Origin of the sequence: Paenibacillus sp. lzh-N1 (genome assembly GCF_002872435.1) — a bacterium.
GTDB lineage: Bacteria > Bacillota > Bacilli > Paenibacillales > Paenibacillaceae > Paenibacillus > Paenibacillus polymyxa_C.
Genome location: NZ_CP025696.1, coordinates 1,307,501 through 1,422,843 on the forward strand (window position 1 = coordinate 1,307,501; position 115,343 = coordinate 1,422,843).

Genomic DNA, 115,343 nt, shown 5'->3' on the forward strand with positions numbered 1-115,343 from the left:
CGTTTTTGCGTCATGGTTCGTTCCCCTTTCATTTTTACTAAGATTCCGTCATCTCAAAAGCAAGCCTGGCAGCGCCAATGAATCCAGCGCGGTTTCCCAACATTGCCCGACTTACTTCTGTCTGAACTCCCAGTCGGTCCAGATGCTTTTCCAGCAAGGGCCACCAGACATCTCCCGCGTCCGCTACTCCTCCCCCAACAATGATCAACTCAGGATCAAGAGTCACCGATATATTAGCCAGAAGAACAGCTAAATCTGCTGTGTAGTCATCTAGCGCCTGAATTGTCTTCAGGTTGCCGTGAGCGGCCTCTTCCACAATCTCGTTCCCAGAACAATACAGTTTTCCGGTGCATTCACTACCTCGACGTAACAGGGCGCTACCTGATACGTATTGCTCAGCACATCCCTTTTTCCCGCAATTGCAGGGGTGACCTCCAGGAAACAAAATACTGTGCCCCCAATCGCCGCCGCTCCAGTGGGCCCCTCTACACAAGAGGCCATTTTCCATATACGCGCCTCCGACCCCTGTTCCCAAGGTGAGCATGGCTAGGCGCTGCTTACCCTTCCCGGCCCCCTGCCAAGCTTCTCCAAGTAACGCAGCGTTCGCATCATTATCAGCAACCGCACGTAAAGCCAGCTTTTCTCTAGCCCACCTCACCAAGGATGTACCCTGCCAGCCAGGTAGGTTATCTGTAGCGTACACAACTTCACCGCTCTCCACATTCACTCTGCCAGCAGTAGCAATACCTAAAGCGCCTATACCTACAGGGGTACTCACACTGGTATCTCCAAAAGAACGCATCAGTCTGAATACAGACTCAGACACACGCGACAATACCCATTCACGCCCACGGGAGGCATCTGTACCCATTCGAATTTCATCAAGTACCGATCCATCCCGTGCCACTATGGCGGCCTTTACGGAAGTCCCTCCAATGTCGATCCCAATGACTTTATTCAATGCAACTGCCACCACCATATCCTCCTTGTTCCCCCACATAAAAGCTTACGAGCTCTTAGCACAAACCTTCTATAGATAGAAAAACATGATGAACTGTCGGAGCGTGCCGTAATCCAATCCACAATCGCAGAATTTCAATAGCTTCGTTCAATCACCGCTCTCGCTGTTTTTTCCTTCATTTGTTTGGTGTGACTCGTGTGCTTGCGAGCAAGTCCTTCACAGATGAGGTCAATCACGAATAGCTGTGAGATTTTGGCGCCGATTGAACCGCCTTCTATCGGAGCTTCCTTCCCTGCGGTCAGTAAAACAATATCTGCAATGGAGGTAATAGGTGATTTTGCATAATTCGTAATTGCGATAACTGTTGCACCGTTCTGCTTGGCCTTGTGCAGCATGTCGTTCGTATCCAGCGTACTTCCTGATACACTGATACCAATAGCGACATCACCAGGACTCATGGACACCGCCATCATCGACTGAATATGTCCGTCTGCCACAGCCTCGGCGCGCCGCCCAATCCGCAAGAAGCGGTTTTTAGCATCCTGCGCGGAAATGCCCGATGCACCTACCCCGAAAAATTGAACATAACCCGCTTGATCGAGACACGCTATCGCACGACTAAGCTCCGAACGATCCAAGAGCCCCATACTGGAATGCAATATATCGAGCATATTGTGATACACCGTGCGGGTAATATCATGTTCGTTATCTGGGTCGTTGTTCTCCTCGCTCATATCGGTTTTGCGATAAGTCTGGTTTTGCGCCAACGACAGTCGGAAATCCTGATACCCTTTAAAACCAATTTTCCGGCAAAAACGCATAACAGTCGTTTCGCCTGTACCTGCAAAGTCAGCCAGCTCCGTCACGGAGAAATATATGATGTCAGCGGGGCACTCCAGTACGCACAAAGCGACCTTTTGCTCCGATTTCGTTAATGAAGGATAATACGTGTTAATTCGGTCGTTCATCTCCATAGATGCATTTCACTGCCTTCCTTGCGGCATCGGCAAACCGCTGCGTAATCAATTGGGGTCTAGTAATCGCCGAGCCTACAACCACTGCATGTGCACCCAGCCGAAACGCTTCCTCTACTTGTGCCGGATCATGGATTCTGCCCTCTGCAATGACAGGAACAGGAACCAGCTCTGATGCTCTCCGAACCAATTCCAGATCCGGACCCTCTATCTGAGTAGAATATGGCGTATAACCGGATAACGTCGTGGATACGCAGCCTATACCAAGGGAAGCCGCATGAAGTGCTTCCTCTAGTGTCGATATATCCGCCATGGAAGCGACTCCGTGCTCATGGGCGTAATCTATGAGGTGTTTCAACTTACATCCCGCTGGGCGCGGTCTCAATGTGGCATCCAGCGCAATGATATCCGCACCTGCCTCCACCAGTTCCTCCATTTCACGGAGGGTAGGCGTAATGTAAATATCAGAATCATTATAATCCCGTTTAATCAAACCAATGACTGGTAGAGGGATCGCCTGTTTAATCGCACGTACATCCGATGCACCATTGGCACGAATCGCTACAGCTCCACCCTCCTGTGCAGCACGCGCCATTTTGACCATAGAATCTGCTCCATGCAACGGTTCGCCTGGTAGCGCCTGACAGGAAACGATCAGTCCATGCCGAACCTTGGATAATACACCTTCCATTCCCATAGGAATCACTCCCTCCCCTCGGCATAATGCCGTACAGTCAATCCAACTTCAAAGGTACGGTTCCACGGCATGTAGCAATCTGTAATTTCCACGCGACCTTCCGGCCCGTTTACATATTCATCGAGTGCCTGCTCCAGCCGTCCGCGAATGACTGCAGCTACCGACCCTCTAGAGCCATCGAGCATAAACTTGTTAAAACCCATCTGCTCCACAATTCCATTATTCATAGCTGTACGTACCACGGCGCAATAACAGGCATCCTCAGCGTAGCGTAGCCCCAGAAAATCCAGGTGTTCCTCCGTAGGACCATAGCGGACATAAAGCATAGACTGAGCAATGACAGTACCGAGCGTGTTAGAACTAGTATTCCAGCCTGCATAGCCTGCCAGCTTAAATAGCAATCCCTTTTGCCTCAATAGTCTAAGTAGCTTGAGATCGGCTCCGTTGGCGTAGGCTACATCCGCAATTGCAATATTTTTATTGGCATCATGCTGCATATGAGCACCGTACTCAACTAGCTCTACCAGATTCCGATGTACATCATATCCGGCCATCGCATGCTGCTGGGATGAAGCTTCTGCCATCGTGTCTCCGGGCGTGTTCGCCAGCAAAATCAAATCAGCCTCCGCTGCTGAGGAAGCAATCAGCCCACCTGCCGCTATAATCTGATACTTTAACGTCTCGTAAAAATAACGATCCTCAAAAAGCGGGACTACAAATGCTCCCTGCAAAGCAGACAATCGAGGATACACCAGTGGAACTACATGATTCGTCTGATTCACCCAACGAGCTAGCAACGTACAACCCACTTCGTCTGCCCCTGGGTACATATATACTTTCAAATCTAACCCAAGCTCGGAAATACGACTTCTTAGCCGTTGTTGATCCTTGGCGGTATAGCCGTAGGGAGCCGAATCATCCTGTGGGATGATCATAAAATCAATCACGCCTTCTGCTACCAGTTCCAGTGCTACTTGATTGGCTTCCAAATTCACACGGCGACGCCCTAGATAATCATCCAAAATCTCTATAGGCAAACGCTCATCGATGTCCGCTAATTCCAGCAACTCTTCTGCGGTAGCAATCGCTAGCTCCTGACGATGCTCAATGAAACCCTTTCTAAATATCTCACGGCCCCAATCAGCATAGTAGTCTGGTTCCTCATCAGCTAAAGAGTACTGCGGACAACGCATAATCAATTGAAATGCATACAGAGTCAGTTGCGGGTATAGTTGCTTTAACCTGCGAAGACGATTAGCCCTGTTCCTGACCTGCCCACTCGACATTCCGTGCAGCCGAGAGGGTACGATCCCCCCGTACAGCAGCGTATCCATCGCAATAATAGCTCCATCAGCACTCGCCGCACGTTCTTCGAGCCATGCCCATAATCTGGTCGTATCGCCAGGGGTTTTCTTTTGTCCCATCCATTCCAATGGAGGGCGCTCCATTTCAAGGTCTGTGCCCTGTGCCAGTAAGTAAGGAAATTGATAATTACAGGGCCGCTCATCCAGCGGCACAAAAAGTAATCGAGTATTTGGCTTCACCATACGCTCCACCTCTCCTGAAAATTACCGTTATCCTAACGGCAAATGGTTATTTTCAGGGCAGCTATGCTGCCTTGGTTCTTTATTCCATACAAATTCTCACAAGATCAGTCGATGTTTGCCTTGTTCATCCTGATCGACATAGCCCCACTGCACGGCGGCACGGATCGCCGGATTGCTTCCCAGCCGAGCCTCCGCTTCCAGGCAAGCCGTAATACTGCGTCGTAGTTCGTCCACGACCTCGTCCGTCAGAGGCGGCGGCTCTTGTCCGTCAGTTGCTTCGCTCTGCATGAGATTTCCTAGCGACTGCACATCGTTCTGGCGCTCGCTACCGAGCGCAGCTTGGCGCAGCACTTGCCACAGGCTCACGTCCAACTTGGCACGTTCCAACCAAGGCGCAGCCTGTGCCACGAAGCCTGCCGCCGGATCATCGGCAGATATATTCTGTAGGACGCTCACGACGTAAAGCAGTCGCTCGAAGTATATATCCAGCGCAGGGATATCGCGCATTTGCAAAGCAAGGTCCACATCCTCATACGTGCTTCCGCCCAGTCGGCTGTTCTTGTTTTGGCGACAGAAAAACATCAGTTCATCTGTATGCTCCCCCGCCAACTCTCGCACAGCCCATTCCCAGGACAGCTCTGGCATATACCGCTCACTGTTCCACATATAGTGGGACATCGTAATGAGCGTCACTTTGGAGCACTCCCACTGGTTCATCGGGTTGGCTACCATGCCGGTATGTCCGCAATCTGGAAGACCGGAATACCGTCCGCGCAGTGGATCGAGGAATAACCGATCATGGTCACAATCATTCACCGGGATGTTATCCCACAACCACAGCTCATGCCCATAGAACGCATGATTATCGGCAGCATGCTGGCGACTAATCTGTGGAGCAAAAACAAAGTATCCCGTCCAGAACACCTTAATCTCCGGATGCAATCGCTCCCGGAAATCCTTTTTGTATTCGGTATCCCAATAGGACCAATATTCCGAAGGACAGACTGTCAGCGTAAATTCAGGCAGCCGTTCAGCCAACCATGTATGAACCTTATTCGTTAAAAAGACATGGGCGTGGCCCGAGCGGCCCAGTAAATGTCGATTTTCTCCTTTAAGGACATAATCAATGTCATCCATTAATATAGAAAAATGGCGCACGCCAATCGCCATCATGGCCGCCAGCTTTTCCGTTAATTTGAGGAAATCTTCATCGCTGCCAAAACTCAGGTCATTCCCTGGACTGATACAATAATGAAAATCAACCTCGTGCCGTTCACAGTCTTCCTTTAATTCGCGGATTTGGGCAAACGTCTCCTCAGGGTACGGTTCCCTCCATAGCTCACGATGATATGGATCGTCCTTGGGAGCGTACATGAACGTGTTCATCCGATGCGCAGCCATAAAATGGACGGCATCCAACCGATCCGCGAAACTCCACGGTTTTCCGTAGAAGCCTTCAATGATTCCTCTGACCGGAAAGGAAGGCTCATCTCGAATAGATATCACCGGTAGCGTACATCGTTCCTGTTCTACTTGAAGCAGGAGATGCAGGGCATCCATGCCGTACTTGAGCCCTCTTTTATTGGACGCATGGATTTCAATTCTACCTTCCTTCTGAATGTCCAAACGATATCCATCTGCAGTAAGCGTTCTGTCATACTCAAGTACCAACTGCACGCTTCCCCTTGTTTCAGTCGGAACACCGGGTCCCGGAGGTGCAATGAGCCTGATCGGTCCCTCGGGATCCAGTGCACCTTCATATTCCTGGTTCATTGCGAAGCGCGAGGACAGTTCACAGATCAGGTTCGGTTCAGAGATAACCAGTTTGTCCCCACTGTCATACACATCACGAAAATAATATTGAATCTCCTGCGGTGTTAGCCCTACACCCGAATTAGGCCGCATTCCTTTGGACAGTTCCATCGCAATCGTCTCCTTCCATTTACGGACTCTCCGTAGCCGAGACTTCTTAATTATCCTTTTACCGCTCCCGCCAAGCCTTCCATATAATAGCGCTGTGTGAACAGGAACAATATAATGATCGGCAATACCGAAATCATTGTGCCTGCAGCAATCCAGCCAAAATTATAAGCAAACTGACCATTGAGATACGTAAGTGCAGCTGCCAGCGGGTATAGCTCCGTATCGTTCAGAATAACGATAGGCCACAGGAAGCTGTTCCAGAACGACATGGCCTCCAACAGAGAAATCACAGCAAGCGCCGGTTTGACCAGCGGAAGCACCAACTGCCACCAGATTCGAAACTCCGAAGCGCCGTCCATTTTACCCGAATCACGCACGTCGGCGGGGATATGAATAAACGTCTGCCGCATTAGAAAAATGTTGAACACAGAGACTGCCCCAGGCAACACTACACCCATATATGTATTGCCCAGGTGAAGTCCTTGAATGGTCAGATAATGCACAATAAATGCCGTATAAGAAGGAATAATCATTGTAGCAATCAGCAACGTAAACACCACATTTTTACCCTTAAAACGAAATACAGCCAAGGGATACCCCGTCAAACTGGCCAGTATCACATTGAGCACAACGCCCAACACCGTAATGATGACTGTATTCAGCATATATTTAGGAAAATCCATGAACTGCCACACCTGAACATAGTTGTCGAAATCAATAAAGGTCGGGAAGATTGCAGGCGGCGTTGAAAAAATATTACGGCCTGGCATGAGGGATACACTAAGCAGCCATAGAAACGGTCCCATTAAAAAGAGGGCTAGCAGCACTAAAAGCAAATACATTATCGTCATTCTGAGCACTCGACCAAGACTACGCATGATGCGACTGCTCTCCTTTTTAGGAAGAGACGAGTGTAGCATTTTATCATTCTGTAGATTCATCAATAGGGATTGACACCGCCTTTCCTATTGAATCGGAATACGATAATACTAAGTACTGCAATCATTGCACCGACAATTAAGCCAAGTGCCGAAGCGTACCCAAAATTAAACTGCTCCATCCCCTTTTGAAAAATATACAAGCTGGATGTCAACGTGGCCGTTCCCGGTCCACCCTTGGTTAACACATATACCTCATCAAAAACACGAATAGCTGCCATAAGCGATATGAGGGTACAGAATAAAACGTAAGGTTTTAGCAGCGGAAGCGTAATATGAATAATCAAACGCCATCGACTTGCTCCGTCCACCCTAGCGGCTTCGTATAGATCATGAGGAATGTTTTGTAATCCTGCCAGATAGAGCATCATATAATACCCGAGTCCCTTCCACATCGTGATGAACATCAGTACATACAAGGCTAAATTACTGTCCGATAGCCAGTGTATGTCTTTGCTTATCAAACCTGCTTGTATAAGCAAATAGTTCACTACGCTGTTATTGCCCAACAGCCAACTCCAAATTAAGGCCACAGCTACCATCGAAGTCACAACAGGGATGTAGTAGGTCGTACGAAATATTTTAATTCCAGGGATACGGCTGTTCACCAGCACAGCCATCAGGATAGAGAAAAGTTGAAGAAAGGGGACAATGAGCACGTATAACAATGAATTCCAAATCGAAATAAGAAAGTTACGGTCCTTAAACGCTGCTTCAAAATTATCCAAGCCGACAAAATGGGTATCTGATATGACAGAGTAGTCCGTCAATGCCAGCGGAATGCTGTAAATAATAGGCCAAAATACAAAGACGGCAAGCAATAACAGTCCCGGCGTCATAAAGGCCCAGGCCGTAAAGGACTCCGACCTCAACCATTTGATCATGCTGCATCACCACCTGATTTTGATAAATGAACAGGGGAGTATTCGCATTACTCCCCTGTCATACCTATTGCTTTAAAATATCGTTTACTTCCTGCTCCAGGGCAGTAAGCGTCTCCTTCGTATCTCTTCCGTTCAATAAAATATTTTGCAAGGCTCGCGCGATCGCGCTGTTCACATCCTTGGCATTAGGCACACCGACCATATAATCTGTCGCCTTATCCAAGCTTTGTGCAGATACTACCTTGGCTTGTGCTTCTAATGATTGGTCAGACTGAGTAAAATACGAGTCTTTAATGGATTCTTTCGTGGAAGGTAGGGTATTGGCCTCTTTAGAAAAAGCCGTTTGACTCTCAGCATTTGTTAAGAAAACAGCAAATTTCACCGCCTCGTCTATATGTGCAGACTTGGTAGGTACGACCAGGTCCATAGAGTTGGAGAGTCGCACATCAGCTTTGCCGGTTGGGACCGGAACAGCAATCGTATTCTTATATACGTCCGGCGCCGCCGTTTTGATAAAATTGATGAACGTCGGACCTGCCAGCTCAAAGGCAACCTGCTCGCCGGCATAATATTTCACTTGCTGTGAAAAATCAGCATCTTCCTTGAGCACGACACCATCTTCCATCTGTTTTTTTAGATTATCAATCATGGTGACTGCGTCTGGAGTGTTGAATGCAGCTGCTGTCTTCTCTTTATTTAGAATGGGAATACCGTCAACCGCAAAAAGCTTGGATACGAGCTGCTGAGCATAGCCAGCCTTACCGATTTTTCTATTGATTTGGCGGCCCCATTCTGACAATTCCTCCCGCGTTTTGGGCGGATGAGCAGGGTCCAATCCAGCAGCTTTAACCAGCTTTGTATTCATGTAAAGTACTTCCGTGCCGGTATACCAGGGTAGTGCATAAGCTTTACCGTTAATAACCGTAGAATTATAAATACCCTCGAAATAAGCAGCCTTTTCCTCGGGCGACAAGTGTTCATTCATATCAACAACAGCACCCTTAGAGCCCATTTGGCTAGCAAATTCTGTATTGAGATTCACTACATCCGGGCTGCTGTTGCTAGCAATACTCGTCAATAACTTATTGGTCACTGCATCATACGGGTAATCCTTCCAATCAATTTTGACATTAGGGTTCTTCTGCTCATAATCGGCAATGACCCGATTAAAATACGGGGTAAATGTAGGTTGTAGCGCAATGGTCCAAAATTGCAGTGTCACTTTCCCTCCGTCTACCTTTTCCGGCTTTGAGCCTCCGCCACCGCAGCCGCTCAGCAGTACAACCAGTGCCAGCATAGATACAAGCAACCGTAACCTGCCTTTCGCTTTCTTTGTCACATGGTGACCCCCTTGTTCTTAGTTGATTAAGGTAAATTATAACAGAAATACCGTTATAGAAGGAACATTTTTTCAATAAAATAAATTTAGAAGGAATAATTTTTCTTTTATTGGATACAAAAAAGACGCCTCTTCAACAGAGACGCCATGTTTTCCAAATCAACCTACAGAGGATTAACATCTATTAATAATATGGAGCCATGAAAACGTACACCAAAACTCCAGTCAAGCTCACATATAGCCAAATAGGCATCGTCCAACGGGCAATTTTACGATGTTTTGCTACCTGCATCGTCCATCCCCATACAACTGTGAATAGCGCCAGCGGTACGATAATCGCAGCCAGTATACTGTGCGAAATCAACAGCGTAAAGTAAATCGGCCGTAGGATACCCACACCACCATATTTTGCAGTTTCCGGCGAAATGTAATGGAAGGTTAGGTAGGAAAATAAAAACAAAACGGTACTGGCGAAGGCCAGCAGAATAAAGGTTTTATGCACCTTAATGTTTTTCTTGAAAATCGCAACCAATGCAGCCACCAGGAAAATAAATGTGAAGCTGTTAAAAATCGCATTCAACCTTGGGAAAATAGTGAGATCAAAACTAACACTCCCCTGGTATCCGATCGGCGAAAAGAACAGCAGCAAAATAATCACATTGGCTATAATGGAAACGGTGATAATCAAGGCTGTAAAATTACGATTGCTCGTTGGAACGTACTGCTTGTCCTCACTCGCTTTATTCATCATGAGCGTCTCCTTCGTTTAAATTCAGGTTTTCGTTATTTTTGCGGTCATAACCATAATATATTATATAGAACTCATAGATAGCCTGTGAAGTGACAACAGTATGAACAATTTCACAGCGATTCTCCTGAAAATATGCTTCATCATTTGGGAATCGCTCTTATCTCCCCATATCAACGGTAGAATGCATTCATTTTACAAGCTTTATGCACACAAAAAACACCGAAAAGGGACCGTTCCCCACTCCGGTGTTGTGTCGGCTATGCAACACACTGCCATGATATCATATTTATTGCTGCCAGACGTCACTGTATTCCTGATGACGCTTGAACAGAGCCAGCGCGTACGAGCAAGCAGGGATCACCTTTTTATGCTGTTCCCTTGCCATAGCAACAACTTTGTCGATAAGCTCCTTGCCAATTTTTTGACCCCGTAACTGCTCGGATACAAATGTATGGTCAATGACCAAAGAGTGGTCATCTACGGATTTATAACCTACTTCTGCAACTACCTGTCCATCATCCACCATGACTACTGCATGGTCTTCCTCGCGAATTTGTCTCATGAGACCAATCCCCTTTCTGACTGAAGAAAATGCCGGTACAACTCCATGCGAACGAGTACTGCAATCACTTGATGCCCACGCTAGATATCCTTATCATTCCCCTATTTAGGGGACAGCGAAACATCACATACATAAAAAAGGAACTATCGTCGACACTATATTTATTCCAATTAAGGTAAAGGGAGGTGCTGTGTTGGGCACGGAAATGAAGCCTGTCATCCCGTTTGAACCGGAACTGAGCGAAAAAGTCCCTGTAGATGCAGGCATTTGGCGTTACGAAATAAAATGGGACGGTACAAGAATTTTAACGTATCACGATCAGGGCAGCACGCGTCTGTTCAATCGCAAGCAGCATGAACGAACGCTATTGTATCCGGAGCTTGCTCACTTCTCCTCCTACTGCAGGGCAGATTCAGTCATACTGGACGGGGAGATGATCGCACTTGGTGCCGACGGTAAACCGTCGTTCCATGAAATTATGCGCCGGGATCTGATTCGCCGGACGGATCGAATTCAGGCAGCCTATAAAGCCGTACCCGCTACTTACATGTTGTTCGATATTGTTTATCTAAATGGGGAATGGGTTCATCGCAAACCGTTACAGGAAAGGCTTGAACTGCTGCATCAGATCATCCTACCGAATGAACGGATCCAACTGGCTCCTGCTCATCCTGATGGACAAGCTCTATTTCAGGTTATGTGCAGCCAAGGAATGGAAGGTATTGTGTGCAAAAAACTGGATAGTCCGTACACATTGGGCGGACAGGACAGACGATGGGTCAAGGTCAAAAATTATGGTGATATCATTGCCGTTATCGGTGGCTATACCCTAAACGGAGGCGTTATCAACGCTGTATTGCTGGGCCAGTATGATAGACAAGGAATGCTGCGCTATATCGGGCACGTGGGTACAGGTAAGCTGACTCGTGGAGATTGGCGTCAGCTAACCGAGCGCCTCTTGCCACATACCATATCGGAGCGACCTTTTATTAATAAACCGGATCGGCATCAAGACGCATTTTGGGTAAAGCCCATGTTTACCGCCAAGATTCAATATAGTGAGTGGCGCTGGCAAGAAGGACGTACCTTGCGTCAGCCCTCCATCCAAGCTCTTGTGGATCAAGGTATTGAACAGTGCATCGGACCTTGGAAGTGACGTTTTACCGATACTTTTTCAAAAAATGCAGAACAAAGTTTGTATAAATCATTGCAACCAGTGGTTAATTAAATTACAGTTAACTAATTAACTACATCGAGGTGGATCGCATGTTCTTTTTTTTGGACTCCGAAATTCGTCAACTGGCCTATAATCTATTTCCAGGTGGCAATAAGCCGATTGGTGTTTTGGTAGATTTATTTTCTATAACGTACGAAATAAGAAAAAATATGGAAAAACGTTCGCGTGAATTTGGTCTCTCCTACGGGCAATATATTGCACTTTGTGTACTTTCTGCGCAAAGAGATGAAATGTCCTCTCCTTCTGCTTTAGCTGAAAAGATGGGTGTCAGCCGAGCAGCAATCAGTTCTATGGTCATTTCTCTTGAACAAGAAGGATTCATTAATAAATACGACGATCCCAATGACAAGCGGGGAGTGTTTGTTTCCCTGAATGATAAAGGAAGAAGTAAAATTCAGCAGATGGACCCTTTTTTTATAGGGCTGGCTTCACGTCTGATGTCAGACTTTACTGAAGCGGAACTCTGCCAGTTTCAGACCTATTTGTCACGCGTACGAGATGCTTTTGAAGATGTTAAAGGTTCGCGTCTAACCACCCCCAGCGCCCTCAGAGAGGAGAAAGACAAATAGTGCGAAGACTGAGACAAAATCTGTTCGTCAAACTTGCCCGCAGATCGGCTGGCCGGATGATAACAGCATCCGATTTTAAACCTTCGCATTCTCCCAAAGTACATCGGACAGAGAGGATGATTCCCACCTCTGTAGGTGATTCCAGGGTGATTGTATATGAGCCTTCCCTCAGGTCTGCTGATCCACTCCCAGTATTCGTCAATTTTCATGGTAGCGGATTCATTATGGGCAGCGCTGAAATGGATGACCCCTGGTGCCCGGTCATTGCCGAACGTGCGAATTGCGTCGTCGTTAATGTCGATTATCGCTTGGCCCCGGAGCACAAATTCCCTATTCCGCTACAGGAAAGCTATGATGTGACCCAATGGGTGTACAAGCATCCTAACGTGCTGAACATCGATCCCCAACGCATTGCGGTCGGCGGACATAGCGCAGGAGGTAATCTTGCAGCAGCACTGTGTCTTATGGCCCGAGATCGCAAGGAATTCCCGATTGTGTATCAGGTGCTGGATTACCCTTCACTGGATATCGCTACAGATCCCAAGCTGAAGCCTCAATTTGAGAAGGCGATTCCGCCTCGCGTGGCAAAAATCTTCAATGAAAGCTATTTGCGCTCGCCAGATGAGGCGCGAAATCCGTTGGCTTCTCCTATTTATGCAGAATCGCTACATGATCTCCCTCCTGCGCTGATCATAACGGCCGAGCTGGACTCCTTGGCTGATGAAGCTGAGTTGTATGCCAAGCGGCTGATTGAAGCGGATGTACCCGTAATGTATAAGAAATACATGGGTGCCGCACATGCTTTTACTCATAGCGGGGATCTCGCTGTAGCTGAAAGTGCCTGGCACCTGATGAGCGACCAGTTGAAATTGGCATTTGAATTTCGTATCGAGGACGTTCTGGAAGATCTGAGGAAATAAAAATAAGCCTCCTGCTACCACTGCCTTCATGCAGTCGGGTTCAGGAGGCTTATTTTATATCATTACAAACTGTTAAAAGCTTCTGTCAATACAGGCACAATTTGCGATTTGCGCGATACGACACCTTTCAGAACAGCTTTGTTGTCATCCAACTGTACATTGTAGGCTTTTTCAACTGCTTGGGCTTGGCTTCCCAGCGCAATACCAATGGAATCACTGTTCACAATGTCTGTTACGACGAACAAGAACAGATCAAGATTTTTAGCTGCAATGGTTTGGGCTAATGCAGCTTCCAAATCAGCTTGACGGGACAGCACATCGTTTACGTCTACTGCGTTCACTTGTGCAATTTCCACTTTGCGTCCATTCATCTGGAATTCTTTTGCGTCCAAGCTTACTAACTGCTCAATCGTGTGACCACTCAAATCAGCACCCGCTTTAAGCAAGTCAAAACCGTAACGATCTGCATCTACACCAGCAATTTCGGCCAGTTCGCGGGCAGCGGCTACGTCCTGATCTGTGCAGGTCGGGGATTTGAACAACAGGGAATCGGAAATAATCGCGGACAACATCAGACCTGCGATTTCTTTGGGAATGGCTACACCGTTTTCCTTGTAGAGTTTGTTCAAAATGGTGGCTGTGCAACCTACTGGCTCAGCGCGGAAGTACAGCGGCTGGCTTGTTTCAAAGTTAGCGATCCGGTGGTGATCGATGACTTCAGTTACGCGCACCTTGTCAATGTCCGTTGCGCTTTGCTGGCGTTCATTATGATCGACCAGAATGACGCTGTCTGTTTCAGTAGCAACCTGCTCAACCAGACGCGGCGCGCTCACTTTGAAATAATCCAGCGCATACTGCGTTTCCCCGTTAACCTCTCCCAGACGAACCGGCTCTACGTCGGCGCCCAGTTTGGTTTTCAAGTCTGCATAAGCAATAGCTGAGCAAATGGTATCCGTATCCGGATTTTTATGCCCGAAAATCAATGTTTTTGCCAACATAATCGACTCCTTCACCTTAAGCATTTTACGTGATTGTGTAACCTCAACAATTCCAATGCAGATTATATCATTAAATCTTGCATTCTCCCATTCCCCTACGATTGATTTCAAAAATAATCTAGTAAATTCATAACATTTCCATGGAATCTACATGTGAAGTTAACCTTATTTTTTCTAAAAATATAAAAAACATATAGTAATATATCCCACCAATATGGTAAGATATGCCTCAAAACTGGCAAGTTAGTCACCAGTGGTCAATTCTATTATTTTAGATATTAAGGGAGGCGTGAGAACAACGGCAGTGGCTTCAAATCCTAGTATGTAGAGATATCATATTTTGATTGAAAAGAGGGAAATCTTTGAAAAAGCCGATCATTTTGCAAAAAATACCTGTCGTATCACTCGCTCTTGCCTTGACGGTAAGCTTATCTCTGCCGTCTTTCAGTTCTGCCGCTACCGCAGATCTACAAATCAATTCATTTTTAAAAGCTCAGGAAGCATTAACTATTGAGGCGGCTCCGGCCTTTATCTCACCTGAGCTGAGTACAGACTCCTCCCGTCAGGTCAGAGTCATCGTGCAGCTTGATGGTGAGCCCCTAGCAGTGGACAAATATGCAGCACGTTCAAGCGCTAAAGCTTTCACCGCTCAATCCGAGCAAAAAGCCGAATCTGCGATCGCCACCGAGCAAACCACGTTCGTAGACCAAGCCGCTGAGCACGGTATTTCTCTTCAAGTAAATTACCAGTACAACACGGTGCTTAACGGACTGGAGGTTACAGTGCCAGCCAATAAAATTCCAGAATTGGCTAAACTACCAGGCGTTAAATCCATTCACGAAAACAAAACATATTATTCTATCCCCGTGCAGGACCCGCCAACACTTACAGCCAACGAAGCCACTTATGACAATGCGCCACTGGACCAAATTGGTGTTCCTGAAGCCTGGGCCAAAGGATTGAATGGCGAGGGAATCAAGGTCGGGGTTATTGATACCGGTATCGATTATGAGCATCCGGATTTGAAAGAAGCCTACAAAGGCGGTTATGACTCTTTTGAACAGGACAACGACCCCTACGAGGAACCGTTCCTTGAAAAAGAGAATGATCCATACGGCACAGGTTTTAGTGGAACGACACATGGTACTCACGTCTCCGGTACAATTGCCGGGAAAGCCGCGAATAAATCCTCAGATATTGTACAAAAAGGGATTGCCTATAAATCGGACTTATACGTATATAAGGTGCTTGGACGCAATACCAAGACCGGTCGTTCCTCCGGTTCCTCGGCACAGGTCATTGACGGTATAGAACGTGCTGTCAAAGATGGCATGAACGTCATCAACCTGTCGCTAGGCTCGGATTCTGAAAAGGATCCCAACTCCCCAGACGCCATTGCCATCAATAATGCGGTACTTTCCGGGGTAGTCGCGGTCATCGCAAACGGTAACGCTGCACAACAAGGGCCCTATTTTTACTCCATGGGTTCTCCCGCAACATCCCAGCTGGCGATTTCCGTTGGTGCAGCCACTTCACCGAGCAAAAGCTTCTCGGGCACAGCCTCGGTCACACGCGACTCCTATTGGGAGGCTAACGGTGAATTAAAGAAAACCGTAACTGCTGATGCTTATGCACATTACGATTTTAATTTGATGGGCTGGGAGACAGGCAGAGAAGACTTTGCCTCGGTTTTGGGAACTGCCCCTTATGAGCTTGTATATGCTAATTTGGGACAACCTGATGATTTTGAAGGAAAAGACGTAGCAGGAAAGATTGTTCTCGTTTCACGGGGCAACTTGGCATTCGTAGATAAAATCACAAATACGAAAGAAAACGGCGCGAAAGCCGTGATCGTTTTCAATGGAAATACGAAACCTGGTGACATTACCAAGGCTGATTTAGGGGAAAGTATTTCAGGTCGCGATGACTACGTTAATTCCAATTTGGGTGACAGCTTCGACTTTATTCCAACTTTTGACATGAAAGGTAAGGAAGGCCGTGCACTTGCTAAGCAAATCGTGGACAACGCTGGAGAAAAGTTCTCCGTTTCCTTTGGAGCAAACTATATTCGCACAGATAATGCAGGTAATACCATGGCTGATTTTAGCTCCCGTGGACCAAATGGAGATGAACTGCTGAGTATCAAGCCAGACGTGAGCGCACCGGGTGTTGGCATTTTGTCGACGTACCCTGCCTTCGCCAAGTTCTATCCAGATGCATCCTATGAGCAAGCTTACAAACGCAGCAACGGAACGAGTATGGCATCTCCGCATGTGGCTGGACTTGCCGTGCTGCTGAAGCAGCAGCATCCGAACTGGACACCGTTTGATATCCGCGCTGCTCTGGCAAACACTTCGGTTACACTCTTTAATGAGGATAAAACTCAATATGATGTGTATTCCCAAGGTGCGGGTCTTGTAAACATTGCGAATGCGATTCAGACTCCGGCCCTGCTGGAAACCGTTGAAAAGATTACGATTCTTGACAAGAACTTTAATCGGCAGGAGGTTGTGAATTATAATCCTTCCGCCAGCTTCGGGCTGTTACGACCTGGTAGTGATGCGAAGCAGATCCAGCTTCAACTCAAAAACTTGTCCGCAAACCCTGTGCAGTATGAAGCCAGCTACGTTTTACATGATAATGTCACCTCTGATCCGACTAAGCCTATTGCTACCCCCGATGTGAGCAATATTAGCGTTCAGTTGCAGGGTATTGGCGCGAATGGAGCCATCTCGGCAGAACCGGGCAAATCGCAACCGTTCTTCCTGTCTGTACAACCCAGTGCGAATGCAGCTACTGGTGTATATGAAGGAGAGGTTATTCTAAAAAGCGCTGGACAGCCAACACTTCATCTTCCGTTCGTTGTGCATGTCGGCAAAGAAAATCCAACGACAGGCTTCGGCTTGCAGGACCTGAGTTTCACGAACCCGATTATTTACCCAAATCGCACAGGTGCGCAGCGCACAACAGATTTGACTTTCCGTCTGACCACAGATAAAACCAATCAGATCGCGCTCTATGTATATGGATTAGATGATAAGCTGATCGGTCTGATTGATGGGATTGCCACTACCAAGGAACAAGGTGCTAACGCTCGCCTCAAACAAGGCGCATATTCCTTCAAGGGGATTAACGGAAGTTACGTTGAATTTGATGACAATGGCAAGCCTGTTCTGGATGCTAACGGTCAGCCTGTTATTCAGCACTTGAAGGATGGCGTGTACAAGCTGGAAGTCAGCTCTCCAGAACTGAATGAAAAGGGAGAAGTCGAACGCAATACCGATGGTCCTAAACTGTTCACTGCCACTAAATCGATCCGTGTGGATAATAGTGCCCCATCCGGTGGTAGTAGTGGCGGCGGAGGGGGTGGAGGTGGCGGCAGAAGCAATACTACACCTTCTGCTGCAACTAATACATCCACCCCTGTCGCTACATCTGCACCTTCACTGCAAAGCGTAGTGAAGCAAGGACAAGCTGTAAAAGCTGTGCCTACAGCCGTTGCGTTAAACAATAATGTACAGTCACTGACAGTAGCTGATGCAGACCTGCAGGCTGCTGTGGCAACAGCTGGCTCCAGTCCGACAGCTATTGTATTGTCGGCTACTAGCCAAGCAGGCCAAACGACTAAAGCATCACTCACTTCGTCACAGCTGGCAACGCTGGGCAAAGCCGCAGCAGGAAGCAGCCTGGTTGTGAGTAATACAGGTTCTTCCCTGGCATTGCCAGTATCTGTTCTAAAAAATGCACCTGAAGGTGCGGGCATTGAAGTGGTCATCAGTAGCAGCGGCACATTTACAAGCAAGCTTAAAGGCTCGAATGTGATCGGCACCCCGGTAGGGTTTGAGGCCAACGTAATCACTGGCGGTAAGAGCCAACCGCTCAAAGTTGCGCCAGGACAATTTATTAGCCGATCCTTTACCGTACCTGGTCAAATTGATCCTAATACAGCCGGTGTGCTCTATACAGCGAACGGAAATGTCTATCCCGTCCCATCCGTCTTCACCAAGCAAGTTGATGGATCTACCGTCGTTAAGGTAAGCCGTCCGGGCTTCTCGACGTATGCAGCGGCGACACGACCTGTTAGCTTTGAAGATATTTCATCGTCGTATGCCCAATCCGAAATTCAATCGCTTGCAAATAAATTGCTCATTAACGGCACAACCGACACGAAATTCTCACCGAAGCAAAACGTGACGCGTGCAGAATTTGCAGTCTTGGTCACCCGGGCACTTGGCCTGACACCAGGTACTGCTGCACCATTTAGTGATATTCCGGCAGGTAGCTGGTATGCCGGGGATGTGGCGGCCGCTTATGGGGCCGGATTGATTACAGGTCGCAACAACGACAAGTTTGATCCGCAAGCAAATATCAGTCGTCAAGAAATTGCTGTTGTGCTGGGCAAAGCAATAGACTTGCTTCAAATCAAAACAGCAGCCGATGGTCCTGCACGCACACCATACCATGATACTTCATCCTTTGCAGGCTATGCCAAGGACAGTATTGAAAAAGTAAGTGCGGCAGGTATTATTAACGGAGCCACGATTAAAGGCTCTTCCTACTTCCAACCGAATGCACCTACAACACGTGAGGCATCTGCCAAAGTACTGCATGTGCTCTTACAAAAAGCTGCACTCATAAACTAACAATTACAAAGCCCCCCGAGCCGTTATTTAACCAAAGTCGCGGTTCGGGGGGCTATTCTTATGTTAGACCATAATCTGCGATACTATACTGTTCCTGCTAAAGGCAGCGTTACTTTAAATATACTTCCCGTTCCCAGTGTACTTTCAGCTGTAATGCTCCCTCCGTGTGCTTCCACGATTGATTTCGTAATAGCCAGACCAAGGCCCGCTCCGCCTGAGCTGCGTGTACGCGATTCATCTCCACGATAAAATCGCTCAAATATCCGCTCCAGCTGTTCCTTCCCCATGCCGGGTCCATTATCACGAATTTGAATATCTGCCAGCTTCTTACCAGCCGATAAGTTGACATGGATCACGCCCTGCTCCATATCGGTATGTTGAACAGCATTGTGAAACAGGTTAAGTACGACCTGTTTGATCTTATCGCCTTCTGCCAATACCCGAACACCTGCCGTCATATCAAAAAATACCTTACGTGTGCCTGCCAGCATAAGGAGCTGTGGCTTCATTTCCAGCAGCAATGCATCTAGCGATATATCTTCTAGCTTCAACTCCGGTGTTCGGTCCAGCTTAGCCAACAATAGCAAATCAGAGACAAGCTTGTTCATGCGCTTGGATTCACCATACATACTTTCTAGTGCTGATTGGAGCTGCTTCGGATTGGATGCTGCTCCACGAAGCAGCACTTCCAAAAACCCATGGATGGATGTGAGCGGGGTACGCAGTTCATGAGAAGCATCCGCAATAAATCGTCGCATTTGCATCTGCAATTCCCGCTCGGCAGCAAAAGAATGCTCCAGCCGCTCCAACATTCCATTAAATGAAACTGCCAGGCGATCTACCTCATACTGACCCTGCTCTGCGTCAAAGCGCTCGTCCAAATTGCCCGCATCAATACGTTTGACTGCCTCGACCATTCTGGAAAGGGGCACCAATGTGCGGCGAAGCACAGGAAGCATAAGCGCCAAACCAATCGCAAGTGCAATCAGAGACAATAAAATAAAGGTGCGGAGTTGATTAATCAGCTGCTCTTGCATGGAATTCGTAGATACGCCCATTTGCAGTAACCCTGACGAACGGTCTGGTGGACCGAGCGGGCGAAATACAACCAGCTGCTCTTTTCCCTGTGCATCCGTAATTAATTGATAGCCGTGACGCATACGCTTGCTCTGCTGCATTGCTTGATACTGCTGAGTGGTGAGGCGCGGCGGTTTAAGCCCATTTTCGTTGGACAAGCTCTGGAAGGTGCCGTCTATACCTATAGAAGCAAGCGACATATCCGGCCAAAACAGAAACGGCCCCGGTCGATTACCTCTCCGATTGGTATCATCTTGGGGAGCGGCGATTCCATCCCCACTATTTTCCTGTGAATCCTTAATCAATAAGTCGACAGGAATTGAATTCAGCTGTGTATTCATAGCGTCTGCTCGACTGCGATACAGAAAATCTTTCATTAGAAAGTATTGGAGAAAACCGATCAACACCAGCAGCAATGCCAAAATGAGTAAGGTTCTGGCCAAAAGCTGGGACCGGAGAGAACGAAGCACATATTTTCTCCGTTTTTTCCTCCCCGCCTTCATAACAGATCCACTCGGTACCCAACACCACGCAGCGTCCGAATGACCCGATGCTCCTTATCTTTGAGTTTTTCTCGCAAGGAGCGAATGTACACTTCCACAATATTATCCTCGCCCCCAAAGTCATACCCCCAGACTCGGTCCAGAATACGACTTTTACTCAGCACGATTCCATGGTTTAACACCAAAAACTTCAATAGTTCGTATTCGGTAGGCGATAGCTCCAGCACCTGACTCTGATAGCGAATCTCCTTTCGTCGATCATCCACTTGAAAGGGTCCGTGAACCACTTCCCCCAACAGGTCAGGGAACTGATTTCGCAAACGCGCCTCAATACGAGCCAGCAGCTCATTAAAACTGAAGGGCTTAACGATATAATCATCCGCGCCGAGCTTGAGCCCTTTTACCCGATCGTCCACATCATCCTTGGCGGTCAGCATAATAACTGCGATGTTATCCTCTGTCTCCTTGAGACTTTGGCATACCTCAAATCCGTTCATTTCAGGCATCATTACATCCAGCACCGCTACATGCGGACGAAACTCTCTTGCCAGATCGAGTGCATCACTCCCGTTCTCGGCGGTTCTGACTTCATATCCTTCATTAATCAGTCCAAGCTCTAAAAATTGCAAAATATGAGGCTCGTCGTCCGCCAGCATAATCTTAACTCCGTGTATTGGATTCATTATTAATCTTCCCTTTCATATTGCTTCATTTTTATCATATTAAAAGTCGATTCATTTTTACCTGTATCTAATATACCTGAATCCTGCCGTAAAAAAAGCACCTCACCCCAGCTTTCAGCTAACGTTCAGGGAGCGCTCAGAACCCATTAAGGTACGTCTGGCATGATAATAGCAAGCCGGTAGTTCACCGGGCCAAGATCGGAATAAATACAAAGAAACTTTCACAGGGAGTGGAATGAACATGATTAAGAAATGGTTTAAGACCAGGGCGGACATCCCCCTGATCATCATTATGCTGATATCCACATTTTTGAACGGATACAACATCTGGCAAGACAAGTACGTAAACACCTACTACACGACGGCAGTAGCAAGCATGCTGCAGAGTTTTCACAATTTCTTTTTCGCCTCACTTGATTCTGCAGGATCGGTAACGGTAGACAAACCGCCTGTGGTGTTCTGGATTCAGACGTTGAGCGCCTATATATTCGGACTTCACGGATGGAGCGTGATCCTGCCGCAGGCACTGGCTCAGGTCGGATCGGTCTTGCTCGTTTACTTACTCGTTAAACCAAGCTTTGGTACACTGGCCGCACGTTTGGCTGCCTTCGCCATGGCAACAACACCGATAGCCGTAGCGGTTAGCCGCACGAATAACATTGACGCCATGTTGGTCTTCACATTATTGCTCGCAACTTGGCTATTGTTCAGAGGCCTTAAAAATAGCAAAACCGGGCTGATCCTGGCTGCTTTCGCAGTCGTCGGCATTGCCTTTAACGAAAAAATGTTGCAAGCCTATATGATCGTTCCTGCGTTGGGCCTGTTCTATCTGCTGGCTTCCAAGTATAACTGGAAACGAAAAGCAATAACGTTGGCAGGATCGGCAGTGGTTCTCCTGATTGTATCGCTCTCTTGGGCAGTCGTAGTGGATTCCACTCCGGCCGATGAACGTCCTTATATGGGGAGTAGCGGAACCAACTCTGTACTGAATTTGGCCTTCGGTTATAACGGCCTGTCTCGCCTGACAGGAGATCAGGGAACAGGTGGCAATCGTGGCGGTCAACGCTCAGAGCAAAACAATAACGCTGCGACGAATAGCAACATTACGAACACGGATCAGATCCAGACGACTACATCATCTGACAGCACTACCACTACGGATGACTCTGGTGCCAACTACATGACAGCAGACGGACCCGGTGCAGGTGGTCAAATGCCACCGGGCGGATTCGGGGGGAACGGACAAGGCGTTCCTGGTGGAGACGGCCAGGGTGGTCCAGGCGGTGGCCCGGGTGGAAATTCCGGTGGCGGCATGTTCGGTACTGGTGAAAAGGGACCTTTACGGTTGTTCCAATCTTCCCTGTCAGGCCAAGCGAGCTGGCTGCTTCCGTTCGCAATCATTGCTTCCATCGGCCTGCTTGCCAGTATTCGACGCCGTAATATCACACAGAAACATAAAGAAGTTATCTTCTGGCTCGCCTGGTTGATTCCCGTAGCTGCATTTTTCAGCGTAGCAGGTTTCTTCCATCATTATTACCTAATTATGCTCGCACCTCCGATTGCAGCGCTCTTCGGAGCAGGATTCGTAGAATTGTGGCAGCAGTATCGTGAGCGTTCCAACTGGCTCTCCTGGCTGTTACCCGTGGCAGTATTAGCAACATCGGTATTTAGCTGGTTCATTCTACAAAATTACAACGATACCATCGGCAGTGGCTGGTCCATCGCGGTATTGATCCTAGGGATCATCGGCACAGCACTCCTGGTGGTAGCACGAATGAAATCCGAGAAGTTCACAAGATATGCCATTATCGCAAGTGTACTCGCTATGTTTATCGGCCCTGTGTACTGGGCATTGACACCAATCGTCTACGGGGGGAACAGCATGATCCCACAAGCTGGACCGACTCAATTTGGCGACGGCGGTGGCGGAATGCCAGGCCGCAATGATGGCAATAGAGGTGCAAGCTTCAATGGTCAACAAGCCGAAGGAACTCAAATGAATAACCAGACTCAAAATGCAGAGAATTCCAACTCTGTTGGAAATACTTCAAGCACACAAACAAGTACAGACACGGAACAAAAAGCTTCTACCCGTACCAGAGGAATGGGAGGCCCGAACGGTAGCCAAAGTTTAGATCAAAAAACGTTGAGCTACTTGCAAAAAAATAACACAGGTGAAACCTATCTTTTCGCAGCAAGCAATTATTCAACAGCCGCTCCTTACCTGGTCGAGGCCGGACAAAAAGTAATTATTATGAACGGTTTTGTGTCTTCCGATCCGGTCTATACCGTCGATAAAATCAAGGCGCTGGTCGAAAGTGGGCAAGTGAAATACTTTATGATTTCTGGTGGCGGCGGTGGACCGGACGGCGGCAACTCTGAAGTCACTGCTTGGATTAAAGAACACGGCAAAGTAATCCCTACAGATGAATGGAAAACAACAACCACAGCAGAAACAAGTACAGCAGTGAAAGCAACGAACAGCGGAAACGACACCACGAACACCAACGCAACCGTTCAGGATGGTCAAGGTGGATTTGGCGGAGACGAGCGTGGCGGAAGCGGTACTTTATACGAAATCACATTATAAATGAGGAGGAACTACGAATGAGTGAACCTATCCGTTATTCCATAGTTATCCCGATGTACAACGAGGAAGCCGTTATTACAGAAACCTATCGGAGACTGAAACAAGTCATGGGCTCAATGGGCGAGCCCTACGAGCTGATCTTCGTCAATGATGGAAGTTCGGACCGCAGCGTCCAACTCATCAAGGAATTCAGTCTCAGAGATGACACGATTGTATTGATTGATTTCTCTCGCAACTTTGGTCATCAGCTAGCAATTACCGCCGGGATGGATTATGCGGTGGGAGAGGCAGTCGTCGTCATTGACGCTGACCTCCAGGACCCGCCGGAACTGATTGTTGAGATGGCTAACAAGTGGAAGGAAGGCTATGAAGTCGTCTACGCCAAACGACTCAAACGCAATGGTGAAACTCGCTTCAAGAAATGGTCTGCCAGCCTCTTTTACCGCGTACTTAAAGCATCAACGGATATTAATATCCCGGTCGACACCGGGGACTTCCGCCTAATGGATCGCAAGGTCATAGATGAATTGAAACGTCTGCCGGAAAATAACAGATTCGTGCGCGGTCTGGTCAGTTGGATCGGTTTTAAACAAACTGCTGTTGAATATGAGCGCGATGAGCGGCTTGCAGGCGAAACCAAGTATCCGCTAAAACGCATGATCAAGCTCAGTCTCGACGGGATCACATCCTTTTCGATTAAGCCACTCAAGCTGGCAGGTTATATCGGCGCACTTTTGTCCATGTCCGGCTTCCTGTATCTGATGTATGTATTGTTTCTTAACTTTTTCACCGATTCCTATGTGATGAAAGGCTGGTCATCCATGATTAGCATCAGCCTGATCTTCGACGGAGTGATTCTGATTATTCTCGGTATCATGGGTGAATATATTGGACGGATTTATGACGAAACCAAAGCACGTCCACTCTACATTGTCCGTGAGCGTCTGGGTGGACAATACGATAACGGTCCGACACATGCTATGAAGGTTCCTGAACAACGCGAGTCCCTGTACATGAAAGGAGCCCGTGACAGTCTGATTTCGGGTGGACGTACAGTACGCGACAACAGCGCGGTATATACTGGACCCAAATCCGGTCGTGGGGCCTAACTATGAAAAGTCGCATGACCCAGCTGCTTCCTATGATCCGATTTGGCATCGTAGGTCTGGTGAATACAGGAGTAGATTATATCATTTTTATGCTACTGGCTTGGACCGGAGTGCCGGTCGTGGTAGCGCAGATCATTTCGTACAGCTGCGGCACAGCCAACAGTTATATTTTGAACAGCAAATGGACATTCAGCAAACAACAAGCAAACAACACAAGCAAAGGTCAGTTACTCAAATTTATCGTCATCAACCTCATCGTATTGGGGATAACCTCCTTATTGCTGCAAGTGCTTCACACTGAAACCAAGCTGCCGCTTGCTTTAGGCAAGCTGATCGCCACCGCAGCCGGAATGATCATCAATTATATCGGGAGCCGATACTGGGTGTTCGGTTCCCCATCCCGAAAGGAAAGTGAATCTCTATGAGAAAAATTACAAAAGCCGTTATCCCTGCCGCCGGTTTGGGAACCCGTTTTTTGCCAGCTACGAAAGCTTTACCAAAAGAGATGCTTCCAATCGTAGATAAACCAGCCATTCAATATATCGTTGAAGAAGCCATCAAATCTGGAATTGAGAGCATCATTATCGTTACGGGGCGTAATAAAAAAGCCATCGAAGACCATTTTGACAAGTCTGTAGAGCTGGAGCAAGTACTGGAGAGCAAGGGAAAATATGATCTTCTGCGTGAAGTTCAAAGCATCGGAGGCAAGGCAGTCATCCACTATATCCGTCAAAAAGAACCGCTCGGCTTGGGACATGCGGTACGCTGCGCCCGTCAGTTCATTGGCGATGAGCCCTTCGCCGTGTTATTGGGCGATGATATTATGAATTCCTCCACTCCGGCGATTCGTCAGATGATGGATGTATACGAAGCCACTGGCAAGCAAGTGGTCGGCGTGCGTACGGTAGAAGAACAGGATGTAAGTAAATACGGCATTATTGGCTCCACTCACCAAAATGGCCTTATTCATGAAGTCGGCGGACTTGTTGAAAAACCATCCCCGGCAGATGCTCCTTCGCGGCAGGCTGTCATTGGTCGCTATGTATTGGAGCCTTCTATTTTCTCCATATTGGAGAACATGTCCACTGGAGCGGGCGGTGAATACCAATTGACAGATGCTCTGCATCAAGTAGCATTGCAAAACCAGCTGCTTGCATTGGAACTGGAGGGCACACGCTACGATATTGGTAATAAAGCTGGCTATCTGGAAGCAGTGCTCCACATGGGCATGCAGCGCGAAGATTTGCGTCCAATGCTTGACTCCATGATGCGTGAGTGGGCACTTGCTTCAATGATAAAATAGGCAAATTTCCTCCTACCGAAATCCGATGATGTTGTGAAATCACGAAAGTAGCTGGTTAAGCACATAAACTTGTACAATGTAAAAGTATAGAGCATCGGAATTTACGCGGTCGCCCGGCCGAAACTAAGGAGGAAAAGCCCCTATGATACCTGAGGGAAATCTGCAAAGTAATGTGGATCGTTTCAATGGCTTTGCCGACAACTACGATCAACACCGTCCAGAAGCGCCATCACTCGTCGTGGAAATCATCAGCCGCTATCTGGATCGGAACGTAGCGCTAGTTGCCGATATTGGCTGCGGTACTGGGCTCTCTACTTTCATATGGAAAGACACCGCTCGTCGAATCGTCGGCATCGAGCCTAACCCGGACATGAGAGGAATAGCGCAGCGCAAGCTGGAGAGAGCAGGAACGACAATGACAGGTACCATTTCCTTCGAAAGCGGGTTCTCCAACAACCTGCCCTTTGAGGACGGCACTGTAGATGTCATCACCTGTTCTCAGTCCTTTCACTGGATGGACCCCGAGAGCACACTCCAGGAAGCAGGCAGGGTCTTGGCACAAGGCGGCGTGTTCGCAGCCTTTGACTGTGACTGGCCTCCTGTGCTGCAATGGCAGATTGAGCAAGCTTATACAGAGCTTATCACCAAAGCTGATACCGTTTTGGAACAGGAAGCTCCTGTAGAGCAACAGGCTCATAAATGGAGCAAGGATCAGCATCTAGCTAATCTGCATCATAGCGGGCAATTCCGCTATATTCGGGAGATTGTCTTCCACAATCGTGAGCAATGTGACGCTGCTCGTTATACTGGGCTCGCTCTTAGCCAGGGAGGAATTCAGAGCCTGTTCAAACTTGGCAATCGAACGCTTGACGACGATATAGCCCGCTTCGTGAAGCTGGTTGAGAATCATTTTGAAGGCAGAACACTGGATATCCTGTTCAGCTATCGTATGAGACTCGGCATCAAGTAGAACGGAATCAAAATCGTCGTGATGATATTCACTTCGGCTCAAGCCAAAAAAAAAGACTCTCCTTGTCTCGTGAAAGCGAGTACGTAGGAGAGTCTTTTTTCTTTTAATACATAGCTACATCTACTTCCCTACAATCCTTAGCTGTAGGTTTACTGCGTCTTCCTCTTAGGAAGAGTGGACAGCTAGAATGTGCGCCAACCGATCAGGATAGTCTGTGATGATGCCGTTCACTCCGGCCTCCAGCAGACGCTCCATTTCCTCCGGCTCATTCACCGTCCATGGGTGGTAGACGACACCTAATGCCAAAGCCTCGGACACCGCTTCCGGTGTAACCACTTGCTTGTAGGCATGAAGTGCTGTAGCCCCGAATTGGGTTGCATACTCCGCTGGGCGAACCATAATCTCAATATAGAGCGCTCCCGTCTTGATCTCGGGGGCAATCTGCGCACAGAGCGCGAGCGATTCATGATTGAAGCTGGATAAGATCACCCGCTCTTCCAATCCAAAGCGCTTCACAGCGGCAATGACCTCTTCCTCCATCCCCGGATAGAGATGAATGCTATTTTTCAGTTCCAGATTAATAATGGTATCCGAGGACTGTGCCAGTTCCAGTAACTCACCCAGCATCGGTACCCGCTCGCCTCGAAATTTCTCATCAAACCAACTGCCTGCATCCAGTTTATTTAATTCTTCCAGCGTGATATCTCTTACATCCAGCGGGCAACCTGTCGTGCGCTCCAGCGACTCATCGTGAATCAGCACCAAATGCCCATCTTGGGTACGCTGCACATCCGTTTCAATGCCTGTTGCTCCCAGTTCCAACGCGTGGCGGAAAGCCGCCATCGTATTTTCAGGACATACCCCGGAAGCTCCGCGATGCGCAAAATTAATTACCTTCTGGGTCATAGTCACGATATAATCCCTCCTGTCATTTCAAACAAGAATATTCTACTCGTTCATTGTTTGGGCTGTATAAAATATTCACCACAGTCGCCTGTTCTTCTACGCCGGTTGAACAATCTTCCCAATCCATTCCGAATAAAATGCATTCCCATTCCGTCGATCAAATTCAGCTGCCGCAGACTCTGCCAGTGGTCTGAAGTACGCAATGATCTCTTCTAACGTACGTTCCTGTTTGCCCCATTCAAAAGATGCAGGCATCCGAATCAAACGAAGTTTTCTCGAAGTATCCAGCTTTTGCAGCAGCCCTACCATCGCTGCGTAAAAATACATTTGCTCCAATCCGCTCTCATAGTCCAATGCGATGTGCAAATGACGTTCCACCACTCCGATTCCTTCAATCGGATTTGCAACCGTCAAATACTCAATATGCTCTGCTATCGTTTTCAGGAAGTCACGGTCATCACGAACCAGGCGATAGCCTTTGCGATACTGCTCCTTCGCCTGATCAACCTCGCCTTGACGATACAGCGGCAATAGCACCTGCGAGAGCGTCACATGCGGCACTTCTGCACATCTCATCCGTCCCGATAAAATCGGTTTTGCCACGGCAAGCGCCTGCTCGTCTTCTCCGGTCAAGTGATAGAATCGCACCATCTGGCTCTGCTCACAGGCTTCACAATCACTCATACTGTCTGGCTCAATTACGCGGAACATATCCAGATACCGCCGTGCTTCATCCAGTTCACCCATGTCCATCGCGATGCGGAACTTATAATAGTAATATGGTCGCTCATTATACCCGTATTCAGCATAACGTCTGCGCATATCCTCTACCAGATCCTCGATTTGAGTTTTTGATATATTCGGAAAACTGCACACCTTTCCAAGTATCCATTTATAGTTCCACAACAGCTCAACGGGGTCGTATTCCTCTGGATTTTGGTCAAATTGACCCAGCTGCCATGAAAAAGCAATCAGCGACTTCAATGGATATCCGTTAAAAATAGCACAGTCTACAATCTCTCCCCGAATTTCATAAGCGAGCTCCTTCAAACCTGAAGTATCCGCCAGGCGAACAGCCTCTTCCAGAATCGCCAGCTTTGCCGCCCCTCCGGGCATATCCTGCGCCTGCTCCATCATTTCATATATCGTCTCTTCCATTTGAATCCTCCTTTAATTACGCAATTACGTATTCTGTCCGTTCCCTAATCCCCAATTGATAAAATGCAGCACACTCCGGTTCATCAGCCCTAGCTCACTGCGGTTCATCGGATAGTGACCCATCATAAGCGCATTCACATACATCATTTCTGTTGCAGCCGTAATCATCTGTGTATCGGTAGCTTCAAAAATCCGCGCCACTACCGGGTTGCTTAAATTAAAATACAAGGTCGAATAGCCCGCGTTCTGCTGGACTCCCGCTTTTAGACTATCGAGCACATTGGAAAAAAGCGAAGTGGTCTCTTCAACTGTGTGTTCCATGGAGCGCAAGGTTAGTGCATCCTGTGAAATGGTGTAAAGCACAGGCAAGCTCGCAGGCTCAAAACGCTTCAACTCAGCACGGCAGCGCATCGGCTGCAAAGCAGCATCCATCACACGTAGCACATCGTAATACTTGGTGTGCTCTTCCTGCGTCAACCCGGTAAATGATAAAGATACATCCTCAGGGCTGAGTCGCTCTGTTTGCAGGGTAGCGTCGATCCAGTGCAGCTTATCCAAAATTTCTGAATCATAGATATATCCGCCGTTGATCACCAGCATCGATTGCGCTGCCGCCACATGCGTAATCTGGCGATACTCATCCACAGTCGCCGTGTAATGGAGCGGACGCCCGCCCGCCTCTCGGATCAGTTCACTCAGCTCGCGCCGCCCAAAAGTACTTTCGAAGGAAAACCAGCGGTGCATAATCCGCAGAAATTCATCATCCTCGACCGCGAGCGCCTTCATGGATAGCTCGTGCAAACGAATCCAGTGCTGCAAGCGGTCTGGCTCATATTCCGCCATGCGAAGCAGTTCTTGTCGAATACAGGTTCCCAATTCGGAACGAACCGCATCAAGCTGCTCATTTTCATAAAAGTATTCACGAGATGCCGTTGGTTGCAATTCGTCTGTCCAAATCAGGCTTTTAATAAAAAATGCCCATTCTGGCAATACATTTTCCGCTTTGTCGGACACGAGCATATGCTTCAGATACACCCGATGCAGCCGCTTGCTGTTCAGATTAACACTGCGAGGCAAAATGAATGCAATCCCGCCTGTTCTGCCCGATGCCGTCCGCAGCGGTATAAAATCACTGAAGCGCTCACCCATTAGGCGATAGCCTAAATCCAGCACCTCACCGCGTCGACTCCGTAATTGTTCCGGGTCCTGCATCCAGCTTGTCGATGGAAGATTGACCTGCTTAGTCTCCCCGTCTACAGACAGCAGGACAGGATATGGCAGCAAGGCTCCATAATAAAATAAGGAGTCTTTCACCTGCGCTGGCTCATAATAAAACTCGCTCCCCGGCTTACAGCGCAAATAAATTTGCGTCCCTATAGGCAGCTCAGTCTCTAACCGACGAATCGTATACGTCCCATCCGGCTTCCCTCTCCACTCCATAGAGATGCCTTCCTTCACCGAACGGGTCAGTACTACAATTTCATCGCTCACCATAAAACAAGACAGCAAGCCAATCCCAAAACGCCCGATAAATGAAGTCTCCGAGGTTAGCAAATCAGCCCCCTTCTTGGAAGACTGCCCGATGATCGACAGAAACCGGTGAATGTCTTCTTCAGACAATCCAATACCGTTATCCTGAATCATCAATACCTGCTGATCCCCGGCACCGGATAGCTCCACGATGACTTTGCCTTCATAGTCGTTACTCTCAGAAGCTGTATCTTCAAGGGTATTGTCTTCTTTCAATGATCTACTTTCAGCTTCAGTCTTCCGTAGCTCCTTGCGAGCCGTGATCGCATCTGTTGCATTTTGTAGTATTTCACGTATAAACACCCGTGGACTGCTATATAAATGATTGGCCAAGATATCAATCATGCCGCCCAAATTTACTTGAAAACGATATTCGTCTGTTTGACTCATAGAGATCATTCCTTTCACGAAATGCTACAGCCATCTTTTATTTAAAATAGCTATCTTTTAAAGTATAACGTGGATTTAAGACGGATTACACACCTTCATTTCAGATATCAATTCATTGACAACGGTACAACAGGGTCTTTTTTCACCCAGGAGGGTGGGCACTGGGTCTAATTAACTTCATAAAAATGTACGAGGCACGAACACTTAGTGATTAAGGATCATCTTTGCCTAGTTAAATTTAGGAATAAATATAATATTTATTGGAATTACCTCTTCCTTTTGAGCACTATATCGATGGAGGGACAAATGGCTCATTTTTATACAAAAACCCGCATTCCTGCTCTTGTAGTAGCCTTACAAGAGAGAATGCGGGCTTTTTAGGTATAACCCAGTCCGTTCCTTTTATATAAAAGAATTAATGAGACTTAGCAAGACGGATAACATTCCACGAGGCTTTGCCCAAATGAGCTTTTACAATTCCGTCTTCAAGCTTGGCATTGCCACCGTTATGAGGCGTAACCTTTTCTCCAGCTGGGCTATTGGTCGCTTTGAGATCATCATGCTCCAGCACGGTATGCTCGACAATACGGTAGCCTTCGAAACTACGTACATCTACCGTCAGCTCCAGCGATTCAGACAAGTGACGGTTCACTGCAAAGACAGTCAGCGCGTCTCCCTCTTCATCATAAACCACAGCGCTATCCAGATAAGGAATGTCCGTAAAGTCCTTGGAATCGTATTTTTCGGAATCCACTACAGGCATCAGTGATACCCCGCGACCATAACGGGAAGCATGCAGATACGGATAGAAGATCGTTTGCTTCCACGCTTTTCCGTTATTCTCGGTCATGATTGGCGCAATAACGTTGACCAGTTGAGCCAGGCAAGCCATTTTTACACGGTCCGCGTGACGCAAGAACGTAATCAACATGCTGCCCACCAACAATGCATCCTCAAAGTTGTAAATATCCTCAAGCTGCGGTGGTGCCACAGACCATGGATCGATTTTTTTGTCTGCATCATTGGAGTGGTACCATACGTTCCATTCGTCAAAGCTGAGCATCATTTTTTTCTTGCTACGTTTCTTCGCTTTGATATAATCACAAGTCGAAATGACAGTATGAATAAAATGATCCATGTCCATGGAACGTGCCAGATAATTAGCCGTATCATTGTCATGGTTGCCGTAGTATTGGTGCAGGGAAATATAGTCGGCTACCTCGTACGTATGATCCAGTGTGGTTGCCTCCCATTCCGGGAACGTCGGCATCGTGGAGCTGGAGCTTCCACAGGATACAAGTTCAATGTCAGGATCAATCAGCCTCATGGCTTTTGCAGATTCTACAGCCAGACGGCCATATTCCTCCGCTGTCTTGTGCCCAATCTGCCACGGTCCGTCCATCTCATTGCCAAGACACCAGGTTTTAATCTTATGTGGCTGCTCTATACCGTGACTACGACGTAAATCACTCCAATAGGAGCCTCCTGGATGATTGCAATATTCCACCAGATTACGCGCCGCATCAATTCCACGCGTACCCAGATTTACCGCCATCATTACTTCAGAGCCAACATCCTTGGCCCATTTAAAAAATTCATTCGTTCCTACTTCATTCGGCTCCACTGTTCTCCACGCCAGCTCCAACTGTCTAGGTCTGGATGCAACAGGGCCGACACCATCCTCCCAATTGTAACCGGATACAAAATTGCCGCCCGGATAGCGTATAATAGGAACATCCAGCTCTTTTACCAGTTCTTTAACATCATTGCGGAAACCGCTTTCATCACTAGTCGAATGAGTAGGCTCATAAATACCACCATATACAGCACGCCCGAGATGCTCTACAAAAGAACCATAAATGCGTTTATCGACTTCAGCAATACGAAAAGATTTGTCTACAATCATCTTTGCTTTTACAGCTGCTGCCACCTAAACCATCCTCTCTGAATGCGAAAATAAAATTTGTTGTACCTAAAATTAACAAGCCATTTTATTAACGCTTCCAATATAACACACCGTAATTAGCATAGTCAATATTATTATTAAATACTTAATATATGTATTAACTATTTAATAATAAACGATAAGCATTTGGTTACGTATTTTTGAACACTTCATTTTATAAACAAACCTATTGAGCAAATAGCCTCTTTACTAAATAGCAATAATAGTCCGATTAAACTGCAATATTAATCTTCACACCTGCATTCTTAGCTTCGTCTTTAGCCGAATCCACATAGGCATTGATCTCTTGTTCAGTCCACACCCTACCAACCTCTATACTTGATTCTTTCTCATCCTTTGATTCATCTCGATCTATTATCGTCGCTTCCTCATTCACTGCTTTTCTAATGCACTCATTGATATTTGAGGCAATCTCCATAATTTTCCCATTAAGGCCTTCTGCCTTCTCACGCAAAGTAGTTGATCTTGAAGGGTTAGTGTTTTCCCAACCTTTAGCTTCGCTTTCTAATGTAATTTGTGCCCTTTTAGTGATTTTGGAATTCTTTAGCTGGTTGTTTGCTGATACAATACTATGCATCGTATAAGTCATGAGACTTTGCTTCTGCTCCTCTGCAGTCTTGTGCGTATATTGTTCCTTTTTATCTTCCTGGGCTTCTTTTTTACTTTCCTCATCCATTCCAAATGCTTTTTTTTGTTCTTCTATTAATTGCTTCTGAATATTCTCGTCAATTTGTTGAATCTGCTTATCTATCTTTTCCATTTCGGCTTTTACAGCTTCCGAACCGAGGCCACGTTTTAGAGCATTACTTATATAGTCCGAACGCCTCTCCATCAGATTTTGCTTCTGCTCTATTAATTGCTGAATAATCTTGTTTTGCCGCTTGCCTATACTCTTCCTTTCAGCCTGAGGGGAAAGGGGATGCCGTAGTTCAAGTCGGTTGTTATCTGTGGTGTGGAACGGCGATTGGTGAGATGATGTAAAAGATACATTCATCTTAAAACCTCCATTTCTCTTCTAAATAGTAATTCTAGAGGTATATCGGTTTTTTTGTATGTTTTTGTATATTTTATCATCACTTTTCATATTCGCACATTATCCCATCAATATTGTCTAACTCATATATAAAGATATCTTGAATCAAAAAAATAACGGAGCCCCTCTTTCAAAGAGAGGCTCCGTTGTTCAATTTGTGAGTAATCTGCATTCACACTTATACTATTACTTAATCCCCGAAATCGTATAATTCTCGATAATATACTTTTGGAAAATAATGAAGATAATCATGATCGGAACGACCATGAAGGTCGAGCCCGCCATTTGCAGGGCAAATTGACTTTCGTTCTGTCCCTTGAGCAGTGACAGACCGACGGACAAGGTGTACAGCTTTTCATCGTTCGCAATAATGAGCGGCCATAAGAAGCTGTTCCAGCCGCCGATGAAGGTCAGAATGGCCTGTACCGCGATAATCGGCGTCGAAATGGGTAGCACGATTTGTAAAAAAGTGCGGAACTCACCTGCTCCATCAAGTCGTGTCGCCTCCAGCAGTTCTTCTGGGATATCGGACATGAACTGCCGGAAGAGGAAGATCGCAAACGCGCCCACCAATCCAGGAAGGACAATCCCCAGCATAGAATTGGTCAACCCCATCTGGTTCAGAATCAAATAGACGGGAATCATCGTCACTTGACCTGGAATCATCATGGTTGCCAGCACCAAATAGAACAGGAAGCCCTTGCCCTTAAACTGGAATTTGGCAAAACCATAACCCGCCATGGCGTTAAGGAATAATCCGAAGAAGGAAGCTAGGACAATGATCAGCGTATTCGTCAGATAGGTTCCAAACGCCATGCTATCGAATAGGATTTTAAAATTATCCAGTGTAAAATGCTCAGGCCAGATGGTTGGAGGAATTTTGGTTACCTCGCCCTCTGTCTTAAAGGAGGATAAAATCATCCACGCAAAAGGCAGCACCATCAACAGACCTCCCACAGTCAGGAGAATCGCCACGAACCATTGAAATGTTTTTTCACCACTGCGCGTATTGGCGCGGGCTTGCTGAACAGCTGTTTTCACGTTCATCACCTCTCTCTATCAGGACTCCGCTTTATTTTGCAAACGGAACTGAATCAGCGTCACCGCGATGATCGCGAAGAATAGAATGAACGATCCCGCCGCGGCATACCCGAATTTACTAAATTGGAAGCCGTTATTGTAAATGAACAAGGATGCCGTTAGCGTGCCGTCCAGCGGTTTCCCTTTGGTCATGACAAAAGGTTCCTCGAAAAATTGCAGCCAGCCGATCATCGTTGTGATGGACACGAAGAAAATAGCGTAACGAAGCTGCGGAAGCGTAATATAACGAATTTGCTGCCATGTATTGGCCCCGTCAAGCTGTGCCGCTTCATAATAAGAGCCCGGAATCCCTTTAATAGCCGCAATAAAAATAATCATGTTTAAGCCGATGCCCCGCCAAACCGCTAACACAATCAGCGAAATTTTCGCTACTGTTGGATCGGTCAGCCATGGGACGGGACCTAAATTTATCAGACCAAGTACGTAGTTGAATAATCCAAGCGTCGGATTATACAGATAGCTCCAAACGACTGCGACCGCAACTACATTCGTTACGGACGGCAGATAGAACACGACGCGGAATATTTTGAAAGCACGTGATTTACCCATGTTAATCAGGATCGCGATGCTGAGCGAAAATATCAGCACCAACGGAACACCAATGATGACAAAGAACAACGTATTACCAATGGACTTCAAAAAGGAAGGGTCCAAAAGCACGTTCGTATAATTTTCCAATCCTATAAAGCGAATACTTTCATAATTAACGAGTCCGGACAGATCCATATCCGTGAAGCTGATCACGAGCGCCAGTAGTATCGGCAACAACGAAAACAGCGTTAACAGGATGATGGAGGGACCGATAAACAAGTATGGCGCAAGCTTCTGCGAGCTTCCTTTCATGCCTTCACTCCCTTTGACAATGACGGATATGGATCATTATTTTTTCATTATACTTGCAGCCTGCTGATTAAAGTCATCCATTTCCTTCTGTACATCGGCATGACCGCGGTAAATACGTTCGAAGCTCTTGATGAATTGTTGAGAAACCTCTTCCCATGCGGCCAGTTGCGGCAATGCTGCGGAATGATCCAACTGTTTGCGAATCGTCCGAAGCATCGGATCACTCTTCAGTTTGGCATCTTCCCACGATTTAGTAGTCGCAGGCAAGTTACTGGACAGATCCATCCATTTCAGCTGTGTTTCTGGTTTGCTCATGTAAGCCAGGAATTTGGCCGACTCCTCTGGGTGCTTGCTGAATTTCATAATTGAAAGGTTGGCTCCACCCAAAACGGACAGGTTGTTTACTTTGCCAGGAAGCTCCGCTATATTCCACTTACCTTCCAATTCTGGTGCCTTGCTCTTGATTTCTTTAATCATGAAAGGACCGCTGATAAACATTGGAACAATACCCTCGCCTTGCAAACCTTGAACGGAATCAATTCCAATATCCACTGCGTTAGAGCCATTTTGGAAAAAGGTATTTACATACTTCACAGCATCTACAAACGGTGCTTGGTTAAATAGCGGATTGCCCTGCTCGTCAACCAGCTTGGAACCGTTCTGGAGAGCAAACATAAAGCCCATGGACTGCTCCTTTGCACTAAAGGAGATACCATATTTGCCTTTACCCCGAGCCGCTAGCTTTTGAGCAGCATCGGACAGTTCCTCCCACGTTTTAGGTGCTACATTATATCCAACCTGTTTCAGTAGGTCCGAACGATAGAATAAAACTCGCGTTTCAGTGTACCAAGGTACGGCGACCGGTTTACCTTCAAATTGAGCCGTACTCACAGCGCCCTTGAAGAAATTTCTCGCTTCAAGCTCAGGGTATTTGCTGATGTAAGGCGTGATATCTGTTAATGCACCCGCAGATGCTAATTCCGGCACCCATGACGTACCTAACTGAACAACATCCGGACCGGATTTTGAAGCAACCGCTGTGAGCAATTTGTCATGAGCGTTATCCCAAGGCAACGCCTGTACATCAACGTGAATATCTGGATTTTCTTTCTCAAAATCTTTTACGATCTCAGGCAGCAGCTTTCCTTCCGCTCCCATGCCCCACATGGTGATGGTCGTCTTACCATTTGCATCTTTGCCTGACGAATCATCCTTGGATGAACAGCCTGCCAGCGCTCCCCCCAGTAATAAGGTGCTTGCCAAAACGATCCCCAATGTTCTTTTCATCATACGAATTCCTCCCGAGATGATCTGTTTACCGATCATGCAATATAATAACGGATTCAAGTACATGAGTTTTGCAAAATTCTGATACATGCAAATACATAGCAGTTAAAGCATACCGTTATAACAATTATGTTTAAAGCCTAAGGACCATACTCATCAATAGAAACGTTTCGATAGTCATTATAGAACAAATTGAAACCGTATTCAATAGGGATATTATTTTTTATTTACTTAGAATCGCATCTTTTTTTCATTTATTTTATCTTTATTACGCTACTTATCCTATAAAAAGACCTCCGTTTTGCATTTGACTCTCTATTTGAAAGCGTATATAATCCAACTGAGTTCAACAATAGAAACGTTTCGATTAATAATACAACAGAATATTATGCTTCTATACTAGCTATTAGCCTGTTCAGCACTTTTTTGAATCAACTTATCCAAAAAATCTCATGAATCTGAAAAAGAGAGCTGTTCTACCAACCATACAGCTTATGGAGGATTATGATGGAACAACACCTGAATTCCTATTTACAAAACATGACGCTTGAAGAAAAAGTTGACCAACTGCTACAGCTTGTGGGTGGCTTTTTTGAAGAAGCGGGTACAGAGGGCCAAATTACTGGTCCTATGGCTTCTCTCGGCATTACCGAGCAAACGGTTCACAATGTTGGTTCCGTGCTCGGCCTTGCAGGAGCTCAGGAAGCGATTCGTGTTCAGCAGGCTCATTTGAGTAAAAATCGTCTGGGTATTCCGCTTTTAATTATGGCAGATATTGTACACGGCTTCAAAACGATTTTCCCGATCCCGCTGGCTATTGGTTGCTCATGGGATATGGAACTTGCAGAAGAGAGCGCTACTATCGCTGCCCGGGAAGCAGCCGTATCTGGTGTTCACGTCACATTCGCTCCTATGGTCGATCTGGTACGTGACCCCCGCTGGGGTCGTGTAATGGAATCCACTGGGGAAGACCCTTATCTCAACAGTCAATTTGCCCGTGCGTTTGTGCGCGGATTTCAGGGTAAAGATCTGACGAATGATACCGAGCGGGTAGCCGCATGCGTGAAGCACTTTGCTGCATATGGAGCCGGTGAAGGCGGACGAGATTACAATACCGTAGATGTATCCGCATGGCAGCTGCGAGAGTATTATCTCCCCTCCTACAAAGCTGCTTTAGATGAAGGCTGCGAAATGGTGATGACGTCCTTCAATACCGTAGAAGGCGTAGCCGCAACGGGCAATAAGCGCCTGATGCGTGATCTGCTTCGTGATGAATGGGGATTTGACGGTGTACTCATTTCGGATTGGGCCGCGATCAAAGAGCTTATTCCTCATGGCATCGCCGAAGATGAGCGGGAGGCAGCAAAGAAAGCATTGCTGGCAGGCGTAGATATTGAAATGATGACCTCCTGCTATAATGGACACCTGCCTGAGCTGATTCGCAGCGGACAGCTGGATGAAGCCCTCGTTGATGAAGCAGTGATGCGTATATTGAAGCTCAAGCAAAAGCTGGGCTTGTTCGAGAATCCGCTACGCGGCGCAGACCCTGAGCGTGAACGTGAAGTTGTGTTCTGCGAAGCCCATCGTGCGGTTGCCAAAGAACTAGCCATTAAATCATGCGTGCTGCTCAAAAATGATTCCGTGCTTCCATTGAATCCCAATCAACGTATTGCATTGATCGGTCCTTTTGCAGAGAGCGGCGATATTCTGGGCTCTTGGTCATGGAGCGGTTCACAAGAGGAAGCCATTCGTGTTGTTGATGGATTCCAATCGAAAATACCCTCCTCGCTGCTCACCGTAGCGGCAGGATGCTCTGTAGACGACATAACAGAGGAGCAATATGCAGAAGCTCTGCATGCTGCCAGTCAAGCAGAGGTCATCGTATTAGCGCTTGGTGAGCGCTCGGATATGAGTGGTGAAGCAGGCAGCCGTTCGAATATTCGCCTGCCACAGGCCCAATTGGAATTGGTGAAGCGCCTGAAGACACTGAATAAACCAATGGTAGCCGTACTGTTTAATGGTCGTCCATTGGATCTGCACGGTGTCATCGAAGAAGCAGACGCTGTACTGGAAGCCTGGTTCCCTGGTGGCGAAGGCGGCGCAGCAATTGCCGATTTGTTATACGGTGATGCCGAACCTACGGGTCGTCTGACGATGTCCTTCCCGCAATCGGTCGGGCAGGTGCCTGTGTATTACAATCATTTTAATACAGGACGTCCACAGTTAGATCCGAACACGACAGAACGCTATGTGTCCCAGTATCTAGATATACCGAACGAACCTTTATTCCCGTTCGGCTATGGCCTGAGCTACACCGATGTAGCCTATGACAGCTTACAGCTTTCCGGCGATACCCTTATTCCCGGTCAAGAACTGACTGTTAGAGTACAGGTAACGAACACAGGAACACGTCCAGTCGAGGAAACGGTTCAGTTCTATGTCCGTGATATCAGCGGTGATACGGTTCGTCCAATGAAAGAACTGAAAGATTTCTGCAAAGTCCTGCTTGCCCCAGGCGAAAGCCAGGAAGTGGAATTTACAGTGACCGAGCCTCAGCTGCGCTATCATCATGCAGATTTGAGCTTCGACAGTGACAGCGGTGAATTTGCCGTCTTTACAGGACCTAACAGCCGAGATACTACAGAAGGCCGTTTTCGGTTAGTAAAAGAAACAGGAAAGTGAGGCGTTCCCTTTGATGAATACAAGTCTAGACCAAAATATTTTGCTGCGAGCCGGAGACCTGTCTTTTACCTTCTTAAGCAGCGGTGATGTGTACAAGATCGCTCACGGCTCAACGATGATCAACCAACTGTTGACCAATTCAGTCGATGGTTCCTTGAACAATCTGTACCTGAGACTGTATCGTCCTTCTGGCGTAAGCATCACTCCACTGCTTGGAGTTCGATCGCCCGGCGTAATCAGACAAACGGATCAGCAGATTATTTGGGAAGGCTTCACCACCGGTGTAGGCTATCAGGTGACCTTCACACTAAGCCGCCTGGGAGTATGGTTCTGGGATGTAACCCTACAGGGCGATGACGTTGAAGCAGATATTGTGTACGGTCAGGATATCGGTATTGCCGATACCGCTGCTGTGCGCAGTAATGAAGCTTATTTGTCTCAATATATTGACCATACTGTCTATCATGATGAACAAAGAGGCTATACCGTTTGCTCACGTCAGAATCAGCCGCAAAGCCAGGCATTCCCTTACATTCAACAAGGCTCGTTAACCCGTACTGTCGGATACTCGACTGACGGATTTCAGTTCTTTGGACTTTCTTACAAGGAAACGAATGAGCCGGAAGCACTGCGCCGCGACTCGCTCGCCAATGAAGTGTATCAATACGAATTCGCTTATACAGCGCTGCAATCTGAGCGGGTAAAACTCGCCGGGGAAGCACGCTTTACGTTTTACGGTCTGTTCCAGCCGAGCCATCCGGCTGCAGTGACGAAGCTGGAGTATCAGGACCTGGTAACCAAAGCACGCGATGAAGTAGTTGGCGTTCTAGCGGACGCTTCCGCGACCATCATACCAGCGCGCATCGCAAGTGACTTCCAGGCAGAACGTGTAGCTACAGCGCAAACCATCGGTGAACCGCTGCGCACGCTGGACTTGACCGATGCCGAAGTGGATCAGCTTTTCCCGAAACGCCAGGAAGAAGAACGGGATGGCGATGAACTACTTTCCTTTTTTACGGATAGCTATGAGCATGTTGTACTCAAATCCAAAGAGCTTCGTGTAGAGCGTCCTCACGGGCACATTTTAATGGGTGGGCATTACTCTGGAGGTAAGGAAGAAACCATTACAACCACCTCCTATATGTACGGGGTATTCAATTCCCAACTCGTGATCGGTAATACCAATTTCAACAAAATGATCACCAACGTGCGTAATGCGCTCAATATTCCCAAGACATCCGGTCAACGTATCTACGTCGGAATTCAAGGAAAATACCGCCTGCTCACCATGCCTTCCCTGTTCGAGATTGGCTTTAATTATGTGCGCTGGTATTACAAAACGGCTGACGATACATTCATTATTACAAACCATACGAATGCCGATCGCCCAGAAGTGCGGCTTCACATGCGCTCGGCAAGCGGCAAAGCTTACCCATTCCTGATCACTCAGCAAATGTCTATGCATGTGAACGAATACGAGCTTCCGTTTCATATGGAACGCGAAGGTGACGACCTGCTCTTTAGAGCTGATTCCGCTTCCCTAAGCGCCGAGGCTTACCCGGATCTTTTGTACCGAATGCACATAGCAGGCGCTTCGTTACAGCAAGTGAGCGATGCTCAAGCGATGCTACAGGGTGGGGCCTCTCCTGATGCATCGCTGGTCGTTTTGGAACTGGGCGACAGCAGCGAATGGACCTGCACTGTACAGGGCTGGCTGCATGGCCGTTCGACCGGGAAGGACCGAGCACATAAGGAGCTTCACGCCTCCTTTGAAGATGAGCGTGAGCGCTACCGGGAATATTTTGCCGAGCTTATGAATGGCTTCCATCTGACGCTTGGCCAACAGGAAACCAGCGAGCTATTCCGTGTGAACGCAGTGGCCTGGTGGTACACCCACAATATGCTCGTCCACTACTCTGTGCCTCACGGTCTGGAGCAATACGGCGGAGCAGCCTGGGGAACACGCGATGTATGTCAGGGGCCTGTGGAATATTTTTCGGCGGTGCAAAAGTTTGATGAGGTTCGTTCCATTTTGCTAACTGTATTCAGCCATCAGTATGAAGACAGCGGAAACTGGCCGCAATGGTTTATGTTTGACAACTATACTCACGTGCAGCAAGAAGAAAGCCATGGGGATATTATCGTTTGGCCGCTTAAGGTACTGGGCGATTATTTGACCGCTACCTGTGATTACAGTATTCTGGGAGAAAATGTACCTTACACCCATCGACATACTTTCGATTATACCAAGCAGACTGCGACCCTCATGGAACATGCTATGAAGGAAATCGAATATATTCGGGAAAATTTCCTGCATGACACGTACTTATCGGCTTATGGCGATGGCGATTGGGACGACACGCTCCAGCCAGCCAATGCGCAGCTGAAGCAATACATGGCGAGCAGCTGGACGGTTGCCCTCACCTACCAAGTGGTTCGTAACTTTGCTGCTGCGTTGGAGCAAGCTCCTGCAGATGTAGTAAGCGAAGCTGATAAGATCGCACAAGATCTACATCAGATGGCGAACGGCATCCGTAAAGACTTCAATCGCTACATGCTGGAAAGCGGAATTATTCCAGGCTTCGTATATATGGAGGAGCCCGGTCAACCCAAGCTGATGCTCCATCCGTCCGACACCGAGACGGGAATCCACTACCGCTTGCTGCCGATGACACGCAGCATGATTAGCCAGTTGCTCACGCCTGAGCAAGCATTGGCTCACGAGCAGCTCATCCGCGAGCAGTTCCTCTGCCCGGATGGTGTGCGTCTGATGAACCGCCCTGCACAATATGACGGCGGTGTGAGTTCGCACTTCAAGCGCGCAGAGCAAGCGGCCAACTTCGGACGTGAAGTGGGGCTGCAATATGTGCATGCTCATATCCGCTTTGTGGAAGCTATGGCCAAATTAGGACGCAAGGATGACGCTTGGCATAGCCTGAAGCTCATCAATCCGGTCGGCATCCGTGCGACCGTACCGAATGCCGAATGGCGCCAAAGCAACGCGTATTTCAGCAGCTCGGACGGTAAATTTAACACCCGCTATGAAGCACAGGAACGTTTTGGTGAACTGCGGGAAGGAGCCGTGCCCGTCAAGGGTGGCTGGAGAATCTATTCCAGTGGTCCGGGAATCTACATGAATCAGCTCATATCCAATGTCCTTGGTATTCGTCAGTCAGGCGAGGACCTGATCCTGGACCCTGTGCTGCCGGACGATCTCGACGGATTGGAATTTAAATTTTCCTTTGCAGGAAAGCCAATCACCTTCGTCTACCGCATGCTGCAAGAGCATACGAGCGGTGAGCAAGGCCGTACAGTATTGAACGGTGTTCCTCTGGAAAGTGAGCCAGCCAATGATAATCGCTATCGTTCCGGTGCCTTACGCATCAAACGCGAGACTTTCGAGCAGGCGTTAGCAGAACATGATGGTATACACCGCCTCGAGATTATTTTATAAAATCGAATGATGCATAAGCGAAATCAGGTATAGGCAACAAAGGGATGGCGATCTTGCGGGATCGCCCTTTGCTGCTTGCATGTAGAACTACGACATTTGGAATAGATATGTGGTTAATAATGAATATACAATAGCAGATATAAGACGGACACAAGGAGGTGACGCTGTGGTCAGCATTAAAGATATCGCCAAACAGGCGGGCGTTTCCATATCTACCGTTTCATATGCTTTGAACGGTAGCGATAAGGTAACAGAAGAGACTTGCGCACGTATTTTGGCCATTGCCAAAGAGCTTAACTATGTGCCAAATGCCGCCGCACGGAATCTCAAAAAAAGGCAAACCAAAATTATTGGCGTATTCCTGACTGATTTTCGCGGAGATGTTTATGGAGATTTGCTGTACGGCATCAAGGAAATTTTGAACCGCAAGGGCTATGACCTCATTGTATGCAGCGGAAAGCAATCACATCGAATGCTGCCAGAACGCATGATTGACGGAGCCATTGTACTGGATCAGACGTTTGATAGTCAGGAGCTACTGAACTACGCCGAGCGGGGACATAAAATTGTCGTATTGGACCGTGAACTGAATCATCCTAACATTAATCAGGTGCTGCTGGATAACAAAGCAGGTGCCGCGCTTGCAATAGAGCATCTATTGGAATTGGGACACCGCAAGTTATATGTTGTGACCGGACCAGAAGGTTCTTATGATTCCTGGCAGCGGATGCAGGCGGTCAAGCAGACCATTGAACGCAGCGGTGTCGCCGAGATGGTCGAAATAGGCGGCAATTTCGAGAAATCCGGCGGCGAGCATGCGGCTGAGATCATTTTACAGCAGCAGGCTGACCAGGATTCGGAGCCTGTAGCCGTATTTTGTCTCAATGATGAAATGGCCGTAGGCTTTTATAATCGAATGGCTCAGTCAGAGCTTACCATTGGCAAGGATGTTCATATCGTCGGCTTTGATAATATCGAGCTGGCGCAATATATTCAGCCCCGGCTGACAACGATTGACTATTCCAAACGAAAATGGGGCGCTGTAGCCGCCGAACAGGTTCTCAAAATCATTGCCGGGGAAGACGTGGAGCATGAACGGTTATACGTTACGCTTGTTCAAAGAGAATCGGCAGGCGCAGCATTCATCTTCCAGGACCAACAGAATCTCTGATGAACAGCCAAAGGTGCCCCACCCACCCACTCCAAAAAAAGAACTTCCACTGTCCCAAAAATGGGTTGGAAGTTCTTTTAGCTGTGCTTATTTAACCTAACAAAACCTTAATTAAATTCGCCAACGACCGTAAGGGATTGGCAATCGTCCGCCCTGTCTCCAGCTCCACCTGCAAAGCAGCATCAACCATGGATAACTGTGCGACAGCCAGCTCTCTGCTTGGATCAGCATTCCTCAGCTCATGCAATGAGCGAACCAGCAATTCCTCATACTCATCTTTACGTCCCTGCATAATCAGTTCAAAAGCGCTCTCCACCACCTTGACCTCTATCAGTGAAGAGAGTTCCGGCTTGCCTAATAGAGTGGCCGTATGATAAAGACGCTTCATCGTGCCCTCTACAGTAGCTGGATTCGTAAATACCAAGGTTCGTGGTAGCAAATCATCGCACATCTCATGAAAAAAGGGTTCATCCAGTGCGACTATTGGTGTAGACACGGCCCCTTGAGCTTTCTCCGCCAAAGCAATATAATTCGTGCACGTTATCAAAATAACGTCTAGATCGCTTTGAGACATCCAACTCAGTTGCTCTTCTACCTTGCGACTGGCATCATCCGCAGAAAAGTGCCGGTCCGATGAGACCCGGCGCATAAGTCCCGGTTCCACAAAATGTACCAGTTCCACCTCATAAGAAGCAAAAGCCCGTTCCACATAAGCTATATTCGAGTGATGCGCATGCAGGCAACCCACACGTTGCTTCAAGTCTTTCACCGTCATCCCCCTGATCTATGTTTGCACCATTTTAACAGGAACCGGACGGTCTGGACAGTGCCAATCAGATCGCACTATATGTGCATTTTTTAAAATTTACCGTTCGTATTTTTCCACTCTGTTTTAGCTGGAATCTCCTGAACTACATCCCAATGCTCGGCTATTTTGCCGTTCTCTACACGGAACAGATCATAGACAGCGGCTGAAGTCCCCTTAGGAGATTTCAATTCACTTACAACCAGCACGAAGTTGCCTTCTCCAAGAACCATATGCACCTGATCATATCCAATAGAAGCTCCCTGACCTGCTGCCGATAATGCTTGCTTCAGACTGGATACACCATCACCAAAAAGAGGATTATGCTGAATATACTGATCCCCATTATAATAGCTTTCCAATGCTGCACGATTTTTGCCAACCAGCACATCATCTACAAACTTGCGGATCAGCGTTTTGTTCGTCTCGGTTTGGTTGAGATCCGTGATTTGTGTTGTTCCGTCAATCATGGTATGTCCACTTGGATTGGTTGGAGCTGAGTCCTGCATGTTGTCCCAATGCTCAACAATTTTACCATTGCTATCGAAGCGGAAAATATCAAAACCAATACTCGTTTTCCCTGCAATAGACTTTTTATAATGTACTGCTACATCATTGCCGTCCTGAATAACCCGCTGGACTTCAACCAGCACGTTGGCTCCCTTCGATTGGCTAATCCCTTGCAAAAAGGCATCTCTCCCGCTAGCAAAGCTCGGATTATGCTGAATGTACTGATCTTTGCTGATCCAAGCCTCAGCTGCTTTCGTATTACCCGTTTCAAAGCTTTTCAGAATCTCTACAACCTTATCCTTATTACTCACCCCGATTTGTAAGGTTTGGCTGGCCGGATCCCAAATCACTTGCTTGCCCCACGCTTCTTTGACGACATCGACCGGCACATAGGTTACCCCTTGCTTGGTCAAGATGGTCGAGGTGGACAGTGGTACCTTAATCCCGTTAATTTGTGCTTCCGGACTGCCGGATACCAGTACAACCGTCGCTTGATCATAACGAATCGTCGTACTTTGACGCGCCGTATTGAATGTAATATGCTTGGCGTCCAGTGGAATTCCTAAACTGGTGGCCAACTGTCTCAGGGGGATCAACACCTGCTTGTTTCTCACGATAGGCGCAATTTTGTAAGCCTCCTTCTTGCCATCTACCCAAACCTGGATACCCGTAGCAGGTTTTACGTCGGCTGCTAAAGCCGGTACAGCAGAAGACAGAACGAGCAAGCCAGCAAGTGCAGCAGTAACCGTATGTTTTTTCATGAATGTAAGCCCCTCTCAACCTGTAAAATAGAGTATGAAATGAAATTTTATGTAACCAATATAGTTGCAGTTAACCGCGGAAGTATAAACATTCCCCCCTATCTAACTTTAAACCCCATTTAAATCATTTGAAACCTTAATAACCCTCCTTTGAATTTTTATACTTATGACTGTTGCCACGCAAACCACAAACCTTAGAATAAAGGATATGGAAAGCAATAACAATGTATGATACTCTCCATAATTTTATTATGAATAACATGCACTAATAAAGTTAGCTCAAAAAAACGGCTCCTATCACCAAGCGAATAGACGCTTTTTGAATAGAAAGCCGCTGTTAACCTCATTAATATTGTTATACGGACAACGTTCTCCGGAACTTGATAAAGCTCCCAATTCGCCAGATTGAGATATACACCAGCGCCATCGTAATGGCCAGCATGCTAATTTCGGTCGTACCCAGACTACTGAGGTACTGGGTCAGAACAACGCGAATCAAAATAATAGCGATAATAATATATTTAAAATATTGGTTCGGCTTGGGATAGATGAGACCGTCATCCCGTCTTTCATAGGCCGTATGCAGCAAAATAACGTAGCCAAACAGAGCCCCTAATAACCCAGCAACCAACAGTTCCCAAAAGGCGGGGAACGCGTACGTTTGACCAGGAATATGCATCAATTGATATACCGATATCATCATAGCTGGGAAAGCAATAAACATGGGAAGCAAAATCCGGAATCCATTTCCTTTTACCGGGCCCCTTCGTCTCTTGGTTCTCAACCAGATCATTAGCCCCACCAGAACAGCCATCAACGCATAAATAAAGATTGTCGTCATGGTGAAATTCCTTTCTAATATATAGTTATTTATTCAAAGTTAAATCGACAGCTTTTTCTCCAGCAAATAAGCGTTCAAGCGGATCAATGCATATGCAGCAACCCAACTAATCAACACCGCAACCGGGAAATGCCAGGTAAAAGGAAACCAATGTCCGTTTTGGACACGATCAAACTGCTCATAAATCCGCTGATCGCCTGACCAATAAAAGATACTCCCTCCACCCATCAAAAGAATCCACAGAATCGGGCTAAGTGGCCGCAAAGTGCTGTATTTGGTACTAGCCGTCAGCAGACCCACCGCAATAACCAACGGCGTAAAACCAATAATCATCACAAACCAGTTCAAGCCGGCTATCATAAAAGACGCTGCATCCGCAAACGTATAAGCCTGTATGGTCGATGAGATAAACAGCGCGTATAGAGAACCTACCACAAACAGGATCAATATCACGACAATGGTTTGTAAAATAGCAGCAATCCATTTGGCGCTAATCAACCACATACGCGGATAAGGAAGGGTCAGCCACCAGCCGTAGGTATCATTTTCCCATTCTCTTCTGAGTGTTCCCACACCCATAAAAACGATCATGTACGGCAGGCCCAGGGTGACATACCACAGCCTTGTCAATTCGAGTTGGTTGTGAAGAGCGAAGTACAAGGAAATCGCGAACGCCGCAATTAGAAATAGTGAGAAATATACAAGTCTCCACGATCTGGGCAGTCGATTACGGCTTTGCTTTCTCCAACTTCCTTTATTCCGAAATTCATGGCGTATTAAATCTTTGAACAGCCCGGATGAATTCACGCCTTCCACTCCCTTTTGTACAAATTGCGGAACACCTGATTCAGCGAGCCATGCTCTGCACGCAGATCATCCGATTCACCAGACCATATCACTCGCCCGCGGTCCATCATGACCGTGTAATCAAACAAGCCTTCCACTTCCTGAATATCATGTGTACTAATGAGTATGGATTGTTGCCGATCCTCCAAATAATCAATAATCCCAGCTACGATCGCTTCTCTAGAGAGAACATCTATGCCTACAAAAGGTTCATCTAGGATCATAAGCGGTACTTCTCGTGCCAGGCACAGAATCAGCAGCACACGTGCCTCCTGTCCGCGACTCAACCCGGCCATCTTTAGCTCCAATTCCACATCCATATGGTCAGCAAGTTTATAGGCATCCTTTATATTGAAGCCAGGCAAAAAGGACTTCCCCCATTCCAGCGTCTGCTGAACTGTATGATTGGGATACCAGCGTGCCCGGTCAGGAAGATAGGATATATTCCGGTTGGTTTCCCAGCCTGGCTGTTGGCCCAGCACCTGAAGCTCGCCCCCATCCGGCTGAATCAACCCCGTGATGGCTCGAAAGAAGCTGGACTTCCCGCAGCCATTGGGCCCAAGCACACCTACAATACGTCCTGTCGGAATGACGACATCCAGTTGGTCTAATGCTTTTTTATTTCCATATTGCTTTATCAGCTTCTTTGCGGTTACCACAGACTCTGTCATGCCTTTTCGCCTCCTTCCTCGTGATCTCCGTCCTGTCGGTTTCTTATATATTGCTGTACATCTTCCCAGGATAATCCCAGGCTGCTCATCTGTCCGAGAAACTGATCTATATACGTCATAGCCAGTTGTTCCCGAAAGCTGGCAATCCGCTCACTGGACGAAGTTACATACGTACCCAGGCCGCGCCGCTTCTCAGTCAATCCGTCCCGCTCCAACTCCTGATACGCCCGCATCACGGTATTCGGATTCATACGCAATTCCTGCGCCAGATCACGAACAGATGGCATTTTGCTTCCCATTTCGATCTCCCCTTTAGCAATGGAGCTTCGTACTTGATTTAATATTTGTTCATATAATGGCTGGCTAAAGTCAATTAAAAATCGGAACGAGCCAACCCGTTGTTCTTCCATGGGTGTTTTCCCCCTAATTCAGCTGTATCTAACGTGCCTGTAGTGTATTATATCACTTAACACACTTAATACAAGTACAATTCGTTAAAATGTTAGTTAGTCCTGCCATCCAAATTTCATTCAGTAAATGCTCAGCTTGCGCTCAGATAGCATTCAAGTTAATCCCTTATGATGTATCACGTACCAAACAAACCATAACCGAAAGGTGGAAAATGAAGATGAAGAGCACCAAGAAAGCAATTTTGGCCGGAACGTTGGCGTTGGCATTTTTAGGAGGCGGAGCGCTGTACTCCACAAGCGCAGCCCATGCTGCTTCAACTACACCTGATAAGGCCTCCACTGCAAACAAAGCACAGGCACCTAAGGGAAACCCCGGCGATGCTAACGGTCCACAAATCGCAGGAGGAAACTATGCTGAGAACAAGGCTCTCCTGAAACTATTAAAATTGTCCTCCAGTCAGTTGGATACACAGCTGAAAGCCGGTAAATCCCTTGCTACGATCGCCAAAGCACAAGGCGTGAGCGTAAACTCCGTGATTGATGTGATGGTTTCGGATATGAAGTCAAAACTCGCTACGGAAAAACAAAACGGCAAGATTACCGCAAGCGAATATAATCAACGTGTTTCCAACCTGAAGCAAATGATTACCGATATGGTGAATGGCGTTAAGCCCTCTAAGCCACCAGTAGACGGGGCTAAAGGAGAAACAGGTAAAGCTCCTGCTAAAACAGATGCGGCGGCCAAGGCTCCCGCCAAAACAAATACAGCTAAAGCCTCTGCTAAGCAAAAATAGCTACAGCTTCTGTTTTCCAAAAGCTGTAGCTCGATAAGTCATATTCGTAAAAACCATTTGTTAATCTGATACAGCCACTCCATAATAATAAAATCTCCATCCGGCTTCCCTGTACGGATCGAGAATGAATAAGCCTGTCCTCTACTGCGATACAACAGAAGAGGACAGGCTTATTTTTCATGCATTACATACAATATGTGGTAAACTAACATAAACCAGAGATCACATTTTTTATCCTGATTCAGGTAAAGGGAGTATGTAATGAAAATAAATAAACAGGAATTTAATGTACAAGGAGTAAGCTATACCATCAGATCGGCTATGATTCAGGATGCGATGAACTTGTCGGAAATCCGCGTGCTAATTGATGGAGAGACTGAAAATTTAGACAGAGAGAAGGGAGAAGCATTCATAAGTACATCCGGTTTTGAACAGCTTATTAAAGCCGATACAGAGCATGCCAAAAATCTATTTTTAGTTGCGGTCGTTCATGATAAAGTCGTTGGATTTTCAAGATGTGAAGGTCATCTTCTGCGTCGATTCGCTCATAAAGTTGAATTCGGTGTGTGTGTACTAAAGGATTTCTGGGGTTATGGAATCGGTACGAATCTTTTGAAAAAATCTATTTCCTGGGCAGACTCCAACGGTATCCAGAAAATGACTCTACAAGTTTTGGAAACCAATAATAAAGCTATTGAGCTTTATAAAAAGCATGGGTTTGAAATCGAAGGGTTATTAAAAAACGACAAGATTCTCTCAGATGGTCAATACTACAACACCATAATCATGGGAAGATTTCATAACTAAAAAAGATCCTGTTCCACAGGATCTTTCATCATTTCGGCGCGATATTGACCCTAGTAGCGATAATCATCGTAGGGATTGCGATTACGATAGTGATCTCGCGGCTGTTGGGCTGCGGTAATCATCAAAAATATGCCTGAGAGCAAGTGCATTAACCAGCCCACAAATGGAATCCACCCAACAACTGAGGTCACGATCCCTAAAATAGATCCATAATAAGCCTCTTTATTAGTCACCGATAGCACCAACGTAACAATGTGGAAAATCAACATAAAGAACAATACAGTATACGCAGAATTTATGACGAGCAGCCCGCCCAAAACAGGAATAGCAAAAAATAGCTCCAATCCGCCCGTAATCCATTTTAATGTTTTTGATGGTGTCATTGTTCCACTCTCCCAATGCTGTTTCATTCCATAAGTATATCCTATCCCCATGCAGGATGACATACATATTTTACTAATTTCATACCTGCATAGCGACGATCTCACCCCTTTTCGAATGAGCTAAGCCCTGGCTACATATATGTGAGAGAGAACAAAATTTCGTGATTTTTAAAGGGGGGGGAGCATCATGGGATATTATATTGAAGTGGAACGTGGCGTTAAGCTGTATGTAGAAGATATAGGAGAAGGCATCCCTGTTCTGATGGTGCACGGCTGGCCGCTGGACCATCGAATGTACGAATACCAGGTTGCCCTGTTGCCTGCTTACGGATACCGCTGTATTCAAGTGGATCTTAGGGGGTTCGGGAAGTCTGATCGACCATGGCATGGCTACCATTATGATCGACTGGCAGACGATCTCCTGGCTGTTATACAGGCCCTTCAATTAAGCCATATACGACTGATCGGCTTTTCCATGGGGGGAGCTATTGTTACGCGCTACATGAGTAGGCACCGAGGATGGGGTGTTGACCAGCTGATTTTGATCGGAGCTGCCACGCCTCGATTCACCCCAACCAGCGACTTTCCTTACGGTACTCCTGTCGCTGAGGTAGATAAACTCATCAAACAAGCCTATACAGATCGCCCGCAACTGGTAACATCATTTGGCGAAATGTTATTCGCCAATCCTGTCAGCCAGAGTTTACGTGACTGGTTACGTGATCAGGGCTTTGCGGCTTCGGTTCATAGCATGGCTTGTACTTTGTATTCACTGCGTGACTCTGATTTACGGCCCGATTTGCCATGTATACACGTGCCTACGTGGATTCTGCACGGCAAGCTGGATCGGGTCTGCCCCTTCCCCCTAGCGATCCAAACTCAAAAAGGAATTGCCGGTTCCAGGCTTATTCCTTTCGAACGAAGTGGTCACGGTGTATTTTATGAAGCACTACCTGAATTTAATTCCACCTTACTGAGCATACTATCCCCATCCTCTTTACACCCTAATTGAAACCCTGTTCTCAGAAAAACAAAAAAGACGCCTCAGCGCCGTTATGGCTATGGGGCATCTTTCACTACAAACATGTATCCGCTTAGGATTGTTTGGTATGATTAAAGCTCGTATTATTCAAAACAGCCAGCTTTTTCTCGCCCTTCACCATGGCAGAACCGCAAATGGGGCATGTCGGCTCGACAGAAAAAGCGAAGTTATCCCGCATCCAGCCGTTGCATGTATCACTGGCGCAATTCCAAACTGTTGTTATTTCCTCAGGAATTTCATCCATTGGCTTTTTCCGTGAATTGTACATAAACATCCCTCTTTCTTCATGATTTATAAAGCGATAAGATGTAATCAGTTCAAAAACGGTCTTGTGAACAGATAAAAACAAATGCCCCAAACGCTATGTTCGGGGCATCTGAAGTAGGCTGTAATTTAAAATTACAGTTTTACAACGTTCTCAGCTTGTGGTCCACGGTTTCCTTCAACTACGTTGAATTCTACGCGTTGGCCTTCGTCCAAAGATTTGAAACCTTCGCCTTGGATTGCGGAGAAGTGTACGAATACATCGCTTCCACCTTCAACTTCGATGAAACCGAAACCTTTTTCTGCGTTAAACCATTTAACTGTACCTGTTTGCATGGAATTACCTCCAAAATATATTTATATGACCTTTATTTTTTACAAATAAAAATTCACATATTGCACAAGGTTATTTCAACCTAAAACAATAACCCTCTACAATATGTGAATCTCAGGTCACAATTTCAATATACTCATATTACCATAAGTGTATTGAAAACGCAAGCACTGGAGAATTTAATTTATGCAGAGTGCTCATGTCATCTATTGCTGCTTCAACCTGTCTTCATCAGACAAGAGTGAATCATCAACGCCTACTTAAAACATTATATCCGCAATTACCTCCTATTATACCAGTAATCAAGAAATAAATATACACAACGTTGCGCAGGAGATGAACTTCTTGAGAAAAAGTTCATCTCCTGCTTTATTTGCTCGTTTTAATTACAAATCCGCCAGTGCTTTAATTTCCTCTGCTGTCAGCGCTTTGTTATATAACTGTACCTCATCCAGGCTACCGTTAAAGTAAGCATCGGCAACAAAGCGGCTTTTACCGAGATACGCCTCGTTCGTCAGCAACTCATTGGGGTTAAAGGTAATACCGTCATTTACAGCTACTTCTTCACCATTTACATACAGCTTCCCTGTATTCCCCTCCAGTGTAACCGCCACATGGGTCCACTGGTTTAGAGGTAATGATGATTTGGAAAGCAAGCTCTGATCCGTACCTTCATGGATTGTAAACTGGAGTACACCGCTTCCTTGGGAAGGGGTGAGGAACATATGGCGAGCCTGGCCGTTGCCGAAGTCAAAAATCCGTTGCCAAGCTGCTCCGCCCTTCCAGTTCACCCAAGCGGAAAAGGTAAAGTCCTTCGCATCGGTTACCGTATTGGGCAGCTGCACGTAACCATCTTTGCCGTTCAGGCTAAGAGCACCGCCAAGCTTCCCGTCTTTGTCCCATGTGGCACCGCCATAGGTCTTACCGTCGAGTTGGTTGTATGTGCTGTCGACAACCGAGGTTCCTTGATCCTCACTCCACGAGTAACGTGCGAGTTGAGGACCCTGAGCCTGTTCAGGAACAATGGCTGTAAAGCTTTTCTTTGCAGTAGCTTTGTCCTTTTTAATAGTCGCTGTCAATGTAACTGCTGCAGGCTGAGAACCGGCTTCTGGACGGTACACTTCACCAGTGACAGAAATAATCTCGGGACGGGAAGATTCCCACGAAATAGTAGTATCTTGTGCAGCTTGAGTAGGTAACGTGAGATCATAAAAAACGTTGCTCGTATCGCCTAGACTCAAATCCTTCTGCACCGCAGCTACAATCTTGCTGGCCTTCAGGTCAGGCTTTAGCGAACCCCATACCGCAACACCCTTGGAGGACAATGCGGTAAAAGCAAGCGTCTTGGCTCCCGTGTCTGGATCACGGTGCCGCAGGAATACCCCTTTGTATTTCGCACCATCTGCTGTAATTTCCAGCTGATTGTCTGCCCCCAGCTTCCATGTACCGTTCACTCCGCCAGACAGTTTGCCACCGCGATCCAGATTAACGGTAACAGCTTGCTTAATATTGGCCGAAATTTCCTTCCCATGATTTACATACGAGTATTGACCGATGACATCCTTCTCTGATAGCTTTTTCAGTGAATCCTCATCTCCTGTATAGCGATAAGGAGCAACTACAGGCCAACCGTCGGCGTTCATGAACATTTCATGTACACGCACTTCAAACTGCTCGCCTCTCCCCGGAAAACGGGAGTGAAAAATGACAAAATGCTTTTTCGTCTTGGGATCATAATAAGCCGAGTTGTGTCCAGGCGACACATAGCCCATACCCAGCCCTGTTCCCGGATCGCCAATTTCTCTTGGAATCAAGTAATTACCTATTAACTTGACACCATATGGCTCAATGGAAGCGTCATCAAAAAGAGGTTTATTAGGATTCGCTTTAACCTTGATCATGTCGTTGCCCTCAGCATCGTAGAAAGGGCCATCCGGTGTTTGGGACCGAGCCACACGCAGGTTGTATCCGCCATCCGCTGACAATCCACCATAGGATAGGAACAAGTAATAGTAGTCCGTTTGTGGACTGTATTGTATGTAAGGCCCCTCCATACGAGCATGGTTACCGCCCGTCAGCTTTTTCCCGTAGCCTTGGCCTGGCAGAGGCTTCCCTGTTTTTTCATCCATCTGCAAAATGAAAATGCCTCCGGAGTAGGAGCCATATACCATCCACAGCTTGCCGTTCTTATCATAGAAAGTGTCAGGGTCTACAGCATTGGGATGCTTGGTTGCGTCATAGATCGTCCCATCTTCACTCGGTTGACCCCACATGCCGGATTTCAGAAAAATCCCTTTATTCTTATAAGGTCCTTCAATTTTATCAGCAACTGCTAGGCCCATAGCTGAACGCGGGGAGTCACCTTTGCAAGCGTTATAGTACATATAGAACTTGCCATCCGCCAGTTGAATGACATCAGCTGCCCACAGCGTGTCTGTCTGCGCCCAATCCAGCGCTTCCTTTAATTCCTCTTTGACGTTGGGAATCAATGCATTACCATTTGCCACACCTGTCGCAATTGTATCCCAATTCATAAGGTCCTTGGACTTGGCAGCCGCCAGATGTGAGCCAAAAATGTAAAATGTGTCTTTCACTTTCAGGATGGATGGATCATGTACGGAAGTCTCCTTGAAGGAGACGGCCTTTTTACTTTGGCTTAAAACATTTTCCAGACCTTGAGCTTGAAGGGAAGTTTGCTCCACACTTTGAATCCCAGCTGTATCTGAATTGAGTGTTGACTCGGCGCCCACCAGAGAAGCAGGCAACAACAGCGCACCTGCCAGAGAAGCGGCCGTTACTTTACGAACAAATAATTGCTTCATAAATCAATCTCCTCTCGTTTTGAACATTCCTGATAACATAAAACAATAATGAATAAGACGGTCAGGATTATGTTTGTATTAACTTCCTCACTCTCAAATTAAATGTTGATCATCTCCTCCTTTGTATTAAAGCGCTTTCAAATAATTCGAAAAATAAAACCTCCTTCTATTAAGAAGGACGATTCAAACCAGATGGTAATCGTATCTCTATATTATTCAATGGGTATAGAAAATTCAATATGTAATTTTATATTTTTATAAATAATTCATTTAATTATTAACATTAATAAATGTGTTGCTTTAATTCCTAGTTTAAAGTTATAATTTGACAAGTAAAATCCTATATGTTACCTGCCGATATATTTAAAAATAACTGTTTTATGATAATTGTAATACAAATATTTACATTTTATGAGGAGGTGAAAATTTATGCAATGGTATTTAAAAGTGCTGCAAAACTATGTAGGATTCCAAGGTAGAGCAAGACGTACAGAATACTGGATGTTTACTTTGTTCAATGCGATAGCTGGCCTGGTATTATACTTGTTGGATTTCCTCTTAGGACTTCCTTTCGTATTGTCATTTATCTATGGCTTGGCTGTTTTGTTACCGTCTCTGGCAGTTCTTTTCCGCAGACTACACGACACGGGCAAAACCGGGTGGTGGATTCTGATCGCTTTGGTTCCTTTTGGGAGCATTGTGCTGCTTGTATTCACATGTCTAGACAGTCAGCCTGGCGACAATAAGTATGGGCAAAACCCTAAATTGTAATTTGATGTAGTTGTCTAAAACCTCTTTCACTTTTGTGAAGGAGGTTTTTTTCATATCCTCTTTTTGTCATCTGCGAATTTTTTTAGCGCTACCTGTTTACAATCTTCTCTTTTAGTTTATTTTAAACGAGTATTAAGCTGGCGCTAAGATTGGGCGTGTATGATGTATTTAAGAATCTGGTAACTACATAGGCCGGATGGGCTAAAGGCATAAACATCACTCCCGTTGGATATCCATATACCGTTCCACCCCGTCAGAAATTTAATGAAACACAAAAGGAGATTTACACTTATGAATCGAAAACGAATGTTGGTCATCTGCACACTGTTGCTGGCGTTATCTATTGGGCAGTCATCCACTTGGGGAAGTCGGACTAATGCTGCTGCACTGGCTCCAGAGAGAGCCCTTCATGTACAGGACAATGAAGCTTCCAAGGATGATGACTTGTTGAAAACACTGGGTATATCCTCTGATGAGCAATTATATGATGCGTTATATAATGGTCAAACCTTGGCTGATATTGCACAAACCAATAATCAGGATGCTCAGGCTATCGTTGATCTACAGGTAGCTCAGTTGACGGAGCAGTTGGATCAACGACTGGCCAATAAGAGCATTACCCTAGAGCAATACCAAGCCCATAAGGCAGAACTGACACAAGTCGTTGCCAAAAGTGTGTTCGGGCTATAAGCCTAGGACACGACCGAACATCAAAAAGGCGCTGAACCCATAGAGGATCAGCGCCTTTTCTGTATTTGATGTAACTTACGCTTGATATACCCGAATCAGATTGGTAGTGCCCGCCTCAGCTACAGGAACACCTGCTGACAGGACTACAGTATCTCCTTTTTGGATATAGCCTGCATTCAGCGCGTTACGGATGGAAGATTCGAACATTTCATCCGTTGTGGCTACCTTATCCCCTTTAATCGGGAATACACCGGACAAGAGGCAAATTTTAGCGAATACTGTGTTATTCGGAGTAACCGCAATGATCGGTGCCTTCGGACGATATTTGGACACCATACGAGCCGTGAATCCACTGGCAGTCGAGGTAATAATCGCTTTGGCATCCAGCTCCAGAGACGAACTCACCGCACCCTGACTAATGACTTCAGTAATGTTGGTGCTTTGGCGTGCTCTGCGCTTATCGAACTGCTCCTGGTAATCCAATTGGGATTCTGCACTGGCAGCTACCGCAGCCATGGTCCGTACGGATTCAACAGGGTATTTACCTGCAGCAGATTCGCCCGACAGCATCACTACGTCAGCTCCCTGCATAACGGCATTGAACACGTCACTAACTTCAGCTCTCGTCGGACGCGGGTTCACCTGCATGGACTCCAACATGTGAGTAGCGACAATAACGGGCTTACCGACCAGATTACACTTGTCGATCATTTCTTTTTGCATCACAGGCACGTCTTGAATCGGCACTTCCACGCCCAGGTCGCCACGAGCTACCATAATACCGTCCGAAGCTTCGATGATATCATCCAGGTTTTCCATGCCTTCGGCATTTTCAATTTTGGAATAAATCTGTACATGCTCGGCATGATGTCCCTTCAAAATCTCACGGATTTCACGGATGTCGTCGCCTTTACGCACAAAAGAAGCCGCAATAAGCTCGATACGCTGCTCCACCCCAAATTGAATGTGCTTCACGTCGCGCTCTGTTACGCCTGGAAGAGTTGTATGAATCCCTGGCAGATTCACACCTTTTCTCGGCTTCAAAATACCGCCGCTTACGATATTACAAATCATCTCGGTTCCTTCGATGGAGGTTACAGTCAAATCAACCAAACCGTCGTCGATGAGAATGCGGTCACCTGTTTTGATATCCTTCGGCATATCTGGGTAATTCACCGAAATACGATGCTCGTCCCCCAAAATCTCTTCCGTGGTCAGAATGAGCTGGCTGCCTGGCTTCAGTAGAACAGATGCCTCTTTCAGCTTGCCAATCCGTATTTCCGGTCCTTTAATATCCATCATGACAGGGATACAGGTATTCATTTCCTTCGCTGCCTGTCTTACATTTTCAATACGTTTAACATGATCCTCCAGCTCCCCATGAGCCATGTTTAAGCGAGCTACCGTCATACCAGCCTGGATCATTTCTTTTAACAAATCAATGGAGTCACAGGCAGGTCCCATAGTACAAATAATTTTCGTTTTAAGCATAGTAATGTCATCCTCCTGAATGTCTTTACTGTATGGTTTCTATTCCACTTTGCTTCTCTATCTACATTAAACTTATATGCTTCTATTCTACCTGTACCCGTGCACCAAGACTATGAACTATAGTATGATGAATGTACTACAGTATAGTGAATGTTGAAGACATCGGGGAGTGAGTTTCGTGATTACATTGATGGATATACGGCAGGACAACGGTGTGGACTGGTATGAAAAGGCTGGCACAAATAGCAGCCACGATGACTTACTGTTCATCTTGGTCACCTTTGGCAAATGTGTATATTGGGTGAACGATTGCAAGTTCATTCTTGGCAAGGGTGAAGCACTGCTTTTACCCGCTCATCTGAACTACTATGGAAAGAGTATTCCTACGCTTTTCCATACCAAGTATGTGATACATTGCCGCAAAACATGTACGAACAGCGCACTTCCCATACTGAATACAGACCAGCCGTTATTGATCAAACCAGGATGCTACGATATGCTGCATGAACGGATCAAATCGATGTATTATCAATGGACAGAACACCCAAGCTACTATACTCTGATGGCTGACTGTCTGCTGACCGAGGCCATGATTTATATGAACCAGGAATGGGACAAAGGCGCCATTTCTTGCGATAAAGAGCGGCATGTGGAACATATGAAACAGTATATACAGAATCACTACAGGGAAAAGGTAACCAAAGAAGAGCTTGGCGACGCCATCCGCAAAACCCCCAACTATGCGGCGACACTGCTGCGTGAGGTCACACGCCAAACGATTAGCGAGCATGTACATACGCAACGTATTAAAACCGCCATCTACATGCTAACCGAGTCGCGGCTAACGATTCGTGAAATTTCGGAGTATGTGGGCTATAGCGATGTTTCCTATTTTCATCGGATCTTCAAACGCTTAACAGGCTGCTCGCCGTCCGAATTTCTGGATGAACGTTCCTCCATCGTCTAATCTGATAGCCTGAAGCGGAATATCATAGATAAAAAAATGGTCGCCCTACATGGAATTCATGTAAAAGCGACCATTATCATTATACTTACGCGCATGAATCTGCGTGTATTTGGGCTGACTGGATGATATTATTTGGAGGAACCCGCTGTTTTGACTTTATCCAGCATTTTATCGCTAAAGCCAAACATCCAAGTCAGGACAAAAGATACAGCCATAGCAACCAAGTTTGCCAAAATGTAAAGCGGAAGCTGATGGTTCATGTAGAGCAACGTACCCGGAATAACTGTAACCGCCATCCCTGTAGCCGCCAAATGGAAGACTGAAGCAATAAAACCACCAACCGCTCCGCCGATGAGACCCATGACAAAAGGCTTCATATATCTCAGATTGACTCCGAAGATAGCCGGCTCTGTAATCCCCAGGAAAGCAGAGAACGAAGAAGGAAGCGCCAACGCTTTCAGCTTGCTGTCCTTCGTTTTCAGACCAACCGCCAGGCAGGCAGCTCCCTGTGCAGCCATTGCGCAGGTAATAATAGCATTGAAGGCATTTACGCCGTTCTTTTCAAGCAGTTGGATCTCCAGAAAATTAAATATATGATGCACACCTGTAACGACGATAATCTGATGCAAAAAGCCGATGACGATCCCTGCAATACCGAAAGGCAAATCAAGTACAAATATTGTTCCGTGCAGCACCCATTCTTCAAGTGAATGGAACACTGGACCGATAGCAAACAGTCCCAAAGTGATCATAATCAACAGTGTTAAAAATGGTGTAAGGATCAGATCCAGCGCTTCAGGCACCCGTTTACGCAGCGCCCGCTCCAGTTTGGCTCCGATCAAACCCACGAAGAAGGCTGGCAATACTGAGCCCTGATAGCCCACCACTGGAATGAATCCGAACATCGTCAACGGATGAGCTGAGCCGTCCGCAACACTATACGCGTTAGGCAAAGCCGGGTTTACCAGCATCAGACCGAGAACGATACCCAGCACCGGACTACCGCCGAATACTCTAAAGGCTGACCATGCGACTAACGCAGGCAGAAAGGCAAAAGCCGTATCCGTTAATACCTGTGTATATAATAAAAAGTTAGGTGAAATATCCTGCGGCGTCATACCGAGCAGAGCGAGAATTTGCGGCTGAGTAAGCAAACCGCGCAGTCCCATGAACAACCCCGTAGCGACCAGCACTGGAATAATCGGTACAAACACATCGCCAAAGGTACGAATGGACCGCTGGAAGACGTTGCCCTCCTTTTTCGCCTGACTCTTCACCTCTTCTTTAGATGAACCCGTCACGCCAAGCTTCTCAACCTCTTCAAAAATCCGATTTACCGTTCCTGTACCAAAAATAATCTGATATTGACCTGAATTGAAGAAAGCACCCTTAACCTTGTCGATCTCTTCAACTTTTTTCTGATCAATCTTCTCCTTATCATGCACCATAATTCGTAAGCGCGTTGCACAGTGAGCAAACGAAGCGATATTTTCCTTTCCACCGATCGCCTCGATCACTTCTTTAGCTATCTCTCTGTTTTCCGCCATGATGTTCATCCCCTCGTTCATTCCGTTATGTTTGATGATTAACGATCCACTTGATGAATTAGCCTACTCATGTAAAATTCCATTTTACCGCTTGGAAGAGAGCCTCTCCCTTGTCGGCAAAAAAGCGTATTTCGTCACTCTCTGGGTGCGGAAAAATACGACTGGTGAACACTTCTTCCCCATCATTGATGAAAATCTCAACCGAAGATGTATCCACAAACAGATGAAGTTTGATATGATCCTTATCCCATGCACACTGCCGCACTTCACCATACTCAGCGGCTACAGGCTCACCCGATTGCGAACGGTCCAATACAAGTTTGCGGCTGACGGCGTTATATTTTATCACCGTTTTCTCCGTCTCACTCGCACGGAATTCGATACCAAATGCCTTCGCATCCAAAAGATCTACTTCACAGATCAGCTCATACGCTGTACCTTTAAATCCTTCATAGGTTTTGCTCTCTGAAGACAACGTATCAGCTACCCGATCCTCACTATTTCTACGCAATGTGGTTAGTTCTGGGATTGGCCGCTGCAAGAGTTTTCCCTCATGAAGCGTAAGTTCTCTCGGTAACGTCAGACAATGGGCCCATCCGTTCGGATCTGTCGGGTATTCGATATCCGGCAGCCCCATCCAGGCCACCATAATACGCCGCCCCTGCGGGTCAATCATCGTCTGTGGTGCATAGAAATCAAAGCCTCTATCGAGCTCGTGGAATGCGCCATGCTCCAGTGTTCTTGTCTCTGTATTCAGCAGTTTGCCGATGACGTAGCCCGATTGATAAATGTTGTGGTTTTCGTCCCCTGAAGGCTCCAAGCCCTGTGGAGAAAAGACCAAGACTCCTGCTCCGTTCAGTTCAAAATAATCCGGACATTCCCACATGTATCCAAACGATTCCAGCCCGGTGTTCAGTTCCCCCTCGAACTGCCAAGTATGAAGATCGGTTGAACGGTAAAGGACAACGCAGCCTGTTGAATTCGTTCTCTGGGCACCAATCACACAGTAGAAACTATCGCCGTCCTTCCACAGCTTGGGATCACGAAAATGATCTGTATAGCCTTCTGGTACATGGTCAATAACAGGATGCTCCCACTTGGTAATGCGACCGCTCTCATCCATTACAGCCATGCATTGATAAGGATGTCTAATCCAGTTTTCGTCTCTTGTATTTCCTGTATACATCATGTATAACTTGTCCTCATGCTCCAGCGCGCTGCCGGAATAAGCCCCATGCGAGTCGAAATCGTCCCCAGGTGTGATGCCAATGCCTGCACTATGCCATGTGACCAAATCTTTGGATTTCAAATGATACCAATATTTCATCCCATGATCGGTTCCGAGCGGGAACCACTGATAAAATAAATGGTATTCACCTTGATAATATGAAAATCCGTTCGGATCATTGAGTAAACCTGTCGGTGGCTGGATATGAAACGACTGTCGCCACTGACATTGCTCCACCTTTTTCTGCAAGCTCGCTATTTCACCGGGCTCTGCCTGCTCGATCAATCGATACTTTTGTTCTTTTGTCATTTTCATAGGTGTACCTCATTTTTTAAAAGCTTAGATTTAGGGAACCGGTTCCAAATTAACGAAAAAATATTATAATGGAACCGGTTCCTATACGATTAAAAAAACACTCATCCATGGATTTGCAACCGATTCCAATTGTGCAAGAGTAAAATGGAACCGGTTTCGAAGAAATTATAATCCACTTGTTTAGCGTTTGTCAACGCTTTCTCTTTCAATAAGGGAATAATCCATGACTGTCACTTGCTCTACCGTTTTATGTTCTACCAGCCGTACAATATTTTGTGCTGCTACACGTCCAGCCTCCATATACGGATATTGAACAGTTGTTAACGCAGGGTGAATGACCTCCGTAATATCGTATCCCCCAAAGCCAGTTACCGACAAATCCGACGGAATGGTAATTCCTCTGGAATAAGCCGCGTTGATTACCCCAAGCGCGATATTATCTGTAGCACACACCATTAACGATGGTTTGAATTGGTCCAAAATGGCGGATGCAGCAATCCGTGCATCGGACATTTTAAACCCGGTTTCATAGTATCTGATATCATATCCTGCGGCTCGCATCGCCTCGTCCGTATAACACGCAGCAGGTAATGCATCGCGAACAGCCTGCCTAAAGCCCTCTTTGCGTTGCACACCGACAGCAACATCCCTTTCAGTCACACCGACATAGGCAATTTCACGGTGGCCTTGTGACAGGACATATGCACCGATATCATATCCGGCACGATAATCATCATGGATAAGGCTATGGATCTGCTCATGTTGTTGGCCCACCAGCAATACCGGAATACTGATGTCTCGAATCGCGGTCAGATGGTCGTCTGTAATTTGAGCAGCCAGCAGAATGATACCTGAAATTTTTTGCCGTGCGAACTCATAGATCGCTTCGATTTCACGTTTTACATCCTGACTCGTATTAGAGATCAACATCTGGTAATGCTGGGAACGGAGCTCCTCGTCAATCCCCATTAACGTATGAGATGTGGCAAAAGAATCCAGCCGTGGCACGACGGTTCCGATAATGTTGGTTCGTTTTGCCTTTAGACTCTGGGCAAAGGTATTGGGCACATACCCCGTGGCTTTGACCACCTTTTCAATTTTACGTCTCGTATCCAGGCTGACAGACCCACCGTTCAAAAAACGGGATACCGTGCTCTTGGATACACCAGCCATTTGGGCTATATCTGCAATCGTCTTATTCATGAGGTCCCCCGGAGATTTTCATTTTCATAAGTGTTCAAAACTTCTCATTTTACATAAATCTATAATACCATATGGCGGGATTGGATTGCTGTAGCTCCAAACTCATCATACAAAAAAGCCGTCCCTTCCATGAAGAAGGAAACGGCGTTTCATGATGAACTGAATTTAAAAATCGAAGTTATCCGGATCTGGACCTACCCGAAGATTGGCATTTAACGCCTGAATTTGATCCATATCCTCACGCGTCAATTCAAAGTCAAAAATATCGGCATTTTCGACGATTCGATGTGCCTTGGTGGACTTGGGAATAGTGACGACTCCTTGCTGTACATCCCAGCGTAAAATCACTTGAGCCACCGATTTACCGTACTTGTTTGCTATGTCTTGCAGTACCGGATGATCGAGCAATTGGCCTTGCATGAGCGGGGACCAGGCTTCCATTTGGATGTTGTTCTTTTGACAGAATTGCAGCAGCTCGGCTTGAGTTAATTGCGGGTGGAATTCCACCTGATTGACCATTGGCTTGATTTCTGCATCCTTCATGAGATCTTCCAAATGATGAATTTGGAAGTTGCTGACTCCAATTGCCTTAATCCGTCCTTCTTTATACAAGGACTCCAAAGCTCTCCATGCTTCTTTGTACTTCCCTTGAACCGGCCAATGAATCAGATATAGATCCAGATAGTCCAGTCCCAACTTGTCTAGGCTTGCTTCATAAGCGGCTCGTGTCTCTTCATAGCCTAAATCTGCATTCCACACTTTGGACGTGACGAACAGATCTTCTCTGGATAGATTATTCTCCGAGAGGGCTTCCTGAATAGCCTGTCCTACACTGTTTTCATTCGCATAGATTGCCGCTGTATCTATACTGCGGTAGCCATGCTTTACAGCAGCCTTTACAGCATTAACCAGCTCTGAACCTTCCTCCACTTTAAATACTCCGATGCCAAACCAAGGCATACGAACTCCGTTGTGCAATGTTGTTGTGCTTTGTAGGTTTTGTGTCATTGTATATCTTCCTCTCTATTTTTTAAAAGTTTTAGCCTACCAAGGCGGTTGTATCCCTTTTTTCGAGCATACGACTCCAGGCTGTCAGTAGAACCGCAACAAAAACCATTACCCCACCGACCCAAGTCGTATGCATGAGACCCAGTGAATCCGTCACCATTCCTCCCACATATGCTCCAATTGCGATCCCTGCGTTGAAGGCCGCAATATTAACAGCAGAGGCGACATCGACAGCTTTGGGTGCAAAACGTTCGGCTAACATGACTACATATACCTGTAGACCAGGCACATTCATAAACGCAAGCAATCCCATAAAGAAAATCGTTATCAGACCTGCCGTTTGAAATGGCACGGTAAACCACAACAGAAACAGAATTACAGCTTGAATGAGAAACATGTAAAATAAAGCTGAAAGCGGTCTGCGATTCGCAGCTTTTCCACCAATAACATTCCCGATAGCAATGGCGATTCCATACAATAAGAGAATGAACGTTACCGTATTTTGTCCAAAACCGGTTATGTCATGAAGTAATGGAGATAAATAAGTAAACACGACGAATGTGCCACCATATCCCAAGGCAGTAATGATAAATGCAAGTAGCAAGCGACCATTCGTAACCAGTTTGACCTGCTCGCTGAAAGGAGTCTTATTTCCTTTTCGAAGCGTAGAGGGCAGCAGAATCAGATTGGCAATGAGGGCCACAACACCGACGACCACAATGGCCATAAATGCAGCCCGCCAACCCCATTGCTGCCCAACGTAGGTGCCCAACGGTACCCCTGTGACGGTGGCAACGGTCAAGCCAGAGAACATAATAGAAATAGCACTCGCCCGCCGATCATCGGGAACAAGGTCGGCCGCGATGGTGGACCCGATGGACATGAACACCCCATGGGAGAACGCCGAGATTACACGTGCAATCAGCAGCAGGGTGATTCCGCTAGAAACCGCAGCAAGGCTGTTGCCTGCTATAAATACAATCATGATCCACAGCAGCAGCGTTTTACGAGGAACACTCGATGTTAATGAGGTCAACACAGGTGCCCCAATGGTAACCCCTAATGCATACAGCGTTACGGTTAGTGCGGACATCGTTACGGATATGTGCAAGTCTTCAGCGATCAGGGGAAGCAGTCCTACACTGATGAACTCAGTTGTCCCAATGGCAAAGGCGCTTACGGCTAAAGCCAGTAATGGCCAGATACTTCGCTTGGATTCTGGCGACATGTTTTTCACTCCTATCTATAGTAATCTTCGACCAGCAGATGTTATTATGAGTTATTCAATCAATTATGAACAGTACGTACTTTTTAGTGATATAGGTACCAAAAAGTACCCTACTGGTGACATACACGGAGGGATCGGCATTGGGAAAGAAAAAATACAATATCTCTGTTGAGGCGACATTAGAGGTAATCGGGGGAAAATGGAAGTGTGTGATTTTGTGTCATTTGACCCATGGAAAAATGCGGACAAGTGAATTAAAGCGAATGATGCCTTCTATAACACAAAAAATGCTGACTCAACAGCTTCGTGAATTAGAGGAAGACGGCATTGTCAATCGAATTAGCTATAATCAGGTTCCACCCAAAGTGGAGTACGAGCTTAGTGAATATGGATGTAGTTTGAAAAGCATTTTGGATTCACTTTGTGCCTGGGGAGAAAGACATATTATTAAAGAATACGGGGATAAATCCGCGGTTTTGGAGGATAATATTCTGAATAAGCTGTAAAGTAAAAAAAAGCGTCTGCAATAGATCAGCAGGCGCTTTCTCTCTCTTAGAATTCCAAGAGTTACGAATTGGACATCATTTTATTTTGTGAAATCAATGACCATACGTCCTTGGATTTTGCCATGCTCCATCTCTTCGAAGATCTCATTGATGTCTTCAAGCGGACGTTTTTGTACAAGAGGTACAACTTTACCTTCTGCAGCGAACTGGAATGCTTCTTTAAGGTCTTCACGAGTACCGACCAAGGAGCCGATTACTTGAATGCCGTCCAGAACCAGACGCGGAATGTCGAGATCCATCTTATCAGTTGGAAGACCTACAGCTACGACACGCGCGCCAGCCTTTACAACGTCAATGGCTTGGTTGAAAGGTGTTTTGGCAACAGCAGTAACTACGGTTGCATCCAGACCAGCACCGTTCGTTAATTCCTTAGCTCGGGCGACTGGATCTTCTTTCATGCTGTTAACAATATAGTCAGCACCAATTTTTTTGGCCAGTTCGAGTTTTTCATCACTGATGTCAAAGGCTACAACTTTAGCATTGAACACATTTTTTGCGTATTGTACAGCCAGGTTACCCAAACCGCCAATACCAAAGATACCGATCCATTGTCCTGGTCTGATATCACTCACTTTAACAGCTTTATAGGTTGTAACCCCTGCGCAAGTTACACTGCTTGCAGCAGCAGGATCAAGATTATCTGGTACTTTGACCGCATAGTCAGCTGTGACAATACATTGTTCTGCCATTGCACCATCTACCGTGTATCCAGCATTTTTAACTTCACGACACAAAGTTTCTCGTCCGGTTAAACAATATTCGCAGTGACCGCAGCTTTCGAACATCCAGGCAATACTTACGCGATCGCCAACTTTAAGGCTGGTTACTCCTTCACCTAATTCAATGACTTTCCCAATACCTTCATGTCCCAGAACTCTGCCTGTGACATCACCGAAATCTGCATTTTTTACGTGTAAATCTGTGTGGCAAACCCCGCAATATTCAACTTGGACTAACGCTTCCCCATGTTTCAGGGAACGCAAAGGTTTCTCTTCTACACTAACTTTCTTGTCTTTTGTAACAATCGCTGCTTTCATGTAGATCTCTCCTTTGAGTGGATATGGAATTATTTTGTAATGCACACCCCACTATTATAGTTACTTCCCCCAAAGAGGACAAACAAATATTTCACCACTCCATTATTCTCTCTACACCCGGTAATAATAAGCAACCAGTTCTACCTTTTTCCTAAGTCCTTGTACCCTTGCAGGAACTTTGTACAATAATTTACAATGTAAAAAGTTTCACATAATCTATTTGGAAGAAGGATAAAGAAACATGAAAAAACACTGGAGAGGTTGCTTGTTCAGCATATTTTCCATAATCTTGGCATTGTCGGTAACAGGATGTACACCATCCGCCACTTCTAGTACTACTAGCGCAACATCATCATCATCCGCTAACAACGTACATGCAGTTGTTCAGAAAAGCCCGCACTGGTCCTACGAAGGGGATGAAGGACCCGAGCATTGGGGGGAGCTGGAAAAGGATTTTGTCGCTTGTGGTAATGGTCAGGAACAGTCTCCCATCAACATAGAGCATTCCCATCTGGAAGCTTCGCATACGCAGCAACCGCTACAGGTTCATTATTCAACCACTAAAGTATCCATACTGAATAATGGGCACACCGTCCAAGTCAATGCAGCTAGTCCCAGCAATGATATTGTCGTGGACGGCACAAAATTCACCCTAAAGCAGTTTCATTTTCATCATCCAAGTGAACACCAAATAGATGGTAAAAATGCTGAAATGGAGCTTCATTTTGTTCATCAAAGCGACACCGGAAGCACAGCCGTCTTAGGCGTTCTTATTCAAAGCGGCAAAGAAAACAAGGCTTTCAATCGCATCTGGTCCAAACTGCCGAAAGATATTTCCCAAGAAGCGGTTCTGGATGAGGATGTAAATCTCGCTGCGCTGCTGCCAAAAGACCTGCACTCCGTTCGCTACAATGGGTCGCTGACTACCCCGCCATGCACAGAACATGTGAATTGGACGGTATTGGAACAGCCTATTGAAATGTCGGCAGACCAGATTAATCAGTTTGCTGCCATTTTTCCCGATAACCATCGTCCTGTACAACAACTGGGAACCCGTGAGCTAAAGACCGATAAATAGTAAACTACAGCGTCCTAAGATATAAGGTTCTTACTATCTTTAAATACAAACAAGAAGCCTCCTCTGTTCATCTGAATAGAGGGGCTTCTTGTTATTAAAGGTGCTGCCTAGCTTACAATCGTTATAATCGCACCAGTTGCTCCACCTTCACCGGCTGGCCTGTACGTATAGAGCGGTTGGCGGCGATGCCTGTTAAAATGGACCATGCGCCGTCGATATGAGAGGCCGCACGATGGAACCGATCCTCTGCCGGCTTATCGAAAATATCCCGTAGCATGACTGGATCTCCTCCGCCATGTCCCCCCACGCCTTCCTCTACTTCGACCTCGTAAGGTGCTGCAAAGTGAGGATAGATCGTGAGGGTTTTCTCTTTTAACGCCCCCTCATCTGCCTTGCTGCCACCAGAATTGACATAGGATTGCTCGGATACCCGAACTTCCATCCGTCCCTTGGTGCCGTTAAATACGATGATAAAGCCCTCCCAAGGCATATAAGCGTTCAGTGAGTAGTTCATTACCGTTTTATTCTGATACTTCACCATGACACTCAGCGTATCCTCGATACTGATATTGTCGCCAAATACGCTTTGGTCCCGCACGTACCCATCCTCATGCTCCGCATCCAGATACATGTTTTTTAGATGTTCGTTACGATCCAAGTGTAAGGCAAATGGGTCATTTTCCGCCGCCTTGCTGCCGTAAGCGCGTTGATAGAACTCCGTCACGCCACGCTGCTCCGCATTCTCCCGGCCGTAAAATTTCAAGTCGCCCATCGCATATACCGTCTCCGGCTTTGAGCCAAGCCAGAAGTTCATCAGATCAAAATGATGCGTCGATTTATGCACCAGCAGACCGCCGCTATTGCGCTTGTCCCGGTGCCAGCGGCGGAAATAATCTGCACCATGCTGGGTATTCAGCAGCCATTCAAAATTGACTGACAAGATGTCACCCAGCGTCCCGTCCATGATAACCTCACGGATTTTCGTATTATGCGGGGCATAGCGATAGTTAAAGGTGACGCGCAGCTTCCGTCCCGTGCGGTCTATGGCATCCAGAATGTCTTGGCATTTGTCTTCGTCGACCGTCATCGGCTTCTCGGAAATGACATCACAGCCCAACTCCATCGCCCGGATAATATACCGATGATGCACCCGGTCAATGGTGGTGACGATGACGATATCCGGCTTCGTCTCCGCGATCATTCGGTCAAATTCGTGGGCTTTATAGGTTGGAATCGGATGGTGTTCGTATTTCTCCTGCAACAGCCGATTGGCATAATCCATTCTCGTCTGATTGACGTCACAGAACGCGACCAGCTCTGATGTATCTTTGAAAACGGTAACAACTTCACCGTAAAAAAATTCAGCTCTTCCTCCGGTGCCCACAAGCGCATATTTGATTTTAGCCAATTGGTTCACACCCTTTACATGAATTACTTATATTTTATAGTATAAGAAAGAGCAAAATCTTCACTTTTATTGTGAATTCATCCAAAAAGTATGCATATATTATTCTCATGAATGCTTTCATAAAGGAGAACGCTACTATGATCGCTACACCCCTTTTTGCCATCGAGCAAGCGCTTCGGATGGTGCCTTTTAGCATGTCTGCCGACCATGTCCATCAAGCGCATGAAATCTATTATCTGCTGGCAGGAGAGCGCTACTATTACATTAATCAACGTGTATACGCGCTACAAAAGGGCGATCTGATCTGGATTAGCAAACATGATTTTCACCGTACGAGTAACAAGGGGAGCGGCAGCCATGAGCGAATTTTAATCAACTTTGATGAAGCGTTTGTAGCCTCGTCCACGTCTGTTACTCCATCCAGCGATCAGAGCCACCTGCTTTTGCCTGAAAAAAGCTTTTTGCTTCGCCCCTCCGCGGAAGAACAACGCGAGCTGGAGCATCTGTTCCAGCAAATGCTGGATGAATACCATCAAGAGCATGCATACCGTCATATGTATCTTCAAAGCCTGTTGCTACAGCTACTGATCCGAATCCGCCGCATACAATCAGCGGCTCCTGACACCATAGCGCCGGAACGCAGCGAGCAGCAGCAACGTGTGTACTCGGTGATTGAGTACCTGCATGCCCACTATGCCGAGAAGCTGTCGTTGGAGCAACTGGCAGGACATTTTTATATTAGCAGCACATATCTGTGTCGCATCTTCAAGCAGACCACAGGCTTTACCCTGGTCGAGTATCTTCAGGATGTACGGGTCCAGCAGGCTCGGGCGTATTTGAAGGAAACGAACTGGAAAGTGACCGCCATTGCTGAAAAAACGGGCTTTGACAGCATCGCTCACTTTGGCCGTGTATTCAAGCATTTCACCGGGCGTACTCCGTTACAGTATCGGAAATCGTACAAAAAGGAGTAGGGAAACACCCCTACCCCTTGATGCCTGTTAAGGTAATGCCTTCAATAATTTGCTTTTGGGCAATGATGTAGACGATGAGCACTGGAACGACAGAGATGGTGGTGCCTGCCATCATCAGTGACCAATCGGCGGTATATAGTCCTTTGAAATTGTTGAGCAAAAGCGGAACTGTAAATTTCTCCGGTGTATTGAGATAGATCAGCGGATCAAGAAAGCTATTCCAGGCACCCAAAAAGGTGAAAATTCCGATCGCGGCCAATGCTGGACGAACGAGTGGCAGAATGACACTCCAGTAAATGCGAATGTATCCCGCTCCGTCCATGACTGCTGCTTCCTCCAGATCGCGTGGAATACCCATGACGAATTGACGGAGCAAAAACACCGCGAATGCATTAAACAAGGCTCCAGGTACGCTCAGCGACCAATGCGTATCGAGCCAACCGATACGATCCATCACCAAGTATAACGGAATCATCGTTACCTGCTTAGGCACCATCATCGTAGCGAGGAACAAAATAAACAATATATCTGAACCTGGAAAACGGATTTTAGCAAAAGCATACGCCGCCATAGAAGCGCTAATCAACGTTGCTGTCACGATGATAAACGTAATGTAAAAGCTATTCATGTACGCCTGCACGAAGGGCATTGCTTCCAGCGAAGCCGGATAGTTACTCCATACAAACGGATCGGGAATCCATTGCGGCGGAACGACAAAAATTTGAGAGATATCCTTTAGAGAACTGAGGATGGTCCACAGAAATGGAAAAAACATGATTAAAGAGCCGACAGCGAGCAGCACATGGCGCAGGAACATCCTGCCTCTGCAACTAATCTCCATAGTGCACCCACCTCTTTTGCATTTTAAATTGCAGCAGTGTAAATATGAGAATGATCACGAACAAAATCATTGCCGCTGCCGCACTTTCTCCCATCGTGAAATCTATGAATGCCTGATCGTAAATGTGATACACAAGCGTATAGCTTGCTTTGGCCGGTCCGCCGTTTGTCATGACGAACGCCTGATCGAACACCTGAAAAGAGCTGATGACCATCATGATGGTGACAAAAAAGGTCGTTGGTGACAATAGCGGCAATGTAATATACCTTAGCTGCTGGAACTTGCTGGCCCCGTCAATTTCGGCTGCCTCGTAATAGCTTTTGGAGATGCCCTGGAGTCCTGCCAAAAAAATGACCATGTTGTATCCCAGTCCCAGCCATATGCTAAGTAGAGCAATCGACGGGATCACCCAATGCGTATCGGTAAGCCACATTGGGCCTGTAATCCCAATCGCTCGCAGCAAGTGGTTTAAAATGCCGAATTCACCATTCAGTATCCACATCCAGATGACCCCAACCGATACCGAGCTGGTTACGACAGGCATGAAAAAAAACAAGCGATAGATTTCCCTGCCCTTTACTTTATTGAGCACGATGGCTACGAGCAGAGCCAACACAATCCCCACCGGGATGACCAGCACCATATAGTACACCGTATTGATAAGTGCCTTCCAAAAATCAGGATCAGATAATTGACCTTTAAAATTGTCCAAGCCGACAAACAAAGGTACCCCGAAACCATCCCAATTTACAAAACTTAAGTAAAACGCATACAGCAAGGGCAGCAGCGAAAAACATAACAGACCAAGAAACTGGGGGCCAATGAACAGATAGCCCCACAGCGCTTGATGCTTTTTCTGCATCTTGTCACCTTCCTCCCTGGTCACGGCCGATCCCGTGTTTACTTGACCGCCTTGGATATGATCTGATTCAACTTTTCAATGGTTGTCGCAGCATCCTGCTTGCCCAGGAACATCAGGTCAATGGTTTCCGTGATATCGGAGTTCAACCCCGGCACCTGTGCATCATACGCCAATGCAGAACCATAAGCATGCCCTTTATCTCGTCCCTCAGTCAGATAGCCTGAGTGCTCAATCGTCGCCTTTTTCATGATGCTCTCATCTGCGGCAGCAAGCGTACCCATGGCATTGCCACCTTCAACCAGCCGCTCCTCCTGCCCTTTCACAGAGACATAGAAGGCTGCCAGCTTCATGGCCTCTTGCACATGCGGACTATTTTTGTTCACAGCTACATATGCAACCGGGATGGCGACAGGCTCATTTTTACCAGTGTTGGAGGGCCAGTAGATATAATCAAAGTCAAGGCTTTTATTTTGGCTAAACAAAGGCTCCAGCCATCTTCCCGCCGCCAGCATGCCGACCTGGTTGGACATGAACATGGCATCTGCCCCCTGCCCTTTCGGAAGCGAACCAAGGTATACCGCATTTCCCTTTTTCACCATATCGTGCATGAAAGCGAAGGCTTCCTTACCCTTTTCATTGTGGTCCAGCACATATTTGCCTTGTTCATCAAAGATCCGGCCACCATTCGACCACACCCATGAATACCAGTGAGCCCACCAGTTTTCCGCAATATAGCCCTGCTTTCCAGCGGCCTTCAGCTTAGATGTAACCTCCTCAAAGGCGTCCCAGTTCCACTTGCCCTCATCATAGTATTCCTGCGGTGTCTTCACACCTGCTTCCTTAAATACCTTTTTGTTGTAGTACATGACCATCGGGTTGGAGTCAGGAGTGACTCCATAGATTTCCCCATCACGCTTGGCCGGCCCCCATAATCCTTCGGAGAAATCCTCTGCCTTCACGTCGCTTGCCTCACTTTTTAAAAATTCACCCAAAGGCTGCACCTGCTTTGCTCCGATCAAACGCGCCATCGTCGATTCATAGGAATAAAAGACATCCGGTCCGCGGCTTCCCTGTAGCTGTGTCAACAACTTTTGCTCATATTGGTCTCCTGGTACAGGTACCAGCTTAACCTCGATATTCCGATTCTCTTTTTCAAATGCATCCAGTGCCCGCTGATACACCTTCACCTCCGCAGGATTACCCCAAACCTGCATCGTAAGCTGCACTTTTTGCCCAGCTGTGTTCTCTATCTTGGGGGAAGTGCTGCATGCTGCTGCAAGTAAAAACAGAACGCTGAGGAAAAATCCAATCTTTATCCAGCTCATGTAATTGTCCACCTTAACCGCCTCCTGTAGCTTCGCATGGTTGTATATCACCCTTCATTTGAAGCGCTTACAAAACTTTCCCTATCATCATATGTAGAAGGAGAAAGCGCGATATCCCCATTTTCATTTTTATATAATTTTTTTTCTTTTGAGTCACTCTGACATGACAGCAACCCAGAAGAAAGACATCACGAGGACGTAAAGGTCTGCACAACAAAAAAAGAAGAATGCAGATCACCTGCTTCCTTCTTTTGTATTCCTTCAATTAGGATTCGTTTTTCTATGACTTTATTAGCATCTTTTCAAAAGTGTTATAGCCATTCGTTTCGCCCATATAAGTATAGCCGCATTGTTTGTAAAACCCGCTAAGCTTGTCATTGCCCGCAATACAATCTAGACGAATTCGATCCTTGCCTGCGAAGCGTATGCCTTGCTCAATCCACTGCATGAGCTCGCGGCCCAGTCCCTTCCCAGTGTTATCGCGATCTACAACCAAACGATGCAGATATACGGAGGTACCTCCCTCGGAATTCGTTTCCTCTAATCCCCACAATCTACTATCCCAAGCACTGGGCTGCTGCTGCAAGATTACTGCACCTGCCAAGCGATGATCCTCTGACGTTCGGAAAATAACCACTTCTCCGCGTGCAATAGCACCACCCAGATTGTGATCATCTTCTCCTTTTAGTAATTTGCCCCATTGCGTGGAACCCTTGCTGTGCAGCCATCTAGCCGTCTTTAAAATTAACTCGTGAACCTCAGCCTGATCTTCGGCACTTGCCTGAAAAGCTGTTAATCCTGGTTTGACGGATGATTCGACAATAGTCATTGATGTCATGCTGCACCTCAACCCTCTGATTATTTTATTTATGTATAAAATATAGCATAAAAAAAAAGAGTCTGACTTCATCTGTTTTTTTTGCAACAGCGGTTCCCTCCGCTTACCGGATATGATTCTTTTTGCTCCTGCTCGTCATCCATACCAACACACACCTGGTCTTCTACCAACTTCCATATCGCCCATACCCTTCAATGGTTTCTACATGGAAATTTCAAATAGTTTCAAAATTATTCAAAATTACATTATATTCGCTAAAAAAACAATATTGACGCTATAAATTGGTTGTTTTATTGATTTCGAGAACTCCTACCTTATATGTACGTATATGAACATAAGGGAGGAAATTTCCGATGGGTGCTATCGAAGATTATCGACGCGAGCTTTATAGAATTGCTTGGAGAATGCAGTATCGTACAAAACGCAATCGGAAACGTGAAATTTCTTTAGAATCCAAACCTAATCTCTTTCAAACCTCGTTTTCGGAAGAGTCCGATAACAAAATAATGATGCAATCATATATTAATAGATTAAGGTCTGAGACAGGCAAAAAAGTCATCTATGAAATTTACATAAACGATAAAGCAGAAGGCCAAGTTGCCAAGGAACTCCATATTACACAACAGGCGGTGAGCAAATGGAAAAAGAAGGCACTTCACGATTTATGTCAGATGATGAGTTTATGAAATTAGTAGAACTCGCCCAAACAAAATCCGATGTAGAGGCTATGAATGCAATTTTCCAATATTTTGATCCAGATATTAAACGATTAAGTAAATTTATCCGTATGCCAAAAGAGGATGCCATCCAGACCATGAAAACTGAACTTCTAGAGTTCATCATGAAAAAATAATGTGTCCTTGGCGATAAGCTGCTTGCGGTTACTCTACCAGAGGCAGCTTATTTAGCTTTTGCTGTAGTCAAGTTGAAAGGTACTCCTCAACTCTTCTCACATCTTGACCATAATACAGGATAAATTAAAGATTTATCCCAGCACCTATTCTAGCTAGAGGGGCTATTCAAATTCAGAGGGGAATTTTCCCAACCTAAAAAAATTCATATTCGGTTGTGTAGTTACAGCCCCCAACTCCTATATAAGTGTAGGGGATAATCGAGCAAAGTACATAAATTAAAAAATTTATGTACTTTGCAATTTTCACGATTTGGTTGTAATTTACAGCCTTAAATCACCTACATAATGAAAGGGAATTGAAGACTGATATCAAATAAATGTGGAGCCATTTAGATGTCAGCGACTCCATCAATTCCTCATAAAAAATCAGGAGGTTGATAGATTATGGCAAGATCACGAGAGTATGCAACAACAATAACGGCAAGTCCGTATCAATTACTAAAAATGAGTGAAGCACAACGTGTCGCATTAGAGAGCGGGAATTTCAGAGGTGGTTCTGCCAACACAGCTGCAATCGTAGCAGGGCTGTCAGGAATAACAGCTACGGTTCTGGGGCTGATCTTCGTTGCAAGTACACCAGTAGGGGTAGCAATGGGAATTGCTTCCCTCGCCTCTTCGCTATTTGCCGCAGGCACGGGTTCGACAGTCGAAAATGTCATTAGCAACGGTATTGCGGGCATTGATAAAATCAACAATCAAATTGCCCTTTACGGTGAAAGATACGATCTTTATCAGATTAAATTCCCGTTCCTTGAGTACACTCTACAAGACGGTACCGTTATCCGTTTTATTTCGGGTAATGGCGTTGTGCAAAAAGCACACTCCGGAAATGGATGGGAAGTTTTCTAAGAATAATTCCTAAATAACTGAGAAAAAGGTCGGTTGAGTTTGATAACCGACCTTTTTTATACAAACTAACTACTCCTTCTGGAAAAGTTTATCGATTGAATTTTTGAACGAATGGTAGTCGAATTCGTTTGTTATCATATATTCCTGCCTATAATTTTTTTCCTGATCAAAGATAGATACTAACTTATTATTCTTAAATGTAATTTCATACTTCGATGTTGAATCCTGATTGCTTTTCGGGCGGATGATAATAGTATAGTAAAAAGGAACTTTATCCCCGTTATTCATTCCGTTTGTTTTTTTAAGCTCAATGCCAGATAATTGATCCAATATTGTTTTAACTCCACTCTTTTCCATCACATGCACGTTATAATCGGCTGGTTCATTAGTAATTTTAGTGTGCGTTCTTATGATCTGAAGGTAGACATTATCCATATCGACCTGATCTAACACAGCTTTTTGAATAGAGGTATTTAAATTCAAAAAATAATAAGTGCCATAAATGCCCCATGCTAGTACTAAAACAATAACAACTGCAATCTTAATAGTTCGATTCTTCATCAATTCACTTCCTTATTTTTTAGTATGATCTCTTTAAAAGTATAGCCACTGTAAATGAGGAAATAGGATTCTGCTATTAGAAAAAGCGACTTATGCCACCATGTTTCTTGTGACATAAATAAAATAGGATAATTCCGGATGAGATCATAAGCATAATCAGTTCTACAATCGTGTCGGCTATAATACTGGTTCTATGACTATTCTGGTACTTTTCGTACATCGTTCGACCAATCAAACGAACGGCGTACGCACCCATCAACCAATCATAAATATAGTCGGGCGGATTATTATATACAATTCGCACCGTGAAGGTAGCTAAGAAAATCATCAAAATAAGAAAAATTGGATTCTTCAGCTTCGTCAGCATAGTTCTCTCCTTTCACTCCATTTACAATTATTATACATTATCTGTTTAGGGATTTCATAAAATAGACATACTTCTCAAAAGAAGGTAATTTGTCATGATAAAAGGGTGTTTCTGGATCAATCCAGAAGCACCCCTTTTTTATGAGCCAGTTGCAACCCTAAAGGCTGGTTAAAACCAGCCGGGGTATCTGTAGCAAATAGGCTCGCTGATCAGCAAGTAAGGGAGCGAATAGGACGAGAGTGGGGAAGCTGGCTCATGCTACTGGCTCTAAGGCGGCAAGAGCGCTCGCCTAAGAGCCAGTACGCACCGCTGGGCCGCTACGCTAATCATCATGTATGCCTGCACAGGGCAGCACCATGATTCCGCTGCACTCCATCGTCGTGCCCCTGTACAAGGCTAAATCCCTAAGAATTTTGAAGAGAAGTAAGGAGGTTCTTGAAGAAAGCTAGGAACATGACTTGCTTCGCTGCAAGGTATTTTCCCCTGGTGTTCACTTATCACAGCCTGTAAGAGCAAAAAGGAGGTTTTCGATAATGTTACAATAATCGCAATTTTTCTTTACAAAGAAGGAATCTTCATTCTTTTTTAACGGTTGTTAAATAGAATTTGATAACTCCCTCCCTTATATACACGTATATGAACATAAGGAAGGTAAATTTCGTTGGGAGCCATTGAACATTATAGACGTGAACTTTATAGAATTGCTTGGCGAATGCAGTATCGGGAAAAACGTAATCGCAAACGTGAAGTTTCTATGGAATGCAGTCCTGACCTCTTCCAACCCTCTTTTTCGGAAGAATCTGATAACAAAGTGATGTTACAATCTTATATTAATAAATTAGAGTGTGAAGCAAGCAAAAAGGTCATCTATGAAATTTACATAAACGACAAAACAGAGGCCCAGGTAGCCAGAGAACTCAAAATCACTCAACAGGCGGTGAACGAATGGAAGAAAAAGGCTCTTCGCGAATTATGTCAGATGATGAGTTTATGAAGTTAGTAAAACTTGCCCAAACCCAATCTGATGTAGAGGCCATGAATGCAATATTTCAATATTTCGATCAAGATATTAAACGATTAAGCAAACTTTTCCGTATGCCAAAAGAGGATGCTATTCAGAGTATGAAAACCCAATTTCTTGAGCTTATCATGAAAAAATACATCCTTTTATCGATAAGCTGTTTCTGGAACTCAACCGGAAGCAGCTTATTTAGTTTTTGCTTCGACATTCTTCAGCATGGGCTAAACAGTTCAAAAAGCATTTTCTTCAATCAGAAAAAAAGTCATTGTTCAGTTGTGTAGTTACATTTCCAAACTCCTATATAAGTGTAGGGGATAATCGAGCAAAGTAGTACATGAATTAAAAAATTTATGTATTGGCAATTTTCACGATTTGGTTGTAAATCACAGCCTTAAATCACCTACATAAGTGAGAGGGAATTGAAGACTAACATTAAAGAATGTGGAGCCATTTAGATGTTAGCGACTCCATCAATTCCTCACAAAAAATCAGGAGGTTGATATATTATGGCAAGACATGGTGCAATCGTAACGGAAACTAAATCTGCAAATTACACAGGAATTACAACCAAGCTTCAAATCCCCTCTCAAGCTAACTTTGTAAATGGATATTTCGACTGGTATCTTGGCATTGGAGCAGCAAACATTGAGGCTGGCATATCGTATTCTGCTGCTGGATTCAAAGTATTTATCAACGGTGTAGAGGGCGCCGAAACTGGTTCGAGATCTCGAACTGTATCTTCTATCCAGAAAGGTCAAACTGTAGATTTGAAGCTGACATATGATCATTCCACCAAGAGATCATCCCTCTATCTTAACGGTTCAACTTTACCTTGGACAGACAATGCTTTGGTTACAAAAACCGCTGGCTTGAATACCTATAACACAGTAAAAATGGTACACGGCGTTCAAGATCAGGGTGGCTCTTCCTACAGCCGTGCCAGTTTCTCACAAACTCAATTAAGAACAGATACTAGTGGAGCAACATATAAAACATGGACAAGTGATCTTTCCAACACGATTCGCAGAGTGCCTAATGGTGGCACACCGGATAGCGCAGATAAGTTTACAATTTTCAACAACGCTCCATTGATTACAAAATTAGATCCAGCATAAAATAAAATCTAAAAATAGGGTAGCTCTTAAATAAGAGCTACCCTATTTTTAGATTCCCGGGACTGCATTGGTTCAAGGAAAAATCAGGAACAAAATAAGCGAGGCAGATACTAAAACAGGGATCTACAAAAGTGAGAAGAGTCACTGAATTTGATTTACACAATCCATTTTATGTTATAATCATTAAATAGATGCAACTTTTCTCTTTTTTATCCGTCTATAACAACAAATACATTTTTGGAGGTAAAAAGTATGAATTTCATCTCAAAAATTGCATGTATTTCTATTTTGAGTCTTACTTTAAGTGCGGGAGCAGCATGGGCTTCTTCGGTACATATTATCGTAAATAATTTGAATATCCCCTCTGATGATGCTTATCAATCTCATGGCACTACGATGGTCCCGTTAAATGCTGTACAAAGTTTACCCGAGGTATCCATTACATGGAATAATACTACTAAAACAGTGGTAATAGATCGTAGCGGTAAAAAAACAGTTTTGAAAGTTGGACAAAAAAACACAACCATTGGTTCAAAAAAAATAACATTGCCTGTTGCCCCAACTTTGAGAAACGGACGGGTTATGGTGCCTCTGCGATTTATAGCCGATTCATCCGGTGCGTATGTCTCCTGGAACCCAAAATCTCAAACGGCATATGTAGCAAAGGCAAGCAACGAAATAAAAAAGAAATATACATCTGATAAGCTTAATGTATCCAGAGGAGCAGTAATCAAACTCCCTAAAATTAGTAGTTTAAAAGAATTTACACCCAAAGGGTACGAAAATCTAAACACAGACTATTATTTTCCTGAAGGTAAATCAGATTCGTTTTTCATTCAGGAAATGGATGTAATCTCTTTCTATAAAGCTAGCAACGATCGTGTTGAATTAATATGGACGGCACGCTTTGACTCAACAAAAAAAGAAAGCAATGGTCTATCTTTTTTGCCTTATAAATTATTAGAACAAGATGGTCAGAGACCTACGTTTCAAAATCGAGTAGCCCATTTTAACTTTATGTCCGCCATTGGAGAAATGAGTTACAGTCTCATTGACAATAATGGAAAGGAAATAAACCAGGGACAAAAACCAGTTGATCCAACAAATTTCTTTGTTGATATCCCAGATGAACAAAAATAAACCAAAAAAAGCTATGTCTTTCTAGATTATTGCACATAGACATTATGAATAGCGTAGTGCTTCAATCCCACCTACCTTCTGTCCGCAGGTAGGTAAGCGTGAGAGTGCCTAAACCGGTGCACCTAATCGGCCTAGACACTCTCGCATCAACCTAATTATGTCTCCTGTTTTTTTCAGTAAAACTTACATAATTTGGTGAAATTATTTAAACATACTGGCTCAGCCTATAGAAAAATATTTATACAATTATTGGTTCCTCATATATCAAACATGAGACCACACGCTTCCTGCATGTTCAAATCATTCCTCTTTACACCCTCTTATCTCTTAGATAGTATAATAGCCAGCCAGTTAGAAAAATCCTCCCTACATCTAAATAAACTACATTAGTCACGAACGAGTTTTTTGTTCCATATTTCGCAGGTTTTTGAATTCTCGAACACTTCATCATTTTAAAAAATAGCAATTTTTTTGTTTCGATATCTATTCCGTATTATATTTTAGTACCGTTCCTCTATTTACATTAATTTCTAATAAAAAAAACAAAATAAAGTATTATCCAGAAAGATTATGTCTTATAGTAACATATATATTGCAACCTTCACTTCTGTTGATTCTGCAGAATAAGCTCTACAAAGTCAACTTTTAATCTGTACAGCAGGCACAATTCGGTACATTCCTGCAGTATCGCCAGTCGCGGGACGTGCTTCCTGAATGATCCAGCCTAGCGACAGCACCTGCTCCAGCCGATCATACTCAGCCTGCGTCAGTTCGGATGTTACAGCTTCGCTTCCTTCTTCCAGGGACAGCTCAGGCTCACGCCCGAGCGCCACGGCAATCCACGAACGAATGCCACGGATCGTATTATATTTGATCTGATACCCGTCTGTTACCGCGTTGACAAACACCTCCGGCTCTTTGGACGCCAGCCCGGTGGCCAGTTCCGTATAATCAAACTGTCCGTCCGTTGGCAGCTCATTTTGCTGCACCCGACGGATGAGTTCCTCATGGGACCAGCCTAATGAACGTAAGATTCCAGCATGAGCGCATCCCACTGGGAAATACGTTCTCTTTTCGTCGATTCAGTCATCATTTTTTACCTCCTATGGGTTATGTACACCTTACCATCGATCTTAACCTAACGGCCAACCGGGTACGCCACATAATGGCCGGGACTAATTTCTTTCAGTTCGGCGGCATCGTTGCTATCCTTGTCCCATGCCCATGAACCGTCGGATTGAACCAAGCTATTCTGCCGCTCGCCGACTGCTCTCGGATCAGGCACAGGGATGGATGACAGCAGCGCTTGCGTGTAGGGATGAGCGGGCTGCTCATACAGTTCATCTGCGTCAGCCACTTCCACCAACCGTCCATGATACATCACGCCGATTCGATCCGAAATATGCCGCACCATCGACAAGTCGTGAGCGATAAATAGATACGTCAGCCCGAACTCCTGCTGGAGATCCTCCAGTGTGTTAATGACCTGCGCCTGAATGGACACATCCAGCGCCGAGATCGGCTCGTCACAGACGATGAACTCTGGATTCACGGATAAGGCACGAGCGATGGAAATCCGCTGGCGTTGTCCGCCGCTAAATTCGTGCGAATAGCGGTACAGGTGCTCCCGCTTCAGCCCTACCTTCTCCAGTAAAGCCACTACGGCATCCTTACGCTCACTGCCCTGATGCAATCTGTGAATATCCATCGGCTCACCAATCAGGTCAAGCACGTTCATACCCGGATTAAGCGAAGAATACGGGTCCTGAAAAATGCTCTGAATACGCCGACGCAGCGGCTTGAGCTGTTTGTCATTCAGCTTGGAAATATCCTGACCGTCAAAGCGTACCGTACCTTCCGTATAATCGTATAACCGAGTCAGGCAGCGTCCAACCGTCGATTTGCCACTACCCGACTCGCCGACCAGTCCGAACGTCTCGCCGCGTTTGATTTGGAAGCTTACGCCGTCAACCGCCTTAAGCACCTCGGAGCTACGCCCTAACAAATCTTTTGCAGTCACAAAATGCTTCTTAAGCTGGTGTACTTCCACCAAGGGCTGACCCTCACCCGCCACATGCTTCGCTTCATTCATCGTCATTCCCCTCCTCTGCACGGCCCGCTTCGGGCGTCTCGTAGACTCCGGCAGGCACAGCTTCCGGCTCGTTCAACCAGCAGGCTGCTCGCTGGTCAGGGCGCAGCTCCACCATCGGCGGCCGCTCCACACAGCGGGCGAACGCGTGCGGGCACCGTTCCATGAACGGACAGCCTGATGGCGGGTTCAGCAGATCCGGGGGCGTACCCTCAATCGGTACCAGCCGCTCACGGAAGCCATTCGTACGCTGGGGTACAGAGCGCAGCAGACCCTGCGTATATGGGTGGCCCGGACGATAGAAGATATCGTCCACGCGTCCCTCCTCCATCACCATGCCGCCATACATCACGATGACTCGGCTGCACACCTGGGCGACAACGCCCAGATCATGGGTGATCAGGGCAATCGACATATCGGATTGCTGCTTAAGCGTCTTGAGCAGCTCCAAGATTTGCGCCTGAATCGTCACATCTAGCGCTGTAGTTGGCTCATCTGCAATCAGTAGCTCCGGATTGCACGAGAGCGCCATCGCGATCATCACCCGCTGGCGCATCCCTCCGCTGAATTGATGCGGGTATTGATTCATCCGGCGCTCCGGCTCGGTAATGCCTACTTGTCGCAGAAGCTCTACCGCTGCTTGCGTAGCTGCTTCCTTGCTCAGTCCTCGATGCCTGCGAATCACCTCGACCAGATGATAGCCTACTTTTTTGACTGGATTCAGCGAAGTCATCGGGTCCTGAAACACCATCGCGATTTGGTTACCGCGTATTTTACGCCATTGTTTTTCTGTCAGCGCGGTCAAACTTTCTCCACGGTAACGGATATCGCCGTTCAGCCGCTTGCCGGGCGGGGCAATCATCGACATGATCGCTTTCGCCGTAACGCTTTTGCCGCTACCGGATTCTCCTACAATTCCTACCGTTTCTCCAGCATCAATATGAAAGCTAACCCCTCGAACAGCCTGATTCTCCCCCTCACGAGTGAAAAACGAGACCTCCAGCTGTTCGACGGACAGCAGATGTTCTGTCATTGTGTTTTCGCCCCTTTCTGTCGCTCCTGGAGCCATTGGTAATGGATCTATGCTGTGAATCATCGTTTTACTAATTTGGGCTCAAAGCCTACACGCAGTACATCTCCCAGTACATTAAAGCTCAACACGGTCAGTAAAATAAGCAATCCCGGAAACAATGCCATATATGGTGCCTGTGCAATATAACCTTGGGCATTATTCAGCATACTGCCCCACGTAGCGTTCGGCAGTTGAACACCAAAGCCGAGAAAGCTCAGTGATGATTCCATCATAATGGCTGAAGCGATATTGTTCGTCGCTCCTACGATAATGACTGGAATCAGGTTGGGTACGATGTGCTTCGAAATAATGCCAAATGTACTTTGTCCGGAAGCTTTGGCATAAAGCACATACTCCCGTTCGCGCAGCGTCATCGTCTCTGCCCGCACCACCCGGGCAATATTCATCCACATGAGCAGGGCGATAATGACAATGATATTGCCAACGCCTGGCTTCAAAAACACACTAAGCAGCAATATAACCAGAAAGGACGGAATTGACATGATTAGCTCCAAAATCCGCATAAGCAGGTTGTCAATCCACCCGCCAAAATAGCCGCTCACAATGCCTACCACTGCACCAATACTGGTCGCAATAATCATGGACGCAAAGCCCACCAGCAATGATACACGACCGCCATACAGCGCTCTTGTGAAATAGTCCCGACCGTAATCGTCCGTTCCAAACCAGTGTGCGCCTCCCGGTGGTTGGAGGCGCTCCAATACGTTCAGCTTATTCGGGTCCTGCGGCGATAAAAAAGCGAAAATCGCTCCCAGCGAGAATATGATCAATAGTATGAGGGCGATGGCGCCCATTTTGCTCGTCATCAGCTCGATCCCGATGTTGCGCCATTTGCTGCGATTCATGTTTTCACCTCGTTGATTTAATTCTCGGGTCCGCCATGCTGTACAAGATATCTGCAAGCAGATTACCCAGGATCAGCAGCAGAGCGGAAAATAAAGTAATCCCCATAATGACGGGATAATCCATTCCTTTTACAGCTGTCATGCCCAGCGAGCCAATGCCCGGCCAGGAAAATACCGTCTCCGTCACAATGGCTCCCGCCACCAGATCTGCAACCGACATACCAAGCAGCGTAATGATGGGCAGCAGCACATGCTTGAGCACATGTCGAAACAAAACCAGTCGTTGTCCAGACCCGAACGCGTACTGAATCTGCACGTACTCTTCCTTAAGCTGCGTAATCGTGCTGGAACGGATGTACCTTACATATACAGACAGGAAGCCAAAGGCTAGTACAAAACATGGCAAAATTCCATGCTTGATCACATCCAGTACCGAGTCCGTACCGATGGTACGCATTCCTGTACTTGGAAGCCAATGCAGATAAATCGCAAACAGATAAATAAGCAAAATGCCGAGCCAGAACAATGGAACAGAAATGCCGATGTATGATATTAGATTAATGAGCTTGTCGATCCAGCGATTCCGATTGGCCGCAGCAATCAAACCAAGTGGAATCGCAATTAACACAGCGAGGATGATGGAGGCGCCCATTAACCCCGCTGTCGCGGGAAGACGGTCGAGAATCTGATCCAGTACAGGTTGATGATTAATTAGCGAATAACCGAGATCCCCTGTCAGACTTTTTTTAAGCCATAATATGTACTGTACATAAGCAGGCTGATCCAGCCCCAAGCTATGCCTCATTCGTTCGATATCTTCCAGATGCATATTCGGTGTTACAAAAGAGAGAACCGGATCACCTGGAGCCAGCTTGATCAAGCCGAAGCAGACGATGGACACAAAAAATAGCATCGGTATAACTTGCAGCAACCTTCTGGCGATGAGTTGTCTCATACGTTTTCCTTCCCCTTGCTGTTTTCGAAAAAAATAAGCTGGTTACCCCAGCTTATTTTTTGAAAACCCTGTCTTATTTGTGATAAATTTTGGACAAATCCTCGAAAATCACGACCGGCTTCAACACAGCCTGATCAATACCGCCATACTGCTTGTCGAAGGCCACAATCGTTTTGGTATATGCAATCGGGTAGATAACTGCATCATCAGCCAAAATTTCTTGTACCTTTTTATAAATTTCTCCACGTTTCGTCGTATCCGACTCACCCGCGCCCTCTTCCAACAACTTATCTACTTCTTTATTTGAATAATGCGAATAGTTGGAGGACGACCCAGTGCTATACAAAATACGATACGCATCAGGGTCATACCCCATGATATAGCCACTGATCGCCAGATCGAAGTCCTTGGCATTCGTATCGACGAATTTTTGCGACCATGCCGAGGAATCCATGCTGTTCACATCCAGCTGAACGCCAATATCCTTGAACTTCTGCTGGATATACAGTGCTTGTGCTTCCTGTACCTTGTTGCCGCCCGGAATGATAATGCGTAGTTTCAGTCCTTCAGCACCAGCTGATTTCAGTAGCTCCTTCGCCTTGTTCACATCATTATTGAAAAATGCAACATCATTCGTGTGATACAGTACATCCTGTGTCAAAGCGGATTTTGCAGTATCTGCATAATCTTTGGAGCCGTACGATACTTGGATCAATTCATCCTGATTCAGTGCATAAGAAAGCGCCTGACGTACTTCTTTTTTGTTCAACTGCTTCGTATCACTGTTCTCATTAAACATCAGGTAAGCCAAACGACCTTCGCTGTACGGGAAAATGTCAAACTTATCTGTCGCTTTAATAGTGTCTACGTTTTGTGGGTCGAGATAGTTTACATTGATTTCACCATTTTGAAGGGCCAAATTGGCAGCATTTGAATCTTTAACAATCCGATATGTCACAGAATCCAGATGCGGTTTGCCGCCAAAATAGTTATCGAACCGTTCGAGGGTCAAATACTCACCGGTTTTGTATTCTTTAAATTTGAAAGGACCCGATCCAACCGGCGTGTTGTTTTTCGTGCTTTTCTCAATATCCGCTTCATTCTCAAAAATGTGCTTCGGAATCGGGGATACCTGTACCAGTGCCGCTTCAAAAGCTGGAGCTGGTTGAGGAAGCTTGAAGTCCACCGTTGTATCATCAACCTTGCTCACCTGTACCGGCTTGCCGTTGACCATAAAATTACTTCTCAAGAAGCTGTGCTGCTTCTCGTCCAAGATTTTGTTAATGGTGAAAACGACATCGTCAGCTGTCAGCTTCTCGCCATCGTGCCAAGTCAGATCCTTTTTCAGTTTTAGTGTATAAGTCAACTTGTCTGCCGAAGGAGTCAGGCTATCTGCCAAATAAAATGTCTTTTTGCCATTGTTCACCTGGAACAATGGTGCGAATATCGCCTGATCTATCGTCAGACTTACCCGGTCACCCGCATAGTTTGGATTCAGCACCACCGGATCGGCTTGCACGCCGATAATTAGACTACCACCATCTTTGGGCTGTCCGTTATCTGCTGTCGTAGCATCTGTGCCAGACGCACCACTATTCGTCGCAGACGAAGATCCCGAATTTCCGCCGGAGCATGCACTTACTACCAACATGAATACGATGAATACGAATATACCTGTCAAATTACGACGCATCGCTCTAGCCTCCAAATTCTTTAAGTATGTATTGAAAAATATTATAAATCGGAATACTCGGATTTACAATCGTTTAAAACTGTCTATTCCCCTTGTCATTAGCATTGCAGACATTATGTAATCGAATTAGCAAAAATGACACTCGTTAAGAGTGTCTTTTAGAAGACCAGCAAACTGATTAATGCCAGAATGGCAGGCAGGCCTTGCTTTAATAAAATAGACTTATTGGCCGTTAATGCACCATACACCGCAGCCACTACCACGCAAATGACAAAAAATAATTGGATTTGCCGCCCGATCACAGGATCGGGATAGACCAAGCCCCACACCAATCCAGCAGCCAGAAATCCATTATACAGCCCCTGATTGGCTGCCAGGGATTTGGTCACTCCTGCCAGTTCCTTCGAGGTACCGAACGTACGAATCGCGCGTGGAGTCGTCCACAGAAACATTTCCAACACTAAAATGTACACGTGCTCCAGCGCTACAATTCCAACCAATATTGAACTAAGTAGGCTCAAATCGTTTCCTCTTTTCCACATGAAGTTACTATGAGGTCATTTTTAGATCGATCGTCAAAAAGTATAGTTCATCTACCAAAAACAGTAAAGAGACCGAGCCTATGGCCCGGTCTAATATTCACATGAAATCAAAAACCTTACATCGTTCTCGCAAAATCCAACAAAGCTTTGGACATACTGTTGATCTCATCCGTAGATGCATTCACTTGCTGCGTTAGCGCGGCTTGTGTTTGTGTCAGCGTAGACATGTTCCCGATGTTGTGCAGAATTCGCTCAATGAGTGTTTTCATTTCGTCCAGGCTGGTCTCGATATTCCCGGTCGCATCAGCACTATGGATGGCAAGCTTCCTCACTTCATCTGCAACGACCGCAAAACCACGCCCCTGCTCGCCTGCTCGCGATGCCTCAATAGCAGCATTCAGACCCAGCAGATTCGTTTGATTCGCAATCTCTTTAATGAAGTTCGAAATGTTTTGCGTCTCTTCTGCGCTGACTTTGGCTTGATTGGCTGCCTCTGTCGATTGCTCTTGAGCCGTAGCCAGCTCCTGCGCCTGGTTACTAACCGAGTTAACACCGTTCACCATTTCTGTAATGGAATCAGAGAGATGCTGGATTTTGAGCGTAAGCTCATCCGCCACAGCCTGCTTTTCCTTTTCTACTGTGATATCACGGATTGTTCCGGCAATGCGAATAGGTACTCCCTTACTATCGCGCAATGTTTTCCCACTGCAATAGTACCAGCGATGTTCACCATTCTTACGCACTAAACGGCATTCCATTTCGTAGGGTGTGCGCCCCGTATAATCATTTAAATGATCATTCAAAACTTTAATCGCCATTTCAGCATCCTCAGGATACAGGATTGAAGCCCAGCTGCTAAGCTTGCTTGGAAAATCCTGCTCGTCCTTAAATCCCAGCGTTTCGCGGAATTGCGGTGACCACCAAAATGTATTATCCGGATTCTCTATGTCCCCTTCGATAATATTTACATCGTAAGGAGCTTCAACCAACACGAGGTTAATGAGGTCGTATCTTGTAACTAGCGCCTGAAGCTCCTCCGACTTAATCTTCTGATCGTGCACATCCAGCAGAGCGCCCGCAATCCGAAGCGGCACTCCCTTCTCGTCGCGGATCGTCGTTCCGGTAGCCCGGAACCAGCGGTATTCTCCATGCTTCAGCTTCAAACGATACTGTACGTCATATGGCGTCTTTCCCGTAAAATCCAGCAAATGATCAGACAATTCTGCCAAAGACCTGTCATAATCTTCGGGATGCAGTCGAGATGACCAGCTGTCCAATACATTGGGGAATTCTTTTTCGCTCTGATATCCCAGCATAGAACGGAATTCTTCCGACCATGTGAACGTATTATTGGGATTGACAGGATCACCCGCAATGACCTCCATGTCCCATAATCCAATCTCTATCGCCTTGGTAACAAGCTTCAAACGGATATCAACATGCTGAGCATCATTTTTCATGGACTCTATCGCTTGGTTAACATTGTTTGCGATTTCTTGAACCTCAGGAGATGCTGAGGAGACTTGTATTGCAGCAGCATAATCCTTTTGCTGTATTCTCTGTGAAAGTTTGCGGCTTTCTTCTACTAAAGGAGCAAGTGATTGAGACTCATTTTTCTTGAGAAACATGCATGATCTTCCCTTCTAAGCCAATATATAAAACGGTATAATTTAATATCGGTATTTTATTAAGAATCATTATAAATAATTCTATAATCACATAGGTACTAAGGCTTATTTTTCATGCCCATATACCTATATATCCATACAAAAAACATCGAAAAATGTCGAAAAAGGAAGTGTGTTAACAAGTCTGGAAACAAAAAGAACACCTCTGCATTACTTCGCAAAGGTGCTCTTTTTATCCACTATACGGTTCAATGTATCTTATTTAATTGAGGCAACGTATTCCTCGCCTTTTTCTTTATCATATTGGCCTTCCCATTTGGACATGACTACAGCCGCAAGTGAGTTCCCTAAAACATTGACTACCGTACGCGCCATATCCAGAATACGATCAATACCAGCGATAAAGGCCAGACCTTCCAGCGGGAGATTCACTGCTCCCAGCGTAGCGAGCAACACGACAAAGGAAGCACCCGGCACACCAGCAATCCCTTTGGAGGAAATAATCAGTACGAGTACAAGCGTGATTTGGGTCGTGATCGGCATATCAATGCCATACATTTGGGCAATAAAAATGGCAGCTAGTGCCTGATACAGAGTGGAGCCATCCAGATTAAAAGAATATCCGATCGGAATGACAAAGGACGTGATTCCCTTCGGACATCCGAATTTCTCCATCTTCTCCATGATCTTAGGCAGGACACTTTCCGAGCTGGCCGTCGAATACGCAAGCAACAGCTCACTTTTCAAAATTTTAACCATGGTCCAGAGACGGGTACCGCAAAGCTTGGCGATAATTCCAAAAACAATCACAATGAACAGTAACATGGAGCCGTACACTGACAGGACAAGCTTCAATAACGGCCATAACGAAGCTAATCCAAACTTGGCCACTGTCGTTCCAATCAGTGCAAATACGCCAAACGGAGCCAAGCGCATAACCTGATTGGTTACCCAGAACATGGCGTCGGCTACACCTTCAAAGAAGTTCAGCACAGGCTTGCCCTTGTTACCAATCGCAGCTACTCCTAGTCCAAACAACACGGAGAAGAATATAATAGCCAGCATATCTCCTTCGCCCAGAGCTTGAATAACATTGGTAGGTACAATATGCACAATTGTATCTATAAAGTTATGGCCAGACTTTTCTGCAGTCTCCACATAGGAATGGATATCGCTTTTGGCCAGGTGGGACATGTCCACGCCCTCACCGGGTCGAACCAGATTGGCAACAAGCAGACCAAATAGGATTGCAATGGTTGTTACAATTTCAAAGTACAGAATCGACTTCCCGCCGAGTTTCCCCAGTTTCTTCATATCTCCGACGCCGGCTACACCGATAATGAGCGTTGAGATCACAATAGGTACGACAATCATCTTAATTAAGCGGATGAAAATATCACCGATCGGCTTTAAGTAGACTTCCACCCCTGAATTGCCGTAAAATAAGGCACCAACAATAATACCTAAAGCCAGACCGATAAAGATTTGCATTGTTAAATTAATCTTTTTCACTTCATGTCCCCCCTGGCTGGTTTGTATATTTTTGCAGTATGCAGCTCTTAATATTCAAATGATGTTATTTATACTACAATCCGAACTATAAAAACCGACAGTTATCTACACATGTATTTCTTTTTTTCTATAAATTCACAAACATTAATGTTGAGCCTGTGAATTTATCTTACATTGCCTTTCTGAAACAAATATCCGGAGGTGAATTGGGATGAAGCTAAATACCCTTCTTTTCCTGCTGATGCTTATCTTTGTACCACTGGCAGGTGAGTTGAATATTCACCCGTTCGATAATACATTTCGTCTCAGCTTCGGTACGCCTGTGTTTTTTTTCTTTCTGTTATCCATACGTCAAATTCCGCCTGCACTCTCGGGTGTGCTTGTCGGGATCGCAGTAGTCGCTTTTCGCATTTCACTCAATCATTATCTCCATCCCGGGTCTTCCTTTGAAGCGTTGGTGACCTTGCATGGACCTACCTTTTTTTATTACATGGTTTATGGCCTGCTCTTTCAGGTCCTTAACATTAATGCCGAGCCTTACCGCGCACTGCGCGTAGGCCTCCTCTCGGTGGGGATTGAGGTTGCCGCAAGTGTGGCGGAACTTAGTGTCCGGCGAAGCATTGACGGCGATTTCTGGGACATCATGAAGATCAGCAAAGTGGCTTTTATGGCCATGATCCGCAGCTTCTTCGTGCTTGGGTTCTATAATATGATTCGATTAAATCAATCTGTTCAGCATGAAGAGGCACAAAGACAGCAGACAGAGCGAATTTTACTTCTGGTGTCGGACCTGTACGAGGAGTCAGTCCAGTTAGGCAAAACTCTATCGCACGCAGAGCGGATTACCCGTGAAAGCTATGAACTCTACCGTGAACTGCAGCAGGATGAATCTCTGAAAGATAGAGAGCATTACGCCAGACAGGCGCTACGTATTTCCGGACAGGTCCATGAGATTAAAAAAGACAGCCAGCGGATCTTTGCCGGTTTGTCCAAGCTCATTGATTCGGAAAGCGACGTGCATTATATGACTTCACAGGAACTTGGTGAGCTGATCGTCCGAACGAACAGCAAATACGCCCAATCGCTGGGCAAGTCTATCCGTTTCACGCTGAATTTCGATCCTTTGTTGCCTAAACTGCATGTTTATACAGTTCTCACGCTGATCAACAATCTGACATCCAATTCAGTGGAAGCGATGAAGGACAGCGGAAGGATTGACGTTTCCATTCATTTTCTACCGGGACAAGAGGATATAATATCCTTTAGTGTCACCGATAACGGTCCAGGTATTCCTCAGCGTAAACGGGAAATGATCTTCACACCGGGATACACGACCAAGTATGATGAGGGAGGACAACCTTCGACCGGCATGGGTTTATTTTATGTGCGTGAAGTCGCGGAGAGCCTTGATGGAACGCTTGAACTACTACAAAATGAAGATGAGCACACAGATAGATCACAGACCACTTTTAGAGTCATATTGCCTTTACGGAAACTGACGGAGAAAGGAAGATAGCCCGGATGCGTTTTTATATAGTAGATGACGATCAGGGGATTCGTTCTATGCTGGCAGACATTATTGAAGACGAGGGTTTAGGGGAGGTCGTTGGGGAAGCGGAGGACGGTTCCTACGTGAATAGCAGCCTGCTGGAGTTGAACCGAATTGATGTGTTACTGATTGACCTGCTGATGCCGCTTCGTGACGGCATTCAGACCGTGCGTGCACTCGGTGATCAATTTAGCGGAAAAATCATTATGATTTCTCGGATTGAATCCAAAAACATGATCGGTGAGGCGTACTCGCTAGGTATTGAATATTATATTGCCAAGCCCTTGAATCGACTGGAAATTATCGCAGTTATCCAAAAGGTGTCCGAACGCCTGCGCATGCAACAATCCATTACAGATATCCAGCGCACACTGCAAGGACTGTCGATGTTCACATCGAATAGCCCATCAGCGACACTGGAACCGACCCGAAACATTGTCAGTTCGGGGCAGTTTCTGCTCTCCGAGATGGGAATGATCGGCGAAGCCGGAAGTGTGGATTTACTGGATATGCTGGAATATCTGGAGCAATATGAGGAAGAAACCGGCAATCTATCGCCCTATCTGTTTCCCTCGCTAAAGGATATATTTGCGAATATAGCGTCCAAACGATTAGGAGACTCGGCCTCAGCAATAGAGCTGAGCAAGGAAATCAAGGCATCGGAGCAGCGTGTCCGCCGCGCCATTTTCCAGACATTAAGCCATATAGTATCGCTCGGATTGACCGACTATACCCATCCTAAGTTTGAAAATTATGCATCCAAATTTTTTGATTTTACTGAAATCCGCAAAAAAATGCTGGAGTTGCAAAACAATGTGGAGCCTTCACTGTCCCAAGCCCGCATTAATACGAAAAAGTTCGTGCAGGTGCTCTATATGGAAGCAAAACGACTATTGCATTAAAAGAAAAGCACCTGCATCTCCCCATGTGGCTATCACACAGAGATGAAACAGGTGCACATTGTCGATGATTTAAATGTCCCTTGTATTAAAATTCTTGCTCTGCTACTCCATAGCTTCCAAGAAACCTACGCCATCGGACAGCAGACGCTTCAAGACATGTAGTTCTTCCGAGCTATAACGATCTAAAAATTGAAATAACTGATGCTGTACCTTAGCATGCAGCCGCTCATGTACAAGAAAGAGCTTTTTCCCTAACGGGGTTAGCCGAAAATAAATTTCTTTCTTGTTGTCGTTCAGCTGGGTTCTGCGAATCCAGCCTTCCTTGAGCAGCTTGGTGCTAACTTTCGAAATGGTACCTTTGCTCAGCTCCATTCGTTCCGCTAATGTCGTAACATTGATCGGCTCATGCCTACCAATACAATCCATAACGTGCACATCCGTCATATTGAGCGAAGTCATTCCGTCAAAGTGCTCGCGGATTTCTTCGAGAAAGATCATGCTCTCTCGCTGCTGATGCTGCTCCAGCTGGTGATTCATCTTAATAAGCAAATCATAGACATGCTGAACCGATGTCGCCTTCTCCATACGAACAAGTAGTCACTCCTTTGGCATACTCCTCCTTTCATTATAGCCCACATTTGTTTCGCAGGAAACAATATGGTCATGATCATACCTTTTTCCTTTATATTAACGTGACAATGCCATCCTTAATAACACTCGCTATATCCGTTTGTTCCACCGAAATGGCCCAAGCGATATACCCATCGGGACGGATGAAAACCGTATGCACACCTCTCCATCCAACGGGCAATTCTTCGGCTACGGCCTCCACATATGAAATATGTGAAAGGGAGATATGGCGAAACTCATTCGATACCTTAGGATCCTGTGCAAGATGGAGAAGTACAAAGCGGCCTTCATGAAGAAGATCGTAAGCATACGATGTCACTCCGTCAGGCAACTGCAATTCAAAATCCGCAAACCGTTTTCCGTTCAGCGGATGCTGCGGTATATTGCCAGCCGCTGGATAACATACATCCAGTGCACTAATCTGCTCTGCCATAGACCGATTAATTTCCGGATGGCGGAACCATTCCTCGTGTAATTGGCGGTGTGCCAATACAGCAGGCGTAAAATCCAATAAGCGAGTCTGAACCTCGGTATTCCGTAAAAACTGCGTATTAACCGGATAACGTTCGTCATGATAACTATTCAGCAGCGTGTCTGGAGCCCAGCCACGAATCACTCCTGCCAGCTTCCATCCCAGATTCGCCGCCTCTTGCAGGCCAACATTCATTCCCTGTCCACCTGCCGGGAAGTGAATATGCGCAGCATCACCTGCTAGCAGGATTCTCCCTTTTCGATATGTCTGCGCTTGCCGCGTTGCATTCCCGAATCGGGATAACCAGCGAGGATTGGTGACGCCAAGATCTGTACCAAGCAGATCGCGCAGTTCTGTCCGCACTTCTTCCAGCGTCACAGGTACGTCTTTTGGGACATTTATCAGTCGAGGTGTAGTCAAAATAACCCGATAAATATCTGGAGACACAGGGGCAATCATCACCCCACCTCGTTCACTATATTCGGAATGTACGCCATTTTCAGGCGGATTGGCTAGCTCTACATCCGCTAATACAGCGGTCAGAGTAGTATCCGTGCCCGGAAAAGCAATTCCGGCTTGTTTTCGCACGATACTCCCGGCCCCATCCGCTCCTACGACATAGGCAGCAGTCATCACCGATACATTGGCTTGTGCTCCAGATGCACATACACTAACCACCTCTACGCCCTGCTCTTGCTCTCGCATAGATACCACTTCCATACCACGGTGAACGACAACTCCCAGCTTGAGCGCATGCTCCTCGATCACTTGCTCTGTAATCACCTGTGGAATAAACAACGTATAATTGGAGGAACTATCAAGCACAGAAAAGTCCAAGCGGGTATTCAGCATTGAAAAGTGACCTGTACGTATAGGTCTGCCGCGCTTCATAAACCGCTCCTTTAATCCACGCATATCAAACATCTCAAGCATCCGTGGATGTAGCGTAAGCGCACGCGACTGGCGAATAGGCTCCTCTAAACGTTCAATTACACATACGCTTACCCTCGCCAATGCCAACTCAGCAGCTAACCACATCCCAACAGGTCCGCCGCCTACTACAATCACTTCGTAATCCATGTTCACACCCCTTATTTAAAAACTTTATTCCCACCGCCTAATTGTTTCTAAAGAAACAATATGCATATACGGAAAGCTCCCCTTAACATTTCCGTATATATTAAACAACATATACAAATGTATTTTATTGTTTCAAGAGAAACAATATTATTGTAATTTAATTGATAACAATTATCAACTGCTTTATTAAAATGATTTCTGCCCTTTACTTTAGACCACGCATTTATTTCCATTTCGAAAAATATAATTGTATAATTGCTAAATAAGACTAAGCAAGAAACAAGCTCTCCATAGAAGGGATGATTATACATGTCGGATGCCAACCAATTATTTGGTCAAGCACTGGTTAAATCACTGGTCGGGGAACGTGGACATATTCGAGTGGCTCGGGCTTTGCCAGACATTGACATCGAGCTGGCAGGGAAGAAAAACGCGGAAATGCCCTACAGCATTTATCAACTGCTGAAGCATATGATTTACTGGCAGCAATTTATGCTGGAGCATTTGGAAGGACGGAAGCCCCAGCTTCCAGGCAATGTCATGGAAAGCTGGCCGGAAGAAACTGGACCGCAAAGCGAAGAGGCATGGCAGGCTGTCATTAATGAATTTTTACAGGGCGTAGATCGGGCTGTGCAAATTGCTGAAACCGCGCAACTGGATGAATTACTGACTCATTTCCCAGGGGAAACAAAAGCGGGATTGCTGCGGAATATCGCTTCCCACAATTCCTATCATTTGGGTGAAATCGTACTACTGCGCCGGATTTATGGAGCTTGGCCACCCCCAGGAGGCGGCTTCCCTGCTTAAAGGCTACGCCACTCCCTTGTCATACGTGTCACACCTCCAAAATTGCACTGAATTTAGGCACAGCGTGGAGTACACCAGCGTATCCTATGAAGGAACCCACTAGCTCGAATGGAAGCCGTTCATTCATAATAAAGAGTCATCGAAAAAAACGGTCCCCATGATGCAAGCTCAAAGAGAGGTTTCGAGGATATGGTAAGAAACTTATATTTAAATCGTAATATTGCCTGTATGATCGTGATCAGCCTTATTGCTAACATGAGTGGAAGTATGATCCTTCCACTCTTTGCTATTTATGTAGAGCAATTCGGGATATCTACACTTGGCATGAGCATTTTATTTTCTTTGTTTTATGTGGGAAGATTTCTTGGCGGAGGCATGGCAGGACGAATCTATGAAAAGATAGGCGCAAAACGCTTGGGGTTAGGCTTACTCATCGCTGAAATCGCTTGTATGCTCCTGTTTCCGATTGCAACAAGCTTCATCATTCTATCCATACTGAGACTTCTTCAAGGCTTGGTGGCTATAGGGCTAACCGTCTTTGTAAGAGTCACGGTCAATCACATGAGCACCGCAGAGAATCGAGGCACGCTAAATGGATATATTAGCAGCAGTGAAGGTGCCGGTATGATTTTAGGCCCTCTTATAAGTGGAGTCATTGTTTCCTATTTTTCTTTATCCGTACCGTTTTACTTCGTTGCTATTTTTGCATGTATATCCTTCATTGCCGCTTCAAGAATGACTTTCGCTAATTCTCCCTTAAAGCCACAGCAACAGCATCCCCCCCTTCAAAAACCGCAAAGAAGAATCATATTAACAAAACAGTTGCTGCTTTATTCCACCGTTCATTTCCTTGAAATGAGTGCATTTGCTATATTTTTAACATACTTCTCTGTGTATGCAACCTACAAGCTCCATTGGAGTCCAGCAGAAATCAGCTTAGCTTTTACAATCATCGGCATATCTACCTTTGTATCAGCACCCTTTATTGGTAAAATATCTGATATGCTCAAGGATCGCTTGCTGCTATGTATCATCGGTCTATTATTAATCATGATGGAAATTATCTTATTTTTATGGTTCACAGAACCGTGGATCGTATACTTGGGGATGTTCATCGGAGGTATAGGAGGAGCCAGCTATCTGGATTCCTTTTACTCGCAGCTAGGGGATGTTATTCCTGAAGAAAATAGAAGCTCATTTATCGGCAACGTCGTATCTTTGTCAGAATTGGGGGCCATTGTGTCTCCAATCATTGCAGGCGCGCTCATGGACTGTTTTAGCATCAATACTCCCTTTTATTACAATATGATTTTGGTATTGATTGCGATTGTTATTCAATATACCATTCGATTAAAATCGAAATCCGTAAGAAAAAAGGCCAATTGCATAAGCAAATGGCCTCCTTTGTGTGTTCATCACAGTTCCAACTCGACTGCAACGCCGAAATGATCGGATACAACCGGTCCTGTTTTCCCATTCAGTACAACTGCTGAGGATTGAACCTGTGCTGCCTTACGGGAGAAAATATAGTCAATACGAAGCGGCTCCGCATTACTTTCCCAGCCAGCAATAGCTTTGATAACTGTGTGTCCTGCATCACGTACTGCAGCGTTCGAATAGGTGTCTGACCAACCGGATTGCATTACATAGTCGTATCCCTCTCCGCGCACTTCAGCCGCGTTGTTGAAATCCCCCATCACAAATACAGGAGCCGGAGCTAAAGGATCGAGCACTTCGGTTGTACGATCCCATAGTCCACGGAAGGATTCCTCATCATTCCACCAGTTATAATGCCCACTGACAAACCAGGCCTGTACTCCGTCCACCACAGTCTGAATGCCTACAATTTTACGCGAGCGGTAGTTGTCATAATCCTGCATTGAGGAAATATATTCGTTCACCGTCGCTGTAATCGGTGTTTTGGACAGAATCGCCAAACCCTCGTCATATTTGGCAAAACCAATATGCGCGGGAGCCCACGTCCAGTGATAAGCATCGGACAATAGACCGTTCAGCACATAAGCATAGTTATCGCGTTTAATGACAACTTCAGGATCTGCACTATAGTACGCGCCCAAATCGTCCGGTGTCAACGGAGTCTCTTCTAGGGACTGGTTGACTTCCTGCAAAGCAATGACATCAAACTGCTGTTCATCAATAAAAGCAGCCAATTGCTTCAGCTTATCGTGTTGGTTTTCTTCCATCCAAGCATGTGCATTTAAGGTTAATAATTTCAAGCTAATCACCTATTGAGTATGTCTTGTATATCTGATTTAAGCACATCGGCCTTTGGTCCGTAAACCGCCTGTACCCCATTATCAACTTTAATTAAGCCCAAGGCGCCTAACGCTTTCCACGTCTTTTCATCCCCGACGGCTTCTGTATCCTTCACCGTTACACGCAGTCGGGTCATGCAAGCATCCACCTCGACAATGTTCTGCTCACCCCCAAGTGTCTTGATGATATCCGCAGCCAATTGATTTTTAGTTGAAACCGCTGCCAAACCATCGGCTTTTGTACTCTCTGCCTCGGAAGTCGCTTGAGGCTCTTCATCTGTATAATTCCCGAGTCTTCCTGGCGTAGCCATTTTGAATTTGCCGATCATAAAATAAGCGATAAAGTAGGTTGCTACCGCAAACACTACACAAGTCAGCACAAAGTTAATGATATCCTGCACTAACCCTGCATTTATAGACAATGGCAAGCGAGTCAGCAGCTCAATCATACCAAACGAATGTAAACGCAAATGTATAATATCAGCCATTCCGAAAGCAATGCCGGTAAGAATAGCATAAACCACATACAATACAGGCGCCACGAACATAAACATGAATTCCAGCGGCTCCGTCACCCCTGTTAAAAAAACGGCTGCTGCTGCAGAGAAAATCATCGACTTGTACTTGCCGCGTTTATCTTTGTCTACACGGCGATACATTGCTACTGCCAGCCCCATAAGGATGCCCGCTCCGCCGATCATTTGTCCTACCTTGAAACGGGCAGGCGTCACGCCTCCCAGCAAGCTGTTGTAGGCTGCCGGATCGGTACCACGAAGCGCACTGAGATCACTAGCCCAAGCCAGCCACAGCGGGTCTTGCCCAGCAACAACACTTCCTGCTCCAGAACCCGTGAGTACCGTGTAAACGCCACCAAGTTGAGTATAGTTAATAGGAACGGTCAGCATATGATGAAGACCAAAAGGAATCAACAGTCTCTCCAGTGTACCATAGACAAATGGCGCTATAAAAGGAGCCGACTCTCCTGAAGTCGCCAACCAAACGCCAAATTGGTTAATCCCGCCTTGGACAAATGGCCAGACAGCAGACATGATCAAACTCACGATCACAGACCAGAGAATCACGACAAACGGAACAAAGCGCTTACCGTTAAAAAAAGCTAGAGCATCGGGGAGCTTTCGATAATTATAGTATTTATTAAACACCACGGCCCCGACAAAGCCGGAGATGATACCGACAAACACACCCATATTGAGTGCAGGAGCCCCCAAAATAGAGGTGAAATAACCACTGACCGGAATCGATGCACCGAAAAGAGTATGAGTGGTTGCTCCTTCCTGGGTTAGCATCTTCGAGGATACGCCCAAAATCGTTCCTGTTGATATATTGATGAGAACAAAAGCAATTAAGGCCGCAAAAGCTCCGCCCGCCCGTTCCTTAGCCCAGGAACCACCAATCGCCACGGCAAACAGGATGTGTAAGTTGTTGATAATACCCCAACCCAGATTCTCCATGACCCCGCCGACAGTCACCCAGAAATGAATATCGCCAGCCAACATCGCCACTACTTTACCAAGTGAAATCATAATCCCGGCTGCTGGCATGACAGCAACAACCACAAGAAGTGCCTTCCCAAGCTTTTGCCAAAAATCAAATGATAGAAGTTTTTTCATGCTCGTTCAGTCTCCATCCCTTATAGTATGTATAGCATGGGTAGTGCTCAATAAGAAAATTATGCAATCGGTTGCACGATTATTATAATGATATCGCTTTCTATTGGCAATACCCTAGTTATAAATATCTTGGTTAATGCTGATAGAAATACTCGAAAAAGCCGCTAATTTGTTGAAATTGGAGCAATATCGTATGATAGAACATAATATTTTCTGCTTGAGATAGCAAAAGGAGACGAAGACGATGGCAGTAACCATCAAAGATGTCGCAAAACGTGCTAAAGTTGCTACTTCCACCGTATCCCGTGTCATTCAAGACAGCCCCAAAATCAGCGAAGCCACCAAGGCACGCGTTCGTAAAGAAATGAAGGCGCTTGGCTATGAACCCAACTATTCCGCTCAAAGCCTGGCTAACCGTGTCACACAGTCAATAGGCATTATTATGCCTGAATCGGACGTGGCGATCTTTCAGAATCCTTTCTTTCCGGAAAGCCTACGCGGGATCAGCGAATGGGTAAACGAGCACAACTATACACTGTCGATTGTCACAGGCAAAACGAGTGATGAATTGCTATCCCGCGTAAAGCTAATGACCCGGACCGGACGCGTTGACGGCTACATTGTCCTGTACTCCAAGCAAAAGGATAGCATCGTGGAGTATCTTCATAAAGAGAAAATTCCCTATACCGTTATCGGCAAGCCTCAGCAGTTTGTCAGTGAAACTACCCATGTAGACAACGATAACTACCAGGCAGCCAAAGATGTGGTCACTTATTTGACGGGGCTGAATCATGAGCGCATTGCTTATGTTGGCGGTGATCAGGAACACATCGTAAATCTTGAAAGACTCCGAGGCTACCAAGACGCACTACGAGAAGCCGGCTTGCCTCTACCGAAGGAATACGTGGTCAGGGAGCCCTTTAATCTAGAGGACATGCGCACGTTATTGCAGGCTACCCCGCCGCCTACTGCGATGATCGTTAGCGACGACCTTGTAGCCATGGCCGTACAGAAAATGCTTGCTCAGTTAGGCGTATCCATGCCAGAGCAGCTGTCCATGGTGAGCTTCAATAACTTGATGCTGGCTGAGCTGATGAATCCCCCACTTACTTCCGTGGATATTGATATCTTCAGCCTTGGTTATCAGGCTGCCAAAAGTCTGATCGAAAAAATTGAAGACCCGAAAGAATTGACCAAGCACATCATTGTTCCCCACCGAATTGTAGAGCGCAAATCAAGCCAGACACTATGAATCTCTAAGAAATGAACAAGAACTGATTTTATGGATATTCATAAAATCAGTTTTTTTGCGTTGACAGGGCAAACGGTTGCACTATATACTGAACTCGCTCATATATTGGTTCCGTTAAAACAACGATCTCATTTTCCGAGAGGGGTACGCAATCATGGTTTACAACCGATTATTTGACGTAGATAGTTGGAAGCTGACAACACACACTCTACATAGCACACACATGCGATTACAGGAAAGCTTAACGTCCATAGGCAACGGCTATATGGGCATGCGCGGCAATTTTGAAGAAACTTATTCAGGGGATCATCATCAGGGGACGTATATCTCCGGTATTTGGTTCCCTGACAAAACAAAGGTAGGCTGGTGGAAGAACGGCTATCCTGAATATTTCGGCAAGGTCATCAATGCCATGAACTTCATCGGCATCCGTCTGATTGTAAACCAAGAGGAAGTGGACTTATTTACGGCACACATCAGCGATTTTGTGCAGGAGCTGGACATGAAGCAGGGAATCCTGCGGCGCGCTTGTACTGTGAACGACCAGGTTCGTATCACTACAGAGCGTTTTCTGAGCGTTACTACACGTGAATTATGCCTGATTGATTATCAGGTCGAAAATATAAGCGATCAGCCTTTAAGCATTGAGCTTGTTCCTTATTTGGATGGCAATACGAAAAATGAGGACACCAACTATGACGAGGTATTTTGGCTGGAAGAGGCCCGTGAGGTTCAAGAGCAATTCATCAGCCTGTCCGCAACAACGATAGATAATCCCTTCGGTATTCCGCGCTTTACCGTAAACGCTACCATGGGTATTGTAACCGAGGGACAAGATGAGCAGACGACGGAAGAGAGCTTTTTGTATGCTGCACGCCACTATCAATACAACGTCTCGCCAGGTGACCGTATCCAACTGCAAAAAATTGTAGCCGTCACCACTTCACGCGATATGGAAAAGGATGCATTGATTCCGCAAGCTGAACGCATCGCCGTGGAAGCTGTCAACAAAGGCTACACCTCTCTTAAGCAAGAGCATATCGACGCTTGGGCCAGACGCTGGGACAAGGCAGATGTTGAAATTGAGGGGGATACGGAGGCCCAACAGGGAATACGCTTTAACATTTTCCAGCTATTCTCTACGTACTACGGTGAAGATGCCCGTCTAAATATCGGACCGAAGGGCTTTACGGGTGAAAAATATGGCGGTGCCACCTATTGGGATACAGAAGCATATGCCGTACCTATGTACCTCGCGCTTGCCGACCCGGAGGTAACGCGAAATCTGCTGCTGTACCGTCACCAACAACTGGAGGGTGCCAAGCATAACGCAACCCAGCAAGGGCTTCGAGGGGCATTGTACCCTATGGTCACTTTTACAGGCGTGGAATGCCATAACGAATGGGAAATTACCTTCGAGGAAATTCATCGTAATGGTGCGATTGCCTATGCCATTTACAATTACACCAATTATACGGGGGACTTGACCTATCTGCATGACTACGGAATCGATGTACTGGTCGAAATTAGCCGCTTCTGGGCCGATCGGGTTCATTTCTCCAAGAGCCGTCAGCAGTATATGATCCACGGGGTTACCGGGCCAAACGAATACGAAAATAACGTTAATAACAACTGGTATACCAATACGCTGGCTGCATGGGTTCTAAAATATACTTTGTCAGTCTTGCCTCAAATTTCGACTGAGAAATCGCAGCGCCTGGCCGTTACAGCTGATGAGCGTGCACATTGGCAAGATATCATCAACAACATGTATTATCCTTATGATGAAGAGCGGGGCGTCTTCGTACAGCACGATACCTTTATGGATAAAGATTTGCAGCCTGTATCCACTTTGCATCCTAGCAATCTGCCACTTAATCAGAAATGGTCATGGGATAAAATCCTGCGTTCCTGCTTCATTAAGCAAGCGGATGTACTGCAAGGGCTCTATTTCTTTGGAGACCAGTTCACGCTGGAGGAAAAAGCACGCAATTTTGCATTTTACGAGCCAATGACCGTTCATGAATCCAGTCTGTCTCCTTCGATTCATGCCGTACTGGCCGCTGAACTCAAAATGGAGGATAAGGCAGTCGAAATGTATAAACGGACGGCCCGTCTGGATCTGGATAACTATAATAATGACACCGAAGACGGACTTCATATCACCTCCATGACAGGAAGCTGGCTGGCGATTGTACAGGGATTTGCCGGGATGAGAACCTATAATGAAACACTCAGCTTTTCCCCTTTTCTGCCGAAGGACTGGAACAAATATACGTTTAAAATCAACTATCGCGGCCGCTTGCTAAGTATTCTCGTACAGGAGGGTGAAGTAGTCATTACCCTGCTGGACGGAGAACCGCTCACGCTGGAGCTGTATGGACAGCCAACGCATATTACCAGTGGACAGTCGTTAATGGCGAGCAGTGCTTCATAAATGGACCAGACAGGGGGAAAGCAAATGAAAGCAGTTATTTTTGATCTGGACGGAGTCATTACAGATACCGCCGAATATCATTTTCAGGCATGGGGTAGCTTGGCAGCAGCGCTCAGCATCCCTTTTGATCGGGAATTTAATGAACAGTTAAAAGGAATCAGCCGTACGGAATCGCTCGACAAAATACTGGCACGCGGTAACCTGTCCAATACGTTATCAGAAGAAGGCAAGCAAGAACTGGCTATACAAAAAAACACCGAGTATCAGCGGCTCATCTCAGCCTTGACTCCCTCAGACGTTCTTCCGGGCATTCAAGCGCTTTTGAAGGAGCTGCGTGAAGCCCGAGTTGGCATCGCGCTGGCCTCTGCGAGCAAAAATGCAGCGTTTATACTGGATCGGCTGGAGCTAGCGCACTATTTTGACAGTGTGGTAGATGTTACTGCCATTCGGCATGGAAAACCTGACCCGGAAATTTTCCTCGCCGGAGCTGCGAATCTAGGCGTTCAGCCTGCCGACTGTATCGGCATAGAAGACGCACAGGCAGGCATACAGGCGATCAAGGGTGCCGGGATGTTCGCGGTCGGTGTAGGAACACCTTCGCAAATGCAAGGTGCAGATATCGTGGTAGCCACTACAGCCGAGCTTTCCTTGAGCATGCTGGAGGAACATTTTTACGAGTTCAAAAAATGATCCCATTCTGATTAAGTTCATATAGCCTTATGTATGACTAAAGACGAACACCATTAGGTGTTCGTTTTTGCTTTTGCTGGGAAAAACGATCAATGAATATTTATCACTATTTTACACATATTACATGCATATCATGCTTTAAGCTTTTTGAAGGGGGAAACGTCAGTGGCAAGATCACTCGAGGCAAAATTAGATTATCTTGAAAAGACTCTGGGTCATCTTCCTGATGTCGTCTTCAAAAAAATGAATGTGGGTCAAACGGGAATTCATGTCATTATGATCTATCTCTCCGGTATTGCGGATACAAGTATGATTAACGAACAAATCGTCAAGCCGCTCATTTTAACTGGAATCCGTGAAAACCACTCCCAAGTTAATCCTGACAAAATAAAGGAGGAGTTGATACAGCAGACAGCATTTACGATCGATATGACAGAAGGGACAGACCTTGAAACGTGTGTAAGCAAAGTGTTATCGGGATATACTTGTCTGCTGATCGAAGGGACTGATGATGTTTTTTTTGCTTCTACAGGCAAATTCCCTTCGCGAAGTGTTGAGGAACCCAGCACCGAAACTTTGGTTAGAGGACCAAGGGAAGGTTTTATTGAGGATTTGGAAAGCAACCTGGCAATGGTTAGAAGGCACATCAAAGATATTAGTTTCAGAATAGACAAAATAACCATAGGAAGGAGATCTTCCCGTAAATTAGCAATCTTGTACATATCGGATATCGCAAATCCGGAGCTAGTTCAAGAAGTTAAGCGAAGAGTCGAAACGATTGATGTGGATGATGCTTCCGATACCGGGGTTATTGAGCAATGGATCGAGGAACATCCATGGTCTCCGTTTCCCCAGATTCAAGCCTCTGAACGCTCAGATAAAGCTATAACAGCCTTAATGTCAGGGAGAGTTGTCATTATGCTAGATGGCACCCCTTTTGTCCTAATTGCTCCCATGACCTTCTGGATGCTGGCTCAATCGCCAGAAGATTATTATGAGCGTTTCCCCTTAGGGACATTTTTCCGCATGCTTCGTTTAATGGCTTTGTTTATTGCAACATTCCTGCCTTCGTTGTACGTTGCACTGATTTCTTTCCATCCTGGATTAATCCCGCCTGAGCTGGTCATATCTATCGTTGCCTCAAGGGAGGGAATCCCTTTTCCCGTTTTTGTGGAGGCTTTAATTATGGAATTGGCATTGGAAATATTGCGCGAGGCCAGTCTGCGGCTACCCAAAGGGATAGGACAGGTCATCGGTATTGTAGGCGGTCTTGTTATTGGACAAGCAGCTGTCGAGGCGGCGGTTGTAAGTGCTTTTCTGATTATTGTCGTTGGTCTTACTGCCATTGCGTCTTTTGCAAGCCCGCAGTACAGCGGCAGTATCGGAATTCGGCTTCTTCGTTTTCCCATTATGATGATCGCAGGGGTTTATGGGCTTTATGGAGTAATTTTAGCCTTTATTTGTTTAGGTGTACACATGGTCCAGATCAAGAGCTTTGGTGTTCCTTACATGTCACCCCTAGCCCCTGTTCGGCTAAGAGATCAACAAGACACCTTGGTTCGGGTTCCTTATAAATATCTCAGAAAACGTCCTATGATGCTAAAAACACAGGACGAAACACACTCTAACAGGAAAAGGAAGTAAAACTATGATTTCTTACGGCCTTCTGTTTCGTCGCACCCTATGGGTACAAAAATGCTTTGCCGCATGGATCGCGTGTACTCTCCTCACCGGTTGTTGGGATAGCAGAGAGATCGATAACTTGAGTATTATTCAAGGCGTCGCCATTGATACGGATCAGCAGGATATGCTGGAACTTACCTACCAGCACTTAATCGCGCAGAAATCCAGAAAAAATATGTATCGCAACGTAACAACCTTCAATAAAGATTCCATCCAGTCTGCTTCCAGGGAACAGGCTAAGCAGGTATCTCGTGCTCCTTTATATAGTTTTATTCGCTTGATTTTGATTAGTGACCAAGCTATACAAAAAAGAAGAATCGACCAGTTGTTAGATACGTTTACTCGCTCCTATAAACCAAGTCGAAAATCACTTGTTATGATCGTAAAAGACAATGCGAAAGAAGCACTCAATAAGATGGGCAAACATCAAGAGATACCTTCTATTGACCTTGAAGCATTGGCTAAAAACAGCAATTTAAATTCAAAAATACCTTATAGAATAACATTAGGGGAAGTTTCTACGCATATCTCACAAGGAGCTGACTTCCTCATTCAATGCCTAGAAACCGGTGGAGGCAATCACTTCTCAGGTGCAGCTCTGATCCGCGGCAAAACGAAGAAATTTGCTTATTGGCTGGACGAAGAGGACGTCATCGGAATCAACTGGATGCTGGGAAAAACAAAAGGTTCAATTATTAGAACTGAGAGCTCAAAGTCAAATCAATCCATGGTCTTTGAAGTAGAGGATGTCCACACAAAACTTATTCCCCACCTCAACGGGCAGGACCTCTCATTCACAGTTCGTATTAAAACAGATATCAAACTAAACGAAAGCACGGTAAATTCTGAAGACTTCCTGAAGGAATCATTCATCCAAACCGCCAAACAAGAGGCGCAGGATGAAATCAAACAAACCGTATCCCAATCGCTAAACACACTCCAGAAAGAAATGAGAGCAGATGTAGTCGGTTTTGGCACAAAAGTAAGAGTAAATTATCCCGCTTACTGGGATCGGGTAAAGGAAAATTGGCAAGACACATTCAGTCAAATACCGATCGATGTTAAGGCTAAAGTACAGATAGAGCGAACTGGTGCCTATTCAAAGGAAGAGGGTGAGTAAATGTCTAACATACCTTCCATGAAACAGGAGAAAATATCCACCCTGCAAGCCTTATTCACCGTCACTTCGACTGTGTATGCTGTAGGTATTGTCAGTTTACCAAGAACCATTGCGGAGAAGACGCAAACACCCGACGTGTGGCAGGGACTTTTGCTGGCAACTCTGCTTGGGATCGGCGTCATTTTTATCCACGTTAAATTGTGCCATAGATTTCCAGGGAAGACGTTCTATGAGTTCAATCCTGTGATTGCAGGTAAATTCATCGGCTTTCTGATCAATATCGCATTTATTGTATTTTGCATGATGATCTGCTCTCTGGTATGTAGAATGATGGCGGAATTCCTCAAGGGTCTTGCACTGGAGAGAACACCGATAAGTATGATTCTCTTACCGTTTCTTCTACTTATTGGGTATTTGACCTGGGGCGGTCTCCATGCAATGGTTCGATTGATCGAGCTTTTTTTTCCTTTAACCTTTATTGTTTTTTTATTGTTGATCATTCTTAATATCAACCATTTTAATCTTGATAATTTGCGCCCTGTTTTCCATAAAGGTTGGCGTCCGATCTTTGAATCACTTAAAGTTATACCTTTCTCTACTATGGGTTTTGAGTCCATTCTTATATTAACTAATGTGATGACCAACCCACAAAAAGCATGGAAAGCTGGATGGATCGGCTACTCGATTGCAATGGGTTTGTATATTTTAATGGTAACGATGGTCATTGGCTGTATGGGAGTTGAAGAAGTTTCCCGATTACAATGGCCGGTTGTGTCTTTTGCACAGCAAATTGAATTCCCCGGCGCGTTCCTGGAACGATTTGAAATATTATTTATCATTTTGTGGACGATCAAAATTTTCATGACCGCCTCAAATTATTATTTCTATATTGTTACTGGAATCAGCCAGCTCACCCAAAAGTGGAACAAGTATATCTGTTATCTCCCGTTAATTATATTATTTTGCCTGAGCATGTATCCCCAAAATTTTATTGAAATAGGCAACTTCGATAAAATAATAGGTTATGTTGGAATTGTTGTATGTGCGGCAGTACCTTCGGTGCTTCTTGTCATCTCTATGGTCTTCCATCGAACAGAAAAAACGGATGGAAAACAGTAAAGGAATCTCCTCGCTCTTCCCGATGACTCTTCCCCTTATGCTATAGCGTAAGGGGATTTTTACTTTTCACCCTGCGGTTATTCTTCGGAATTTTCCAACTGCTCCCTCCACTCAATTTACATCTGTGAACTGATATAATGGAAGAGTTAAGCTATTATCAGATCAACTATTCTCTCTTAGGAGACTCTTGCATATGAAACCAACCTATCTTATGGATGATATACAGTGGCAGCAGCTCATTCAAAACGTGGCTGACCATTTTAATGATGTGACGATCAAACGAGGTTTTCAGTACTTTAAGCAGGGAAAGGTAAAAGAATTCGCAATGCCTGATGCTGACCATATTGCGGCTGTCGTGGATGGGAATGAGCTCTACGAAGTGGATCTCCACTTGAGTGCTTTTGCTGCTAGCAGATGTACATGCCCTGTTCGCACCAACTGCAAGCATATGATCGCCGTATTGCTGAATTACGCGAATGAACAGGAACGTTCCGTTCATGCATTAGTGAACGCTCATTCGGCGGGATTCACTCGGCTGGCTGCAAGAGCAGACACCCGTACCCCAACTGCTTTCCGGTCGAACCTTTCGCTGGAGCACAAGGAAACAACACGAGATGCTCTCAGTAAAACAGCAAGCAACATACCGGACATGCCCGTTTCCGAATGGCATGATCTGTTTGATCAGTGTATCGCCCTTAATCATGTACACACCCAAAATTCTCAATATGTCCAAAGTGCTTTAGCTTCGATCTATGCCGTGAAGCCGCCGCTCTCATCCGGCATGCAGCAGCTATATGGACTGCATGCTCATCTGCGTGTGTTGGAAAAGCTGGTGCCTCAGACCCCCGTGACGGGTTACCCTACTCATACCTATATGGGTTACTACACACAAATTGCCGCAGATGAGCTTAAAGAAGCGATTGAGCGTGATTTTGAAAGTCCACTGGAGCTGACTGATGAACCGATGCATGAGGCCCGTATGGCAGAAACTTTAGCTTATTTGCGCCGAAGAATGCTGACAGAGTCGCGGAACGGTACTTATTTTTCAGACGCGTATTATCAGTTTTGGCTGTACTGGGTGCATCCTGCAAGGCAGGACTCCAACATATATACGGAGGAATTGCAGCATTTACATGCAGCTGAGGAGGAGCATAGTGCAAGGTTGGCACGGCTTCCGTGGATGCTGGCTCAGAGCTGGATGTATGTTTACCAAGCGCAGGATCATAAAGCCTGGGAACTGCTACAGGAGGCGGAACGGGCTTTTCCACTAAAAATCTCCTCCAGCCAATTGCTGTTGTTCCTACACGCGTTGCGACAGGCCGAAGATTGGGTACGTCTCAAAAACGGACTGCGACATATCGGCCCCCTCCTTCACAGTCATCGGGATGATCATTTACAGGATTATATGCATGATTGGGAGCTGGCTTTGCAGCACCTTCCAGAAGCAGAGGAGGACATGTGGGACACGCTGAAGGGTATGCTTCCATTTGCGGGTGGAATGTATGAAGAGGCTCTACTTGCTCATGAAAAATGGCGGCAATGGATCGACTATCAGCTAAGCATACGCAGTGAACCTTTAAGTTTTCGGGTGAGCGTGCTACAACCTATTGAAAAGAACGCGCCTGAGTTGCTGCTGCCCTTTTACCATCAAGCGGTAGAACGTTATGTGCTGGAAAAAAACAGATCTAGCTATAAAGCGGCGGTTAAGCTGTTAAAGCGCTTGTTCAAGCTGTACAAAAAAATGAAGCAAGAAACACGCTGGGAGCTGTTCTTCACGACCTTTACCAGCCGGCACAGCCGCCTGCGGGCGCTGCAGGAGGAATTGCGGAAAGGGAAATTGTTATCATGAGCCAATATACCGAAACGATTACGGTGCATATTCAATTAACTACCTATGGGGATGCGCTGATCTATGGCGATTCCTCCATGAACTATAGCATTTCCGGTCAAATGTTGAAGCAGCGTTTGTTTGCTTGGCATGAGGCTTCATTTTATGGCACCGAGTTGGAAATTCAGCATGTTCAAGACACAGATATTATCGTATTGCCCTCGGAGCAAGTAATTCCTTTTCTGGCAGAGCAGGAGCTTCTACAGCATATCGAATGGATCTGGGACGAGGCCAATGCCCCGTGGCTTCGGCTGATCCCTCTATTGGCTCACTGTATTGAAACGAAAGCTTATGTGCCCAACTTCACGTCGTTCCAGGCAGGGAAGCTGCAATGGAAGTGGGATGCAGAAGCATTGGAAAACATCCAACCAGCAGAACTTGCTTTGCTGGACAGCCTGGATGAGAACGAGCGCGATGGGCTGGTAGCGGCGTTCTCGGGCGCTGTTTTTCAGCGCTGGTACGGCACTGAAGAGGAAGCCGCTGATTTGCGAAGAGAGTATCCGGTTCTCTTCGCCCCCAATCGACAGGCTGCGGCAGGCCTGGATGCCCAAGCCTGGCTGATCGCCATTGGATGGAAGGCCGATACCGCGCCATTTCGCCCGCTTCTACAACTGCTGGAGCCAGAGCTGGAGGACGACGAGCCATCTTGGAAGCTCAAGCTTGTGTTGCAGGACAAGCAGGACCCGGCCTTGCTGGTGCCTGTACAGCTCGCCGATGATGGATATGCATCCGGCTCATGGCCCGATGCGTGGACGGTGCATGTGCGTGAGCGCTCAGGCGGATGGCTGGAACGCTTGACCGCTATTTTGCCCGCAGGGCAGCGTGCCGGAAGCCGCGATGACATACTGAGTCGCCCGCTCTCCGACGAAGCAGCGTGGCAATTCCTGACGACCGACAGCCAACGTCTGCTGGAAAGTGGTTGGCAGGTGCTGCTGCCGGCTTGGTGGGAGGCAGCCACCCGCAAGAAGCCAAAGCTGCGGGCCAAGGTTCGCCCCGGCGAGGGAGCGGGAGAGCGCTCGAAGGGCAGCTCGCTGTTCGGACTGGACTCGATTGTCCAGTTCGATTGGCGTGTTGCCATTGGCGATGCCGATCTGAGCGAGTCGGAATTCGCCGAGCTGGTCGCTCGCAACGAGCGCTTGGTGCGCTTCCGCGGGCAATGGATCGCGCTTGACCCTGCGCTGCTGGCGCAAATCCGCCGCGCCATGGACGGAATCGACAGCGCTCAGGGATTGTCCTTTCAGGACATTCTGCAGCTGCATCTGCTTGGCAACACCGACGAGCCTGAAGGCGATGCCTCAGGCGAGCAGCCGGAGGACCCGGCACGCTTCCGACTGGAAGTAGAGCTGAACGCTCATCTACTGAAGCTGATCAGCCAGCTCGGACGGCAATCGGAATGGCCCGCTCTGGACGTGCCGGATGGACTGCAAGCCGAGCTGCGGACATATCAGCGGGACGGATACGCATGGCTTGCCTTTTTACGGCGCTTCGGATTGGGCGCCTGTCTGGCCGATGATATGGGGCTCGGCAAAACGGTGCAATTTATTACTTATTTACTGCACCTACAGGAAATTGCCGCTGAGACGGGTGTACGCTCCAGTTCGTTGCTGATTTGCCCGACTTCGGTGCTGGGCAACTGGCAGAAAGAGCTCAGCCGCTTCGCTCCTTCATTAAGAGTCATGCTGCACTATGGAAGCAAGCGGGAACAAGGAGACTTGTTCCGCGAAAAAGTCGAGCAGGCCGATGTCATCCTGACCTCCTTCGCTACAGCAACTCTGGATCAAGAGCTGCTGCAAAGCATGACTTGGGATTCGATCTGTCTGGATGAAGCGCAAAACATTAAAAATGCGCAAACCAAGCAATCCACAGCTGTGCGCAGTTTCCCTGCACGTCATCGTATCGCGTTGACAGGAACACCTATTGAAAATCGGTTGTCCGAACTATGGTCCATTTATGATTTTATCAATCCAGGTTATCTGGGCAGCTCACGCGCCTTCAGCAATCGCTTTATGAATGCTATTGAGAAAGAACATAATGAGCAACGCACGATGGATTTGCAGAAGCTGGTTCAGCCCTTCATGCTGCGGCGCAAAAAGAAGGACCCTGCGATACAACTTGATTTGCCTGACAAGAACGAGATGAAAACATACATTCACCTTACCTCCGAGCAGGGTGCGCTCTATGATCAGATTGTTAAAGAACTGATGGAACGGATGCAGAAGCTGGAGGGGATCGAGCGCAAAGGAGCTATTTTGTCAGCTCTGACCCAGTTGAAGCAGCTTTGTGACCACCCTGCTCTTTTAACTAAGGAGGCGCTTCTGGATGCAGCAGCTTCTGGTTATAGTCAGCCCGATCTTGAAGCAGTCATTAGCCGTTCATCCAAACTGGAGCGCATCCTGGCTATGGTCAAGGAGCTACGGGAAGAGGGCGAGCGCTGCCTTATTTTTACGCAGTATATTGGTATGGGTCAGATGCTCCAGCAGGTACTCGCTCAGGAGCTCCAAGAACCTGTGCTCTATCTAAACGGCAGTACATCCAAAACTGCGCGTGACCGAATGATTGACCAATTCCAATCGCATACGCTCTCTCCTGACGAGCAGCCGTCTGTGTTTATTTTATCGCTCAAAGCCGGGGGGGTGGGTCTCAACCTGACAGCTGCCAATCATGTCTTTCACTTTGATCGCTGGTGGAATCCGGCTGTTGAAAATCAGGCTACAGACCGAGCCTACCGGATGGGACAAACCAAAGATGTACAGGTTCACAAATTTATCTCGTTGGGTACGCTAGAGGAACGCATTGACGAGATGCTGGAGAGCAAGCAGCAGCTCAGCGACCAAATTATCACCAGCACCGAGGGCTGGATTACTGAGCTGTCTACAGACGCGTTAAAAGACCTCTTTACACTACGGCGTGAGTGGGCATAATGATGTTCCAAATCGAACTATAATGTATATGAAGTACCAGTTTGAGTTCACTACATGCCTATTTTTAGGAAGCCGTAGTTTATAGCACGGTCCAAAGCTCCTTTGTGTGCATTTAATATCTCATCACAACAAAGGAGTTGATTTGAAGTGGCCATTCGTCCTCCACAAACGCTGAAATCTACGGGCAGAAAGGTTCCTGTTACGAGATATCGCAATGTGAGTCCAACACAAACCCTTCGTAGATTTACAGTTATCTGGGCTAACAATGATGGTGTACCTTTTAACACGTCTGGATTTTTTGCAACACTCCGGCGTTTAGATGGAACTTTTGTTCAAGCTGCAGGCTTCGACCGCTTTGGTACTGCCCGATTCAACAGAGTCCGCACACCTACGAACCAGCCTTATATTCTGCGTACTTTTAGAGATGATGGAGTATTATTCCGCGTTAGATCCGTACCTGCTGGCGTATCCTCATTTGTCGTTATTGGTTAAGTTCGTACCGAACGCAGCCTAGACGTAGTTAACAAAAAGAGCAGTCAGGAACAGAGCGTATCTGTCCTGACTGCTTTTTTCAAACTACCTATATCTGAACTCCAACGAATTGCTGAGGAAAAGTACTATTGACGAATGGATTAGATTCTGATAATCGGCTCCGTAGACAGAAGCTCTCTTGAGGCGGACCCGGTCAGTTCCAAGGCTGGAATGAGGCCCAGCGGCTCCAATCGGGGATTTTGGAAAGCATTTAGCTCTTGAGCTTTTAAAAAGAGGCGCAAAAGTCTATATGTGGGCAAGAAATCCGGATTCAGTTGGCATCCCGGGATTTATCCCTTTGCAACTTGACATTACAAATCCTGATTCTGTAGCAGCTACAGCAGAGGTTGCGAAAAAATATAAGAGGCCTGAGAAACAACCTGCTTTCAAAAGATCGTTTCTCAAGCTTTTATCTTTCTGTGAACAATGGACTGACGTACTCGGATGCCTGACCAGATGTTGTCCTTTTCGTCAGTGATATGAATAAAACTGGAAGAATGCTTTTCTCGCTGAACAGACAGTCGGCTTATACTGTCGAATTGTTCAGAAGCGTCACGTACATATAAAGCTCTTTAGTAGTTCCGATCTCATGATGATTTTCTGGAAGGGCAGGAGTGGAACGAATTAAATACCTGACTAAGTCAGATAAAATAATTGACTTTGTCA

At 46.1% G+C, this 115,343-nt stretch carries 99 protein-coding genes and 1 pseudogene (1 of these 100 cut by a window edge); 41 read left to right on the forward strand and 59 right to left on the reverse strand.

What is annotated here, in order from left to right; genetic code table 11:
• The 11 genes from C0638_RS05990 to C0638_RS06040 all read right to left on the reverse strand — a co-directional run.
• On the reverse strand, positions 1–14 hold the 5' portion of the coding sequence (locus C0638_RS05990) for an FAD-dependent oxidoreductase (protein WP_013369021.1). The gene continues 1,597 nt to the left of window position 1, outside the view; 14 of the gene's 1,611 nt are visible here — the first part of the coding sequence; its start codon is at positions 12–14; the stop codon falls past the left edge of the window.
• Between the two features lie 23 nt (positions 15–37).
• The gene (locus C0638_RS05995; RefSeq protein WP_233902322.1) at positions 38–979 is read right to left on the reverse strand and encodes an ROK family protein; all 942 of its coding nucleotides are present in this window, start codon (positions 977–979) and stop codon (positions 38–40) included.
• Positions 980–1,095: 116 nt separating this feature from the next.
• On the reverse strand, positions 1,096–1,935 hold the full coding sequence (locus tag C0638_RS06000; RefSeq protein WP_040102328.1) for a MurR/RpiR family transcriptional regulator: 840 nt from the start codon (positions 1,933–1,935) through the stop codon (positions 1,096–1,098).
• Positions 1,913–2,632 carry an N-acetylmannosamine-6-phosphate 2-epimerase gene (locus C0638_RS06005; RefSeq protein ID WP_013369018.1) on the reverse strand — a complete coding sequence of 240 codons (720 nt, stop codon included), beginning with the start codon at positions 2,630–2,632 and terminating at the stop codon, positions 1,913–1,915. The genes C0638_RS06000 and C0638_RS06005 overlap by 23 nt, the downstream gene beginning before the upstream one ends.
• A gap of 5 nt (positions 2,633–2,637) precedes the next feature.
• The gene (locus tag C0638_RS06010) at positions 2,638–4,179 is read right to left on the reverse strand and encodes a DUF4127 family protein (RefSeq protein ID WP_058710652.1); all 1,542 of its coding nucleotides are present in this window, start codon (positions 4,177–4,179) and stop codon (positions 2,638–2,640) included.
• A 96-nt stretch (positions 4,180–4,275) separates the two neighbouring features.
• Entirely contained in the window at positions 4,276–6,102 is a 1,827-nt protein-coding gene (locus C0638_RS06015; protein WP_058710653.1) for a protein O-GlcNAcase, read from the reverse strand.
• A 50-nt stretch (positions 6,103–6,152) separates the two neighbouring features.
• Complete coding sequence (locus C0638_RS06020; protein ID WP_025674445.1) at positions 6,153–7,043, reverse strand: carbohydrate ABC transporter permease; 891 nt, start codon at positions 7,041–7,043, stop codon at positions 6,153–6,155.
• Positions 7,043–7,924, reverse strand: a complete 882-nt coding sequence (locus tag C0638_RS06025; protein ID WP_013369014.1) for a carbohydrate ABC transporter permease — start codon at positions 7,922–7,924, stop codon at positions 7,043–7,045. The genes C0638_RS06020 and C0638_RS06025 overlap by 1 nt, the downstream gene beginning before the upstream one ends.
• A gap of 64 nt (positions 7,925–7,988) precedes the next feature.
• Complete coding sequence (locus C0638_RS06030; protein ID WP_025674444.1) at positions 7,989–9,263, reverse strand: ABC transporter substrate-binding protein; 1,275 nt, start codon at positions 9,261–9,263, stop codon at positions 7,989–7,991.
• Between the two features lie 184 nt (positions 9,264–9,447).
• On the reverse strand, positions 9,448–10,014 hold the full coding sequence (locus C0638_RS06035; RefSeq protein WP_013369012.1) for a DUF420 domain-containing protein: 567 nt from the start codon (positions 10,012–10,014) through the stop codon (positions 9,448–9,450).
• Between the two features lie 286 nt (positions 10,015–10,300).
• Positions 10,301–10,576, reverse strand: coding sequence for a GNAT family N-acetyltransferase (locus tag C0638_RS06040; RefSeq protein ID WP_013369011.1), 276 nt, complete (start codon positions 10,574–10,576; stop codon positions 10,301–10,303).
• A gap of 193 nt (positions 10,577–10,769) precedes the next feature.
• On the opposite strand from C0638_RS06040, the gene C0638_RS06045 reads away from it, so the two are divergent.
• The 3 genes from C0638_RS06045 to C0638_RS06055 all read left to right on the forward strand — a co-directional run bounded on the left by C0638_RS06045 (position 10,770) and on the right by C0638_RS06055 (position 13,302).
• Complete coding sequence (locus tag C0638_RS06045; protein ID WP_082689619.1) at positions 10,770–11,732, forward strand: ATP-dependent DNA ligase; 963 nt, start codon at positions 10,770–10,772, stop codon at positions 11,730–11,732.
• 110 nt (positions 11,733–11,842) lie between these two features.
• A complete protein-coding gene (locus C0638_RS06050) occupies positions 11,843–12,382 on the forward strand; it encodes a MarR family winged helix-turn-helix transcriptional regulator (protein WP_025674441.1) in 540 nt (179 codons plus the stop codon).
• The gene (locus C0638_RS06055) at positions 12,379–13,302 is read left to right on the forward strand and encodes an alpha/beta hydrolase (protein WP_082689620.1); all 924 of its coding nucleotides are present in this window, start codon (positions 12,379–12,381) and stop codon (positions 13,300–13,302) included. Before C0638_RS06050 ends, C0638_RS06055 begins: the two co-directional genes overlap by 4 nt.
• 62 nt (positions 13,303–13,364) lie before the next feature.
• On the opposite strand, the gene C0638_RS06060 is transcribed toward C0638_RS06055, so the two are convergent.
• Positions 13,365–14,300, reverse strand: coding sequence for a manganese-dependent inorganic pyrophosphatase (locus C0638_RS06060; protein WP_013369007.1), 936 nt, complete (start codon positions 14,298–14,300; stop codon positions 13,365–13,367).
• A 362-nt stretch (positions 14,301–14,662) separates the two neighbouring features.
• Between C0638_RS06060 and C0638_RS06065 the strand changes: the two genes are divergently transcribed.
• Positions 14,663–18,943: a S8 family serine peptidase gene (locus tag C0638_RS06065; protein WP_058711951.1), complete on the forward strand. Its 4,281-nt coding sequence runs from the start codon at positions 14,663–14,665 to the stop codon at positions 18,941–18,943.
• An 83-nt stretch (positions 18,944–19,026) separates the two neighbouring features.
• On the opposite strand, the gene C0638_RS06070 is transcribed toward C0638_RS06065, so the two are convergent.
• Together C0638_RS06070 and C0638_RS06075 are read right to left on the reverse strand one after the other, a co-directional pair.
• Entirely contained in the window at positions 19,027–20,523 is a 1,497-nt protein-coding gene (locus tag C0638_RS06070; RefSeq protein ID WP_013369005.1) for a sensor histidine kinase, read from the reverse strand.
• Positions 20,520–21,206, reverse strand: a complete 687-nt coding sequence (locus tag C0638_RS06075) for a response regulator transcription factor (RefSeq protein ID WP_014599406.1) — start codon at positions 21,204–21,206, stop codon at positions 20,520–20,522. Before C0638_RS06075 ends, C0638_RS06070 begins: the two co-directional genes overlap by 4 nt.
• 241 nt (positions 21,207–21,447) lie before the next feature.
• On the opposite strand from C0638_RS06075, the gene C0638_RS06080 reads away from it, so the two are divergent.
• The 5 genes from C0638_RS06080 to C0638_RS06100 all read left to right on the forward strand — a co-directional run bounded on the left by C0638_RS06080 (position 21,448) and on the right by C0638_RS06100 (position 27,178).
• On the forward strand, positions 21,448–23,796 hold the full coding sequence (locus C0638_RS06080) for an ArnT family glycosyltransferase (protein ID WP_102163386.1): 2,349 nt from the start codon (positions 21,448–21,450) through the stop codon (positions 23,794–23,796).
• A gap of 17 nt (positions 23,797–23,813) precedes the next feature.
• On the forward strand, positions 23,814–24,905 hold the full coding sequence (locus C0638_RS06085; protein ID WP_013369002.1) for a glycosyltransferase family 2 protein: 1,092 nt from the start codon (positions 23,814–23,816) through the stop codon (positions 24,903–24,905).
• Between the two features lie 2 nt (positions 24,906–24,907).
• Positions 24,908–25,330, forward strand: coding sequence for a GtrA family protein (locus C0638_RS06090; RefSeq protein WP_058711949.1), 423 nt, complete (start codon positions 24,908–24,910; stop codon positions 25,328–25,330).
• The gene (gene galU, locus C0638_RS06095; protein ID WP_058711948.1) at positions 25,327–26,208 is read left to right on the forward strand and encodes a UTP--glucose-1-phosphate uridylyltransferase GalU; all 882 of its coding nucleotides are present in this window, start codon (positions 25,327–25,329) and stop codon (positions 26,206–26,208) included. The genes C0638_RS06090 and galU overlap by 4 nt, the downstream gene beginning before the upstream one ends.
• Positions 26,209–26,350: 142 nt before the next feature.
• Positions 26,351–27,178 (forward strand): class I SAM-dependent methyltransferase, encoded by an 828-nt coding sequence (locus tag C0638_RS06100; RefSeq protein ID WP_058711947.1) that lies wholly within the window; start codon positions 26,351–26,353, stop codon positions 27,176–27,178.
• A gap of 165 nt (positions 27,179–27,343) precedes the next feature.
• Here C0638_RS06100 and C0638_RS06105 read toward each other — a convergent pair whose 3' ends face one another.
• The 8 genes from C0638_RS06105 to C0638_RS06140 form a co-directional block, all read right to left on the reverse strand.
• Positions 27,344–28,090 (reverse strand): glycerophosphodiester phosphodiesterase, encoded by a 747-nt coding sequence (locus tag C0638_RS06105; protein ID WP_058711946.1) that lies wholly within the window; start codon positions 28,088–28,090, stop codon positions 27,344–27,346.
• Between the two features lie 90 nt (positions 28,091–28,180).
• A complete protein-coding gene (locus C0638_RS06110) occupies positions 28,181–29,242 on the reverse strand; it encodes a hypothetical protein (protein ID WP_058711945.1) in 1,062 nt (353 codons plus the stop codon).
• A gap of 24 nt (positions 29,243–29,266) precedes the next feature.
• Positions 29,267–31,162 carry an HSP90 family protein gene (locus tag C0638_RS06115; protein ID WP_058711944.1) on the reverse strand — a complete coding sequence of 632 codons (1,896 nt, stop codon included), beginning with the start codon at positions 31,160–31,162 and terminating at the stop codon, positions 29,267–29,269.
• Positions 31,163–31,577: 415 nt separating this feature from the next.
• Complete coding sequence (arfA, locus tag C0638_RS06120; RefSeq protein WP_013368995.1) at positions 31,578–33,092, reverse strand: arabinosylfuranosidase ArfA; 1,515 nt, start codon at positions 33,090–33,092, stop codon at positions 31,578–31,580.
• A 247-nt stretch (positions 33,093–33,339) separates the two neighbouring features.
• A complete protein-coding gene (locus C0638_RS06125; RefSeq protein WP_058711943.1) occupies positions 33,340–34,122 on the reverse strand; it encodes a hypothetical protein in 783 nt (260 codons plus the stop codon).
• A gap of 225 nt (positions 34,123–34,347) precedes the next feature.
• On the reverse strand, positions 34,348–35,202 hold the full coding sequence (locus tag C0638_RS06130; protein ID WP_013368987.1) for a carbohydrate ABC transporter permease: 855 nt from the start codon (positions 35,200–35,202) through the stop codon (positions 34,348–34,350).
• An 18-nt stretch (positions 35,203–35,220) separates the two neighbouring features.
• Entirely contained in the window at positions 35,221–36,105 is an 885-nt protein-coding gene (locus C0638_RS06135) for a carbohydrate ABC transporter permease (protein ID WP_058711942.1), read from the reverse strand.
• 36 nt (positions 36,106–36,141) lie between these two features.
• Positions 36,142–37,395 (reverse strand): sugar ABC transporter substrate-binding protein, encoded by a 1,254-nt coding sequence (locus tag C0638_RS06140; protein ID WP_040102342.1) that lies wholly within the window; start codon positions 37,393–37,395, stop codon positions 36,142–36,144.
• A 504-nt stretch (positions 37,396–37,899) separates the two neighbouring features.
• Between C0638_RS06140 and C0638_RS06145 the strand changes: the two genes are divergently transcribed.
• From C0638_RS06145 to C0638_RS06155, 3 genes are all read left to right on the forward strand, one after another.
• Entirely contained in the window at positions 37,900–40,074 is a 2,175-nt protein-coding gene (locus C0638_RS06145) for a glycoside hydrolase family 3 N-terminal domain-containing protein (protein ID WP_082689667.1), read from the forward strand.
• Between the two features lie 13 nt (positions 40,075–40,087).
• Positions 40,088–43,528, forward strand: a complete 3,441-nt coding sequence (locus C0638_RS06150) for a GH36-type glycosyl hydrolase domain-containing protein (RefSeq protein WP_102163387.1) — start codon at positions 40,088–40,090, stop codon at positions 43,526–43,528.
• Between the two features lie 166 nt (positions 43,529–43,694).
• Positions 43,695–44,699, forward strand: a complete 1,005-nt coding sequence (locus C0638_RS06155) for a LacI family DNA-binding transcriptional regulator (protein WP_058711939.1) — start codon at positions 43,695–43,697, stop codon at positions 44,697–44,699.
• A gap of 91 nt (positions 44,700–44,790) precedes the next feature.
• Here the strand turns inward: C0638_RS06155 and C0638_RS06160 are convergent, their stop codons facing one another.
• The 6 genes from C0638_RS06160 to C0638_RS06185 all read right to left on the reverse strand — a co-directional run bounded on the left by C0638_RS06160 (position 44,791) and on the right by C0638_RS06185 (position 49,543).
• The gene (locus tag C0638_RS06160; protein WP_233902288.1) at positions 44,791–45,468 is read right to left on the reverse strand and encodes a hypothetical protein; all 678 of its coding nucleotides are present in this window, start codon (positions 45,466–45,468) and stop codon (positions 44,791–44,793) included.
• An 89-nt stretch (positions 45,469–45,557) separates the two neighbouring features.
• Positions 45,558–46,775 (reverse strand): stalk domain-containing protein, encoded by a 1,218-nt coding sequence (locus C0638_RS06165; protein ID WP_058711938.1) that lies wholly within the window; start codon positions 46,773–46,775, stop codon positions 45,558–45,560.
• Positions 46,776–47,130: 355 nt separating this feature from the next.
• Positions 47,131–47,616, reverse strand: a complete 486-nt coding sequence (locus tag C0638_RS06170; RefSeq protein ID WP_058711937.1) for a CcdC protein domain-containing protein — start codon at positions 47,614–47,616, stop codon at positions 47,131–47,133.
• 39 nt (positions 47,617–47,655) lie between these two features.
• Positions 47,656–48,423: an ABC transporter permease subunit gene (locus C0638_RS06175; RefSeq protein ID WP_025674385.1), complete on the reverse strand. Its 768-nt coding sequence runs from the start codon at positions 48,421–48,423 to the stop codon at positions 47,656–47,658.
• A complete protein-coding gene (locus tag C0638_RS06180) occupies positions 48,420–49,133 on the reverse strand; it encodes an ABC transporter ATP-binding protein (RefSeq protein ID WP_025674383.1) in 714 nt (237 codons plus the stop codon). Before C0638_RS06180 ends, C0638_RS06175 begins: the two co-directional genes overlap by 4 nt.
• Entirely contained in the window at positions 49,130–49,543 is a 414-nt protein-coding gene (locus C0638_RS06185; protein WP_013368976.1) for a GntR family transcriptional regulator, read from the reverse strand. The genes C0638_RS06180 and C0638_RS06185 overlap by 4 nt, the downstream gene beginning before the upstream one ends.
• Before the next feature lie 218 nt (positions 49,544–49,761).
• On the opposite strand from C0638_RS06185, the gene C0638_RS06190 reads away from it, so the two are divergent.
• Positions 49,762–50,337, forward strand: a complete 576-nt coding sequence (locus C0638_RS06190; RefSeq protein WP_058711936.1) for a hypothetical protein — start codon at positions 49,762–49,764, stop codon at positions 50,335–50,337.
• 261 nt (positions 50,338–50,598) lie between these two features.
• The gene (locus C0638_RS06195) at positions 50,599–51,144 is read left to right on the forward strand and encodes a GNAT family N-acetyltransferase (protein WP_025674379.1); all 546 of its coding nucleotides are present in this window, start codon (positions 50,599–50,601) and stop codon (positions 51,142–51,144) included.
• A gap of 50 nt (positions 51,145–51,194) precedes the next feature.
• On the opposite strand, the gene C0638_RS06200 is transcribed toward C0638_RS06195, so the two are convergent.
• Positions 51,195–51,527, reverse strand: coding sequence for a hypothetical protein (locus C0638_RS06200; protein WP_025674377.1), 333 nt, complete (start codon positions 51,525–51,527; stop codon positions 51,195–51,197).
• A gap of 187 nt (positions 51,528–51,714) precedes the next feature.
• Here C0638_RS06200 and C0638_RS06205 point away from each other — a divergent pair, with 187 nt between their 5' ends.
• Entirely contained in the window at positions 51,715–52,539 is an 825-nt protein-coding gene (locus C0638_RS06205) for an alpha/beta fold hydrolase (protein ID WP_058711935.1), read from the forward strand.
• 82 nt (positions 52,540–52,621) lie between these two features.
• On the opposite strand, the gene C0638_RS06210 is transcribed toward C0638_RS06205, so the two are convergent.
• The 3 genes from C0638_RS06210 to C0638_RS06220 form a co-directional block, all read right to left on the reverse strand.
• A complete protein-coding gene (locus tag C0638_RS06210; RefSeq protein ID WP_013308357.1) occupies positions 52,622–52,837 on the reverse strand; it encodes a cold-shock protein in 216 nt (71 codons plus the stop codon).
• Between the two features lie 131 nt (positions 52,838–52,968).
• Positions 52,969–53,169, reverse strand: a complete 201-nt coding sequence (locus C0638_RS06215; RefSeq protein ID WP_007428290.1) for a cold-shock protein — start codon at positions 53,167–53,169, stop codon at positions 52,969–52,971.
• 384 nt (positions 53,170–53,553) lie between these two features.
• Positions 53,554–55,989 (reverse strand): arabinan endo-1,5-alpha-L-arabinosidase AbnB, encoded by a 2,436-nt coding sequence (locus tag C0638_RS06220; RefSeq protein WP_058712589.1) that lies wholly within the window; start codon positions 55,987–55,989, stop codon positions 53,554–53,556.
• A gap of 429 nt (positions 55,990–56,418) precedes the next feature.
• Here C0638_RS06220 and C0638_RS06225 point away from each other — a divergent pair, with 429 nt between their 5' ends.
• Together C0638_RS06225 and C0638_RS06230 are read left to right on the forward strand one after the other, a co-directional pair.
• Complete coding sequence (locus tag C0638_RS06225) at positions 56,419–56,760, forward strand: DUF805 domain-containing protein (protein ID WP_013368969.1); 342 nt, start codon at positions 56,419–56,421, stop codon at positions 56,758–56,760.
• Between the two features lie 291 nt (positions 56,761–57,051).
• Positions 57,052–57,450, forward strand: coding sequence for a hypothetical protein (locus tag C0638_RS06230; protein WP_058712128.1), 399 nt, complete (start codon positions 57,052–57,054; stop codon positions 57,448–57,450).
• Between the two features lie 75 nt (positions 57,451–57,525).
• On the opposite strand, the gene pyk is transcribed toward C0638_RS06230, so the two are convergent.
• Positions 57,526–58,941: a pyruvate kinase gene (gene pyk, locus C0638_RS06235; RefSeq protein WP_013368967.1), complete on the reverse strand. Its 1,416-nt coding sequence runs from the start codon at positions 58,939–58,941 to the stop codon at positions 57,526–57,528.
• A 178-nt stretch (positions 58,942–59,119) separates the two neighbouring features.
• On the opposite strand from pyk, the gene C0638_RS06240 reads away from it, so the two are divergent.
• Positions 59,120–59,908 (forward strand): helix-turn-helix domain-containing protein, encoded by a 789-nt coding sequence (locus C0638_RS06240; protein ID WP_058712127.1) that lies wholly within the window; start codon positions 59,120–59,122, stop codon positions 59,906–59,908.
• Positions 59,909–60,036: 128 nt separating this feature from the next.
• Here the strand turns inward: C0638_RS06240 and C0638_RS06245 are convergent, their stop codons facing one another.
• From C0638_RS06245 to C0638_RS06265, 5 genes are all read right to left on the reverse strand, one after another.
• Complete coding sequence (locus tag C0638_RS06245; protein WP_082689680.1) at positions 60,037–61,455, reverse strand: sucrose-specific PTS transporter subunit IIBC; 1,419 nt, start codon at positions 61,453–61,455, stop codon at positions 60,037–60,039.
• Positions 61,456–61,522: 67 nt separating this feature from the next.
• Entirely contained in the window at positions 61,523–62,998 is a 1,476-nt protein-coding gene (locus C0638_RS06250; RefSeq protein ID WP_058712125.1) for a glycoside hydrolase family 32 protein, read from the reverse strand.
• Between the two features lie 180 nt (positions 62,999–63,178).
• Positions 63,179–64,201, reverse strand: a complete 1,023-nt coding sequence (locus C0638_RS06255) for a LacI family DNA-binding transcriptional regulator (protein WP_025674350.1) — start codon at positions 64,199–64,201, stop codon at positions 63,179–63,181.
• 165 nt (positions 64,202–64,366) lie between these two features.
• Positions 64,367–65,209, reverse strand: coding sequence for an aldo/keto reductase (locus tag C0638_RS06260; RefSeq protein ID WP_025674348.1), 843 nt, complete (start codon positions 65,207–65,209; stop codon positions 64,367–64,369).
• Between the two features lie 31 nt (positions 65,210–65,240).
• The gene (locus tag C0638_RS06265; RefSeq protein ID WP_058712124.1) at positions 65,241–66,437 is read right to left on the reverse strand and encodes an MFS transporter; all 1,197 of its coding nucleotides are present in this window, start codon (positions 66,435–66,437) and stop codon (positions 65,241–65,243) included.
• 140 nt (positions 66,438–66,577) lie between these two features.
• On the opposite strand from C0638_RS06265, the gene C0638_RS06270 reads away from it, so the two are divergent.
• Positions 66,578–66,943: a winged helix-turn-helix transcriptional regulator gene (locus tag C0638_RS06270; protein ID WP_013368959.1), complete on the forward strand. Its 366-nt coding sequence runs from the start codon at positions 66,578–66,580 to the stop codon at positions 66,941–66,943.
• Positions 66,944–67,023: 80 nt separating this feature from the next.
• Here the strand turns inward: C0638_RS06270 and adhP are convergent, their stop codons facing one another.
• Complete coding sequence (adhP, locus tag C0638_RS06275) at positions 67,024–68,040, reverse strand: alcohol dehydrogenase AdhP (RefSeq protein ID WP_013368958.1); 1,017 nt, start codon at positions 68,038–68,040, stop codon at positions 67,024–67,026.
• A 241-nt stretch (positions 68,041–68,281) separates the two neighbouring features.
• On the opposite strand from adhP, the gene C0638_RS06280 reads away from it, so the two are divergent.
• Positions 68,282–69,118, forward strand: a complete 837-nt coding sequence (locus C0638_RS06280) for a carbonic anhydrase (RefSeq protein ID WP_058712122.1) — start codon at positions 68,282–68,284, stop codon at positions 69,116–69,118.
• A gap of 121 nt (positions 69,119–69,239) precedes the next feature.
• Here the strand turns inward: C0638_RS06280 and C0638_RS06285 are convergent, their stop codons facing one another.
• Positions 69,240–70,526, reverse strand: coding sequence for a Gfo/Idh/MocA family protein (locus tag C0638_RS06285; RefSeq protein WP_058712121.1), 1,287 nt, complete (start codon positions 70,524–70,526; stop codon positions 69,240–69,242).
• Between the two features lie 137 nt (positions 70,527–70,663).
• Here C0638_RS06285 and C0638_RS06290 point away from each other — a divergent pair, with 137 nt between their 5' ends.
• Complete coding sequence (locus C0638_RS06290; protein ID WP_058712120.1) at positions 70,664–71,500, forward strand: helix-turn-helix transcriptional regulator; 837 nt, start codon at positions 70,664–70,666, stop codon at positions 71,498–71,500.
• Between the two features lie 10 nt (positions 71,501–71,510).
• Here C0638_RS06290 and C0638_RS06295 read toward each other — a convergent pair whose 3' ends face one another.
• From C0638_RS06295 to C0638_RS06310, 4 genes are all read right to left on the reverse strand, one after another.
• Positions 71,511–72,341, reverse strand: a complete 831-nt coding sequence (locus C0638_RS06295; RefSeq protein ID WP_058712119.1) for a carbohydrate ABC transporter permease — start codon at positions 72,339–72,341, stop codon at positions 71,511–71,513.
• Entirely contained in the window at positions 72,331–73,203 is an 873-nt protein-coding gene (locus C0638_RS06300; protein WP_013368953.1) for a carbohydrate ABC transporter permease, read from the reverse strand. Before C0638_RS06300 ends, C0638_RS06295 begins: the two co-directional genes overlap by 11 nt.
• 38 nt (positions 73,204–73,241) lie before the next feature.
• Positions 73,242–74,540 (reverse strand): ABC transporter substrate-binding protein, encoded by a 1,299-nt coding sequence (locus tag C0638_RS06305; protein WP_058712118.1) that lies wholly within the window; start codon positions 74,538–74,540, stop codon positions 73,242–73,244.
• Positions 74,541–74,808: 268 nt separating this feature from the next.
• Positions 74,809–75,366: a GNAT family N-acetyltransferase gene (locus C0638_RS06310; RefSeq protein ID WP_058712117.1), complete on the reverse strand. Its 558-nt coding sequence runs from the start codon at positions 75,364–75,366 to the stop codon at positions 74,809–74,811.
• 353 nt (positions 75,367–75,719) lie between these two features.
• Between C0638_RS06310 and C0638_RS06315 the strand changes: the two genes are divergently transcribed.
• The 3 genes from C0638_RS06315 to C0638_RS06325 all read left to right on the forward strand — a co-directional run bounded on the left by C0638_RS06315 (position 75,720) and on the right by C0638_RS06325 (position 77,128).
• Entirely contained in the window at positions 75,720–76,052 is a 333-nt protein-coding gene (locus C0638_RS06315) for a hypothetical protein (RefSeq protein ID WP_058712116.1), read from the forward strand.
• Positions 76,004–76,219: a helix-turn-helix domain-containing protein gene (locus tag C0638_RS06320; protein ID WP_233902290.1), complete on the forward strand. Its 216-nt coding sequence runs from the start codon at positions 76,004–76,006 to the stop codon at positions 76,217–76,219. Before C0638_RS06315 ends, C0638_RS06320 begins: the two co-directional genes overlap by 49 nt.
• 444 nt (positions 76,220–76,663) lie before the next feature.
• Positions 76,664–77,128: a hypothetical protein gene (locus tag C0638_RS06325; protein ID WP_058712115.1), complete on the forward strand. Its 465-nt coding sequence runs from the start codon at positions 76,664–76,666 to the stop codon at positions 77,126–77,128.
• A gap of 69 nt (positions 77,129–77,197) precedes the next feature.
• On the opposite strand, the gene C0638_RS06330 is transcribed toward C0638_RS06325, so the two are convergent.
• Both C0638_RS06330 and C0638_RS06335 read right to left on the reverse strand, forming a co-directional pair.
• Positions 77,198–77,689, reverse strand: coding sequence for a hypothetical protein (locus C0638_RS06330; protein WP_058712114.1), 492 nt, complete (start codon positions 77,687–77,689; stop codon positions 77,198–77,200).
• Between the two features lie 76 nt (positions 77,690–77,765).
• Positions 77,766–78,056, reverse strand: coding sequence for a hypothetical protein (locus C0638_RS06335; protein ID WP_233902291.1), 291 nt, complete (start codon positions 78,054–78,056; stop codon positions 77,766–77,768).
• 661 nt (positions 78,057–78,717) lie between these two features.
• Between C0638_RS06335 and C0638_RS06340 the strand changes: the two genes are divergently transcribed.
• From C0638_RS06340 to C0638_RS06355, 4 genes are all read left to right on the forward strand, one after another.
• Positions 78,718–79,050: a DUF1492 domain-containing protein gene (locus tag C0638_RS06340; RefSeq protein ID WP_058712113.1), complete on the forward strand. Its 333-nt coding sequence runs from the start codon at positions 78,718–78,720 to the stop codon at positions 79,048–79,050.
• Positions 79,002–79,358: a hypothetical protein gene (locus C0638_RS25575; RefSeq protein WP_233902292.1), complete on the forward strand. Its 357-nt coding sequence runs from the start codon at positions 79,002–79,004 to the stop codon at positions 79,356–79,358. Before C0638_RS06340 ends, C0638_RS25575 begins: the two co-directional genes overlap by 49 nt.
• Before the next feature lie 225 nt (positions 79,359–79,583).
• Positions 79,584–80,192: a hypothetical protein gene (locus tag C0638_RS06350; protein WP_058712112.1), complete on the forward strand. Its 609-nt coding sequence runs from the start codon at positions 79,584–79,586 to the stop codon at positions 80,190–80,192.
• Between the two features lie 252 nt (positions 80,193–80,444).
• Positions 80,445–81,332, forward strand: a complete 888-nt coding sequence (locus tag C0638_RS06355; RefSeq protein ID WP_102163388.1) for a copper amine oxidase N-terminal domain-containing protein — start codon at positions 80,445–80,447, stop codon at positions 81,330–81,332.
• 638 nt (positions 81,333–81,970) lie between these two features.
• Here the strand turns inward: C0638_RS06355 and C0638_RS06360 are convergent.
• From C0638_RS06360 to C0638_RS06400, 9 genes and pseudogenes are all read right to left on the reverse strand, one after another.
• Positions 81,971–82,422: pseudogene (locus C0638_RS06360) on the reverse strand (hypothetical protein).
• 48 nt (positions 82,423–82,470) lie between these two features.
• Positions 82,471–83,424, reverse strand: coding sequence for an ABC transporter ATP-binding protein (locus C0638_RS06365; RefSeq protein WP_058711332.1), 954 nt, complete (start codon positions 83,422–83,424; stop codon positions 82,471–82,473).
• Positions 83,417–84,454, reverse strand: a complete 1,038-nt coding sequence (locus C0638_RS06370) for an ABC transporter ATP-binding protein (RefSeq protein ID WP_058711333.1) — start codon at positions 84,452–84,454, stop codon at positions 83,417–83,419. The genes C0638_RS06365 and C0638_RS06370 overlap by 8 nt, the downstream gene beginning before the upstream one ends.
• A gap of 59 nt (positions 84,455–84,513) precedes the next feature.
• Positions 84,514–85,359 carry an ABC transporter permease gene (locus C0638_RS06375; protein ID WP_058711334.1) on the reverse strand — a complete coding sequence of 282 codons (846 nt, stop codon included), beginning with the start codon at positions 85,357–85,359 and terminating at the stop codon, positions 84,514–84,516.
• A 4-nt stretch (positions 85,360–85,363) separates the two neighbouring features.
• On the reverse strand, positions 85,364–86,314 hold the full coding sequence (locus C0638_RS06380) for an ABC transporter permease (protein WP_058711335.1): 951 nt from the start codon (positions 86,312–86,314) through the stop codon (positions 85,364–85,366).
• A 73-nt stretch (positions 86,315–86,387) separates the two neighbouring features.
• Entirely contained in the window at positions 86,388–88,007 is a 1,620-nt protein-coding gene (locus C0638_RS06385; protein WP_058711336.1) for an ABC transporter substrate-binding protein, read from the reverse strand.
• 158 nt (positions 88,008–88,165) lie between these two features.
• Positions 88,166–88,528: a DUF1304 domain-containing protein gene (locus tag C0638_RS06390; RefSeq protein ID WP_025674330.1), complete on the reverse strand. Its 363-nt coding sequence runs from the start codon at positions 88,526–88,528 to the stop codon at positions 88,166–88,168.
• 137 nt (positions 88,529–88,665) lie between these two features.
• Positions 88,666–90,177, reverse strand: a complete 1,512-nt coding sequence (locus C0638_RS26025; protein WP_058711337.1) for a methyl-accepting chemotaxis protein — start codon at positions 90,175–90,177, stop codon at positions 88,666–88,668.
• A gap of 258 nt (positions 90,178–90,435) precedes the next feature.
• Positions 90,436–91,689, reverse strand: a complete 1,254-nt coding sequence (locus C0638_RS06400) for a cation:dicarboxylate symporter family transporter (protein WP_040102351.1) — start codon at positions 91,687–91,689, stop codon at positions 90,436–90,438.
• A 211-nt stretch (positions 91,690–91,900) separates the two neighbouring features.
• Here C0638_RS06400 and C0638_RS06405 point away from each other — a divergent pair, with 211 nt between their 5' ends.
• Complete coding sequence (locus C0638_RS06405) at positions 91,901–93,205, forward strand: sensor histidine kinase (RefSeq protein WP_040102352.1); 1,305 nt, start codon at positions 91,901–91,903, stop codon at positions 93,203–93,205.
• Positions 93,206–93,210: 5 nt separating this feature from the next.
• Entirely contained in the window at positions 93,211–94,140 is a 930-nt protein-coding gene (locus tag C0638_RS06410) for a response regulator (protein ID WP_058711338.1), read from the forward strand.
• Positions 94,141–94,242: 102 nt separating this feature from the next.
• Here C0638_RS06410 and C0638_RS06415 read toward each other — a convergent pair whose 3' ends face one another.
• Entirely contained in the window at positions 94,243–94,725 is a 483-nt protein-coding gene (locus C0638_RS06415) for a MarR family transcriptional regulator (RefSeq protein ID WP_058711339.1), read from the reverse strand.
• A 97-nt stretch (positions 94,726–94,822) separates the two neighbouring features.
• The gene (locus tag C0638_RS06420) at positions 94,823–96,322 is read right to left on the reverse strand and encodes a monooxygenase (protein WP_058711340.1); all 1,500 of its coding nucleotides are present in this window, start codon (positions 96,320–96,322) and stop codon (positions 94,823–94,825) included.
• 309 nt (positions 96,323–96,631) lie between these two features.
• Here C0638_RS06420 and C0638_RS06425 point away from each other — a divergent pair, with 309 nt between their 5' ends.
• Both C0638_RS06425 and C0638_RS06430 read left to right on the forward strand, forming a co-directional pair.
• Positions 96,632–97,129, forward strand: a complete 498-nt coding sequence (locus C0638_RS06425) for a DinB family protein (protein ID WP_058711341.1) — start codon at positions 96,632–96,634, stop codon at positions 97,127–97,129.
• Between the two features lie 189 nt (positions 97,130–97,318).
• Entirely contained in the window at positions 97,319–98,578 is a 1,260-nt protein-coding gene (locus tag C0638_RS06430; RefSeq protein WP_233902293.1) for an MFS transporter, read from the forward strand.
• On the opposite strand, the gene C0638_RS06435 is transcribed toward C0638_RS06430, so the two are convergent.
• The gene (locus tag C0638_RS06435) at positions 98,545–99,366 is read right to left on the reverse strand and encodes an endonuclease/exonuclease/phosphatase family protein (protein WP_058711342.1); all 822 of its coding nucleotides are present in this window, start codon (positions 99,364–99,366) and stop codon (positions 98,545–98,547) included. The two genes, C0638_RS06430 and C0638_RS06435, sit on opposite strands and share 34 nt — an antisense overlap.
• 5 nt (positions 99,367–99,371) lie before the next feature.
• Positions 99,372–101,036 carry a PTS transporter subunit IIBC gene (locus tag C0638_RS06440; RefSeq protein ID WP_025674323.1) on the reverse strand — a complete coding sequence of 555 codons (1,665 nt, stop codon included), beginning with the start codon at positions 101,034–101,036 and terminating at the stop codon, positions 99,372–99,374.
• Between the two features lie 244 nt (positions 101,037–101,280).
• Here C0638_RS06440 and C0638_RS06445 point away from each other — a divergent pair, with 244 nt between their 5' ends.
• From C0638_RS06445 to C0638_RS06485, 9 genes are all read left to right on the forward strand, one after another.
• Positions 101,281–102,288 carry a LacI family DNA-binding transcriptional regulator gene (locus C0638_RS06445; protein WP_013368935.1) on the forward strand — a complete coding sequence of 336 codons (1,008 nt, stop codon included), beginning with the start codon at positions 101,281–101,283 and terminating at the stop codon, positions 102,286–102,288.
• A 154-nt stretch (positions 102,289–102,442) separates the two neighbouring features.
• Entirely contained in the window at positions 102,443–104,725 is a 2,283-nt protein-coding gene (locus tag C0638_RS06450; RefSeq protein WP_058711343.1) for a glycoside hydrolase family 65 protein, read from the forward strand.
• A gap of 24 nt (positions 104,726–104,749) precedes the next feature.
• Entirely contained in the window at positions 104,750–105,415 is a 666-nt protein-coding gene (gene pgmB, locus C0638_RS06455) for a beta-phosphoglucomutase (protein ID WP_014599390.1), read from the forward strand.
• A gap of 165 nt (positions 105,416–105,580) precedes the next feature.
• A complete protein-coding gene (locus C0638_RS06460; RefSeq protein WP_058711344.1) occupies positions 105,581–107,059 on the forward strand; it encodes a spore germination protein in 1,479 nt (492 codons plus the stop codon).
• Between the two features lie 4 nt (positions 107,060–107,063).
• Positions 107,064–108,218 carry a Ger(x)C family spore germination protein gene (locus C0638_RS06465; RefSeq protein ID WP_058711345.1) on the forward strand — a complete coding sequence of 385 codons (1,155 nt, stop codon included), beginning with the start codon at positions 107,064–107,066 and terminating at the stop codon, positions 108,216–108,218.
• Positions 108,219–109,337 carry a GerAB/ArcD/ProY family transporter gene (locus C0638_RS06470; protein ID WP_058711346.1) on the forward strand — a complete coding sequence of 373 codons (1,119 nt, stop codon included), beginning with the start codon at positions 108,219–108,221 and terminating at the stop codon, positions 109,335–109,337. It begins immediately after the preceding gene.
• A 193-nt stretch (positions 109,338–109,530) separates the two neighbouring features.
• Positions 109,531–111,186 (forward strand): SWIM zinc finger family protein, encoded by a 1,656-nt coding sequence (locus tag C0638_RS06475; RefSeq protein ID WP_058711347.1) that lies wholly within the window; start codon positions 109,531–109,533, stop codon positions 111,184–111,186.
• Positions 111,183–114,146 carry a DEAD/DEAH box helicase gene (locus tag C0638_RS06480; protein ID WP_058711348.1) on the forward strand — a complete coding sequence of 988 codons (2,964 nt, stop codon included), beginning with the start codon at positions 111,183–111,185 and terminating at the stop codon, positions 114,144–114,146. Before C0638_RS06475 ends, C0638_RS06480 begins: the two co-directional genes overlap by 4 nt.
• A 147-nt stretch (positions 114,147–114,293) precedes the next feature.
• Entirely contained in the window at positions 114,294–114,638 is a 345-nt protein-coding gene (locus C0638_RS06485) for a hypothetical protein (RefSeq protein WP_016820169.1), read from the forward strand.
• The last annotated feature ends 705 nt before the right edge of the window (positions 114,639–115,343 follow it).

Bases quoted from the DNA above. Each gene is read 5' to 3' on its own strand.
- C0638_RS06355 (WP_102163388.1), top strand. From the start codon at position 80,445: ATGAATTTCATCTCAAAAATTGCATGTATTTCTATTTTGAGTCTTACT.
- C0638_RS06415 (WP_058711339.1), bottom strand. From the start codon at position 94,725: ATGGAGAAGGCGACATCGGTTCAGCATGTCTATGATTTGCTTATTAAG.
- C0638_RS06060 (WP_013369007.1), bottom strand. From the start codon at position 14,300: ATGTTGGCAAAAACATTGATTTTCGGGCATAAAAATCCGGATACGGAT.
- galU (WP_058711948.1), top strand. From the start codon at position 25,327: ATGAGAAAAATTACAAAAGCCGTTATCCCTGCCGCCGGTTTGGGAACC.
- C0638_RS06205 (WP_058711935.1), top strand. From the start codon at position 51,715: ATGGGATATTATATTGAAGTGGAACGTGGCGTTAAGCTGTATGTAGAA.
- C0638_RS06090 (WP_058711949.1), top strand. From the start codon at position 24,908: ATGAAAAGTCGCATGACCCAGCTGCTTCCTATGATCCGATTTGGCATC.
- C0638_RS06190 (WP_058711936.1), top strand. From the start codon at position 49,762: ATGAAGAGCACCAAGAAAGCAATTTTGGCCGGAACGTTGGCGTTGGCA.
- C0638_RS06050 (WP_025674441.1), top strand. From the start codon at position 11,843: ATGTTCTTTTTTTTGGACTCCGAAATTCGTCAACTGGCCTATAATCTA.
- C0638_RS06085 (WP_013369002.1), top strand. From the start codon at position 23,814: ATGAGTGAACCTATCCGTTATTCCATAGTTATCCCGATGTACAACGAG.
- C0638_RS06420 (WP_058711340.1), bottom strand. From the start codon at position 96,322: ATGGATTACGAAGTGATTGTAGTAGGCGGCGGACCTGTTGGGATGTGG.
- C0638_RS06115 (WP_058711944.1), bottom strand. From the start codon at position 31,162: ATGAGTCAAACAGACGAATATCGTTTTCAAGTAAATTTGGGCGGCATG.
- C0638_RS06445 (WP_013368935.1), top strand. From the start codon at position 101,281: ATGGCAGTAACCATCAAAGATGTCGCAAAACGTGCTAAAGTTGCTACT.
- C0638_RS06300 (WP_013368953.1), bottom strand. From the start codon at position 73,203: ATGCAGAAAAAGCATCAAGCGCTGTGGGGCTATCTGTTCATTGGCCCC.
- C0638_RS06145 (WP_082689667.1), top strand. From the start codon at position 37,900: ATGGAACAACACCTGAATTCCTATTTACAAAACATGACGCTTGAAGAA.
- C0638_RS06325 (WP_058712115.1), top strand. From the start codon at position 76,664: ATGGCAAGATCACGAGAGTATGCAACAACAATAACGGCAAGTCCGTAT.
- C0638_RS06080 (WP_102163386.1), top strand. From the start codon at position 21,448: ATGATTAAGAAATGGTTTAAGACCAGGGCGGACATCCCCCTGATCATC.
- C0638_RS06245 (WP_082689680.1), bottom strand. From the start codon at position 61,455: ATGGCGGAAAACAGAGAGATAGCTAAAGAAGTGATCGAGGCGATCGGT.
- C0638_RS06165 (WP_058711938.1), bottom strand. From the start codon at position 46,775: ATGAAAAAACATACGGTTACTGCTGCACTTGCTGGCTTGCTCGTTCTG.
- C0638_RS06180 (WP_025674383.1), bottom strand. From the start codon at position 49,133: ATGACAGAGTCTGTGGTAACCGCAAAGAAGCTGATAAAGCAATATGGA.
- C0638_RS06290 (WP_058712120.1), top strand. From the start codon at position 70,664: ATGATCGCTACACCCCTTTTTGCCATCGAGCAAGCGCTTCGGATGGTG.
- C0638_RS25575 (WP_233902292.1), top strand. From the start codon at position 79,002: ATGGAAGAAAAAGGCTCTTCGCGAATTATGTCAGATGATGAGTTTATG.
- C0638_RS06070 (WP_013369005.1), bottom strand. From the start codon at position 20,523: ATGAAGGCGGGGAGGAAAAAACGGAGAAAATATGTGCTTCGTTCTCTC.
- C0638_RS06480 (WP_058711348.1), top strand. From the start codon at position 111,183: ATGAGCCAATATACCGAAACGATTACGGTGCATATTCAATTAACTACC.
- C0638_RS06330 (WP_058712114.1), bottom strand. From the start codon at position 77,689: ATGAAGAATCGAACTATTAAGATTGCAGTTGTTATTGTTTTAGTACTA.
- C0638_RS06310 (WP_058712117.1), bottom strand. From the start codon at position 75,366: ATGACATCAATGACTATTGTCGAATCATCCGTCAAACCAGGATTAACA.
- C0638_RS06425 (WP_058711341.1), top strand. From the start codon at position 96,632: ATGTCGGATGCCAACCAATTATTTGGTCAAGCACTGGTTAAATCACTG.
- C0638_RS06170 (WP_058711937.1), bottom strand. From the start codon at position 47,616: ATGACGACAATCTTTATTTATGCGTTGATGGCTGTTCTGGTGGGGCTA.
- C0638_RS06225 (WP_013368969.1), top strand. From the start codon at position 56,419: ATGCAATGGTATTTAAAAGTGCTGCAAAACTATGTAGGATTCCAAGGT.
- C0638_RS06195 (WP_025674379.1), top strand. From the start codon at position 50,599: ATGAAAATAAATAAACAGGAATTTAATGTACAAGGAGTAAGCTATACC.
- C0638_RS05995 (WP_233902322.1), bottom strand. From the start codon at position 979: ATGGTGGTGGCAGTTGCATTGAATAAAGTCATTGGGATCGACATTGGA.
- C0638_RS06470 (WP_058711346.1), top strand. From the start codon at position 108,219: ATGTCTAACATACCTTCCATGAAACAGGAGAAAATATCCACCCTGCAA.
- C0638_RS06430 (WP_233902293.1), top strand. From the start codon at position 97,319: ATGGTAAGAAACTTATATTTAAATCGTAATATTGCCTGTATGATCGTG.
- C0638_RS06255 (WP_025674350.1), bottom strand. From the start codon at position 64,201: ATGAATAAGACGATTGCAGATATAGCCCAAATGGCTGGTGTATCCAAG.
- C0638_RS06250 (WP_058712125.1), bottom strand. From the start codon at position 62,998: ATGAAAATGACAAAAGAACAAAAGTATCGATTGATCGAGCAGGCAGAG.
- C0638_RS06185 (WP_013368976.1), bottom strand. From the start codon at position 49,543: ATGGAAGAACAACGGGTTGGCTCGTTCCGATTTTTAATTGACTTTAGC.
- C0638_RS06350 (WP_058712112.1), top strand. From the start codon at position 79,584: ATGGCAAGACATGGTGCAATCGTAACGGAAACTAAATCTGCAAATTAC.
- C0638_RS06150 (WP_102163387.1), top strand. From the start codon at position 40,088: ATGAATACAAGTCTAGACCAAAATATTTTGCTGCGAGCCGGAGACCTG.
- C0638_RS06410 (WP_058711338.1), top strand. From the start codon at position 93,211: ATGCGTTTTTATATAGTAGATGACGATCAGGGGATTCGTTCTATGCTG.
- C0638_RS06375 (WP_058711334.1), bottom strand. From the start codon at position 85,359: ATGAATCGCAGCAAATGGCGCAACATCGGGATCGAGCTGATGACGAGC.
- C0638_RS26025 (WP_058711337.1), bottom strand. From the start codon at position 90,177: ATGTTTCTCAAGAAAAATGAGTCTCAATCACTTGCTCCTTTAGTAGAA.
- C0638_RS06100 (WP_058711947.1), top strand. From the start codon at position 26,351: ATGATACCTGAGGGAAATCTGCAAAGTAATGTGGATCGTTTCAATGGC.
- C0638_RS06440 (WP_025674323.1), bottom strand. From the start codon at position 101,036: ATGAAAAAACTTCTATCATTTGATTTTTGGCAAAAGCTTGGGAAGGCA.
- C0638_RS06020 (WP_025674445.1), bottom strand. From the start codon at position 7,043: ATGAATCTACAGAATGATAAAATGCTACACTCGTCTCTTCCTAAAAAG.
- C0638_RS06405 (WP_040102352.1), top strand. From the start codon at position 91,901: ATGAAGCTAAATACCCTTCTTTTCCTGCTGATGCTTATCTTTGTACCA.
- C0638_RS06260 (WP_025674348.1), bottom strand. From the start codon at position 65,209: ATGACACAAAACCTACAAAGCACAACAACATTGCACAACGGAGTTCGT.
- C0638_RS06075 (WP_014599406.1), bottom strand. From the start codon at position 21,206: ATGAATCCAATACACGGAGTTAAGATTATGCTGGCGGACGACGAGCCT.
- pyk (WP_013368967.1), bottom strand. From the start codon at position 58,941: ATGCTTAAAACGAAAATTATTTGTACTATGGGACCTGCCTGTGACTCC.
- C0638_RS06335 (WP_233902291.1), bottom strand. From the start codon at position 78,056: ATGCTGACGAAGCTGAAGAATCCAATTTTTCTTATTTTGATGATTTTC.
- C0638_RS06125 (WP_058711943.1), bottom strand. From the start codon at position 34,122: ATGAATGTATCTTTTACATCATCTCACCAATCGCCGTTCCACACCACA.
- C0638_RS06025 (WP_013369014.1), bottom strand. From the start codon at position 7,924: ATGATCAAATGGTTGAGGTCGGAGTCCTTTACGGCCTGGGCCTTTATG.
- C0638_RS06035 (WP_013369012.1), bottom strand. From the start codon at position 10,014: ATGATGAATAAAGCGAGTGAGGACAAGCAGTACGTTCCAACGAGCAAT.
- C0638_RS06370 (WP_058711333.1), bottom strand. From the start codon at position 84,454: ATGACAGAACATCTGCTGTCCGTCGAACAGCTGGAGGTCTCGTTTTTC.
- C0638_RS06000 (WP_040102328.1), bottom strand. From the start codon at position 1,935: ATGGAGATGAACGACCGAATTAACACGTATTATCCTTCATTAACGAAA.
- C0638_RS06220 (WP_058712589.1), bottom strand. From the start codon at position 55,989: ATGAAGCAATTATTTGTTCGTAAAGTAACGGCCGCTTCTCTGGCAGGT.
- C0638_RS06005 (WP_013369018.1), bottom strand. From the start codon at position 2,632: ATGGGAATGGAAGGTGTATTATCCAAGGTTCGGCATGGACTGATCGTT.
- C0638_RS06015 (WP_058710653.1), bottom strand. From the start codon at position 6,102: ATGGAACTGTCCAAAGGAATGCGGCCTAATTCGGGTGTAGGGCTAACA.
- C0638_RS06215 (WP_007428290.1), bottom strand. From the start codon at position 53,169: ATGCAAACAGGTACAGTTAAATGGTTTAACGCAGAAAAAGGTTTCGGT.
- C0638_RS06295 (WP_058712119.1), bottom strand. From the start codon at position 72,341: ATGGAGATTAGTTGCAGAGGCAGGATGTTCCTGCGCCATGTGCTGCTC.
- C0638_RS06265 (WP_058712124.1), bottom strand. From the start codon at position 66,437: ATGTCGCCAGAATCCAAGCGAAGTATCTGGCCATTACTGGCTTTAGCC.
- C0638_RS06230 (WP_058712128.1), top strand. From the start codon at position 57,052: ATGAATCGAAAACGAATGTTGGTCATCTGCACACTGTTGCTGGCGTTA.
- C0638_RS06210 (WP_013308357.1), bottom strand. From the start codon at position 52,837: ATGTACAATTCACGGAAAAAGCCAATGGATGAAATTCCTGAGGAAATA.
- adhP (WP_013368958.1), bottom strand. From the start codon at position 68,040: ATGAAAGCAGCGATTGTTACAAAAGACAAGAAAGTTAGTGTAGAAGAG.
- C0638_RS06385 (WP_058711336.1), bottom strand. From the start codon at position 88,007: ATGCGTCGTAATTTGACAGGTATATTCGTATTCATCGTATTCATGTTG.
- C0638_RS06110 (WP_058711945.1), bottom strand. From the start codon at position 29,242: ATGGAAGAGACGATATATGAAATGATGGAGCAGGCGCAGGATATGCCC.
- C0638_RS06475 (WP_058711347.1), top strand. From the start codon at position 109,531: ATGAAACCAACCTATCTTATGGATGATATACAGTGGCAGCAGCTCATT.
- C0638_RS06450 (WP_058711343.1), top strand. From the start codon at position 102,443: ATGGTTTACAACCGATTATTTGACGTAGATAGTTGGAAGCTGACAACA.
- C0638_RS06040 (WP_013369011.1), bottom strand. From the start codon at position 10,576: ATGAGACAAATTCGCGAGGAAGACCATGCAGTAGTCATGGTGGATGAT.
- C0638_RS06135 (WP_058711942.1), bottom strand. From the start codon at position 36,105: ATGAAAGGAAGCTCGCAGAAGCTTGCGCCATACTTGTTTATCGGTCCC.
- C0638_RS06280 (WP_058712122.1), top strand. From the start codon at position 68,282: ATGAAAAAACACTGGAGAGGTTGCTTGTTCAGCATATTTTCCATAATC.
- C0638_RS06465 (WP_058711345.1), top strand. From the start codon at position 107,064: ATGATTTCTTACGGCCTTCTGTTTCGTCGCACCCTATGGGTACAAAAA.
- C0638_RS06380 (WP_058711335.1), bottom strand. From the start codon at position 86,314: ATGAGACAACTCATCGCCAGAAGGTTGCTGCAAGTTATACCGATGCTA.
- C0638_RS06365 (WP_058711332.1), bottom strand. From the start codon at position 83,424: ATGAATGAAGCGAAGCATGTGGCGGGTGAGGGTCAGCCCTTGGTGGAA.
- C0638_RS06315 (WP_058712116.1), top strand. From the start codon at position 75,720: ATGGGTGCTATCGAAGATTATCGACGCGAGCTTTATAGAATTGCTTGG.
- C0638_RS06200 (WP_025674377.1), bottom strand. From the start codon at position 51,527: ATGACACCATCAAAAACATTAAAATGGATTACGGGCGGATTGGAGCTA.
- C0638_RS06010 (WP_058710652.1), bottom strand. From the start codon at position 4,179: ATGGTGAAGCCAAATACTCGATTACTTTTTGTGCCGCTGGATGAGCGG.
- C0638_RS06320 (WP_233902290.1), top strand. From the start codon at position 76,004: ATGGAAAAAGAAGGCACTTCACGATTTATGTCAGATGATGAGTTTATG.
- C0638_RS06140 (WP_040102342.1), bottom strand. From the start codon at position 37,395: ATGATGAAAAGAACATTGGGGATCGTTTTGGCAAGCACCTTATTACTG.
- pgmB (WP_014599390.1), top strand. From the start codon at position 104,750: ATGAAAGCAGTTATTTTTGATCTGGACGGAGTCATTACAGATACCGCC.